The organism is Veillonella sp. LMAG:90 (assembly GCF_008679445.1).
Taxonomy (GTDB): Bacteria; Bacillota; Negativicutes; order Veillonellales; family Veillonellaceae; genus Veillonella_A.
The window spans coordinates 1,048,014-1,163,356 of record NZ_NAND01000001.1; the positions used below are offsets into that span (position 1 = coordinate 1,048,014).

At 44.4% G+C, this 115,343-nt stretch carries 94 protein-coding genes, 1 tRNA gene and 2 pseudogenes (2 of these 97 cut by a window edge); 88 read left to right on the forward strand and 9 right to left on the reverse strand.

Annotated features, from left to right (window positions below):
- Positions 1 to 860 carry the 3' portion of a nickel-dependent lactate racemase gene (gene larA, locus CCC71_RS04630; protein WP_021841257.1) on the forward strand. Its footprint begins 415 nt before the window's first position, so the window shows 860 of its 1,275 coding nt (coding positions 416-1,275); its start codon lies off the left edge, out of view; it ends in the stop codon at positions 858 to 860.
- Positions 861 to 1,010: 150 nt separating this feature from the next.
- Here the strand turns inward: larA and CCC71_RS04635 are convergent, their stop codons facing one another.
- Positions 1,011 to 1,694, reverse strand: a complete 684-nt coding sequence (locus tag CCC71_RS04635; protein ID WP_021841258.1) for an isochorismatase family protein — start codon at positions 1,692 to 1,694, stop codon at positions 1,011 to 1,013.
- A 310-nt stretch (positions 1,695 to 2,004) separates the two neighbouring features.
- Between CCC71_RS04635 and CCC71_RS04640 the strand changes: the two genes are divergently transcribed.
- From CCC71_RS04640 to CCC71_RS04650, 3 genes are all read left to right on the forward strand, one after another.
- Positions 2,005 to 2,637: a TetR/AcrR family transcriptional regulator gene (locus CCC71_RS04640; RefSeq protein WP_296333111.1), complete on the forward strand. Its 633-nt coding sequence runs from the start codon at positions 2,005 to 2,007 to the stop codon at positions 2,635 to 2,637.
- A 571-nt stretch (positions 2,638 to 3,208) separates the two neighbouring features.
- Positions 3,209 to 4,108 (forward strand): ESPR domain-containing protein, encoded by a 900-nt coding sequence (locus CCC71_RS04645; protein WP_021841260.1) that lies wholly within the window; start codon positions 3,209 to 3,211, stop codon positions 4,106 to 4,108.
- Positions 4,051 to 14,196 (forward strand): YadA-like family protein, encoded by a 10,146-nt coding sequence (locus CCC71_RS04650; RefSeq protein WP_296333113.1) that lies wholly within the window; start codon positions 4,051 to 4,053, stop codon positions 14,194 to 14,196. The genes CCC71_RS04645 and CCC71_RS04650 overlap by 58 nt, the downstream gene beginning before the upstream one ends.
- Before the next feature lie 185 nt (positions 14,197 to 14,381).
- Here the strand turns inward: CCC71_RS04650 and CCC71_RS04655 are convergent.
- Positions 14,382 to 14,457 (reverse strand) — tRNA-Lys (locus CCC71_RS04655).
- 325 nt (positions 14,458 to 14,782) lie between these two features.
- Between CCC71_RS04655 and thrC the strand changes: the two genes are divergently transcribed.
- The 8 genes from thrC to CCC71_RS04695 all read left to right on the forward strand — a co-directional run bounded on the left by thrC (position 14,783) and on the right by CCC71_RS04695 (position 23,384).
- The gene (thrC, locus tag CCC71_RS04660) at positions 14,783 to 16,282 is read left to right on the forward strand and encodes a threonine synthase (protein ID WP_021841262.1); all 1,500 of its coding nucleotides are present in this window, start codon (positions 14,783 to 14,785) and stop codon (positions 16,280 to 16,282) included.
- Between the two features lie 104 nt (positions 16,283 to 16,386).
- The gene (locus tag CCC71_RS04665; protein ID WP_021841263.1) at positions 16,387 to 17,241 is read left to right on the forward strand and encodes a DMT family transporter; all 855 of its coding nucleotides are present in this window, start codon (positions 16,387 to 16,389) and stop codon (positions 17,239 to 17,241) included.
- A 24-nt stretch (positions 17,242 to 17,265) separates the two neighbouring features.
- On the forward strand, positions 17,266 to 19,086 hold the full coding sequence (locus CCC71_RS04670) for an ATP-dependent nuclease (RefSeq protein ID WP_021841264.1): 1,821 nt from the start codon (positions 17,266 to 17,268) through the stop codon (positions 19,084 to 19,086).
- Complete coding sequence (gnd, locus tag CCC71_RS04675) at positions 19,076 to 20,506, forward strand: decarboxylating NADP(+)-dependent phosphogluconate dehydrogenase (RefSeq protein ID WP_021841265.1); 1,431 nt, start codon at positions 19,076 to 19,078, stop codon at positions 20,504 to 20,506. Before CCC71_RS04670 ends, gnd begins: the two co-directional genes overlap by 11 nt.
- 116 nt (positions 20,507 to 20,622) lie before the next feature.
- Positions 20,623 to 21,714: a HipA domain-containing protein gene (locus CCC71_RS04680; protein WP_296333115.1), complete on the forward strand. Its 1,092-nt coding sequence runs from the start codon at positions 20,623 to 20,625 to the stop codon at positions 21,712 to 21,714.
- Positions 21,715 to 21,723: 9 nt separating this feature from the next.
- Positions 21,724 to 21,846, forward strand: a complete 123-nt coding sequence (locus CCC71_RS04685) for a hypothetical protein (protein ID WP_296333118.1) — start codon at positions 21,724 to 21,726, stop codon at positions 21,844 to 21,846.
- A 102-nt stretch (positions 21,847 to 21,948) separates the two neighbouring features.
- Positions 21,949 to 22,539 carry a type IV toxin-antitoxin system AbiEi family antitoxin domain-containing protein gene (locus CCC71_RS04690; RefSeq protein ID WP_021841267.1) on the forward strand — a complete coding sequence of 197 codons (591 nt, stop codon included), beginning with the start codon at positions 21,949 to 21,951 and terminating at the stop codon, positions 22,537 to 22,539.
- 8 nt (positions 22,540 to 22,547) lie between these two features.
- Positions 22,548 to 23,384 (forward strand): nucleotidyl transferase AbiEii/AbiGii toxin family protein, encoded by an 837-nt coding sequence (locus CCC71_RS04695; protein ID WP_226974027.1) that lies wholly within the window; start codon positions 22,548 to 22,550, stop codon positions 23,382 to 23,384.
- 273 nt (positions 23,385 to 23,657) lie between these two features.
- On the opposite strand, the gene CCC71_RS04700 is transcribed toward CCC71_RS04695, so the two are convergent.
- Positions 23,658 to 24,587: a fumarylacetoacetate hydrolase family protein gene (locus CCC71_RS04700; RefSeq protein ID WP_021841269.1), complete on the reverse strand. Its 930-nt coding sequence runs from the start codon at positions 24,585 to 24,587 to the stop codon at positions 23,658 to 23,660.
- Between the two features lie 197 nt (positions 24,588 to 24,784).
- Positions 24,785 to 25,189: a PDZ domain-containing protein gene (locus tag CCC71_RS04705; protein ID WP_127058403.1), complete on the reverse strand. Its 405-nt coding sequence runs from the start codon at positions 25,187 to 25,189 to the stop codon at positions 24,785 to 24,787.
- 419 nt (positions 25,190 to 25,608) lie between these two features.
- On the opposite strand from CCC71_RS04705, the gene CCC71_RS04710 reads away from it, so the two are divergent.
- From CCC71_RS04710 to CCC71_RS04780, 15 genes are all read left to right on the forward strand, one after another.
- Entirely contained in the window at positions 25,609 to 26,586 is a 978-nt protein-coding gene (locus CCC71_RS04710; protein WP_296333121.1) for a 2-hydroxyacid dehydrogenase, read from the forward strand.
- 149 nt (positions 26,587 to 26,735) lie between these two features.
- A complete protein-coding gene (locus tag CCC71_RS04715; RefSeq protein WP_021841272.1) occupies positions 26,736 to 28,406 on the forward strand; it encodes a glutamine--tRNA ligase/YqeY domain fusion protein in 1,671 nt (556 codons plus the stop codon).
- 185 nt (positions 28,407 to 28,591) lie between these two features.
- Positions 28,592 to 29,239 (forward strand): hypothetical protein, encoded by a 648-nt coding sequence (locus CCC71_RS04720; protein ID WP_021841273.1) that lies wholly within the window; start codon positions 28,592 to 28,594, stop codon positions 29,237 to 29,239.
- A gap of 31 nt (positions 29,240 to 29,270) precedes the next feature.
- Positions 29,271 to 29,687 carry a DoxX family protein gene (locus CCC71_RS04725; protein WP_247239881.1) on the forward strand — a complete coding sequence of 139 codons (417 nt, stop codon included), beginning with the start codon at positions 29,271 to 29,273 and terminating at the stop codon, positions 29,685 to 29,687.
- Between the two features lie 32 nt (positions 29,688 to 29,719).
- Positions 29,720 to 30,748 (forward strand): uroporphyrinogen decarboxylase, encoded by a 1,029-nt coding sequence (gene hemE / locus CCC71_RS04730; RefSeq protein ID WP_021841275.1) that lies wholly within the window; start codon positions 29,720 to 29,722, stop codon positions 30,746 to 30,748.
- Between the two features lie 8 nt (positions 30,749 to 30,756).
- On the forward strand, positions 30,757 to 31,770 hold the full coding sequence (locus CCC71_RS04735; RefSeq protein WP_021841276.1) for a ferrochelatase: 1,014 nt from the start codon (positions 30,757 to 30,759) through the stop codon (positions 31,768 to 31,770).
- Positions 31,767 to 33,143 (forward strand): protoporphyrinogen oxidase, encoded by a 1,377-nt coding sequence (hemG, locus tag CCC71_RS04740; RefSeq protein WP_021841277.1) that lies wholly within the window; start codon positions 31,767 to 31,769, stop codon positions 33,141 to 33,143. Before CCC71_RS04735 ends, hemG begins: the two co-directional genes overlap by 4 nt.
- Positions 33,144 to 33,238: 95 nt before the next feature.
- Complete coding sequence (hemQ, locus tag CCC71_RS04745) at positions 33,239 to 34,027, forward strand: hydrogen peroxide-dependent heme synthase (RefSeq protein WP_021841278.1); 789 nt, start codon at positions 33,239 to 33,241, stop codon at positions 34,025 to 34,027.
- Positions 34,028 to 34,055: 28 nt separating this feature from the next.
- Positions 34,056 to 35,216: an AI-2E family transporter gene (locus tag CCC71_RS04750; protein WP_021841279.1), complete on the forward strand. Its 1,161-nt coding sequence runs from the start codon at positions 34,056 to 34,058 to the stop codon at positions 35,214 to 35,216.
- Positions 35,217 to 35,371: 155 nt separating this feature from the next.
- Positions 35,372 to 35,998 (forward strand): PepSY domain-containing protein, encoded by a 627-nt coding sequence (locus tag CCC71_RS04755; RefSeq protein ID WP_247239882.1) that lies wholly within the window; start codon positions 35,372 to 35,374, stop codon positions 35,996 to 35,998.
- Positions 35,999 to 36,201: 203 nt separating this feature from the next.
- Positions 36,202 to 40,047, forward strand: a complete 3,846-nt coding sequence (gene cydD / locus CCC71_RS04760; protein WP_296333124.1) for a thiol reductant ABC exporter subunit CydD — start codon at positions 36,202 to 36,204, stop codon at positions 40,045 to 40,047.
- Positions 40,048 to 40,278: 231 nt separating this feature from the next.
- Positions 40,279 to 41,469, forward strand: a complete 1,191-nt coding sequence (locus CCC71_RS04765; RefSeq protein ID WP_021841282.1) for a hypothetical protein — start codon at positions 40,279 to 40,281, stop codon at positions 41,467 to 41,469.
- Positions 41,470 to 41,535: 66 nt separating this feature from the next.
- The gene (locus CCC71_RS04770) at positions 41,536 to 41,685 is read left to right on the forward strand and encodes a hypothetical protein (RefSeq protein ID WP_021841283.1); all 150 of its coding nucleotides are present in this window, start codon (positions 41,536 to 41,538) and stop codon (positions 41,683 to 41,685) included.
- Complete coding sequence (locus CCC71_RS04775) at positions 41,682 to 42,068, forward strand: type II toxin-antitoxin system death-on-curing family toxin (RefSeq protein WP_021841284.1); 387 nt, start codon at positions 41,682 to 41,684, stop codon at positions 42,066 to 42,068. The genes CCC71_RS04770 and CCC71_RS04775 overlap by 4 nt, the downstream gene beginning before the upstream one ends.
- A 93-nt stretch (positions 42,069 to 42,161) precedes the next feature.
- Positions 42,162 to 42,311, forward strand: coding sequence for a YvrJ family protein (locus tag CCC71_RS04780; protein ID WP_021841285.1), 150 nt, complete (start codon positions 42,162 to 42,164; stop codon positions 42,309 to 42,311).
- 44 nt (positions 42,312 to 42,355) lie between these two features.
- Here the strand turns inward: CCC71_RS04780 and CCC71_RS04785 are convergent.
- Positions 42,356 to 43,066, reverse strand: a pseudogene (locus CCC71_RS04785) (transposase); the annotation flags it as partial.
- Positions 43,067 to 43,265: 199 nt separating this feature from the next.
- On the opposite strand from CCC71_RS04785, the pseudogene CCC71_RS04790 reads away from it, so the two are divergent.
- A pseudogene (locus CCC71_RS04790) lies at positions 43,266 to 43,676 on the forward strand (transposase-like zinc-binding domain-containing protein); the annotation flags it as partial.
- Positions 43,677 to 43,712: 36 nt separating this feature from the next.
- On the opposite strand, the gene CCC71_RS04795 reads toward CCC71_RS04790, so the two are convergent.
- The 4 genes from CCC71_RS04795 to CCC71_RS04810 all read right to left on the reverse strand — a co-directional run bounded on the left by CCC71_RS04795 (position 43,713) and on the right by CCC71_RS04810 (position 47,381).
- Positions 43,713 to 44,825 (reverse strand): IS1249 family transposase, encoded by a 1,113-nt coding sequence (locus CCC71_RS04795; protein WP_296333591.1) that lies wholly within the window; start codon positions 44,823 to 44,825, stop codon positions 43,713 to 43,715.
- 258 nt (positions 44,826 to 45,083) lie between these two features.
- Positions 45,084 to 45,641, reverse strand: coding sequence for a DUF805 domain-containing protein (locus CCC71_RS04800; protein WP_156705201.1), 558 nt, complete (start codon positions 45,639 to 45,641; stop codon positions 45,084 to 45,086).
- 338 nt (positions 45,642 to 45,979) lie between these two features.
- The gene (locus CCC71_RS04805; protein WP_021840837.1) at positions 45,980 to 46,489 is read right to left on the reverse strand and encodes an ECF transporter S component; all 510 of its coding nucleotides are present in this window, start codon (positions 46,487 to 46,489) and stop codon (positions 45,980 to 45,982) included.
- A gap of 55 nt (positions 46,490 to 46,544) precedes the next feature.
- Positions 46,545 to 47,381, reverse strand: a complete 837-nt coding sequence (locus CCC71_RS04810; protein ID WP_021840838.1) for a pyridoxamine kinase — start codon at positions 47,379 to 47,381, stop codon at positions 46,545 to 46,547.
- A gap of 244 nt (positions 47,382 to 47,625) precedes the next feature.
- Here CCC71_RS04810 and CCC71_RS04815 point away from each other — a divergent pair, with 244 nt between their 5' ends.
- The 60 genes from CCC71_RS04815 to CCC71_RS05110 all read left to right on the forward strand — a co-directional run.
- Positions 47,626 to 48,558, forward strand: a complete 933-nt coding sequence (locus CCC71_RS04815; RefSeq protein ID WP_156705223.1) for an ABC transporter permease — start codon at positions 47,626 to 47,628, stop codon at positions 48,556 to 48,558.
- Positions 48,555 to 49,472, forward strand: a complete 918-nt coding sequence (locus tag CCC71_RS04820; RefSeq protein ID WP_156705203.1) for an ABC transporter permease — start codon at positions 48,555 to 48,557, stop codon at positions 49,470 to 49,472. The genes CCC71_RS04815 and CCC71_RS04820 overlap by 4 nt, the downstream gene beginning before the upstream one ends.
- A gap of 11 nt (positions 49,473 to 49,483) precedes the next feature.
- Positions 49,484 to 50,599, forward strand: coding sequence for an ABC transporter ATP-binding protein (locus CCC71_RS04825; protein ID WP_296333127.1), 1,116 nt, complete (start codon positions 49,484 to 49,486; stop codon positions 50,597 to 50,599).
- Positions 50,596 to 51,555: an ABC transporter ATP-binding protein gene (locus CCC71_RS04830; RefSeq protein WP_021840842.1), complete on the forward strand. Its 960-nt coding sequence runs from the start codon at positions 50,596 to 50,598 to the stop codon at positions 51,553 to 51,555. Before CCC71_RS04825 ends, CCC71_RS04830 begins: the two co-directional genes overlap by 4 nt.
- A 12-nt stretch (positions 51,556 to 51,567) precedes the next feature.
- Positions 51,568 to 52,386 (forward strand): serine hydrolase, encoded by an 819-nt coding sequence (locus tag CCC71_RS04835; RefSeq protein WP_021840843.1) that lies wholly within the window; start codon positions 51,568 to 51,570, stop codon positions 52,384 to 52,386.
- Positions 52,387 to 52,407: 21 nt separating this feature from the next.
- Positions 52,408 to 54,006 carry a peptide ABC transporter substrate-binding protein gene (locus tag CCC71_RS04840; RefSeq protein ID WP_156705210.1) on the forward strand — a complete coding sequence of 533 codons (1,599 nt, stop codon included), beginning with the start codon at positions 52,408 to 52,410 and terminating at the stop codon, positions 54,004 to 54,006.
- Between the two features lie 82 nt (positions 54,007 to 54,088).
- A complete protein-coding gene (locus CCC71_RS04845; RefSeq protein WP_226974030.1) occupies positions 54,089 to 56,344 on the forward strand; it encodes an LD-carboxypeptidase in 2,256 nt (751 codons plus the stop codon).
- A gap of 79 nt (positions 56,345 to 56,423) precedes the next feature.
- Positions 56,424 to 57,980, forward strand: a complete 1,557-nt coding sequence (locus tag CCC71_RS04850) for an ABC-F family ATP-binding cassette domain-containing protein (RefSeq protein ID WP_021840846.1) — start codon at positions 56,424 to 56,426, stop codon at positions 57,978 to 57,980.
- Between the two features lie 11 nt (positions 57,981 to 57,991).
- Positions 57,992 to 58,573, forward strand: a complete 582-nt coding sequence (gene folE, locus CCC71_RS04855; protein WP_127058425.1) for a GTP cyclohydrolase I — start codon at positions 57,992 to 57,994, stop codon at positions 58,571 to 58,573.
- Positions 58,551 to 59,390, forward strand: coding sequence for a dihydropteroate synthase (gene folP / locus CCC71_RS04860; protein ID WP_296333130.1), 840 nt, complete (start codon positions 58,551 to 58,553; stop codon positions 59,388 to 59,390). The genes folE and folP overlap by 23 nt, the downstream gene beginning before the upstream one ends.
- Positions 59,390 to 59,752, forward strand: a complete 363-nt coding sequence (gene folB, locus CCC71_RS04865) for a dihydroneopterin aldolase (protein ID WP_021840849.1) — start codon at positions 59,390 to 59,392, stop codon at positions 59,750 to 59,752. The genes folP and folB overlap by 1 nt, the downstream gene beginning before the upstream one ends.
- 13 nt (positions 59,753 to 59,765) lie before the next feature.
- Complete coding sequence (gene folK / locus CCC71_RS04870; protein ID WP_021840850.1) at positions 59,766 to 60,242, forward strand: 2-amino-4-hydroxy-6-hydroxymethyldihydropteridine diphosphokinase; 477 nt, start codon at positions 59,766 to 59,768, stop codon at positions 60,240 to 60,242.
- Between the two features lie 166 nt (positions 60,243 to 60,408).
- Positions 60,409 to 60,717: an FtsB family cell division protein gene (locus tag CCC71_RS04875; protein ID WP_021840851.1), complete on the forward strand. Its 309-nt coding sequence runs from the start codon at positions 60,409 to 60,411 to the stop codon at positions 60,715 to 60,717.
- A gap of 189 nt (positions 60,718 to 60,906) precedes the next feature.
- Positions 60,907 to 61,398, forward strand: a complete 492-nt coding sequence (locus CCC71_RS04880; RefSeq protein ID WP_127058429.1) for a S1 domain-containing RNA-binding protein — start codon at positions 60,907 to 60,909, stop codon at positions 61,396 to 61,398.
- 164 nt (positions 61,399 to 61,562) lie between these two features.
- Positions 61,563 to 62,459: a Ppx/GppA phosphatase family protein gene (locus CCC71_RS04885; RefSeq protein ID WP_021840853.1), complete on the forward strand. Its 897-nt coding sequence runs from the start codon at positions 61,563 to 61,565 to the stop codon at positions 62,457 to 62,459.
- A gap of 41 nt (positions 62,460 to 62,500) precedes the next feature.
- A complete protein-coding gene (gene tilS, locus CCC71_RS04890; RefSeq protein ID WP_021840854.1) occupies positions 62,501 to 63,913 on the forward strand; it encodes a tRNA lysidine(34) synthetase TilS in 1,413 nt (470 codons plus the stop codon).
- Positions 63,914 to 64,456, forward strand: coding sequence for a hypoxanthine phosphoribosyltransferase (gene hpt / locus CCC71_RS04895; protein WP_021840855.1), 543 nt, complete (start codon positions 63,914 to 63,916; stop codon positions 64,454 to 64,456). It abuts the gene before it with no gap.
- Between the two features lie 150 nt (positions 64,457 to 64,606).
- Positions 64,607 to 66,532 carry an ATP-dependent zinc metalloprotease FtsH gene (gene ftsH / locus CCC71_RS04900; protein ID WP_021840856.1) on the forward strand — a complete coding sequence of 642 codons (1,926 nt, stop codon included), beginning with the start codon at positions 64,607 to 64,609 and terminating at the stop codon, positions 66,530 to 66,532.
- 73 nt (positions 66,533 to 66,605) lie between these two features.
- Positions 66,606 to 67,592: a biotin--[acetyl-CoA-carboxylase] ligase gene (locus tag CCC71_RS04905; RefSeq protein ID WP_021840857.1), complete on the forward strand. Its 987-nt coding sequence runs from the start codon at positions 66,606 to 66,608 to the stop codon at positions 67,590 to 67,592.
- Positions 67,593 to 67,599: 7 nt separating this feature from the next.
- Positions 67,600 to 68,367 (forward strand): type III pantothenate kinase, encoded by a 768-nt coding sequence (locus CCC71_RS04910; protein ID WP_296333136.1) that lies wholly within the window; start codon positions 67,600 to 67,602, stop codon positions 68,365 to 68,367.
- Positions 68,351 to 69,346, forward strand: a complete 996-nt coding sequence (dusB, locus tag CCC71_RS04915; protein ID WP_021840859.1) for a tRNA dihydrouridine synthase DusB — start codon at positions 68,351 to 68,353, stop codon at positions 69,344 to 69,346. The genes CCC71_RS04910 and dusB overlap by 17 nt, the downstream gene beginning before the upstream one ends.
- Before the next feature lie 157 nt (positions 69,347 to 69,503).
- Positions 69,504 to 69,977 (forward strand): transcription elongation factor GreA, encoded by a 474-nt coding sequence (gene greA, locus CCC71_RS04920; RefSeq protein ID WP_021840860.1) that lies wholly within the window; start codon positions 69,504 to 69,506, stop codon positions 69,975 to 69,977.
- A gap of 117 nt (positions 69,978 to 70,094) precedes the next feature.
- On the forward strand, positions 70,095 to 71,633 hold the full coding sequence (gene lysS / locus CCC71_RS04925) for a lysine--tRNA ligase (RefSeq protein WP_127058435.1): 1,539 nt from the start codon (positions 70,095 to 70,097) through the stop codon (positions 71,631 to 71,633).
- 157 nt (positions 71,634 to 71,790) lie between these two features.
- Positions 71,791 to 73,071 (forward strand): serine--tRNA ligase, encoded by a 1,281-nt coding sequence (serS, locus tag CCC71_RS04930; RefSeq protein WP_021840862.1) that lies wholly within the window; start codon positions 71,791 to 71,793, stop codon positions 73,069 to 73,071.
- A gap of 158 nt (positions 73,072 to 73,229) precedes the next feature.
- Complete coding sequence (fsa, locus tag CCC71_RS04935) at positions 73,230 to 73,874, forward strand: fructose-6-phosphate aldolase (protein WP_021840863.1); 645 nt, start codon at positions 73,230 to 73,232, stop codon at positions 73,872 to 73,874.
- A gap of 55 nt (positions 73,875 to 73,929) precedes the next feature.
- Positions 73,930 to 74,895 carry a class II fructose-bisphosphatase gene (glpX, locus tag CCC71_RS04940; RefSeq protein ID WP_021840864.1) on the forward strand — a complete coding sequence of 322 codons (966 nt, stop codon included), beginning with the start codon at positions 73,930 to 73,932 and terminating at the stop codon, positions 74,893 to 74,895.
- Between the two features lie 242 nt (positions 74,896 to 75,137).
- Positions 75,138 to 76,745: an IS1182 family transposase gene (locus tag CCC71_RS04945; protein ID WP_156704349.1), complete on the forward strand. Its 1,608-nt coding sequence runs from the start codon at positions 75,138 to 75,140 to the stop codon at positions 76,743 to 76,745.
- A 401-nt stretch (positions 76,746 to 77,146) separates the two neighbouring features.
- Complete coding sequence (murA, locus tag CCC71_RS04950; protein WP_127058437.1) at positions 77,147 to 78,409, forward strand: UDP-N-acetylglucosamine 1-carboxyvinyltransferase; 1,263 nt, start codon at positions 77,147 to 77,149, stop codon at positions 78,407 to 78,409.
- Positions 78,381 to 79,559 (forward strand): rod shape-determining protein, encoded by a 1,179-nt coding sequence (mreB, locus tag CCC71_RS04955; protein WP_296333140.1) that lies wholly within the window; start codon positions 78,381 to 78,383, stop codon positions 79,557 to 79,559. The genes murA and mreB overlap by 29 nt, the downstream gene beginning before the upstream one ends.
- 279 nt (positions 79,560 to 79,838) lie before the next feature.
- Positions 79,839 to 80,303, forward strand: coding sequence for an IS200/IS605 family transposase (gene tnpA, locus CCC71_RS04960; protein WP_296333612.1), 465 nt, complete (start codon positions 79,839 to 79,841; stop codon positions 80,301 to 80,303).
- A gap of 249 nt (positions 80,304 to 80,552) precedes the next feature.
- Positions 80,553 to 81,950 (forward strand): AMIN domain-containing protein, encoded by a 1,398-nt coding sequence (locus CCC71_RS04965; protein ID WP_295243025.1) that lies wholly within the window; start codon positions 80,553 to 80,555, stop codon positions 81,948 to 81,950.
- A 111-nt stretch (positions 81,951 to 82,061) separates the two neighbouring features.
- Positions 82,062 to 82,364 (forward strand): hypothetical protein, encoded by a 303-nt coding sequence (locus CCC71_RS04970; RefSeq protein WP_021840868.1) that lies wholly within the window; start codon positions 82,062 to 82,064, stop codon positions 82,362 to 82,364.
- Positions 82,365 to 82,430: 66 nt separating this feature from the next.
- Positions 82,431 to 84,419 (forward strand): SpoIVB peptidase S55 domain-containing protein, encoded by a 1,989-nt coding sequence (locus CCC71_RS04975; protein WP_296333143.1) that lies wholly within the window; start codon positions 82,431 to 82,433, stop codon positions 84,417 to 84,419.
- Between the two features lie 246 nt (positions 84,420 to 84,665).
- A complete protein-coding gene (locus tag CCC71_RS04980) occupies positions 84,666 to 85,427 on the forward strand; it encodes an MlaE family ABC transporter permease (protein ID WP_296333146.1) in 762 nt (253 codons plus the stop codon).
- Positions 85,428 to 85,607: 180 nt separating this feature from the next.
- Entirely contained in the window at positions 85,608 to 86,375 is a 768-nt protein-coding gene (locus CCC71_RS04985) for an ABC transporter ATP-binding protein (protein WP_021840871.1), read from the forward strand.
- Positions 86,365 to 87,669, forward strand: coding sequence for an MlaD family protein (locus CCC71_RS04990; RefSeq protein ID WP_021840872.1), 1,305 nt, complete (start codon positions 86,365 to 86,367; stop codon positions 87,667 to 87,669). Before CCC71_RS04985 ends, CCC71_RS04990 begins: the two co-directional genes overlap by 11 nt.
- Before the next feature lie 17 nt (positions 87,670 to 87,686).
- Positions 87,687 to 89,165 carry a TolC family protein gene (locus CCC71_RS04995; RefSeq protein WP_247239749.1) on the forward strand — a complete coding sequence of 493 codons (1,479 nt, stop codon included), beginning with the start codon at positions 87,687 to 87,689 and terminating at the stop codon, positions 89,163 to 89,165.
- A 70-nt stretch (positions 89,166 to 89,235) separates the two neighbouring features.
- Positions 89,236 to 93,546 (forward strand): translocation/assembly module TamB domain-containing protein, encoded by a 4,311-nt coding sequence (locus tag CCC71_RS05000; RefSeq protein ID WP_296333149.1) that lies wholly within the window; start codon positions 89,236 to 89,238, stop codon positions 93,544 to 93,546.
- Positions 93,547 to 93,565: 19 nt separating this feature from the next.
- Positions 93,566 to 94,198: a sigma-70 family RNA polymerase sigma factor gene (locus CCC71_RS05005; protein WP_021840875.1), complete on the forward strand. Its 633-nt coding sequence runs from the start codon at positions 93,566 to 93,568 to the stop codon at positions 94,196 to 94,198.
- A 397-nt stretch (positions 94,199 to 94,595) separates the two neighbouring features.
- A complete protein-coding gene (locus CCC71_RS05010) occupies positions 94,596 to 95,222 on the forward strand; it encodes a hypothetical protein (RefSeq protein WP_021840876.1) in 627 nt (208 codons plus the stop codon).
- 138 nt (positions 95,223 to 95,360) lie between these two features.
- Positions 95,361 to 97,481 carry a BamA/OMP85 family outer membrane protein gene (locus CCC71_RS05015; RefSeq protein WP_296333155.1) on the forward strand — a complete coding sequence of 707 codons (2,121 nt, stop codon included), beginning with the start codon at positions 95,361 to 95,363 and terminating at the stop codon, positions 97,479 to 97,481.
- 2 nt (positions 97,482 to 97,483) lie between these two features.
- On the forward strand, positions 97,484 to 98,758 hold the full coding sequence (locus CCC71_RS05020; RefSeq protein ID WP_226974213.1) for a hypothetical protein: 1,275 nt from the start codon (positions 97,484 to 97,486) through the stop codon (positions 98,756 to 98,758).
- Positions 98,759 to 98,840: 82 nt separating this feature from the next.
- Positions 98,841 to 99,350 carry an OmpH/Skp family outer membrane protein gene (locus CCC71_RS05025; RefSeq protein ID WP_226974212.1) on the forward strand — a complete coding sequence of 170 codons (510 nt, stop codon included), beginning with the start codon at positions 98,841 to 98,843 and terminating at the stop codon, positions 99,348 to 99,350.
- 43 nt (positions 99,351 to 99,393) lie between these two features.
- A complete protein-coding gene (locus tag CCC71_RS05030; RefSeq protein WP_021840880.1) occupies positions 99,394 to 100,377 on the forward strand; it encodes a hypothetical protein in 984 nt (327 codons plus the stop codon).
- 15 nt (positions 100,378 to 100,392) lie between these two features.
- Positions 100,393 to 100,914 (forward strand): OmpH/Skp family outer membrane protein, encoded by a 522-nt coding sequence (locus CCC71_RS05035; protein WP_021840881.1) that lies wholly within the window; start codon positions 100,393 to 100,395, stop codon positions 100,912 to 100,914.
- Between the two features lie 37 nt (positions 100,915 to 100,951).
- A complete protein-coding gene (lpxD, locus tag CCC71_RS05040) occupies positions 100,952 to 101,983 on the forward strand; it encodes a UDP-3-O-(3-hydroxymyristoyl)glucosamine N-acyltransferase (RefSeq protein WP_021840882.1) in 1,032 nt (343 codons plus the stop codon).
- 8 nt (positions 101,984 to 101,991) lie between these two features.
- Entirely contained in the window at positions 101,992 to 102,897 is a 906-nt protein-coding gene (locus CCC71_RS05045; RefSeq protein ID WP_021840883.1) for a lysophospholipid acyltransferase family protein, read from the forward strand.
- Between the two features lie 141 nt (positions 102,898 to 103,038).
- Positions 103,039 to 103,872: a UDP-3-O-acyl-N-acetylglucosamine deacetylase gene (lpxC, locus tag CCC71_RS05050; protein WP_021840884.1), complete on the forward strand. Its 834-nt coding sequence runs from the start codon at positions 103,039 to 103,041 to the stop codon at positions 103,870 to 103,872.
- A gap of 1 nt (position 103,873) precedes the next feature.
- Positions 103,874 to 104,305: a 3-hydroxyacyl-ACP dehydratase FabZ gene (gene fabZ, locus CCC71_RS05055; protein ID WP_021840885.1), complete on the forward strand. Its 432-nt coding sequence runs from the start codon at positions 103,874 to 103,876 to the stop codon at positions 104,303 to 104,305.
- 190 nt (positions 104,306 to 104,495) lie between these two features.
- Complete coding sequence (lpxA, locus tag CCC71_RS05060; RefSeq protein ID WP_021840886.1) at positions 104,496 to 105,308, forward strand: acyl-ACP--UDP-N-acetylglucosamine O-acyltransferase; 813 nt, start codon at positions 104,496 to 104,498, stop codon at positions 105,306 to 105,308.
- A gap of 138 nt (positions 105,309 to 105,446) precedes the next feature.
- Positions 105,447 to 106,268, forward strand: coding sequence for an LpxI family protein (locus tag CCC71_RS05065; RefSeq protein WP_156704199.1), 822 nt, complete (start codon positions 105,447 to 105,449; stop codon positions 106,266 to 106,268).
- Positions 106,269 to 106,355: 87 nt separating this feature from the next.
- Positions 106,356 to 107,597, forward strand: coding sequence for a lipid-A-disaccharide synthase (gene lpxB, locus CCC71_RS05070; RefSeq protein WP_226974211.1), 1,242 nt, complete (start codon positions 106,356 to 106,358; stop codon positions 107,595 to 107,597).
- Between the two features lie 18 nt (positions 107,598 to 107,615).
- A complete protein-coding gene (gene msbA, locus CCC71_RS05075; protein ID WP_295240806.1) occupies positions 107,616 to 109,346 on the forward strand; it encodes a lipid A export permease/ATP-binding protein MsbA in 1,731 nt (576 codons plus the stop codon).
- A gap of 2 nt (positions 109,347 to 109,348) precedes the next feature.
- Positions 109,349 to 110,653, forward strand: coding sequence for a 3-deoxy-D-manno-octulosonic acid transferase (locus CCC71_RS05080; RefSeq protein WP_296333162.1), 1,305 nt, complete (start codon positions 109,349 to 109,351; stop codon positions 110,651 to 110,653).
- A gap of 43 nt (positions 110,654 to 110,696) precedes the next feature.
- A complete protein-coding gene (lpxK, locus tag CCC71_RS05085; protein WP_295252485.1) occupies positions 110,697 to 111,827 on the forward strand; it encodes a tetraacyldisaccharide 4'-kinase in 1,131 nt (376 codons plus the stop codon).
- The gene (gene kdsB, locus CCC71_RS05090) at positions 111,824 to 112,555 is read left to right on the forward strand and encodes a 3-deoxy-manno-octulosonate cytidylyltransferase (protein WP_021840892.1); all 732 of its coding nucleotides are present in this window, start codon (positions 111,824 to 111,826) and stop codon (positions 112,553 to 112,555) included. Before lpxK ends, kdsB begins: the two co-directional genes overlap by 4 nt.
- A 65-nt stretch (positions 112,556 to 112,620) precedes the next feature.
- A complete protein-coding gene (kdsA, locus tag CCC71_RS05095; RefSeq protein ID WP_021840893.1) occupies positions 112,621 to 113,439 on the forward strand; it encodes a 3-deoxy-8-phosphooctulonate synthase in 819 nt (272 codons plus the stop codon).
- A 33-nt stretch (positions 113,440 to 113,472) separates the two neighbouring features.
- Positions 113,473 to 114,444: a KpsF/GutQ family sugar-phosphate isomerase gene (locus tag CCC71_RS05100; RefSeq protein WP_021840894.1), complete on the forward strand. Its 972-nt coding sequence runs from the start codon at positions 113,473 to 113,475 to the stop codon at positions 114,442 to 114,444.
- Complete coding sequence (locus CCC71_RS05105; RefSeq protein WP_021840895.1) at positions 114,444 to 114,965, forward strand: KdsC family phosphatase; 522 nt, start codon at positions 114,444 to 114,446, stop codon at positions 114,963 to 114,965. The genes CCC71_RS05100 and CCC71_RS05105 overlap by 1 nt, the downstream gene beginning before the upstream one ends.
- Positions 114,966 to 114,985: 20 nt before the next feature.
- Positions 114,986 to 115,343, forward strand: partial view of a lysophospholipid acyltransferase family protein gene (locus tag CCC71_RS05110; RefSeq protein ID WP_021840896.1) — the 5' portion only. 578 nt of this gene lie beyond the right edge of the window; the window shows 358 of its 936 coding nt (coding positions 1-358); it begins with the start codon at positions 114,986 to 114,988; its stop codon lies beyond the right edge, outside the window.

Here is a 115,343-nt window from a genome sequence, read left to right on the forward strand (position 1 = left end):
CGCAAATGGCGAGAATTGGTACTTTGCCGTCAGGCGGTGCGTGTATCATCAATAAATTAGCTGTAGAAACAGAATTACTCATAGCCGAAGGTTTCATTGAACCGCACTTTTTTGCCGGTTTTTCCGGAGGTCGTAAGAGTATTTTACCGGGGATTGCCTCAGCGGTTACAGTCATGGCCAATCACTGTGCTGAATTTATAAATAGCCCAAATGCCAGGACCGGTATATTGGAAAACAACCCTATTCATAAAGATATGAAATACGCTGCTAAAGCTGCTAATTTAGCATTTATCCTAAACGTTGTTATCGATTCTGAAAAGCATATTATCAATGCCTTTGCCGGCGATTCTGAAAAAGCCCATGAAGTAGGCTGTGAATTTGTTTCAAAACTTGCCAGCGTACCAAAGGCACCCGCTGATATTGTTGTTACCACTAATGGCGGCTATCCGTTGGACCAGAATATTTATCAAGCGGTTAAAGGGATGACGGCCGCTGAAGCAACATGCAATAAAGATGGCGTTATTATTATGATTGCGGCCTGCAATGATGGGCACGGCGGTCAATCCCTATATGATAATTTAAAGGCGGTCAAAACCCCTAGAGAACTGCTTGACCGCATTGCTAAGGTGCCACGGAATGAAACAATTCCGGATCAGTGGGAAATGCAAATTCTAGCACGAATTCTTGACCAATTTACAGTCATTGTTGTGACTGATCAGTGTGATCCTCAAATGTTAAAAGACATGCATATTGAACATGCCTTTACATTTGCGGAAGCTTTAAATCGTGCTATGGAGATAAAAGGGAAGAATGCATCAATAACTGTCATTCCTGATGGAGTATCGGTTGTAGTGAAATAAAAGGAAATTAATAAGGAGCAGTAACTGAAATGTGAGTTTAAAAACTCGATTTCGTTACTGCTCCTTACTTTGTTTTAGACTTACCATATATTAATCAACGAGGAGGTGTTTTTATACTTGCTATAGATTAATAAGTGGGGCGGCGCAAAATTAATCTTCGCGTTCGTTGTCCATTGGTTCGCCGGATTTTGTTACTTCTACAGCTTTAGCATAGCTTTCTAAAAGAAGACGATAATTTGTAAAAATACGACCCCAAATTTGAGCCCATTTGTCGGCTTGAGGTGTATGCCATGTGCGCTGTAATTCTGCCAATACAGCACCGGCGTCAGTTACCACAACCCCTGCTTGGGTGAGGCGCATCATAGTGGCCATAGCAGCTTCTTTGGAATACGTACCGGATGCGTCAGGCACTGCAAATACGCGATAGCCTTCATTAACAGCACAAATAGCCGGTAATGCCATGCATACACTTGTTACCGTACCGGCGATGATTAACGTCTTTTTACCGGTTGCTTTTACAGCATCTACGAAATCTTTACAATCCCAAGAGTTTACTTCGCCGCGACGTGCTACATATACTGCATGCGGAGCCACTTCATGGATTTCCGGAATCAACGGACCATTTGGACCTTGGGGTACGGAAGCCGTCGTAATAACAGGCATATTTACTAATGCAGCTGCTTCAGCTAACGCAATCGCTCTGTCGCGAATACGCAAGAAATCAATGTCATTAATACATTGGAAGAGACCGCTTTGGTGGTCAATAAGCAACATAGCTGTGTCATTAACGTCAATCATAGGGGCTTTGCCGTCAAAATTTTTGTAAAGTTCCATTTTGAAATCTCCTTTCAAGGAATACAAACCTTGGTACATCTCTGGTGTACCTTGTGTATCCTATTATAGTGAGCGGGCTATTTAGAAACAATATGCAGAAATTTAAATATGTCTATACTTTGGCTGATTGTTAGAAAGCAATGAACAGAAAATAAAAAGTGTACATAAATTGCGTTTTTTGTAAAAAATATACAGAAATTGAAATGTGTTTATAGTTGACCGGGTTTTTCACAGAAATAATAGTCTCCATGATAAAATAAGAGATAATAATATAGCTATGATTTCAACAGTAAGGAGATGGAGATTTACCTTGATTGAAAGCTCGAATGAAAAAACAGGAACTAAACGACACGTATCAACGGATACTCGCGAACATATAAAAGATACACTGCTGCTTATGCTGAAAACCAGTCATTTTCGGACCATCCGCATTACCGCGCTTTGTCGGGAAGCGCATATTGCGCGAGGAACGTTTTATTTATACTACAACACCATTGATGACTTGTTGGAGGATATTATTAACGATAGCCTGCAACTTATCAATTCCATGACGCCCAAAGAAAAGCAGGGATCGCTTAAGAAGTTGCAAATTATGTTAAATCAGACGGGGGATGAGGAGTTACCGAAGGACAGCTCTTTATTTCCGCCGTGTCATAAATATTTGGAACTTGAAAAATACAGATTCCTCGTAAAAGATGCGGATGTGGCTCCGATTATCGCTCAAAAAATCCACCAGTATGAAAGCCCTAAGATCGTTCCGGTGCTCATGAAAGAGCTAAATATGAAACAGGATGAAGCGGAATTGCTTTTTAAATTTATCGTTAATGGCAGCAGCTCGGTTAACCGCAGTTTGTTAGAGTTAAAAGAGAACGAGTGGTATCGCCTGCAACAGAAGATTTTGCAATTTATTTTGGGCGGTTTGAAATGTGACCAGTGGAGTTAAAAAGCTCGGAGTATTCAATTAAATAGTGTGTGTACAAGCTCAATGTATAGCCAGCGTATTTATAAGCTATACATTGAGTTTTTTTGTTGTGAAAAAATCATAGAGAATTAATATGAATAAAATGAAATTAACATGGATTAGTGAATTTATAGTAAAAACTTTTCATTAATATATATTGTAACTATTTATTAATATATTTTCTGAAAATTATCATTTTAAAAACATGAAGTTTTCATGCGTATTTACTGATTAAAGTAGTAAATGAATAAAAGTTGTGACGTATTATTGCGATTTGATTATAATAAATTGGAACTAAAAAATAAATAGATCCTTTTATATTGCGTGTTGATGGACATAATAAACCTTCTTATATCAAACTTGAAATAAGAACTATATTAATGAGTTTAAAATGAAAAAATAACATTGAAAATATACGAATTGAATTGACAGTTATAAACACAAATTATAGAATTAAGATAAATAAAAGTGATATTTTTTGCTTTTTTTGAGGTATTAATAAGGTTTTTAAAATGAATTTACTGTGAGTTTTTTATCATGGGGAGGTTCTGTAATGAATAAGCAGTACAAAGTCATTTGGAGTAAAGTAAAAAATAGTTACGTAGTAGTATCTGAGTTGGCCAAACGTAATGGCAAAGCCGGATCTACACATAGCCAGTCAGGCCAGAAAATTGGCGTGGCTCTTTCTGTGTTGGCACTGTGTGCTGGGATGACAGCCGGGGTAAGTGCGGCTGATCAGTATTACAGTGTTAATGATATGAATGGTGCATTATCACAATTTGGGAATAAAAGTAACGACGGAGCCCAAGGTGTTGGCTCTGTAGCTGCCGGTGCAGGTGCTAAGGTTGAATCTGCTTCCGGTAGTTTCCAAGGTGCTATGGCTACCGTTGTAGGCTCTTTGAATACTGTAGCAGCTGGAACTCAACAATTTGATGGAGTTGCTAATTCTATTGTTGGTGCAGCTAATGCCACGCAGAATGCCAATGCGACACTTATTTTTGGTGCCGGTAATGCGGTAACTAATTCTTATGGTAATGTAACCTTTAATGTTGGTAATGTTGATCCGACTGATCCAATCGCTACGGCTAAAGCTTTAGCTGCTTCGGTAGGTGACAGTGGTGGTCAAGTTTTGGTTGTTGGTGGTGCTAATACAGTAGACTATGCTCGTTTCTCGGCTGTTACCGGTGTTAGCAATAAGTTGAATGGTGCAGACGGCAATACCAGTGATTATAACTTTATTACCGGTGCAAAAAATACTTTGACCAATACGGATGGCACATATGTAATCGGTTCCAGCAATACTGTGTCAGATGGGACGTCCAATATTGTAATTGGGGATAAACGTAAATTGACGGGGCGACTAATGACGTTGTCATCGGGTCTGCTGATGCAGAAATGGCAACAACTGTATCCAACGCAACTATCCTTGGACATAATGCTAATGCAACCGTAGATAATGGCGTAGCTTTAGGTTCTAACTCATTGGCTAATGTAGATTATGGTGTTGCAGGTTATGATCCGTCCACAAAAGCTGCTTCTACGGATACATCAGCGACTTGGAAATCTACTTTGGGAGCTGTATCTGTTGGTGTACTTGGTAGTGATGGAACAGCAACTGCAACTCGTCAGATTACAGGTGTTGCAGCCGGTGTGAAAGACACTGATGCTGTTAACGTGGCACAGCTTATGGCTGTTGCCGGTAATAGTTCGGGCGGAAGTTCGGTACATTTTTTCCAAGTTAATTCAGGCACTAGTGGTACTAACTATAATAACGATGGAGCTAAAGGGATAGACTCTATTGCTATAGGTAAAGCTAGCACAGCTGCAGATAATAGCATTGCTATCGGTAACGGTGCAAGCGTTTCTGATAGTAATGGTGGTAAGGGTAGTGGCGATATTGTCATCGGTAACGGTGCAAAAATCAATAACTATGTAGACCAAAGTGCTAGTATTGCAATAGGCCAAAATGCGCAGATTGATAACATGGCCGGTATGCAAGAATTTATGTTTGGGCTAGGACAAACTAATTATAATATAGTTGATAGACCTGGTGGCGGTATGGCATTTATTCCGGAAGATCCTTCGAAAGTAGCTACCGGCATTGCGATTGGTGAAAACACCTTCGTTCGTACCGGTGGTTTGATGATTGGTACGCATAATTATCGTGGAACTCTAGGCGATGTTGATGTAGATAGTGCCAATATCCGTGCTACCGGTGTTAATGTTAATAGTACGACTTTAGGTACAAACAGCTATAACAGCGGAGCTTTTGCCACTATTGTAGGCTCATACTCTATTGCAAGCGGTAACTATGCCAGCGGTGGTGATGAGAATAATGCCGGCAAAAATCTGGGAACTACTATTGTAGGTTCTTTGAACAGTGTAGAATCCTCTACTGCTGAAAATACTACATCAGGTGTAGCCAATAGCGTTGTTGGTTTTGCAAATCGTACCTTTAATTCAAATGGATCTTTAATATTTGGCGCGGGTAACGAGATTACTAACTCTGTAAGCAAAATTGAAGGGGTAGATATTTCGCTTGATGGTTCGGCAAAAGATTTACAAACTGGTTTAATAGAAGGTATTAAGAATGCTAATAGTGGCGGATCCACGTTGGCGATTGGTGGTGGCAACAAGGCAGATTACACGCAACAATCGGCCCTCGTCGGTGTTAATAATACTTTAGAAGGTACTGAGGATTCCGTAGCTCAATATAACGCGTTAACCGGTTTTAACAATACGGCAACCGGTGTAACTAATGTAACTGTAACAGGTAGTAATAACACGGTTAGTGGCTCTACATCAATTGTTAACTTAGGTAATGAAAATGCGGTAGCAGACTCTAACAATACTATTCTTCTTGGCGATAATCGTACTGTAACAGGTTCCGATAATAGCGTTATCTTAGGTCGTGCTAATAAAGAAACTACGACTGCGCTTCGTGCCGCAGCTGATACTACTTTAACTACAACAGCAGATAACGTTGTTGTTATGGGTTACAATGCTAATGCGACTGTTGATGATGGCGTAGCGTTAGGATCTAATTCTGTTGCTAGTGTTAATAAAGGTGTAGACGGTTATAATCCTAGTACAAAAGAATTATCCGGTACTGCATGGACTTCTACGATAGGTTCGGTATCTGTAGGTGATGCAGCAAATGATATCACTCGTCAGATTACTGGCGTAGCAGCTGGCACTGCAGATACAGATGCCGTTAACGTAGCTCAGTTGAAAGCTAATAAAGTAACGGTAACTGCAGGTGATAATGTCACACTTACGACTACAACTGGCACTGATGGATCTACAGATTATAAGATTGCTTCTACAGATAAAAATATATATCTTACTAGTGCAGCTTTTGACAATGGGACATTAACTCTCACTCAGACTGAAGGTACACCTATTACCGTAAGTGGTTTAGCAACAGCCGCTCAAGTTGAAGCTAATAAGATTCATTACTTCCAGGTAAATTCTGCGGCTAATGGCACTAACTATAATAATAATGGCGCAACCGGTACAGATGCAATTGCTATCGGTAAATCCAGTACATCCGGTGCTAATAGTATAGCTATCGGTCAATCGACTACAGCTGCTAATAATAGTATTGCTATCGGTAAAGCAAGTATTTCAGATAGTAATGGTAAAAAAGGTAGCGGTGATATTGCTATCGGTAATGGTGCCAATATTAATAACTACGTTGATCAAAGCGGAAGTATTGCTATCGGTCAAAATGCGAAAATTGAAAACATGTCAGGTATGCAAGAGTATCTATTCTCTATGGGACAAACAACGTTCACTGCAGGTAATTGGCTCGGTACTCTTCAAATACCGAATGATCCATCCAAAGAAGCAACTGGTATTGCTATAGGTGAAAATACCTATGCTCGTACAGGTAGTCTTATGGTTGGTTCGCATAATTATCGTGGATTATTAGGTGATGTAACGGTTGATAGTGCTGATACTAAAGCACAAGGTGTAAATATTAATAGTACTACATTAGGTACGAATAGTTATAATGGTGGTGCATTTGCAACGATTACGGGCGCTTATTCGATTGCCAGTAGTAACTATAATGGCGGTGGTTTTTCTTCTAGTGCAGGGAAAAACTTTGGTGCTACCATTATGGGTTCTTTGAATAGCATAGAGTCTGCTACTGCGTCTAATTCATCCGGTATCGCTAATAGTGTTGTAGGTGTGGCTAATAGAACCTTTAACTCCAATGGTTCCTTAATCTTTGGTGCTGGTAATGAAATTACTAACTCCATTACAACAATAGCAGCACCAAGCTCTGCAGGAGATTCTGCTAAAGCTTTACAGACAACATTGATGAATTCTATTAAGTCGTCCAATAGTGGTGGCTCGACTCTTGCAATCGGTGGCGGCAACAAGGCTGATTATACTCAACAATCTGCCCTCCTTGGTGTTAATAACACCTTGACCGGTGCTAGTGACAATATTAGCCAATACAACTACATTACAGGTTTTAAAAATACCGGTACTAATGTAGATAATGTAACGATTATCGGCACAAATCGTACGGTATCTGATGCGGCTAATAGCGTAGTTATCGGCTCGGCTGATTCTGTAATGACATCGAGTGCAAGTGATGCGGTTACTATCGGTCGAAATGCAAATACAACTATTGATGGTGGTGTAGCTTTAGGCTCTAATTCTGTGGCAAGCGTTGATAAAGGCGTAGATGGATATAATCCTAGCACTAAAGCGTTAACCGGTTCTACATGGACCTCTACAGTTGGTTCCGTATCTGTTGGTGATGCAGCCAATGATATTACTCGTCAGATTACAGGTGTAGCAGCCGGTACTCAAGATACAGATGCTGTTAACGTAGCTCAGTTGAAAGCAAATAAAGTAACCTTGAAACAAGGCGAAAATGTAACGATTACTACTGATGTGGCTGATGATGGTGCAACAACGTATACAATTAAATCAACAGATACAAATACAGTTTTAGCTAAAGGCGAAGTAACATATGTTGGTGCCGATGGTACATTAGTTTTGACTGACTCTGATAATAATCCAATTACCGTGACCGGTTTAAAAAATACATACCTTACGGGAGCATCTTTAGAAAATAATACTTTAACACTTACTCAAAATGAAGGGGCTCCTATTACCGTAACCGGTATTGCTACAACAGCTGAATTGGCGGCTAATAAAGTTAAATACTTCTCTGTAAAATCTGAATTAGCAGCTAACCAGAATAATGACGGAGCTAAAGGCACAAACTCAATTGCTATTGGCCCGAATGCTGTAGCTCAACGTGAAAATGGCATAGCTTTGGGGACCAATGTCTATTCCGGCGGCAAGGGCAGTATTGTCATCGGTAGTGATGCTAAAGTTTCGGAAAATATTGCTTTGGATGGTAGCATTGTTATCGGTAAAGGAGCCGTAGCCTTCACCGGTGGCGGTGAACAAGAAGCCTTATTGGGAATGGATCCAACGAATTGGCCTAAGCGTGGTTCCGGTGGATATGATAATCCGACTGATGCTAGCCGAGTAGCTACATCTATCGTTATCGGCACAAATGCTTTTGGCCGTACGGGTTCGATTGATATTGGGGATCGTGTATACCGAGGCACCATGGGTGGTAAACAAATTACTGATAACAACACCAGTTTTCATGTAAATCAGACTACCTTGGGTACGAATACCTATAATAAAGGCTTGTTTTCGACTATGATGGGCTCTTACTCTATTGCTACGGGTGGTTTTGATGGTAGTGGTAGGTTGAATACCGGTGCTTATGGGGCACAAAACTTTGGTGCTACTGTATTGGGCTCTTTAAATAGTGTTAGATCTAATGAAAAGTTACCTGAATTTTTTGGTGTACCAATAGGTTCGTCTTATCAGGGTATTGCAAATACTATTGTTGGCTTAGGCAATATTACGGATAATACTAACGGTTCATTAGTATTTGGTGCCGGGAATAAGATCACAAACTCTATTACCTCTATTTCTATGCCAACGAGTGGCGCTGATTCCGTAGATGCTATGGTGGATAAGCTCCAAACTGTGATTAAAGACTCTAAAAGTGGTGGTGCGACCTTAGCTATCGGCGGTGCTAACACGGCTGATTACACCCGTACATCTTCTATCATTGGTGTGAACAATACCTTGAAGGGGACAAGTAGCAACATTAGTCAGTTTAATGCGTTGACCGGTTATCATAATACAGCAACTAATGTAGATAACGTAACTGTGACCGGTTCTAATAATACTGTAAAAGATACAACGACTGCTGTTGTAATTGGTGATAATCGTACATTAACCGGTGTCAATAATAATGTTGTTATTGGATCCGCAGATTCCGCACTTGAAACAACTGTTAGTGATGCAGTAGCTGTTGGTCGAAATGCTAATGTTACTATTAAGGGTGGCGTAGCTCTTGGTGCTAACTCTGTGGCTCGTACAGATAAGGGTGTTGTAGGTTATGACCCATCCGGTAGAATTACCGATGCGGATAGTATTTTAGGTAGTAATACACAGTATCAGAGCTTACAGACGGAAGTAACTGATGCACAAACAACGGTAAATGATTTAACCGCTAAGGCAGCTGAATATCAAGCTAATATTGATATGATTGTTTCCATGTATCCGGATAATTCGTATGAACAAGATGCGGGATATCAGGGAATAAAAGCATCTCTTGAATCAACACAGGCTCAGTTAGCTACAGCTCAGGCAGATTTGGACAGCAAACAAAGTGCATTGGCTGAAGCAGGTAAAGCTTTGTATACATGGCAGTCCACAGCCGGATCGGTATCGGTGGGCGATGTTTCTAAAGGAATCACCCGTCAAATTACTGATGTGGCAGCTGGTACTGCTGATACTGATGCCGTTAACGTGGCACAGCTAAAACAAGTGGCTGAAGCTGCTGAAGATGCCGGTAAGACAACTTTGAACTTCACAGGTGATGATACCACAGCTACTATTGCTCGTGGCAATGGTCAGACCTTGAATATTACCGGTGGTGCAACAGCAACTGATGCCGATGGCAACAGCTTATTGACTGATAACAATATAGGCGTTGTAAAAGACGGCGATAATGCACTGAAAGTACAGTTGGCTAAAGACCTTACAGGCTTAAATAGTGTTAAAGTTGGTAATGCGGTAACTCTTGGTACAACAGGCTTGATAATCACTAATGGTCCATCTGTTACTACAACAGGCATTGATGCAGGTAGCAAGAAGATTACTAATGTAGTAGCGGGTACAGATGATACAGATGCTGTCAACGTAAGTCAGTTGAATAGTGCTATTAAAGGTGCAAAACATACTGAAGTTACCCTCAATGGCGATGCTCCGACTGCAGGTGCAAATGGTGCTTTAGGTGAGTACATCGGATCTAGCAACCTTACTATGGCTGTGCAAGATGTTGACGGCCAGAAGGTTTACGACTTGAAGATGAGTAAAGACCTAGTAGCTGGTACTAAGCCTGGTGCAGATGGTAAAAACGGCGAAGCCGGTAGTATTACTATTATTGGTGAACCTGGTAAAGATGGTGCTGATGGAAAGAACACAAGTGCCAATATTACCGTTAAAGACGGGAAAAATGGACTTGATGGTACAGATGGAATCACACGTATTGTTTACAAAGATGAAGACGGTACAGATCATGAAATTGCAACCATGGATGATGGTTTAAATTTCACAGGTGACACAGAAAATGTAACCATTGCTAAGAAGCTTAATGAAACCTTGTCAATTACCGGTGGCATCACTAAGGCAGATCAACTTACAACGGAAGATAATATCGGTGTTGTAGCAAGCGACAGTGGCTTAAAAGTAAGATTAGCCAAAGACTTGCAAGACCTCAACAGTGTTCGTATTGGTGGTACAACTGAAAATGGTAAAGGCATCTACATTGCTAACCAGTCTGTAAGCACCTCAAAAGGCAATGCTGAAGAAGGTACGATTGCGTCTGCTGAAGATGCGCTGAGTCTAGGTAGTTATGCCAATGCAAGTAAAGATACAGCTGTTGCTCTAGGTGCGTATGCTAAAACTGATCGTGGTGCCGGTGAATTATTTGGCTATGTACCAGGCTTAACCGGTGATGAATTGACTAAATTCCAGACGGATAACGCAGGTTCTGTTATTTGGAACAGTAATCGTGGTGCGGTCAGTGTTGGTATAAAAGGTAAGGAAACTCGTCAAATTACAAATGTGGCAGCCGGTACCGAAGATACGGATGCTGTTAACATAGCGCAGTTGAAGGCGATAGATAGTAAGGTTGATGCTAATAAAATTTCTTATTTTTCTGTAAATTCTTCAACAGAAAGCAATAAAGATAATGATGGTGCTACCGGTGTAGAGTCTATTGCCATAGGTGGAGGAGCTAAGGCGAAGCACTATCAGAGCATTGCAATTGGTGGATTTACTGAGGCTGCTAATATAGATAGTATTGCAATTGGGTACTTGGCATCGGCAACAGAGATGGCCGATAACGGTGTAAGTATTGGACGAGAAACGAGAAATACAGTTCCTAATGGCATTGCTTTGGGAAGTTATTCTGTTGCTGATCGTAGAGAGAATATTCTTAGTTATGATCCTCTTACAGAAACTAATTTTAACTTTACACCTGAAATGCAGACTGCGTTAGACGCATGGAATGCGGCGGCTGCTGTATATTATCAGAACCCAACTCCGGAAAATGCACAGGCGGCTAAGGATGCCGGTATGAAGTATCGATTGATGGTTGCACCGTGGATGGCCGGCATGGGGTCACTCTCGCTTGGTAATGGTGAAGAAGGTCTTACCCGTCAGATTACTAATGTGGCAGCCGGGACAATTGATACTGACGCAGTTAATATAGCCCAACTTAAAGCTGCCAAAGTTGAAGTGCTTGCAGGCACTAATATCAGCAGCATAGATAAAGATACGAGTGCGGGTTATACTCAGTACAAAGTTAATGCAAAAGATACAATAACTGATAGTGCTACATTGAGTGGCGATACGATTACCTTTACTCGTAATGATGGAACGACTTATAAAGTAAGTGGTTTAGCATCAACTAGTGCACTAGATACTAATAAAACAAGATATTTTTCGGTAAATTCTACTGATGCGGGAAATAGAGGTAATGATGGTGCTACAGGGGCAGGTGCTTTGGCTGCCGGTGTAAATGCTAAAGCTACTAAGTCAGCTGATACAGCTATTGGTAATGGATCGAGTGCGTCAGGCAGCTGGAGTATTGCTGCAGGGGCTGGGAGCAACGCTTCAGGCACAGTTGCAGTAGCAATGGGGTATGGTGCTACTGCGGCTGCTAATCAGTCCGTCGCAATCGGCTATTCGGCTAAAGTAACGAGAAATGACTCGATAGCGATTGGGCGTGAAACGCAGGCAAATGAATTAAATACGGTAGCTATTGGTCTTCAAACAAAAGCTAACGGCAATCAAAGTATGGCTTTAGGTTATGGAGCCCTTACTGAACGTAGTGCTAATAATGGTTTAGCAATTGGTGTAAGTGCTTATGTGGGTCCTATACGTTCTACTGACCCAGTGCAAGGTGTGCCGGGTAATAGTACATCAGTTGTAGATGATGACACTGTGGTTGAAGCAGGCAAAGAACAAATGAACTCAATTGCTCTTGGCAACTCGGCTAAAGCATTTGGCTATCAGACGACTGCTTTAGGTGCCGGAGCTGAAGCACATGATACGAATAGCTTGGCAGTCGGCATAATGGCTATTGGTAAAGGTAACTATGCAACGGCATTAGGCAAACAGGCGTATGCTAATGGTAATGAAGCAACGGCACTTGGGCACTGGGCGCGTGCGTACGGCGATAATGCAATTGCTATTGGATCCTATGCAATTACTAATACCTTGGATGGAACAGGCACGGTAAATAATGGTATTGCTATTGGTCAGAAAGCGCGTGTTGCCTCTAATAATTCAGTCGCTTTGGGGCAAAATTCTTTAGCATATATTCCTGATAGTGTGAAAACGGAAGCCTACTTAACAAACGAAGCTTTTGCAGCGGAAAATGGTGTGGTTTCCGTAGGCAATGCTGAATACACAATCGGTGATGATACTGTAGCAGCTAATCGTCGTCGTATTACGAATGTGGCCGGTGGTGCTGATGATTATGATGCCGTTAACGTGGCACAGCTTAAAGAGTTATCTTCTAAATTAACTCAAGAGGCTACCAACAGTAAATTATCTTCCGGTAAAAATATTACTATTAACACAACAACTGATGATAATGGAGTTAAGACAAATACTATTGATTTGAATGATAAAATTACATTGAATAACGCAGCTGCACCGGGGCAACAAGTAGTAGTTGATGGTACGACATCGAATATTACTGCCGGTACAGGCAATAATCAAGTAGTAGTTAATGGCTCTAATGGGCAAGTAACAATTGGTGCCCAAGGTAGTCAGCTCACTATTGGTAAGCAAGGTGATACGGCGAAAGACAAAGAGGGCAATCTGATTAATCCGGATAAGACAGGTCACTATATTACAGGTCTCGACAATACGACTTGGAAGCCTGAAACGAACGGTATCGTGGAAAACCGTGCCGCAACTGAAGGACAATTGCGTGATGCGGTAAATAATATTGGAACTCAAATCGGTGACATTAATACCGATATTGAGGCCATTCAAAATGCTAAACGTGAGTTTATCAGCGATACCGAAGAAAAAATTGAAGTCGGTAATGCTGAAACCTTAAGTATCACCGGTGGAGCGATGGAACCTCTGACTGAGGGCAATATTGGTGTCGTGAATGACGGAACTAAAGGTTTTAAAGTTAAATTATCATCCAAACTTTCCGGTTTAGAACGTGTTACTGTAGGTTCTGGTGATACAGCAACTGTTATCGGTACTGATAGTGTAACGACTACGGAACTTGTAACGGGTAATACTACGGTTAATACGGATGGTGTAACGATTAAGACTACTGATGCAGCTAAATCAGATATTAAGCTCACTAGTGATACTATCAGCATGGGTAAAAATCAGATTCATGATGTAGTAGCCGGTGAAGCTGAAACTGATGCGGTCAATGTTGGTCAGTTAAATAGTGCGGTAACGAATATCGGTTCCAATATGAACTATTTAGGTAATCAGATTAACAAACTGGATAACCGTGTGAACCGTGTCGGTGCCGGTGCAGCAGCTCTTGCAGCTTTACATCTGTTAGATTACAATCCGACGACAAGATGGGAATTTGCAGCCGGTGTGGGTAACTACAAAGGTGCGAATGCAGTAGCAGTTGGTGCGTTCTATCGTCCACATAGCGACATGATGTTCAGCCTCGGCAGTTCCTTTGGTGGCGGTGAAAACATGGTTAACGCCGGTGTAACTTGGCGTGTTGGTGCCGGTCAGACAACTAACTACGGATCTAGCCAAGCGATGGCTCAGGAAATCGATAGTCTCCGTAGTGTAGTTAACGATCAGCAGTCCATGATTCAGTCGCAAAATCAAAAATTGGATACGCAAAGCGCTCAATTGGAAGAACAGAAACAACGTATAGAAGAGTTGACTCAGCTCGTAAATTCGTTGGTTAACAAATAAGAGTAGAGAACATTTGCAGCTAAATAGTGTGTAGAGGTTAAATGTTGCATTATAACTGCATAGAGCTTACAACTGAATAATTAAAAAGAGCGATAGTACTAACTATAGCCGGATCACCGGGATTAGTATTACTATCGCTCTTTATTTGATTTTAAGTGCAATATATCAAATTTTGGACATAAAAATGGTGGACCACCAGGGGTTCGAACCCTGGACACCCTGATTAAGAGTCAGGTGCTCTGCCAGCTGAGCTAGTGGTCCATAACAACATAGCTATTATATACTTATTGTTTCGAAATGTAAACCCTTATAGCAGTAAAGTTTAAAAATTATGTAAAATTTAAAGAAAACATAAGCTTTTAAAAGTTTCCGATATTCGTTTATTTTTAGGGGCCGGGAGATTTTTATTTTTTACAACATTTTGTAAAAATAATGTAATAACTTATAACGGTGCCGTAATTAAGGGGGAAAGCGTCGCTGTTGGTAGGTAGAAAAAAATGTGTATTTTCGGTATAATTAATTGAAAGAAGTAATAGAGAAATTTTCTATTATTATTTTAGATTAGTAGAAGTATGAGGGTAGAGAGATGAAGTATCGAAGTACACGAAGTGAAGAAACGGTAAGTGAAACGTATGCATTGCTCCATGGCTTGGCAAGTGACGGGGGTCTATATGTGCCGGCCTTATTTCCGGAACGCTGTCTGACTTATGACATGGTGGCGGAGAAATCCTACGAGGACATTGCGTATACCGTATTAAAAAATCTTTTCACAACTTTTGATGAAGCGGAATTACGTTCCATGATTGCGTCGGCTTACAGCAAAGCAAATTTCAGTACGCCTGAAATTGCACCGTTGCATTCTATTTTGGAACGTTTATCGGTGCTCGAATTGTTCCACGGACGTACGCAGGCGTTTAAGGATATGGCATTGTCCTTGTTCCCGTATTTGTTGGTAGCCGCCAAAGAAGCGGAAAAAGAAACGGATGAGGTGCTTATTTTGACGGCCACTTCCGGTGACACCGGTAAAGCGGCGCTGGAAGGTTTTAAAGATGTGCCGGGCACTCACATTCAGGTTTTTTATCCGACCGATGGCGTGAGTCCGATGCAGCAAGAACAGATGCAGAAACAAGAGGGCGATAATGTTAATGTAACGGCTATTCGCGGTAACTTTGACGATGCGCAGCAATTTTTAAAACGCCTCTTTGTGGACGAATCGATGGCTGAAAAAGTGGCGGCTAAGGGAGTTCGTTTCTCCAGTGCCAACTCCATTAATGTCGGTCGTTTGGCACCGCAGGTGGTTTACTATGTGGCAGCCTATGCAGAACTTGTAAACCAGGGTGCTATTCATCGCGATGAAGTGTTTAATGTGGTGGTCCCTACCGGCAACTTCGGCAATATTTTGGCCGCTTATTATGCGAAAAAGATGGGTGTGCCAATCGGTAAGTTGATTTGTGCTTCCAATCGTAATAATGTGTTGACGGACTTTTTCAAAACGGGCACCTATGATATGAAGCGTGAATTCTACACGACCATTTCACCGTCCATGGATATTTTGGAAAGTTCCAACTTTGAACGCTTCTTATATTATGTGAGCGGCGAGGATTACGAAGCCACCAACAGCCGCATGAAGGATTTAAAACAAAACGGTTCCTTGTCGGTAACGGCCGAAGAGTTACAGCGCATTCAGAAGGATTTCAGCGGTCAATTTGTTTCCGACGAAGAAACGAAAGCTGTCATTGCGCAGGTTTATAACTCCTACGGTTATTTGTTGGATCCGCACACGGCGGTGGCCATGGGGGCCTACATGAAGGAATTGCAGGCGCATCCGGAAGATGGTGGCCGTCATACGGTGATTGCGGCGACGGCCCATCCGTTCAAGTTCCCGAATCCGATTTGCGAAGCCTTGGAAATTCAGACCGGCGATACGCCATATGAAAGCCTTGAGCACATCAGTGCGGTGACGGGCGTGGCGTTCCCGAAACAACTGGCTGCTTTGCAGGCGAAGGAATTGCGTTTTACCAAAGTCATTGATAAAGAATCAATGGGGAAAGAAATACTTGCTTTTGTCGATACTTTTAAAAAATAAGCTATATTGAGTCAGACGCATCCTACTTATTAACGATATAAGTTGTTGGTTGATACTATATAGCAATCAAAATAGTAGTAATACATTAAGAAAGTAGTGACAACGTGAGACAAGCTTTTTTCTATGCCATTGCATCCGCTTTGGCGTTTAGTATCATGAATTTATTTGTAAAAATGCTGGGGCAAGCCATGCCGGCGGCGGAGATTACCTTTTTCCGCGGCCTCATCGGCACGGTGGCAGTCCTTATCTATATGCGGGTCAAGGGCATTGCCTTTTCCACGGAAAATCGCGGGATGCTTACGGTTCGCGGGATTTTCGGCGGTTTAGGCAACTTGTGTAACTTTATTGCTTTGGCGTACATGAAGTTGGCCGACGCGGCGATTTTATTTCAGTTGTCCGGCATTTTCGTGTTTATTTTTAGCACACTCTATTTGAAAGAGTCAGTTCCGAAAGGGGCCGGTAAATGGCTTCTTTTGATTTTGGCGGCTGTTTGCCTTATGATTAAGCCTTGGTCGTTTAGTGAGTTCCATTGGTATTCGCTCTACGCCATCGCCGGTGCTGCCTTTGCGGCCGCTGCCTACACTACGATTCGCAAGCTCAGCCAAGTGGGACATCACAGTAATTATGAGATTATGTTTTATTTCTTAGTGACCACCATGATTGTCGGTGGTATCTTGATGGGACCTGATTTTGTATGGCCTGATTTGCGGCAATGGGTAATCCTTGGGATTATCGGCGGGATTTCCGTATTTGCCCAATTCTTCCTAACCGGTGCATTTGTGGCCACCAATGCAGTTGTGGCACAATTTTTACAATATATCGGCGTATTCTTCAACGCCATGTGGGGCTTTGTGATTTTTGACGAAACCTTATCGTGGCTGACGGTCTTGGCCGGTATTATGATGTTTGTCGCATCGGTTATGATTGCTCGTTTAAAAGAGCAACACGTCAAAGTATAAGCCCTAACAAAGGTAGGTGCCGATATGTACTTAGCAACTTTGGAAATTGAGAATTTTCGTAACTTGAATCAAACGAAGTTGAGTTTTCACGAGCATTGTAATTATCTGATTGGTGAAAACTCGATTGGGAAGTCTAATTTGTTGGCCTTGATTCAGATCATGACATCCGGCAGAAGGCTGGTGGAAGGGGATTTTTTTGATATCGTAAAACCCGTCAAGGTTCGCCTTGAAATCGTGGTGACGCCGCACGAAGAGTTGCCTCCCTTATTGATTAAGGCGGTTAAAAACGGTCGTATTCTGCTCGAGTGGGAGCAGGTGAATGTAGCGACGAAGCCGCGTCTTTATGAGGTGTTGACTACGACGGCACGGCGGTCGGTACCGCTTAAAACGCTCACTTACATGGCCTATTTTGCCTTGAAGGATATTGGCATTTATTCTTTCGACACGAAGGAGGAGTCCTTTTACGAAGAGCTCCGCGATTTGTTGGGCGAGGCCCTCGATGTGGCGATTTGTAAAAAAGATTCGCCCGTCACGAAGTCTATGTCGCTCATTGCGCTGCGCATTCGGCAGTTTCAAATGGTCATGCCTCATTTGCCGATTTACATGATTATTGTATTGGCTCAGTTGACGCAATGGCCGCTTATGGAACGAGGATCCATGACGCATACGAAAATTGATAAGAGCGAGCGTTATGCCGGCTTTTATACGCCTGATGCGCTACGCCTCGTGGCCATGGTGGTATTTCGCTTGGTGCAGAAGATTTTTCGTTTGAAAAAACAAAATCGCCTCGAGTCGCGTATTGTCGTGATGAAGGGAAAACGGTATTTACCGCTGGCTATCAGCCTCGATGAAGTAGAAACCCATTTGAACCCGCTCATGCAGCGGGCCATGGTAGATTATTTTAAAGAAATGATGGCCAATGAGAATATCGGATTTTTGCGCATCTTAAAAGATGTGTTCGGCATTGACGGTATTTTAGGCCAGGTCTTTATCGTTACCCATTCGGCGGAAGTTTTGTCCGATGATTATCGGCAGATTATTCGCTTTTATCGCCAGCCGTCGGGGTCGTTGAAGATTGCCTGCGGGGTGACCTTTGAAGTGTCGTCGGAGGCGGAAGAACATTTGATTGCTTATTTTTCAGCGGTCAAAGAGGCCCTCTATACACGTTGTGTTATGATAGTAGAGGGCGAAACAGAGTACAGTAGTTTTCGGCAGTTTGCCAAAACGCTCGGTATTCCGCTCGACTTTTACGGCATCGGGCTTATCAATGCCCGCGGCCAAGGGTCTATCAGCCGATTGGCTGAATTATTTAATCGTTTTGACATTCCCGTCATTGCCCTATATGATAGGGATGTGCGTACCGACGTACGGGCGGGTAAAAAGCAAGTATATTTCACGGATACAATTTGCTATGAATATGATTTGGTCAGTCACTTGATTCGCCGGCGCCAACGGTCCGTTTTGGATAATATTGTGCGCATGGTAGTCAGTCTTGAAGGCGGTTCACAGCTGGTGTCCAAAAAAGCCATCACCCAAGGGGTGGATAAGCTGATTAAGTACGCCAAGTCGCAAAATGAGTCAGCTCAAGGTCTGGTGAACCGGGCGTTTCACGAACGCAAATTAAATTCGATTCCGAATCGGGAAGAACACCTATTGGAAGTGTATTACTTCAGTTGGCTGTTTTTTCAAAAAGGAATTACTATCGGCAAGTGTATTGCGTATAATATAAAAGAGCGGGAGGATATTCCCCCTGCGTTTGTAAGAGTTATAAAAAAAGCACAGCAGCTGGCGCAACAACAGGACGCCTGGCTGGCTGTGGCAGAGGAGACGAAATATGGAAAATAAGACATATGAATTCGGTTTAGTCGGTTTGGCCGTTATGGGTCAAAACTTAGCGCGTAATGTGGCACACAAAGGTTTTAGCATTGCTGTTTATAACCGTACGCCGCAGAAAACGGATGAGTTTTTGCAAAAATTCGGTCACGAAGGCAACATCGGCGGCGCTCACAGCCCTGAAGAACTCGTTAACATGCTCGCTAAACCTCGCAAAATCATGTTCCTCGTAAAAGCTGGCCAACCGGTAGATGACATGATTGAAGCGTTCTTGCCATATTTGGATAAAGGCGACATCTTAATCGATGGCGGTAACTCGTATTTCAAAGATACGCGTCGCCGCAGCCAGGAACTCGAAGCTAAAGGCTTCCGCTTATTAGGCGTTGGCGTATCCGGCGGGGAAGAAGGGGCTCTTAACGGTCCAAGCCTCATGCCGGGCGGTAACGAAACGTCCTATAAAGAAGTGGAAAAAATTTTCACGTCCATCGCCGCTCAGGTGGCTGACGGTCCTTGCTGCAGCTATGTTGGTGATGACGGTGCCGGTCACTATGTAAAAATGGTGCACAACGGTATCGAATACGGCGATATGCAGCTCATCTCCGAAGCGTATTTCATGATGAAAGAGTTGCTCCACATGAGTGCCGAAGAAATGGCCGAAGTGTTCACCGAATGGAATAAAGGCGTACTCGATTCTTATTTAATCGAAATCACGTCTAAAATCTTGCGCGTACGTGACAAAGAAACGGGCGAGCCTTTATTGGAAAAAATCCTCGACAAAGCGGGCCAAAAGGGTACCGGTAAATGGACGAGCCAGGAAGCCCTTGATTTAGGAGTACCAATTCCGACTATCGCGGAAGCTGTATTTGCGCGCGGCATGTCGGCTTACAAAACGGAACGCGTGGAAGCGGCTAAGATGCTCAAAGGTCCTGAAGGGGAATACAAAGGCGACAAAAAAGCCTTTATTGATGCTATTCATTCCGCATTGTATGCATCCAAAATCTGTTCTTACGCACAGGGCTTTGCGTTGATTAAAGCAGCAGCCAAAGAATACAACTGGAATATCAACTTTGGTGATATGGCGCTCTTATGGCGTGGTGGTTGTATCATTCGTGCCGTATTCTTGGAAGATATTAAAAAAGCGTTCGAACGCAATCCGGAACTTACCAACTTGCTTCTCGATCCGTTCTTCATTGAAGCCATCGAACAGCATCAGGCTAAATGGCGTGAAGCGATTATCGAAGCCAAACGTTTCGGCATTCCGACTCCGGCGTTCTCCGCATCCCTTGATTACTACGACAGCTATCGTCGTGCCAATTTGTCCGCTAACATGATTCAGGCGCAGCGCGACTTCTTCGGTGCACATACGTATGAACGTGTTGACCAAGACGGTATTTTCCATACCGAATGGGAAGCTGAATTGGAAGGGAAATAAAATTTTTGGTGGGTTAAGTTTGTCGTTACACGAATGCTCTTATTAGATATTTTAGGCTTCGTTTGAATTGAATAAAACTTGCACGAAAGGGGCACATCATGAAGCATAATAAATTTATGGATAGCACATGTTTATTAATGCATAAGGATGTGCCCTGTATTTTATTTTCTTTTGATAATATGATGCTTTGGGCACAGGTTAATGAAGTGTTAAGTATTGCTCATTTGCCACCATATATGATTGATAACTTCCGTGGCTACGAATATAATTTGAATAAATTTTTGGATCATCGAGTTATTCCTAAAGAACGGCCCAATATCAGTGCCATTAAGGATTACTTTGACAGTGATTCCTCGCTGGAACTATCCTTGCGCTCCTATATGCTTAGCGTGTCCGATCATTATTGGATTAAACCGGCCGACAGTAAAGTAACTTGGGCTGATGTAAACTTCTATGATAATTCATTTGAAGATGATTCGATATTTATCTCATCTTTGACGACGTTGAAAAAACAGATTGGCGATAGAACGCTGATTTCGTTTCATAGTCATACGCCGAATACTTCGAATAACGGTACTTTACCGCAGATGTGGTTGCATACAGATGAATCGCCGGTTCTATATAAAACAGGTAATCAGCCGTTTATGCAGGAGCCTTTTAATGAAGCGGTGGTTTCCGATTTATTAGATGTACTGGGTTTTAACCATGTGTTGTATCGTTTGGGAACATTCGGTGGCTCGGTCGTATCCGCTTGTGATGCGTTCACGACGGCGTCCATCGAGTTTATACCGGCTTGGCAATTGGAAAAATCCAGAACCAATCATTTAAACGGGTTAGATAATTATTTGGAATTTCTACGACAAAATGGTTGTGCCGTAACGGATGAAATTCGTAAGCAGCTGGAAGAAATGATTATTATTGATTATCTGACAATGAACGATGATCGTCATTGGGGGAATTTCGGTATCTTACGGAACAGTGAGACACTTGAGTTTATAGGTCTGGCGCCTATTTTTGATAATGGCCGAACCTTTGCATATAACTCTTTTAGTGGTGATTATGAAGCACAGCCGGCACCATATAATTTGTCTAAAGCGTTTGCTGAAAACGGTACTCATGACCGTGAACTTACTTATGTAACAGGGGTTCATGATATCGATTATGCTGCATTGAAAGCGGCAGTGCCGGATATTTTTGAAAAAAGATAAACTGAAGTGATGGCACGCTTTGAGGCGGTTGATACGAGTAGGGAAGTCGTGGTAGTGCTCGAGCGAAAAGTGCCCGGGTTGATTCAGACTTTATTAGGACGTATTGATGCGATGGCGAAAGAACTCGGTTAAGATGGCTTTATTTAAAATTAAATACGGGCATGGTTTGACTTTCTTGCTCTAAATTTATATAATTAGAGCAAGAAAGTTATTTTGTTTTAAGGGGGGAGCTATATGAGTAAAAGTGCTGTAATAAAAATGGCCTATGAAAATAATGGTATTGTTACTTCCTCTATGGTTTCAGAAGCCAATTTATCGAGAAATTATTTATCGCAACTTGTTAAGGATAATAAATTAGAGAAAGTATCTCGTGGTGTATATACGTTGCCGGAAGCATGGGAAGATGAGTTTTTAAACGCACAAGTTAGCTATAAAAGAGGAATTTTTTCATTAGGGACAGCTTTGTATTTACATGGTTTTACAGATAGAACACCAATGCAATTACAGTTTACATTTCCTGAAGGTTATAATACATCGGCCCCCATTAGAAGTGGGTTTAGATGCAATAAAGTAAAGAAAGATGTATTTGAGTTAGGTGTTGAAGAGGTGACTAGTCCATCAGGTAATTTGGTCAGAGCGTATAATATTGAGAGAACACTTTGTGATATTGTGAAAGTCACTAATAGAGTTGAAATTCAAGTGATAACAGATGCCTTCAAACAATATATGAGTAGTAAGTCTAAAAATATTCCCTTATTGTCATTTTATGCCAAAATATTAAAAGTGGATAAGAGAATTAGACCTTATTTAGAGGTATTGCAATGAGTAATGTTATGAAATTTAAAGCATTAATCAAAAAAGTTGCGAAGGAAAAACAGATAACAGCTCAATCTATTTTACAAAACTTTATGTTAGAACGATTTTTAGAACGAATGTCTTTATCATCTTATAAAGATAAGTTTATTCTTAAGGGCGGATTTTTGATTGCTTCTATTGCCGGTTTATCAGCACGATCAACAATGGATATGGATGCAACAATTAAAGGATATCCAGTTACTCAAAAAAGTATAGAATCTATGATATCAGAGATAATTGATATACAGCTTAATGATGAAGTTGCATTTGTGTTGAGTTCAATTAAGGAAATACGGGAAACGGATGATTATGCTGGTTATAGAGCAGCCTTAAAAGGAGAATATGCTAATTCGAAATTAGCTGTAGATTTAAAAATAGATATTACAACCGGTGATAGTATCAGCCCGAAGGAGATTAAATACTCATATCCATTATTATTTGAGAATAGAAGTATCTCAATTTTGGCGTATAGCTTTGTTACTGTATTGGCAGAAAAAATTGAAACCATATTATCCAGAGGTGATCAGAGCACAAGACCGAGAGATTATTACGATGTCTTTTTACTTTTAAAACTCTTTGAGGAACGGATTGATTTTTCAGTATTATTTGAGGCAATACATAAAACGGCAACGAGAAGAAATTCGGTGTTTATTTTTTCTGATTATCCTAACATTTTGGATTCTGTTAAACATAGTAAAGAAATGCAAAAACGTTGGGAGATATATCAATATGAGTATAGCTATGCACAGCATATAATATTTGATGATATATGTGATTTGATAAAAACTATAATGGATAAAGAAAAGGTACTGTAACGAATTGAATAAAAAATCAATTCGTTACAGTACCTTGTTTAATTTATTTTTTAGTTATCTACCTTAGTGGTCTTAATTCTGCATGAAAAATGACCTAATCGTTAAGTAACGACTAGGCTATTTCTCAATTTCCTATTTTCACCAGAGATGAGCCTAGCGGTACTAATCACTATGACGGCTCGTCTTATGTATATCTTAACGCAATAAGCTATAAGCGTCAAGTTAATGACTTAGGGGGATATTTCGTTGCAGCCCTTTTGTTTAGTTCTTGTCTTAGAAATCTTCGTAATCTTCGATTTCCGTAATCGGTGCGGATCGTTTTACGGTGTTAGATAAGGTACCGATGCCCGGTACGGTGATGGATACGAGATCGTCTTCCTGCAAGAAGCGAGGTGGTTCGAAACCGACGCCTACACCCGATGGCGTACCGGTGGCGATGATGTCGCCCGGTTCCAAGGTGATGCCGCGGCTTAAGGTGCTAACCAAGGTCGGGATGGAAAAGATTAAATCTTCTGTGGAGCCCGATTGGCGAAGTTCGTCGTTAACATAGGTGCGAATTTCAAAGTCGCGCGGTTGTTTGTTGCCGATTAAAATGGCAGGGCCCATTGGGCAGAAGCCGTCCAGGCTTTTACCTAAGAACCACTGATTGTGACGACGCTGTAAATCGCGTGCCGTTACATCGTTTACAATGGTGTAACCGAAGATGTGATCATATACTTCATCTTCCGGAATGTTGCTGGCTCGTTTGCCGATGATGATGGCCAGTTCGCCTTCGTAATCCACTTGTGAAGTTGCATTCGGATGCAACGGAATTACGCGGTTAGGGCCGGTTACGGCTGTCGGTAATTTACTGAAGAAAATAGGGAACTCCGGTTCGTCGGCCGTTTTGTCGAATTCAACGATGTGTTCGCGGTAGTTTTTGCCCACGCAGATAATGTTGCGATGTGGGCTGAACGGTGTATCGATGGTTACATCGCTGAGATTGTAAGGCACGGCTACAGGTGATTCATTGTGTTTTTCCAAAGCTGTAGCTAATAATAACACGCCTTCGTCACCTAAGCTGATGAGCTCTTCAATCGTTTCCGGTAGGAAGGAGAAGTATGCTTCTTCCAAATCGGCACTGCCGAGAATAGTTTGTGATTCGTCGTCGATAACGCCCCATTGGCGGAAGCCGGATGGCGTTGTAAAGGTTGCGATTTTCATAAGTCCTCCCAAGTGTAATGCTGATTCATGACCGACCTAAGCCGGTTTTTATACAATCATGTAAATATTATAAATATATTTTTTTCGATATAAAAGAGCTTATATTAAATAAATACGATGTGCTTAAAACTAATTTAATGGATTTCAAGCCGGGTGAATCCATTAGAATATTTATCAAACAGTTTTATATACATCGCCTATTTTTCAAGTAATTTGATCTTCTTGTTAAGCCATTTTTGACAACTGGCACGGTCGTTAAAAAAGCGTAAATCCCGAATGCCGTCAAAATCTACATACAAGCCGTATACAAACGGAATCGGTGTGTTTTCAGCAATATTAAACGTATCAATGGCCATGTAAGTACCCGGTTCTTTTGGTTCTTCCAACGTTTCAAACGGGATTTCCTTAATGGCAAATGCCTCACCGTTTGAGCGCCGGCGCGTACGTTTCGGTACTAATGAAAATGTACGTGATTCACCGTCTTCTTCGATGGTAATCGTAACCGGTTTCTTTGGATTGTAATTGGTCATGAGTCGATTTAATACAGATTTAAAATCACGTAGTGTAACTTCTTGTTCAGTTAATGCGTCGATATATGCCATAGGAAGTTCCTCTTTTCAAATAAATTCACAATACGTAATTGACGAGCTTGGGAGAATGATTAATTGTTTGTATTTATCGATAAGTTAACTATAACATAGATTGATGAATAGATAAAGTAAATAGTTGTAATATTCCTGAAAAACATGAGCACAAAGGAGATATTTTTTTACCATGAAAAAGCAATTAAAATATTCTAAAGTACCAAAAGATTTATTTATTTAAAAATATCTATGATTTTGTTTTATCTATGGCCTCAAATTGTATATAATAAGAGAGAGATGATATCAATTTACTTGATTGACAATTCGGCTGTTTTTTTCAGATATGTTGCAACAGCTTTTAGAGTTTTTATAACTCTTCGAAGTTTTAGATTTTTTACATACAAATGATTTTATATATGTCCGGGAGGTTGACACAAATGAGTAAACCAGTTGTAGTTGTACCAGGTTTGGTTCGTAAAGATGCGCTTGCCTATTTAGGTGAACATGTGACGATTAAGCAATGGACGGAAAAGACGCCAATGCCCCGTGAAACTTTGAAAGAATGGCTCAAGGAGGCCGATGCTCTCTGGAGTATTAATACTGTCAAAGTAGATGCCGATTTAATCGCCGATGCACCGAATTTAAAAGTTATCGCGCAAGCTTCGGTGGGCTACGATAATGTGACGGTGGATGATTTGACGGCCCGTCAGATTCCTTACGGCAATACACCTGACGTTTTGACCGAATCGGTAGCCGAATTGGCCTTTACGCTTGTGGCAGCGGCGAGCCGTCGCATTGTGGAAAATGCGGATTTTGTCAAAAGCGGTATGTGGGCACAACGTCCGTCCAATATTAAAGGTAAAGATTTAAGTCGTTCGACTTTGGGGATTATCGGACTTGGCGCCATCGGGATTTCCATTTCGCGCCGTGCCCGGGCGTTCGGTATGACCGTTATTTACAACAATCGTCATAAACGTGCGGATGAGCATTTATACATGGTTGAATACCGTGATCGCGATACACTCTTGGCCGAAAGCGATGTGGTCCTCGTTATGGCTCCGTTAATGCCGGAAACGTATCACATGTTTGACAAAGAGGCGTTCAAAAAGATGAAAAATGATGCGCTGTTTGTCAATGTGGGCCGCGGTAAAATCGTGGACACCGATGCGCTCGTGTGGGCTCTTAATGAAGGGGAAATCGACTATGCCGCTTTGGATGTAACGGATCCGGAACCGTTACCGGCTGATCATCCGCTTTTGCAGACCGGTAAAGTGCTGGTGGTACCGCACATTGGCTCCTTCACAGACCGTACCCGTCGTGACATGGCTATGCTTACGGCCGATAACATTATTCTGGGCTTGCAGGGAAAACCGCTTAAAACATGCGTAAATAAGGAAGTAAACTATAAGGGGTAATTAGTGTTTGACCGCTTCGATACTATTGTTTGGCCACTTCGATACGAAGTCCGTTGCGGTCGGACTTTAGCTATCAATAAGTCTCTATTTATGATAAAATAAAGAGATGTAAATAAACGGACATTAAGTCGCAGAGAGGATGATTGTTGTTGGAAACTCCAAATAATGAAACAGTTAATTTTATAGAGGCGATTATAAATAAAGATAACGAATCCGGTAAGTACGGCAAACGTGTGCATACTCGTTTCCCACCGGAACCGAATGGCTATCTTCACATCGGCCATGCTAAGTCGATTTGCTTAAACTTCGGCTTGGGCAATGACTATAACGGTCTTACGAACCTTCGTTTTGACGACACCAATCCGTCCAAAGAAGAAGTGGAATATGTGAAATCCATTGAAGCCGATGTAAAATGGCTCGGTTTTGATTGGGACGACCGCGAATATTTTGCGTCCGACTACTTTGACACCATGTATGAATATGCGAAAGAATTGATTAAAAAAGGCAAAGCCTATGTGGATGATCAGACGCCGGAACAGATTAAAGAAACTCGCGGCGATTTCGGTACGCCGGGCACCAACAGCCCATATCGTGACCGTCCGGTAGAAGAAAACTTGCGTCTTTTTGAAGAAATGAAGGAAGGCAAGTATAAAGACGGTGAAAAAGTGCTTCGTGCCAAAATTGATATGGCTTCGCCAAACATCGTAATGCGTGACCCAGTATTGTATCGTATTATGCATGCGGAACATCATCGCACGGGCGACAAATGGTGCATTTATCCGATGTATGACTTTGCTCACCCTGTAGAAGATGCGATTGAACGTATCACCCATTCCGTATGTACTTTGGAATTTGAAGTGCATCGTCCGCTTTACAATTGGGTTCTTGAAGATTGGCCGGATACGGAAAAACCTCAGCAGATTGAATTTGCTCGCTTAAATGTTACCAACATGGTCATGAGTAAACGTAAATTGCGTCAGCTTGTTGAAAAGAATCTCGTAAGCGGCTGGGACGATCCGCGTATGCCTACCATTTCCGGTTTGCGTCGTCGCGGTTATACACCGGCTTCGATTCGCGATTTCTGTCAGCGCATCGGTGTAGCTAAAGCGGATAGTGTGGTAGATATTGCGCTTCTCGAATTCTGTATTCGTGAAGATTTGAAGATGAAAGCACCGCGTCAGATGGCGGTTATTAACCCGGTAAAAGTGGTTATTACTAACTATCCGGAAGGTCAGACGGAAATGATGACCATTGAAAACAATCCGGAAAATGAAGCTATGGGTACTCGTGAAGTTCCGTTCGGTCGTGAAATCTACATTGAACAGGACGATTTCATGGAAGTTCCGGTGAAAAAATTCTTCCGCATGACCCCGGGCAAAGAAGTTCGTCTCAAAGGTGCTTACATCGTTATGTGCGATGAAGTCATTAAAAACGAAGACGGCTCTATTAAAGAAATTCATTGTACCTATGATCCGGAAAGCCGCAGCGGCAGCGGTTGCCAGCGTAAAGTAAAAGGCACCTTGCACTGGGTGGAAGCCTCCACGGCGGTGGACATGGAAATTCGCTTGTACGATTATCTCTTAAAACCTGAAGAAGAATGGGAAAGCAAAGATTTCTTAGAACAGCTTAATCCAAATTCCTTGGTAGTAATGCAGGGTAAAGGGGAACCGGCTTTCAAAACGACGAAACCGGGCGACCACTTCCAGTTCTTGCGTCAGGGGTATTTCGTAACCGATTTGGACAGCACCCCTGAACATATCGTGATGAACCGTATTGTGGGCCTGCGTGACAGCTGGGCGAAAGCACAGAAAAAAGGTTAATGTTAGCCGGAATAAGTTAACTGTTAGCAGGAATAAGCTAACCGTTAGCAGGAGTAAGCTCATCGTTAGCCGGTAGTTATTGAGATTAATTTACAGTAATATGCTAGTCGGTCCGGCCTTGTTGCCGGACTGTTAGCAGTTAAGCAGAAGAGTCAGAATAGTCAGTCAGCAAAAAGGAGTTGTGCATGAAACTAACTACTTGGTGTGCAGCGGCTGTGTTGGCGCTTACCTTTAGTGTGGGGAGTGCTGTGCAGGCGGCCACACCGGCCACTACAGCTATTAAAGATATTAAGGCACCGACGAATGTTACCTTGTCGGCCGGTTCGGAAAAAGCTTTATTTACGAACAGTGAGGATATTCAGCAGTACTTGTTGAATCGCGGCGTATTGAGTGCCGATGTGTACCAATTGCGTTATAAAAAAGACAATGTGTTCAGCTACGGCATCGTAGCGGATATTCGTCTTGGTGAACAGGGCCTTCGTACTTTGGGCATTGAAAGTGAAATGCCGGTCTTTTCTTTCAGTACGAAAAATAAAGACAAACAAGAAGATTCCGTATTGCCGGAATTGGCCGAATTAATCAATGAAGGCGGCCAAAATGTATTCCAACAGTATCGTGTCATCGAACCGTTAACTTTGCAGAAAAACGGTACCTATACCGGTACTTTGCGTTTTGACAATATGGTAAGCACTGTAATTTACGGTGAAACCCTTCATGTAGTTTTGTACGATAATTTATATTTCGGACCGAGTGTTCGCGTCATCGCTCTTAACAGTGCCGATGATGATACCTTGTGGCCGATTGTTAACGGCTACGCCAAAGTAATCAAATAAAGTCAGCAAATAAGGAGAATAACGAAGCAGAATGAATATGCTATTTCATAATTTATTTCGCTATCATGATTTCGGATTGTTGTTTTATCGCATCGTATTCGGTTTATCCATGATGGCTCACGGATATTTCAAATTTGCCGGTGGTGAGCAAAATTTATATGCCATCGGTCATACGACGGCTCAATTCGGTGTACCGGACGGTTTTTTGTTGCTCGGTATGGCCGCGGCCGGGGCAGAACTTTTAGGCGGATTTCTTCTTATTTTGGGCTTTTTGACACGTCTCGGCGCGCTATTGATTGCATTCACTTTATTCATTGCGACTGCAGCCGCATGGGACGCCGGATTTTTTAGATGTGATTATCCTTCACAGATGATGTTCGGCGCCATTATGCTCTTTATCGCAGGTCCGGGCCGCTACAGTGTAGATAGTGCCTTTACCAAACGATAAAATTGCGTATAACAAAGGAAAGAAGATACCTTATGAATTCGACATACTTACAAATGATACGCGGGGAAGAAACGTCTCATTGCCCCGTATGGTTTATGCGGCAAGCAGGCCGCAGCCAAGCCGAATATCGCCGTATTAAGGAAAAATATTCCTTGTTCGAAATAACACAACAACCGGAGCTTTGCGCTTATATTACGCGCTTGCCCGTTGAAGAATATAATGTAGATGCTGCTATCTTGTATAAAGATATTATGACTCCTTTGGTGCCTATCGGGGTGGAGGTAGAGCTCAAGTCCGGCATTGGTCCGGTTATCGGCAATCCGATTCGCACGGCGGAAGATATTGCCGCTATCGGCGCTCTCGATATGGCGGAGTCCTTGCCTCATGTGTTGGAAACAATTCGTATTCTGACGAAAGAGCAACTTAAGGTGCCGCTCATCGGTTTTGGCGGGGCCCCGTTTACTTTAGCCAGTTACATGCTGGAAGGGGGCCCTTCGAAGACGTATCAGAAAACGCGGCAAATGCTCGTGACGCGTCCTGATTTGTGGGATGCGTTGATGGAAAAATTGACAGCCATGAGCATTGTCTATTTAGGTGCGCAAATCGAAGCAGGTGCCGCCGCCATCCAGATTTTTGATTCTTGGGTAGGTGCCGTGAGTGCGCGCGAATACGAAGCCCGCATTTATCCGTTTATGAAAGAGTTAATTACGGCCTTAAAGACTAAGTTCCCGACTACGCCAATCACCATGTTCGGCGTAGGGACGTATCACTTATTGCCGTTGTGGCGCCAATTGCCGGTTGATGTAATCGGCCTTGATTGGCGTTCGCCGATTGCCGATGCGAAAGCTATGGGGATTACGCAGGCGGTGCAGGGCAATTTGGATCCGGCCTATTTATTTGCGGATTGGCCGGTGATTCAGGGCGAAATCGATCGCATCTTGGCGGAAGGTAAGGAACATGGTCGTCATATTTTTAACCTGGGCCATGGGGTTGTGCCGGAAGCTAATCCGGATGTATTGAAGCGCATCGTGTCCTATGTGCATGAAGTGACGGCGCGATGAGGGACGGAATGAAAGAGCGAATCGGGTTATTGGTGATGGATTACGGCACACCAACCGCTGAAGCCGATTTGATGCCTTATTATACAAGCATTCGCCGCGGTTATGCACCGACGGAGGCGGAAGTAGCGGTTTTGAAAAAACGCTATGAAGCCATCGGCGGTTTGTCGCCCCTGGGGGCTTTAACCGAAGGGCAAGCGGAATTATTAGCTAAGCAGCTTAACGAGCATAGCGATGATGTAAGCTATGAATTATATATCGGCCATAAGCATATGCCGCCATTTATTGAAGATGCGGTGACGGCCATGGGTGAAGCGGGTATCACGAAGGCGGTGGCTATTGTGATGGCGCCGTATTTTTCACTCTTTGCGACGGCTTCCTATTTTGAACGAGCCAAACGACGGGCGGCTCGTTATCAAATGGAAATTCGGGAAGTGGCGGCCTGGAATGAAGAACCGGAGTTCCTGGCCTATTGGCATCAGGCGTTGGAAACGACGCTGGCGGAAACCGTAGGCCTATTGCGTCGGACAGATTCATCAAATTCGTCGGACATAACGAATTCGGTTGAAACAGCCATTCCGGCGGAAACAACAAATCCGGCTGAGGTCGGCGTAATCTTTACGGCCCACAGTTTGCCGTACCACGTAATTCACATGGGTGACACCTATCCGGAAGCTGTTCAAGCTACGGCTAAGCGCATTGCTGCATCCGTAGGTCTTAGGACTTATGAAATGGCTTGGCAAAGTGCCGGTGTACGCGGTGACTGGTTGACGCCGGATGTGGCAACGGTGACTCGCAAAGTCGTGGCGAGAGATAATGTGAAAGCGGTTGTGTATGTACCTATCGGGTTCGTATGTGACCATTTGGAAATATTATATGATAATGATATTGCTTGTAGAGCTCTTTGCGATGAGCTTGGGGTTGCCTACAAGCGCGTACCGATGCCGAATACGGATGCGCTTTTTGTAAAAGCCATGGCGCAGGCGGTACGACATTTACCTTTAGAAGATGAGGTGACAGAATGAGTCGAGTAGCGGTGATTGGCGGTGGTCTGACGGGCCTTTCGACGGCCTACTATTTGGGCCGAGCTAAGCCGGACTGGCAGATTGATGTGTTCGAAGAAGAACAGCGATTCGGCGGTAAAATTAAAACGAAACGTGTGGACGGTTATGTAGTGGAAGTGGGGCCTGATTCCTATTTAGCCCGTAAGCAGGCTATGACGGATTTAATCAATGAATTGGGGCTGGGCGATACGCTGGTTACCAATGCTACCGGTCAGGCTTTCATCTATGACAGAGGCAGTATGTTCCCTATACCGGGGGGCTCCATTGTAGGGATTCCTACAGAGTTTGTGCCTTTTGCCAAATCTACTTTGTTGTCATGGTCCGGTAAAATCCGCGCTATGCAGGATATTTTCAAAAGCCCTTATCCGACGGATGGGGATGTGTCCATAGGCGATTTTTTCAAATATCACTTGGGCAATGAAATGATGGATAAACTTATCGAGCCATTGTTGTCGGGGATTTACGGCGGCGATATTTATGAGTTGAGCCTCGATGCGACATTCCCGGAATTCCACAGTTTGGAGCGCAAACATGGCAATATGGTTAAAGGTATGTTGGCAGCGCGCAAGCAACGAGCCGCAACGAATGTAAAACCGAGCGGTCAATTCCGTCAGCTTACCGGTGGTTTGGAATCGATTATTGATGAATTGGTGGCGCAAATGCCGGCCAATGTAACGCTTCATAAGAGTACGCCTGTAACGTCTATTGAAAAAGTAAAAGACGGTTATGTCTTAGGCGGTACGGTGAAGACCCCTTACGAAGAAGTAGTTATTACCACCCCACCGCAGAGTTACAAAAAGTGGTTTGCGGATGATGCTCATTTTGGCGAATTAATGAATATGGACTTATCTACTTGTGCCATCGCCGTAATGGGTTTTGACCGCGCGACTTTTGATGCGCCGCTGGATGGGACCGGTTTTGTAATTACCCGTAAGACGGATACACCGCTTACGGCTTGCACTTATATCACCGCTAAGTGGCCTCAGACGACACCGCAGGACAAAGTCGTATTGCGCGTGTTCATGGGCAAACCGGGGGATAATACGGTGCAGCAATTCGATGGTGAGGCTTTAAAAGAATTGGCTGTTAAGGAAATTCAGCGTATCATGAAATTTAGCGCCAAACCATTATGGGTTGAACTGACTCGTCTCGATAAGAGCATGCCGCAGTATAAAGTGGGTCATCGCGATTTGGTAGCGCGCCTTAAGGACTACGCCGCTAAAGCGTATCCCGGCCTTCACATGATCGGTACGCCGTTTGATGGCGTGGGCATGCCGGATGGTGTGCGTCAGGCTCATGATTTGGTACAACATTTGGTGAATGAAGATAACTAACATTGTGTAAATGAAGATAAATAACATTTACAGAATGACAATACATACTATTTAGTGAATGAACATAAATATTTTTTTAAAAGGAGGAATTTACAATGAGTGAACAGCATATGGGACATCCCGGCGCTATGAGTCAGAACGACATGAGTGTTGATGAAAAAGCGGTTTTGACCTATGAAGGTTGGTTCAGTATTCACGCTACATACAAAATTAATTTTGAAAAATGGCAGTCCTGGGATACGGAACGTCAGATTAAAGCTTTAGCTGAATTCAAAGCATTTATCGCTGAATTGGAAGCCGGTCATGAAGCGGAAACTTCCAGCTATGCGTTGTACAATGTAGCGGGCGGCAAAGGGGACATCATGATTTGGTTCTTGCAGCCGACTTTGGAAGAAGTTACGGCGAAGGAAATTACCCTTCGTAAATTGGCTATCGGCGCCGTTTTGGAACCGACTGCTTCTTTCGTATCGGTTATTGAAGTAAGCAACTACATGAAAACCGACATTAATCATCCGAAGGTTCAAGCTCGTTTGTACCCACATATTCCTCGTTTAAAATATATGTGCTTCTATCCAATGAGCAAACGCCGCAACTTAGAAGATAACTGGTACATGACGGACCGAGCGGAACGCGGTCGCATGATGCGTTCTCATGGTCAAATCGGTAAAAAATACGAAGAAACGATTAAAGAGTTTACTACCGGCGCCTGTGGTCTCGATGATTGGGAATGGGGTATTACGCTCATGTCCGATGATGCGGTTCAGTTCAAAAAAATCGTTAACGAAATGCGTTTTGATGAAGTAAGTGCCCGTTTCGGTATGTTCGGTCCGTTCACGGTAGGGACTTTACTTGACGAAGACCGTTTGGATACTTTGTTTGCTTAAGAATTGTTTTAATAGGGAGCAATAGTGTATGGGCTTTTTCAAGAAATATAAATCGAGTATCAGCCTGATTATTTTAGGCGGTTTAGTATTTCTGTTCACTATTAAGTTTGATTCGGTACTGACTTCATTTAAAATTGGGCTGGATGCAGTCATGCCGTTGGTTTGGGGTGTGCTCATTGCGTTCGTCCTCAATATTATTGTGAAGCGCTTTGAGAAGATTTATTTTCCATCTGCCGAAAGCGGTTGGAAGCATAGTACCAGACGACCGGTTTGTGTTGTCTTGGCTATTTTTACCATATTGTTGGCTATTTTCCTCGTAGGCTACATGGCGATACCGCAACTCGTTCATTCCTTGGGCATTATTGTGCAGGCCTTGCCGGCTTTGTATCAGCAATCGTCTGAGTGGGTGAGTCGTTTTATTGAAAACACGCCGTATCTTTCGTCGTCCGGTGTCATGGATTCTATTCAATCGGATAAGACGGTGGAACAGTTGCGCCAAATTGGGGCGGATAGCGGTCGCTACATTGTAAAAACAATGAGTGACACCGTTGAAATGGTGTTTAACTTTGTTATCGGCTTAATTTTTGCCATTTATGTATTGCTTGACAAAGAAGTGCTGCGCCGTCAGATGGGCCGCTTGGCCCGTGCTTACGGCAAAGACCATCATATTAAAAACATGGTTCACGTATGGCGCACGGCCAGTCAGGTGTTCAGTAGTTTCTTTATCGGTCAGTTCCTCGATGCTTTAATTCTGGGCGTCATGGTCGGGGCCGGCCTTGCCGTATTATCCGTTCCTTATGCCATGACAATCGGCTGTGTAATCGGGCTTACCGCTTTGGTGCCGCTCTTGGGGGCGTATATCGGCGGCTTTATGGGCCTCGTGATGTTGTTATCGGTGAGTACCATGGATGCGTTAATTTTTATTATCGTCCTCGTGGTTATGCAACAGATTGAAGGCAATGTCATTTATCCGCGCATCGTGGGCAGTTCCGTAGGCTTACCGGGCATTTGGGTATTTGCCGCTATTACCATCGGCGGTACCTTGTACGGTGTGCCGGGCATTTTATTGAGCGTGCCGTTGGCAGCTACCGTTTATAAATTGGTAAAAGAAGATGTGGACCAGCGTTTGGCTCATAAGGCATTTTCTTACAAGGCGACGGTAAAAAAAGTGGAAGACGAGGATAAGTAGATTTTTATTGAGTATGCCTGAGTAAACATGGTATACTTAAAGGACAATTGAAGTAATATGCAGGTTTAATCTTACATTATTAGAACGGAATATGTTGACTTTGACAGTTATTCAGATAGCATTAGGGGAAGCAGCATATTTTAGGAGGTTATTGTATGAAAAAGAAGTCTTTTGCCGGTTTATTGGCCGGTGCTATGGCTGTAAGTGCTGTAGCGGTGGCTATGCCTCAAACGGTAGCAGCAGCGGATGTGAATCCGTCAATCAGAATGGAAGGATCCGTACAGTCCATGGTATTATCCATGCGTCAAGTAGCCGGTGTGTTCTTGGCTAAGTATCCGAATTCGGCTGTTCACTCCATTACGTTAAAACCGGATCGCGGTCGCTTCTATTATGAAGTTACCGGTTATACGCTCAAAAATACGTATACAATCCAAGTTGACGTAATTACGGGCAATGTTATTAAAGAAAAATCGGATAAAAAAGAAAAAGACATTCCGAATAAAGTCTTCAATCCTAACAATGTTATTGATCCTAAGAAAGCTGAATCCATTGCTGTTGCCAACATCGGTGGCAATGCTATCAGTAAAGGTTGGAAATTGGAAGCTGATAACGGCAAAGTTCAATACGAAGTTACTATTTATCACAATGATGAAACAGACGGCTTAGTTCAACAGGGTGTAATCATCGACGCTGTGTCTGGTGATATTATTACCAGAACATTACCTGAGAAAGTAATCATCCCTGATGAAGAGGATGACGGTTTCATCTTGTGGGGTGAATAATAGTTATAAAGCTGAAAGTGCACATTGTATAATGTGCATTTTTCTTTTATATACCGCTTGTGGCTTTTATGATGGTCGTTTATGGCTTTTGCAATCAACGTTATGATTTTTACAATCGACTTTATGGTGTTTGTAATCACCGTTTGCAGCGGCTTTATATTAGCGGCATATTATTGTATTTATTGTTGTTTTAGGAGGCTTCTGTGATAGTCAAAACCGCTCGTGAAGAGTTAATTCGGTTTAAGGGAAAGGCTATAGGATTAGGGGTATTCAGTTTATTAGGCACCTTGGGCATTGTCGGTCAGGCATGGTTCTTTGCGGTGTTGATCGAAAAAACATTTTTTGAAGGTTTGCCGTTGGACGAAGTCTGGTCTACGGTGATTTGGCTTATAGCATCCGTCGTGCTTCGCATGGTGGCAACGTATTGCCAGGAACAAACGGCAGGCAGTTTGGCGGAGCTGGCCAAACAAGATTTGCGCCAAAAAATTTGGCATCATTTATTGCGTTTAGGGTCCTTTACCGGTGAACGGCACGGTGACGTGGTTCATTTAATGACGGATGGTCTGGAAAGCGTGGAAGCCTACATAGCCCGTTATGTGCCACAGATGCTGTATGCCATGATGATTCCGCTCATTATGGCCATTGCCATCATTGATGCGGCACCGTGGGTTGCTATTATCTTACTCATTACATTCCCGCTCATTCCGTTTTTTATGATTTTAATCGGTAAAAAAGCGGAGGCTATGAATAAAGAACAGTGGGAGCGTATGAGTTTTCTGAGCGGTCATTTCTTGGATGTCCTCCAAGGTATTGTGACGCTTAAACTCTTCGGTCGTTCCGAAGAACAGGTAGACGTCATCGCCCGTCTGTCCGCAGAATTTAGAGATTCTACTTTGCGCGTTTTGCGCGTGGCCTTTTTGTCCGCCTTGGTGCTTGAGTTAGTCAGCACTATCAGTACGGCGTTAATCGCTGTGTACATGGGGATGGCCTTGCTTTACGGCCATGAAACTTTCTTGCCGGCATTTTTCGTATTGCTTTTGGCGCCTGAGTTTTACGCTCCCCTTCGTCAGTTGGGGGCCGCCTTCCATACCGGTATGGCGGGTCAGGTAAGTCTTGCCAAAATTGATACATTCTTAGCCTTGCCTATTGAAGAACCTGAGTCCGGCACAGTTACAGCGGCGGCGCTTAATACGGTAGAGTTTAAAGAGCTGTCTTATGCGTACGGCGCGACGTCGCATCAAGAACTTAATGCCAATGAGGGCGAGGTTTCATCTGAAAAAGCGGCTGTCACGTATGCGGTTGAAAATATTAATTTCACTTTGCGCCGCGGCGAGAAAGCCATGCTGGTCGGCGGCAGTGGTGCCGGCAAGAGTACACTCGCTCATTTGCTTTTGCGTCTCATGCAACCGACAAAGGGTGAAATTGTAGTAGACGGCGTGAACTTGCTTGACATGGAGGCGGATTTTTGGCGTGATCAAGTGACGTTTGTGCCGCAACAACCCCATTTATTCCGTGGTACGTTGCGTGAGAATATTACCTTTGGACAGCCTGTATCGGATGATGAAGTATGGGCAGCCGTTCGTGATGCGGAAGCGGAAGCGTTTGTAAATTCCTTGCCTCATGGCCTTGATACAATGCTGGGTGAAGGGGGCCTCGGTTTATCCGGCGGGCAACGCCAGCGTATTGCCATCGCTCGTGCTTTTATTAAACAATCACCGCTTATCGTGCTGGACGAAGTAACGGCCCATCTTGATGTGGCGACGGAACAGAGTTTGGCAAAAGCCCTGGAACGATTGATGGCGAATAAGATTGTGCTTCTCATCGGGCATCGCTTGCAGACTATGCGTTGGGCCGATACTTTATTGGTGTTAAAACAGGGGCATATCGTTGAAAGAGGATCTTTTGATGAGTTGGTAGCGGCTGACGGCTACTTCAGCGAACTCGTCAAAGCGGGCGTGGGAGGCACCGCTGATGTTACTTCCGACGGCGTGGGTCATAACGGAGCTGCAGAGAGTGCTGTAGCCGGAGTTACAGAGGCTGCCCTAGCCGGAGCTACAGAGACTGCCGTAGCCGGAGCTACAGAGACTGCCCTAGCCGGAGCTACAGAGACTGCCGTAGGGACAGCCGATGCTATAGGGAATAGTCACACTAAGCCTAATGTTGATATTGAAAAAGCTGTCCATCCGGTGATTGCCGCCCATGCGGCACCGGGGGCATCGCATATTGAAGTCAGCGAGCCTACGCAGAATATATCGACATGGAATTCGCTAAGTCGGTTATTTGCCGTATTAGGGCCTGCGCGTAATTCCCTATGGCTCAGCTTATTATTCTCCTTCTTGACGGTATTCATGAACGTCGGCCTTTTGACAACGTCGGCTTGGCTTATCACGTCGGCGGCGCTACGCCCTGAATTGGCGGCTTTAAGCCTCTCTATTGTAGGGGTGCGCTTCTTCGGTATCAGTCGCGCCGTATGCCGTTATATTGAGCGCTATGTATCGCATCATATGGCCTTCCAAGGACTCTACGGTTTACGCGTATGGTTTTATAAAAAGCTGGAGCCGTTGATGCCGGCTGCGTTGCATCGACTCGGTTCCGGTGATATTTTAGGCCGCATCATGGCGGACATCGAGACACTCCAATTCTTCTATTTGCGTGTTATTATTCCGCCTGCGGGGGCTGTCTTATTAACTATTATCGGCTTTTACTTCTTGGCCCAGTTCAGCTATCAGCTGGTGTGGCTATTGGCGATTGTCTTTATCTTGGGGGCCGTGGTGATTCCGTTTATTGTGTATCGTCATAATGCGCTGGCTACGGATGCAGCTCTCGTATATCGCAGCGGTATAAAGGATACGGTGGTGGAAAGCTTGGCGGGCATCATGGATATCATAACGTACAAGCAGGAACCGCGTGTGACGGCCTTGGTGGATCGTCAGTTTAACGATTTGACGTCGGCTCAGCATATCGTTCATCGCGGTACCAATATCGGCGATACGCTCTTCTTGGGGCTCACCCAATTAACGATGGTGCTGGGGGCGCTCATCATGATTCCGCTTGCTAACGGCAGTCAGGAGGAAGGGATTTTCATCGCCGTAGTGGCCATTGCCTTGCAATCCTATTTTGAAGCCTTGGCACCGCTGACTATTGCCTGGTATCATGGTCGTGAAAGTTTAGCCGCCATGAAACGATTGGTTCAATTGGCGGAGCAGGCTCCGGCTGTTAAGGAATCGATGGTGACGGCTGAGAGTGCCGATTCGGACGCTCAAAATGAGGTGATTCAGTCGGTGGCTTCGGCTGAGTCTGTTAAAGTGGGCTCGCCATCTTTGGGCATTAATTTTGATAAGGTAAGCTTCCGCTATGACGAGGGCGAGCCATATATATATGAGAATTTATCACTTCATATCAAACCGGGTGAAAAAGTAGCCGTAGTAGGGCCGAGCGGCTCCGGCAAAACGACGCTCCTTACTATGTTGGAACGGTTCTACGATTACGAAGGCCGGATTTCGTTGGGCGCCAAGGAGCTTAAATCGCTGTCTTTGGCTGAGGCTCGTGAATACTATGGTGCCTTGACGCAGGATACCTATTTATTCCATGCATCGGTGGAAGATAATATTCGCCTGGCTAAACCGCGAGCAACGGCTGAGGAAATGGTGAAAGCTATTGAATTCGCCGCCTTAACCGATTGGGTTAATACGTTGCCAAACGGTCTTAAGACAATTATCGGAAGTGGCGGCAGCGGTGTGAGCGGCGGGCAGCGTCAGCGTATTGCACTCGCTCGTTTGTGGCTCAGCAACAGTCCGATTTTGTTGCTCGATGAACCGTTGGAAGGGCTCGATCAATTGGTCCGCCAAGATATACAGAACTCCTTGTACACCTTGATGAAGGATAAAACAGTCATCTATATTACTCACCATCTGGGCGGTTTGGAGAAGATGGATCGAATTCTATTCTTAGAAAACGGTCAGGTTGTAGAAGACGGCTCCTATGATGAATTGATGGCAAAACGCGGTGCCTTTTATGCGTATCGCAAGCTATCCATGGAAACTGTTTAACACTTTGCAAAATAGCAGACAGGGTATCCATGATATCCGGGGGATAAATTTGTGACTGCCGGCTCGAAAGGGCTTGGCAGTCATTTTTTTAGAATGAATAATCAAGTTAAATGCACTCAATGGCGATAGAATCGGCTTTTTTGAAAACTGTCGATATGCTATGTAGTTTTAAAATCGGGTGCGTTATGTTATAATATGGACTGAAAACATGCTAAATCCATAGGAGGCGTTATGAACAGTCTAGTCACGCGATTATTGGAATTGGCAGAATCGATGACAAAAGGAACCCGCAAGAAAATCGCAGAGAAACCGGTCACGCCTGAGCAACAAATTGAGGCCGAACCTTGCGAGGCGAGCGAAACCGATTTATACGATCATCGTATTATCAGTGTTGAGGAAGATGCGATTAACCGCATTTTGAAAGCTCAATTGCGAAATCACTGGTTATTTTATTCTGTTACCTTTGAGTTTGAAAATAACAATAAGGTCTACATGGGGATTATTACAACCCTCGGGACCGTTATTAATATAGAATTTACCATCGAAGATTTTTGGTTTGACGACTATGCTTCGAGTTTTTCCATAAAATTGAATATGTCCGACGTCGATATGGGCGGCTTTATTATGAATACGATTGTTCATTTATTGGGCAATTGGAGCCTCAGCCTGTTGGGCACCTTCTTTAACCCCTTTGAAATTATCGGTGACGGGTCGACGGTGCGTTTTGAAAAAAAAGGCATCATCCGTTTTGATTTGTCCCCGGACAGTCCGATTCGCCGTTTAATTTCTTGGCCGAATCGCTGTACGAATGCTAAAGGACCGGTTATCTTAATTAATGCCCGTTCGGAACAGTCTGTACTTCGTTTGGAATACTATGCCTTCCGCGATGAGGTGGAGACCTATAATATTCCGGAAGTGCCCGTGAAAACCAGCTGGGTTCGTTCCATTGACTTGGCAGCAGCGTTGTTATTGCCGATTGGTGTGTGGATCAGTTTTATCATCCTTCACCACTATTTGCCGGCGGAGACGATTGAATTCTCCTTTTCCACATATTTCCTTATTTCTTTGGGGATTTTGTGTATCAGTTTTATCGTCATGAACATTCCGCGCTATATTTACATGTATTTTGATTCCCGTAAAAAATGGCAAAGTGTCTTTGTCCATAATAATATTAAGATTCAAATGCGTAAATTGCAGCGCCGTATTCAGATTCAACAGGTAGCGCTCAAGGGGAACGGGAAGGAAACCGATGCGGAAAGTCAGGCGAATATTCGCGACTTACTCTTGCAGATTCGTGATAAACGCTTTTTGGCACAGCGTCTTAAAATCGCTGATGAAGACCGCGACCGTAAACAGAAAATTAAGTTTATTATTGCCTATATCGTATGTACCTTGTTGGAATGGATTTTGTTGATTCACTAGGCCGTCGAATTGTGATATATTGAAATAAGAAGATTTACTAAAAAATATAAAGAAAGGGTGCTCTATATGTCGAAAAGAAATATTCAAGAGGAAAATCAAGATAAAATTATTATTACATCAAAAACATCTGAAGATTTGGCTAAAAGAATGAAAGCTTTATCGGCAGAAATTCTTAAACGAAACCAAAATTTGTATAAAAGATTGGAAAATAGATGAATAAGATTATACATTTATTAATCGATGATATTATACAGTTTCATAAGGATTTAGAAGCATCTTCCGTTATGAAATCGGGAATCCATTATTTAAACTTATTGGAATCGGCGGTTAATACCCCGTTTCAAACATTTGGTGGAGAAGACTTATATCCTACAACTTATGATAAAGCAGCACAACTTTGTTATGGTTTAGCTAAAAACCATGCTTTTACTGATGGAAATAAGCGAATAGCATTTCACTCTATGCAAATATATCTAGCGTTAGAAGAAATTAATTTAACTTATACCGATGATGAAGCTGAGGCATTAATTATTGGTGTTGCTGATAATTCTGTATCAGTAGACATGCTAAAAGAGTGGCTCATTCAACATTCAGCTTAATATTTATGTAAATAAAGAAATATTATAAAAATATTTGGAACCTCCTTGTCGATATATTTTAAATTGAATGTATTTCAATAAGGAGGTGTTTTTATGGAAGAAATTCTAACAGCGACGGCTAATTACGGATTCCCCATGGTGGTTGCGGCGTATTTATTGATACGTCTGGAACACAAAATGGATTCACTGAGTGCGTCGATTAATGAATTGGTTTTTACCTTAAAAACCTATGACCATAAATAAAAAAATAGGCTTATAGGACAAAAAGTGTGTGTGGCTTTTTTAAATTAATCCCAATAAATTGGAAATTCCGTGGACATATGGAACTCATTCCAAACAATGGCATCCCCCCATTGCGGCAAGATATTATCCACACGGTTATTCCGCATTATCCTACGGTAAGTAGCAGCGATTGTTTTATCTGTAGGCATACATTTTAATATTTCAGCAACAGGAAGCGGTCTAGGTGAGTGCTCGTAACACCACCAATAGACCGCTTTTAATCGTCTTTCTAAGGATAACCCTCTGTGATCTCGTAACATCCCCCTAAGTTGCGCATTAACGCCTCCTTCCAGTCGATTGTTCGTTGTAGGTACGGTAATATCTACAAACGTCAGGTAGGTAAATAGAGTGTCATCTCTAATTAATCGTAAAAGTCCTGCCTCAGCTTTTAAGAGGCGTTCATGAGTAGCCCTTTTATTCCCATTTTCGTCAACTGTCATTTCACGTAAGAAGTCATCAAACTCTTCTCTCCAAGCTAATAATCCATCAATCCAAGTATAGGCATCATCTATCGATTGAATCTTAAATAAACGCTTTGCCAGTTCATATAAGGCCTTGCCGGCTACTGTTTTTGGTGCAGAAGTTGTATACCTTCTTACTTGTGCAAAAACATGAAATAAGCAGCGTTGATGGTTACTTGTCGGCCACCTCTTTGCTAAGGCCTTAGCAAATCCAGATCCGCCGTCTGAGATAACAACACGCGGAGGAGCAATACGGAGTTATAGGACAAAAAGTGTGTGTAAAAAGTGCTGTAAACCTAGATAGATACTGGGTTTATAGCACTTTTATCTTTTTTTGACAAAGATAAAGGGTGGACAAAAAGTGTGTGTAAAAACATGCGTGAACCCACATAACTACTGACTAAAATGGTATTATATCTTCCTAAATAAAAACATAAATAGGAGGATGATTAAAATTAAACAAGTAGTTTGCCCTGATTGTGGTCGAAAATGTATAAAACACGGTATATTGAAATCCGGTTCTCAGCGATGGTTTTGTAAGCACTGTAAAGTCGCTTTCACTAACAAAATTAACACCGATAGTCATGATCTAAAGTTGTTTTTGAAGTGGTTATTTAGTAAACAGTTGCAGCAGGATATGCCTGGAGGAGGACGTACATTTAGACGTAAAACCGCTAAATTTTGGTCCATATGGTGCCTTCCACCAAAGATTGAGGAAGTATATGATGTGCTTTACTTTGACGGCATATACCTAACGCGTAAGCTCTGTGTACTTATTTGTTGTAGTAAGGACCATGTGTTAGGCTGGTATGTTTGTAGATATGAGAACTCTAGAGCTTGGCAGGCATTAATGGACCGTATTGCGGCTTATAGGACAAAAAGTGTGTGTGGCTTTTTTAAATTAATCCCAATAAATTGGAAATTCCGTGGACATATGGAACTCATTCCAAACAATGGCATCCCCCCATTGCGGCAAGATATTATCCACACGGTTATTCCGCATTATCCTACGGTAAGTAGCAGCGATTGTTTTATCTGTAGGCATACATTTTAATATTTCAGCAACAGGAAGCGGTCTAGGTGAGTGCTCGTAACACCACCAATAGACCGCTTTTAATCGTCTTTCTAAGGATAACCCTCTGTGATCTCGTAACATCCCCCTAAGTTGCGCATTAACGCCTCCTTCCAGTCGATTGTTCGTTGTAGGTACGGTAATATCTACAAACGTCAGGTAGGTAAATAGAGTGTCATCTCTAATTAATCGTAAAAGTCCTGCCTCAGCTTTTAAGAGGCGTTCATGAGTAGCCCTTTTATTCCCATTTTCGTCGACTGTCATTTCCCGTAAGAAGTCATCAAATTCTTCTCTCCAAGCTAATAATCCATCAATCCAAGTATAAGCATCATCTATCGATTGAATCTTAAATAAACGCTTTGCCAGTTCATATAAAGCCTTGCCGGCTATTGTTTTTGGTGCAGAAGTTGTATACCTTCTTACTTGCGCAAAAACGTGAAATAAACAACGTTGATGGTTACTTGTCGGCCACCTCTTTGCCAAGGCCTTAGCAAATCCGGATCCGCCATCTGAGATAACAACACGCGGAGGAGCAATACGGTCCATTAATGCTTGCCAAGCTCTAGAGTTCTCATATCTACATACATACCAGCCTAACACATGGTCCTTACTACAACAAATAAGTACACAGAGCTTACGCGTTAGGTATATGCCGTCAAAGTAAAGCACATCATATACTTCCTCAATCTTTGGTGGAAGGCACCATATGGACCAAAATTTAGCGGTTTTACGTCTAAATGTACGCCCGCCTCCAGGCATATCCTGCTGCATCTGTTTACTAAATAACCATTTCAAAAACAGCTTTAGATTATGACTATCGGTGTTAATTTTGTTAGTGAAAGCGACTTTACAGTGCTTACAAAACCATCGCTGAGAACCGGATTTCAATATACCGTGTTTTATACATTTTCGACCACAATCAGGGCAAACTACTTGTTTAATATTAATCATCCTCCTATTTATGTTTTTATTTAGGAAGATATAATACCATTTTAGTCAGTAGTTATGTGGGTTCACGCATGTTTTTACACACACTTTTTGTCCACCCTTTATCTTTGTCAAAAAAAGATAAAAGTGCTATAAACCCAGTATCTATCTAGGTTTACAGCACTTTTTACACACACTTTTTGTCCTATAACTCAAAAGTACCTGTAAATAGAATACTCTTTAGTGTCTAAAGTAAATTATAGGGTTTGATGTTTATCGTTGCTGCTCGTGATTCAGTGGACTTGCCACTCTCGTTCGTTGCGGGCGGGCTACTCGTTTCTGCGGCCAGATAGCCGGTAAGCCGTATTTGTTCGGTTTTGACGAACCGGGGATGACGAGTAGGATTAAGTTTACAATCCAAATGAGTACTGCGAAGGCGGCACTGGTAGATTTAATCGGCAAGTACGGGTAGGTAAAAGCGATGAATATACACCATAAAATACCTATAACGCCGTGGAATGAAAAGTCTTGGAAGCGCCTTGCATAGAGTACGAAATAGAAGGACAAGAGGACCGAGTGGCCCAAAAAACTTAATATACGGACACCCCAATAGGCAATGAGGATAACTACACTATCCATCATTGTGGCAATCATGGTGTTGAACAGTCCGACTACGATGGTCATGCCGATGAGGCCGATTAAGAATTGTAATCGGTTCAAGCGCCCTTGCAGATATAATATTTTTATTTGCTTGACATAACCCCAACGGGTAATGGTAAAGGCGATAAGCCCCATTACAAACGCCTGGCCTATGTTAAATAGAATATCCATAAAATCTTCCTTTACTAGTAATAGAACTTCATTATTATATCATATTTAAATATTTGACGCCATATAGGGCGTTTTTTTAACAAATTGCATAATAATAAGTTAAAAAATATGTAAAGAATGGGAAAAGTTCTTCACCGTAAATAGTAAGGGGAAACGATTAAAATTAAGTTAAAAGGGGATACATAAAAAGACGCAACAGGGAGAAACTGCTGCGCCTTTTAGAGAGAAAGGATTAATGAGATGTATATCCAAGAGGTAATGGTGTGTAGGACATTACCTCTGAGGACATCGTGTTAATAATTTAACATTAATTTTTTATAAGAATGATGTATGCCATACTAGCGAATTATGTTACGAAGGCCTTTTACAAGGAAGAGGGCCACTACGATACCGATACCGCTGGTTAAGAAGGAAGCCGGTAAATTACCTACGGCTACCATAAAGCTGTCCAATACGTATGCCCAAGCTACCAAATAGCCAAGGGCTGTCCAAACGGCACCGACCAGCATGGCGCTCAAAAGACGGGCAAAGGTTGCTTCCCGAGCTTTTAACGGATTAGGACGAAAACCGACAATCATGTAGCCTACAACGAGGCCGGAAATACCCTTGATTACGATGGAGAACAGGGTATACGCTGAATGACCCATGACTAAGTCGAATAGACCTGAGCCGATGGCACCGGCAAGTCCGCCGTAGAGTCCGCCAAAGAGGGCTGAAATAGTAAACAGCGCAGCGGAACCGAGGTGAACCATGCCGCCACCGGGTAATGGAATAAGAAACGTGGTAGCTAAGGCACAGATGGCGGATAGCATACCGATATAAATAATATCTCGAACTGTTAAATTCACAACAAAGACCTCCCAAGACAGTCCCTTTAGTGACTGTCTATTTTTTATTTCAAATTTATTTAATTAACGCGGTCAAACGTCCCAAGAGGCGTTCAAACAACAAGCCGTCACGCATGGAGCCGATGGTTTCGTGCGTATATTTTACGGCATCGGTGGTAAAGTTGGCGGCGATTTCGGCACTCTTTAAGGTGTCGTAGCCCTGCATCAAAGCGCCGGTTAAGACAGCGGTGAAAATGTCGCCCGTGCCGTGAGCTTTTACCGGTACAAGGCTGGTGCTTACCAATTGTAATTCATCGGTTTCGCCGTCGTAAACAGCTACGATGGCTTCTGTCTGATGAGGTACACCGGACATGATGACATGACGGGGACCTAATTCGTGAAGTTCTTTACAAAGCTGACGAATTTTAGCTTCATCCACTGTTTCCGGTTCATATTTATGACCCAAGAGGAAGCTTGCTTCCGTGTAATTTGGTTTAATAATATCCGCATGAGCAATGAGTTTGCGCATTTCCTGTACCATCGTGTCGTTATAAACGGAGTATAATTTGCCGTCATCCGCCATGGCCGGATCGACGATGATTGGTTTATCTTGGCCAAAGCGTTCAATCGCTTCGATTACGATGTGGATTTGTTCCGGGGAAGCGAGGAAACCGCTCTGAATGGCATCAAAGGTGATGCCGTTTTTTTCCCAGCAATCCATGAACGGACGAAGATGTTCGGAGAAGTCGACCATTTCATAGTTTGGGTATTCCAAGTGGTTGCACAGTAAAGCCGTTGGGAACGGTACCGCTTGGGAGCCGAAGGCGCTGAGGAGCGGCATGGCTACCGTAAGGGAACAACGACCAATGGAGCTCATATCTTGAATGGAAAGGACTACCGGAACTGGATTCATAAACATACCTCTTTTCTAAAAATAGGCTTACCAAAGGGCAAGCACGTTTGATTTCGTTTGTATGAATAACATTTTAAAAAAATATGTGTCATATGTAAATATACAGAATTTATATTTTTGATAGGACAGATGGAAAGATGTATACAGAACACATGTACTAAATTGAGAATTACTGCATCGCAAATGACCACGACTCGTGTATAATATATATATAAAAATTATCAACTAAGGAGTGTGATGATTGGTGGGTACCTATTTATTTAAACGTCTCATCGGAGCCGTGGTTGTTATGTGGGCCATAATTACGATTACCTTTATGCTCATGCATGCCATCCCGGGCGGACCGTTTACGGAAGAAAAGAAATTGCCGCCTCAGATTAAGGCGACCATTGAAGCAACCTATCATTTGAATGATCCGGTTTGGGTTCAGTACACAGATTATATGAAGCATGTGGTGCAGTTTGATTTGGGACCGTCCTATAAGTACTTGGGCCGTTCCGTCAATGATATTATTGGCGAGTCGTTCCCCGTGTCGGCACAGCTGGGCCTTGGCGCCTTGGTGTTTGCCGTAATTGGCGGCGTGGCGGCCGGTATCGGCAGTGCGTTGAAGCCGAACACATGGCTGGACTATATCATAACCTTCGGATCTACCTTGGGAATTTCCGTGCCTACCTTTATCATCGGGGCACTTCTGGTATATTGGTTGGGCTTTGTGTGGCCGATTTTTCCGGTGGCGCTGTGGAAGGGACCGGCCTATATGGTGTTGCCGATTTTGACCTTGGGGGCACAGCCGATGGCGTTTATTGCCCGACTTACCCGCTCCACCATGCTCGACGTCATGCAGCAGGAGTACATTAAAACGGCACGGGCCAAAGGCTTAGCCAATTGGGATGTTATTATGAAACATGCCATAGGAAATGCTATCTTACCTGTTTTGACTTATTTGGGGCCGCTGGCGGCGGCGCTGCTTACGGGTAGTTTTATCGTAGAAACAATTTTCGCCATTCCGGGGCTTGGGAAGTATTTCGTAACATCCATCTATAATCGCGACTATACGGTTATTTTAGGGGTTACCATTTTCTACAGTGCTCTCGTAGTAGGTTTTAACCTGTTGGTGGATTTATTGTATCCATTCGTAGATCCGCGCGTTACTATGGAAGAGGAGGATGAGTCATGAAGCTGACCGACGATTTCTTGCCGTTGCGTGCTCATGGCACGACGGCCGATGTGACCGCCGAAGTGGTGTATCGTCCGCGTCCCAATGCGTGGCATCGCTTAAAAGAAAATAAATTGGCTCTCTTTGGGCTGTTCATTATTATATGCATGTTGTTACTGGCTATCGTAGGGCCGTGGTTATCGCCGTATACCTATGCGGATCAGAATCTGGCGGAAGCCAATCAGGCACCGTCAGCGGCGCATTGGTTCGGTACCGATACGCTGGGCCGTGATTTATATGTGCGCGTTGTGTATGGCGCTCGTATTTCCTTGGCTGTCGGTTTTGTGGCAGCCGCTATTAACCTCGCTATCGGCGTTATTTACGGCGGCGTAGCGGGCTTCTTCGGCGGCAAAGTAGACAGACTCATGATGAGTTTTGTAGATATTTTGTACGGTATTCCGCTGTTATTATATGTAATTTTGCTCATGGTGGTCTTATCGCCGGGTTTAACCTCCATATTTATCGCCCTTGGTATCGCGTATTGGCTCACTATGGCGCGTATTGTGCGCAGCCGCATTGTGACGCTAAAGAATGAAGAATATGTGCTCGCAGCGCGTTCTATGGGCGTGCCGGCGTCGCGTATTTTATTCCGTCATATGTTGCCGAACTGTGTGGGACCGATCATCATTACTATGACCTTGGCCATTCCGGAAGCCATTTTTACGGAAGCCTTTTTAAGCTTTATCGGTCTCGGTGTCAGTGCCCCTATGGCGAGCTGGGGGGTGCTTGCGGCGGAAGGGATTAACTCCATTCGTTCCTATCCGTTCCAATTGGTGGCGCCGGCCTTGGCCATTGCCATTACCATGCTTGGCTTTACATTCTTTGGGGACGGCCTTCGTAATGCCTTGGATCCGAAAGGAGAGGTGAAACGATGAGTTTAGTTACTATGGAAAATTTACGCGTAACCTTTCATACCTTTGCCGGTGATGTAGAGGTTGTACGCGATGTATCGCTTAAGTTAGAGGCCGGGGAAGTGCTGGGCATCGTAGGTGAATCGGGGTGCGGTAAGTCTGTTACGGTACAGGCTTTAATGGGCTTATTGCCGCGAGATATTACTACGGTGAAGGCCGAGGCGCTTCAAGTGGCCGATACGGATTGTAAAGATTTCGGTGAAGCGTCATGGCGCCATTTGCGTGGCTCTTCTGTAGCTATGGTGTTTCAAGATCCTATGACGGCGCTGAATCCTATTTTATCTGTCGGCACGCAGCTGATTGAATCTATTAAGTTACGGGCCAAACGAAGCGGGGAAACTTTGGGCGATGTGAAGGCGGAAGCGGCAGCATTACTCCAAAAAGTAGGCATTTCCGATCCGGACCGCCGTTTAGCACAGTATCCCCATGAACTTAGTGGCGGCATGCGGCAACGTGTTGTCATTGCCATGGCCTTAGCGGGCAAGCCGCGCCTATTACTGGCCGATGAGCCGACGACGGCCCTCGATGTGACGACGGAGGCACAAATTTTATTGCTTCTAAATGAGTTAATAAAAACGGAACACATGGGGCTTATTATTATTTCCCATAATTTGCGGGTCATTGCTCAAATGTGTGACCGTATGGCCGTTATGTATGCCGGTCAGATTGTGGAAGAAGGTACGGTGGAAGCTTTATTGGGAAATCCGCGTCATCCGTATTTACAAGGCCTTTTACAATCACTGCCGACTATGGCCACGACTAAATTGCAGGCTATCGGCGGTCAGCCGCCGGATTTATACAGTTTGCCGATGGGGTGTTCTTTCCATCCCCGTTGTCCTAAAGCAATGCGAATTTGCGCCCGGGAAATGCCACGATTGGAAAATAATTTACGCTGTTGGCTGGCTAAGGCTAAAATTACGCCGTGTCCTACGGTGTCGGGCGAATTACTGGAGAAATGTGATGCTTATTGTAATCGCTTAGCCGCTGCGAATGATGCCGAAGGGCAATCAGTTGAGGGCGAGCCGGCGACTGCAACGGCGCCTCTTGGGGCGACAAATAATACCAACGCAGAAGGGACGGTGAAGTCATGAATATTTGGGAAACCCATGATTTAACGAAGCATTTTACCGTTCGACGCGGTTTTTTAAAACAAAATAGTCAATTGGTGCGCGCGTTGGAAGGTGTGTCGCTGTCACAGGCTGAAGGCGAAACATTAGGCCTGGTAGGGGAATCGGGCTGCGGTAAATCCACTTTCGGGCGTACGCTCATGGGCCTCTATCCGAAAACATCGGGCCGCATTGTTGTGGCGGGCCGTGAAATTGAGAGTCCCGCCGATCAAGAACATGTATTGCAGCATATTCAAATGGTGTTCCAGGATCCCTATGCGTCCTTGAATCCGCGTATGACGGTGCGGCAAAGCCTCTTGGAACCGTTAACGGTGCGGACTACCGGTCATGTGTCGCTCAGTGAAGCCGACAAATTAGCGAAAGTGGATGCCGTCTTGGAACAGGTGGGACTCACAAAGGCGCAGGGCGAACGATATCCGCACGAATTCAGTGGCGGCCAGCGTCAGCGTATCGGCATCGGTCGAGCCCTTATCAGTGAGCCGCAGTGTATAATCTGCGATGAACCGATTTCCGCCTTGGACGTGTCTATTCAGGTACAAATTGTGTCGCTTCTGGAGCACTTGCAGGCGGAGCGCCGTATCAGTTACGTATTCATTTCCCATGATTTGAACATGGTTCGTTATATCAGTCAGCGGATTGCGGTTATGTATTTGGGCGCTGTGGTGGAAGAAGGGCCGACGAAGGCCGTTTATGAAAACCCGCTCCACCCGTATACACAGGCCTTGATTCAGTTAAATGCGCCGTTGGCGCCGCATATGAGTATCGGACCGGTGCTGGCCGGTGAAGTACCGAGCCCGCTGGCTAATATTACAGGCTGTCCTTTTGCATCGCGTTGCCCGGAAGTGACAAGTCAATGCAAGGAAGCCAAACCGCCGCTCGTTATGCGTGAAGGGCGCAAGGTAGCCTGTTGGCGGCGTTAGGAGGTTTTTAGTATGGAAAAAATTCTTGCCGGCAAAGGGCTTGGCATAGAGTTGGATGAATTAATTCAGGACATGGCACCGGACGGGGAAATTTCCTATTTGGTGGCCCGTCTTGATGATGAAAAAGATATGGCTGAAATTGCCGGTCGCGGTATTACGATGGTTCATGCCAGCGCCAGTATGATTAAAGTGCTTATTATGGCCGCTTTGTTTAAAAAAGTGGCAGACGGCGATTTAGCTTTGGATATGACCATGAGTCTTAAAGAGTCGCCACGCGTTTTGGGTGGCGGGGCCCTGCAGGAACTCGATTTAAACCATCGTTTTTCCTATTTGGAACTGTGCCGACTCATGATGGTACTTAGCGATAATTGGGCGACCAATTTGTTGATTAAAAAACTCGGCATGGCGACGGTTAACGAATTCGCTGAGTCTATAGGCCTACAGGCTACGCGTCTTAAGCGCTATATGATGGACAGCAAGGCACGAGCGGAGGGCCGTGAAAATGTTATGACCGTCTTGGACCTCATGACTTTATATGAGTACATTTACGTTCAGCGTGAATCGGGGCCTTTAGGTCACGAAATGTGGCAACTACTGGGCCGTCAGCAGTTTCGCGATAAGCTGCCGTTTTACTGGGGAGAAGACGTGGTGTTTCACCATAAAACGGGCGTTCTCGACGATGTGGAACATGATGGCGGTTTGTTGCCCCTCGTTAAAGGTACCTTCGGTATCATTGTGTTTATTTCGAAGGTGCCCAACACGGAAGGCATACTGTTGGGGGCACGAATGGGCCGCTGTATTAAAGAGTTTTTAGAAAATAAATTGCCTTAATCGGCACATAAGGAGTCGCGTATGAAACGATATGTGATGTACAGTGTATTGCTTATACTAATAATGGGGCTGGTACTCATGACGGGGTGCAGTCGCAGCGGCGAGGCGATTCCGCCGGACACCTTGCGCTATGCCTTGGAGCAGGAACCGTCCACTTTGGACCCGGCTAAATCGTCAACCTTGCCGGAGTCTTCCGTGGAGCTGGCCGTGTTTGAAGGCCTTACCCGATTAAATGCTAAAGATGTACCGGAACCGGCGGTGGCCAAGTCGTGGACAATTTCACCGGATGGGTTGACCTATATTTTCTATCTTCGTCCCGAAGCTACCTGGTCCGATGGCAAGCCCGTAACGGCTCATGATTTTGAGTATGCGTGGAAACGGGCGTTAAATCCCGAAGTAGCGGCTAACAATGCGTTTATGCTCTATGTTTTGAAAAACGGCGAAGCTTATAATACGGAAAAAGCGAAGGCCGAAGATGTAGGCGTTAAGGCTGTTGACGATCATACCTTGTTGGTGACCTTGGAATCGCCGACACCGTATTTCTTGGGGTTGACGGCTTTTCACGCGTACTATCCGGTACGTGAAGACATCGTATCGCAGGCACCTGATACTTGGGCTACGTCGGCGGCTACGCTTATCGGCAACGGACCGTTTAAACTGGTGAAATGGCAACACAGTGCAGAATTGCAGTTTGTTAAAAACGATAAATATTGGGATGCTGCTTCCGTTAAGTTAAAAGGCATGGAATGGCCTATCAGTGAATCTCAAAGCACCCGTCTTACCCTTGCTGAAGGGGGCGCCGTAGATATCATGGTAGAGCCGCCCGTGGCCGATCAGGAGCGTTTGACGAAGCTTGGTCTTTTCAAAGTGGCGCCGTCCTTGGGGACCTATTATTATGTGTTTAACGTAACGGCTCCGCCGTTTGATAATCCATTGGTGCGCAAGGCGTTTTCCGTGGTCATCGACCGCAAAGTAATTGTAGATACCATTGTGCATGGCGGTAAAACGCCGGCTTACGCTTTTGTGCCGCCGGGACTGACTGATGAAGCGACGAATCAGGATTTTAGAGCCGAAGGGGGCAATTTGGTAGCCTATAATGTGGCGGAAGCGAAGAAACTTTTGGCCGAAGCCGGTTACGGACCGAATAAACCGTTGCCACCGGTGACGATTTTGTATAATACTAATGAAATGCATAAGGCCATTGCCGAAGCGGTACAGGCTATTTGGAAAAATGAGCTGGGGGCTACGGTGGAACTTCAGAATCAGGAAACGAAGGTGTTCATGGCGAACCGTGAAGAAGGGCATTATCAGGTGGCACGGGCGTCGTGGATTGGTGACTATGCGGATCCGCAGACGTTCCTCGATGTGTTCTATGATTCCGCCAATGATGCGCAATATCACAGTGAAGCGTATAATGCTTTGATAGAGCGAATTCACAATACGACGGATGTGAAACTGCGTAACGAACTTATGCATGAAGCAGAAGCTATGATTTTTGATGACACTGTGGTTATGCCGATTTATTTCACTACCACGCCGTATGTGGCACGTGATACAGTGGGCGGGTACTATTGGTCAAGCTTGGGGACCATAGAGTTTAAACACGCGTTTCGTAAATAAGTGAAAGTGTATAGATAACGAGTATAGCCAATGATTAAATGCATTGGCTATATTCAATGAGTAGTGGATAGGAGAAGTACTGATGGATTGGATTTTGCCAAAACGGTTACAACCGGGCATGACATTGGCCTTTACGGCGCCGGCCTCGGCAACGGAAGAAAATCTGGACGCGTTGAAGGCTTTGGTTGAAGCCAGGGGGTATAAGGCTGTATTCGGGGCGTCCTGTTATCGTCACGGTCTCTATGGCGGTACGCCGGAGGAACAGGCCGCGGAATTTAATACCTTTATGACGGACTCCGATTGTGATGCGGTAATTGCCTTGCGTGGCGGTTACGGCACAGTGCGTTATTTGGATTTATTGGATTATGAAGGCATTCGCAAGGGGCAAAAGCCTTTTGTGGGGTATAGCGATTGTACGGCGTTACATACGGCCATCGGTCGCTACAGCCGTTTGGTCACCTATCACGGACCGATGGGCGTAGATTGGTTAAAACCGGGGCGTGAAAACGATGTAGCTCACTTATTTGATTTGCTTGAGGGTAAAACTTCCGTAATCGAGCCCTTATTGGCGCCGCCACGGGGCTTTATCGGTGCCAATATGGAAGAAGGCAGGCTCATGGGTGGTAATTTAGCCATTCTTTGCAGCTTAGGCGGTACTCCTTATGCACCGGCCCTTGAAGATTGGGACGATGCCATTTTACTGTTGGAGGATATTGGTGAACCGCCTTATAAAATAGATAGAATGCTCCAGCAATTGCGCCGTCAAGGCGTTCTGAGTCGCGTTAAAGGGGTGGCTCTCGGTACGTTTACAAACTGTGAAGACGAAGACGAGCCGGATTATGAAATCGGCGCTCATGTATTGGATTACATGATGGCTGAACGATCGCAAGATGCACCGGAACCTTTTGTCTGCTATGTACCAACCGGTCACGGCACGCCTCATCAGGCTTTGCCGCTGGGAAGCTATGTAAGTTTCAGAGCTATTTCCAATACATTGGTGCTGTTTCCTTATTGTGAGGGGCATTCGTTTGTAAAGGATCCGATGACGGAGCCAACCGACTCTGTTGATGCATTGTCGGAGGGGAATCCTATTGCCAATTTAACGGAGGGGAACCATATTGCTGATTCAAAGGTTGCTAACGCTGTGGCGGAGCTGCCTAATGATGGTTCTTTGGCAGCTCGTGAAGCTTGCCTTCACGAAGCCATTCAGAACATAGAGCAGGCGCTTATCGATTTGTCCGCTTATTTACATGCCAATCCCGAAGTAGGTCTTACGGAACATAAAGCGGTGGCTGCTATTACGAAGTTTTTGGCTGACCGGAATTTCAGAGTAAAGACGGACGTCAGTGACGGCCGCATTCCGGAGCTTGCCACATCCCTTAAAGCGGATAAAGGGAATTCGGACAGTGCCTATAAAATGGCTTTTCTCGGTGAATATGATGCCTTGCCGGGGCTTGGTCACGGCTGCGGTCATAATTTGATTGCGGCCATGAGCATCGGGGCGGCCATCGGTTTTGCGGCGGCTGTACCGGAAGCATTGACCACCTTCTTCGGTTGTCCCGCCGAAGAGACCGTAGGGGGCAAAGTCTTTATGGCCGATGCAGGCGTATTTAACGGCTATGCCGGTGCTTTGTTGACACATCCGGCGGATGTAAATGAGCTGGGCGGTTCTTCTTTGGCCAGTCACCCGTTGGAAGTGAAATTTATCGGTCGTTCCGCTCATGTGGCGGATTTAGAAGACAGGGGTATTAATGCCTTGGATTGTGCGGTTGCTTTATATGCTGCGGTGAATGAGCTAAAAGCGCAGTGGGGCGATGAAGTGGTTATCGGTCAAATCTTCACCGAAGCGGGTGAAGCGCCGAACATGATTCCCGCTGAAGCTGTATTACACATGACCGTCAGAGCCCATACGGTGGAGTTTTTAGAAGAGATTGTTTTGCCAACCGTAAAAGCTAAGGCCCTTGAAATTGCCAAAGCGAAAGGTGCCGAAGTTAAGCTTCGCCACTATGAACCGCTGTTTAAAGACTTGCGCGAAGACCGAACTTGGCGTGATTTAGCGCAACAGGTCATGACGGAGTGGGGCGCCACACCGACGATGCTTCCCAATGATGTGGCGGAAGGAAGCACCGACATGGGCAATGTGTCCCATGTGGCACCGACGGTACAATTGACTTTGGCCATCGGTGAAAACATGGGTCTTCATACACCGGAATTTGCGGCCCGCGCCGGTTCACCGGAGGGGCTCGCTATGATTCAAAAAGGGGCGCATATTATGGCGCTTACCGCACTACGCCATTGGTGGCAGTATGGTCGCGATTTTGACAGAGCTGTAAAATAAGGGTAAAATATATATGGTTAAATTAAGCCGTCTTTTTAGAGCCGGCTTTTACATTAGATGAGCGGTTGGGAGATGACTGATGAGTGTACTAACGGTGTCACATGTGACGCATGGCTTCGGCGCCCGTCAAATTTTGGATGATGCGTCGTTTCGACTATTAAAAGGTGAACATGTTGGCTTAATCGGCGCTAATGGCGAAGGTAAGTCTACGTTTTTAAATATTATAACCGGTAAAATTTTGCCTGATGAAGGCACGGTGCAATGGTCCAATAAGGGTACCGTAGGTTATTTGGATCAGCATAGCGTATTGGCCGAAGGGCAGACTATACGCGACGTGCTACGCGATGCGTTCAGCGATTTATTTGAATTGGATAAAGAGTTACAGGCCGCTTACATGGAGATGACGGACTGTGACGAAGCGCGCATGAATGAGCTCTTGGAGAAAACCGGTGAGTGGCAGGAAGAGTTGGAGCACCGCGGTTTTTACGAAATCGATGCCACCATCGAGCGCACGGCGCAGGGCCTCGGGCTTGTAGACATCGGTCTCGACCGTCTCGTTAACGAATTGAGCGGCGGTCAGCGTACGAAGGTATTATTGACGAAGCTCTTATTGCAAAAACCGACCATATTGCTCTTGGATGAACCGACCAACTATTTGGACGTGGAGCATATTGAGTGGCTTAAGAATTATTTGCAAAATTATGAAAACGCCTTTATCCTCATCTCTCATGATATGGAGTTCTTAAATTCCGTAGTCAATGTGATTTATCACATCGAACAGGCGCAGTTGACGCGTTATACGGGGAACTACGAACAGTTCCTTGCAGCTTATGAAGTGCAGCGTGCGCAAGCGGTGAAAGCCTATGAGCGGCAGCAACAGGAAATTGCCCGCATGGAAGACTTCATTCAGCGTAATAAGGCTCGCGTGGCGACGCGCGGCATGGCCAATTCCAGGGCTAAGCGCTTAGAGAAAATGGAGATTTTGGACAAACCGAAGGTTCATTTGGAAGTGTCCTTTGGTTTTAAAGAAGGCCGTACGCCTAGCCGCTTCGTAGTAAGCGCCAAAGATTTGGTGCTTGGTTATGATTCGGCCTTGACTAAACCGGTGGATGTGGTGCTTGAACGAAACCAGAAAATTGCCGTACGCGGTGTGAATGGTCTCGGCAAAACAACGCTTCTCAAAACATTGTTGGGGTTAATCAAACCCTTTGCCGGTGAGGTGGAACGAGGCGACTTTTTACAAGTGGGCTATTTTGAACAGGAAGACAGTGCTCATAATGATATGACAGCACTTGATTATATTTGGAATGCATATCCGGCCATGACGAATGCGGAAGTACGGGCAGCATTGGCTCGTTGCGGGCTAACCAACGAGCACATTACAAGTCAGATGCGCGTCTTGTCGGGCGGTGAAAATGCAAAAGTACGACTCTGCAAATTGATGCAGGAGCCGTACAATGTGTTGGTTTTGGACGAACCGACGAATCATTTGGACGTAGCCGCCAAGGAAGAATTGGCCGATGCGTTACGTCGTTTTAAAGGAACGATTTTGGTAGTCAGCCATGAGCCGGAGTTTTATCGCTCTTGGATTACCGATGAGTGGAACGTGGAATCGTGGACGACTAAAATCGTATAGGAGGTCTTGTCATGAAAGAACAGGCCAGCGAGGGTGTTGCACAGTTTTTAACAGCCTTGGGCATTGATTTAAAAGCGGCTGATATGGAGAAAACGCCGCAACGGGTGGCCGGTTTATATGAAGAGTTGTTTGCCGGCATGAATAAGTCCAGCGCTGAGATTTGGGGCGATATTTTCCCTACCGAGTACAAAGGCTTGGTAGCGGTAACGAATATTCCTTTCTATTCTGTATGTGAACATCATTTGATGCCTTTTTTCGGCACTGCCGATATTATTTACCAACCGAAGGATGGTCGTGTAGCAGGGCTCAGTAAGCTCAGTGATTTGGTGAACTTGTTTGCCCATCGGCCGCAGCTCCAGGAGCGCATGACTCGTGAGATTGCGACGGCTTTGGAGACGGATTTGGAAGCGGAAGGCGTGATGGTACGCATTAAAGCAACACATTTGTGTATGCTTATTAAAGGCGAGTTGCAACAAGGAACGGCCGTTGTAACCATGGAATGTCGCGGCGTGTTAAGCCGGACGGGACAGCTTCGGGAAGAAGCTTTGACTATTTTAGGAGGTTCAACGGATGTTCAAACGACGCAGTTATAAATGGGACGACGGTAGAACGTTGGTGCTCAATAACAGTACCTTGATTATGGGAATTTTAAACGGAACCCCCGATTCATTCTCCGACGGTGGCAAATATAATACACCGACAGCGGCTATCGCGCATGCTCGTGAAATGGAAATGCAGGGCGCCGATTTAATCGACCTTGGCGTAGAATCGACCCGTCCCGGTCATACGCATATTTCGGTGGCAGAAGAAATCAGCCGTATGGAGGCGCTCTTGGGTCCTGTATTGGAAGCCACCAAGGTGCCGATTTCCATTGATACCTATCGGGCGGAAACGGCGGATTATGCACTGTCCCATGGGGCTCATATCCTCAACGATATTTGGGGTCTTCGTTACGACCCCGATATTGCGGCCGTAGCGGCTAAACACAAGGTGCCGGTTATCATCATGCACAACCAGAACGATACGAATTACGGCGATATCATCGAAGACATGAAAGCCTTTTTCTTTGCGTCTGTGGACATTGCCTTAAAAGAAGGAATTTTACCGCAGAACATTTGGCTTGATCCGGGCATCGGTTGTTTTGGCAAAACGGGCGAGCAGAATATTGAGGTTATGCAGCGTCTCGGCGAATTGACGGCCTATGAATACCCTGTTTTGTTGGCGCCGAGTCGTAAGGGTTTTATCGGGGCCATGCTCAATGATTGCCCGCCGGATCAACGTGACGAGGGCACTGTGGCCGCTTGTATTACGGGCTTAATTCAGGGGATAGATATGGTGCGCGTGCACAATGTAGATATGCACAAAAAAGCATTGACCGTAGCGGATGCCTTGCTGAGAGGAGAGTTCTAATGGATAAGATTGTTTTAAAAAATATGGGCTTTTTCGGGTATCATGGGAACTTGGAATCGGAAAACAGTCAGGGCCAGCGTTTTTTTGTGGATGTAACGATTTTAATCGATTTGACTAAAGCCGGTCAGTCCGACGATTTGGCGGATTCCATTAATTATGTAGAGGTATATAATACGGTGGAACGTGTCGTGACGGGGGAACCGCAGAAATTATTGGAAAAAGTGGGTACTTTGATTGCCGATGAATTATGGAATAATTATCGCGGCATTATCGGTCTCGCTGTGGCCATTCGTAAACCGGCCGTGCCGATTCCGGGCATGCTGGATTATGCGGAAATTACCATTACGCGAGGTCAAATGTAGGTGAGACTTTTTGATGAAATATATCTATTATCTCAGTTTGGGATCTAATTTAGGTGACCGTGAGCAATATTTGGCCAATGCCATTGAGGGTTTGCGGCGTCATGAAAATATTGAGTCGGTGACGCCATCCAAATGGCTGGAAACGGCGCCTTGGGGTAACACGAATCAGGGGCCGTTTTTAAACGGAGCCTGTAAAGTTGTGACTACTTTGGTGCCGGAAGCCATGCTGCAGGTGATGCAGGCGCTTGAAAAAGCGGCCGGCCGGGAACGATTGGTTCATTGGGGGCCCCGTACACTTGATCTCGATATCGTGTGGGCTGAAAAAGAAGACGGACGCCTCATAGAGGTGCAAAGTGAAACACTGACGATTCCTCATCCTTATTTGTGGGACAGGGCGTTTGTTTTAGTGCCGCTCAGTGAATTGTATCCCAACTTTATTTTTCAGGGGCAGGCTATTGGGGACAGAATAAAAGAATTGGACGAAGCATAATTGTAAGGAATATGGGCATACTCAAGCGGTGAAATCACTAGACCACGGCAGCGAATAAATGGGTAAATTTATTTGGCTGACATGAAGGTAATGATTCATTGATGAGTTTCGATATTGATGTTATAATAGGCTCATTCAAGCAGTACGTGACGATGAGGACTAGAATATGGCAGAGGAGATAAAAAAAGGCCCTCGTGCGGGCCATAGGGAACGACCGAAACGTAATAAAATTATAATGTGGGCACAAATCATTATACTTGCGTTGGGTCTTATCTTTATTTTGCGCACGATGTATGATATTTATGTTATCAAACAACAGCAGCATCAGTTACAACTTCAAATCGAAGAATTGAAGAAGAGCAATGAAGCACTGGAACAGGATAAACAGCGTCTTCAGGATCCAAAAGAGATTGAAGGAGTAGCACGGGATGAATTGGGTTTGGTAAAACCGGGCGAAGTACCGTATGTGAAATAGGAAACTGAAAAATCGGTACGCGAGCAGTGTATTTACGGCATTTTTACGGGGCTATAATTTATTCTTATGTAAGTTGTACATTCGTTAAATATCAGTTGACAAGGTTTTTCAAAGCCCTATATAATTAAACTAGTGTGCATGTATTACGGCACAACGTTTTTAGTAATTTTAGGAGGACATTGGGTTAGCATGGCCATTGAAGTAGGTAGTGTTCTTGAAGGCACTGTTACGGGGATCACGAAATTTGGTGCGTTTGTGGACTTAGGTAACAAACAAACGGGTTTGGTGCACATTTCAGAAGTTGCGAATGAATATGTGGAAAATATTTCGGATTTTATTAAAGAAGCAGACACAGTTAAGGTTAAAGTTTTGAGTGTGGATGAAAAAGGTAAGATTAGCTTATCGATTAAGCAAACATTACCTAAACCGGAAGCTGCGCCAAGAGCGCCAAAGACTGAGAATCGTGAACCTAGAGAACGCGAGTTCCGCCCACGCCAGCATGACGGGCATGCTCGCAGTGCTCACGATGGTAATCGCCGTAATTCTTTTGAACGCAAAAGCGGCGGTATGTCCTTTGAAGATAAAATGAGTCGTTTCTTAAAAGACAGCGAAGAACGATTGACGGATTTAAAACGAAATACCGAATCCAAACGTGGCGGTCGTGGAGGTCGCAGAGATTAAACAGTGAGATGATGCGAAGCTTCGCATCATCTTTTTATTTATAGCCGGTTGGCATTATATTTTAATTGTGATTGTGATTTTAATTGTGATTGTGATTGTGATTGTGATTGATGATTGATGATTGATGATTAACTTATAGTTCCGGTATATTTTGGAGGAAAACTATGGCAGATACAACAGTAAAAGCGGCAATCGTTGATTTAGGCTCCAATTCGTTACGTTTGTTGCTCGGCACCTATGACGGTAAAGAGTGGCACAATGAGCCGAAACGCCTTTGGACTACGCGCCTCGGTAAAAGAGCGGCAGATGGTCAATTGACCGAAGAGGCTATGACGCGTAGTTTGGATGCGCTAAAAGAAATCCAAGGGCTAATCGGAAGTTATGGCGCTACTCGTGTAGTAGGGGTGGCCACCAGTGCCGTGCGTGAAGCTTCTAACGGTGAGGCATTCATGGCAGAGGCGGTTAAAGTTTGTCCGATGGAGCCGAATGTGATTACCGGTGAAGAAGAGGCGGCTCTCGGATTTGCCGGCGCTATAAGCTCATTCCCCGGTGATGAACGCCATTTCGGTTTAATCGATATCGGCGGGGGCAGTACGGAAATCGCGCTCGGTACAGCCGAAGGGGCCTACTGGAATCGTTCTTACCCGATTGGAGCGGTACGTCTCAAAGAACGTTCCGATGAAGGTCCTCAGGAAGTGTGGCAGGAGACGCGGCCTTGGTTTGATCCGTTGCCAATCGAAGGACCTTTTGGCGAGTTCATTGCTGTAGGCGGCACGGCTACGACCTTGGCGGCTATGCATCTTAAAATGACGGAATATAATCCGGGCCTCATTCAGGGGCATCAGTTGACGCGTGCCGTTATTGAAGGCATGATTTTGGAACTTCGTTATATGACGCCGGAAGAGCGGTTACAGGTACCGGGCTTACCGGCTACCAGAGCGGATATTATTGTGGCCGGCGCCGAAATTTTAACATCCTTCATGGATTGGCACGAAATTCCTCATGTTATCGTGAGTGAACGAGACGGCATGGAAGGAATGCAACAACATTTGGTGAAATAAATATATAGTGCTGAAAAGATAGTGAGAAGGGAGGTGGACACATGGTTAACATTGAAAAGAAGGAGCTTATTATTGCATCCTTTGAAAATAAAGTAGCAGCCTTTGCCCAAAAGCATGGTACGGTGCCACCAGACAGTAAAGTACTGGTAGCTTGTTCCGGCGGGCCCGATTCGATGGCGCTTTTGCATTGGCTTATGGCTACTAAAGGTGAGGGCACTGAGGCGGCTCTCGCAATCGGTGTGGCCTGTGTAGACCATTCCTTGCGAGTTGAAAGTAAAGCCGAGCTGGCTATGGTAGCGCATTATGCGAAGGCCCATGACTTACCGTTCTATCCCCTCACTATTGATGCAGTCGCGGCGGCCGAGCAATCCGGTGAATCTGTCGAAACGACCGGTCGCCGTTTGCGCTATGAGTTTTTCAGAAGCATTTGCCAAGCTGAAGGTTACGATTATATTGCCACGGCTCATCATGAAAACGACCAGGCGGAAACTATTTTGGCTCATCTCATTCGCGGCAGCGGTACGGCCGGGCTCACCGGCATGCAAGTAATCGCGGACGATCTTTGGCGCCCCTTCTTAGGCGTTACGAAAGAAGAGATTTTAGCGTATGTGAAGGCATTGGTGTTGCCCTTTGCTCACGACAAGACAAATGACGAGCCTATTTATATGCGCAACCGTTTGAGACTGGAAGTGCTGCCTTTATTAAAAGAGTTTAATCCTAATATTGTGGCAACATTGGCTCGGTTAGGTGAGCATATGGGGCAGGATGAGGCTTTTTTGACCGCTGAAGCAAAGCGAAAATTTAACGAATTGTGCATTGTGTGTACCAAAAAAGAATCGGGCACGCCGTATATAGAGTTAAAGCGAAATGAAGTGGCCGCTTTGCCGGATGCTTTATTTTATCGTTTGTGGCGATATGTGTTTGGTCTTTTTGACATAAAAAATACTTTCTCCGGTGCTCATGTAGCCGAACTCAGACAAGTGGTAAAGGGCAAAAAAAGAAAACAATTTATGTGTTCACAGGTGAAGGTTGCGGCGCAATATGATATAATACAAATTGGACGTTTAGTAGCATTTGATTTGAAAATGACTCAATATCGCATAAGGGAATTACGAGCACTTACATGGGCAGGGCCGGCGGTGGAGCCGATGCCTTTAAAAAACGGAGAGAATCTGTTAATTCCGCGCCGATTGGCAGCTAAGGGCCCTGAAATTCGACAGCGTAAGGCCGGTGACCGTATAGTGTTGACGCGTCGCGACGGTCGTATATGGGGCCATAAAAAGCTGAAAGACTGGCTCATAGATCGTAAAGTGCCGACTGAGGAGCGGGATGCTTTATGGTTTGTATGCGGTGATAAGGTAGTTTTTTCAAAAGTGCAGCCGAAGACGACCACAATTGTGTGGGATGAGCAAACGAGTGAATATTGGGCTTGTTCTATCGAGGAGGAAAAGTAAATGTTAGATTCCATTAAGGAAGTATTAATCACTGAAGAAGCCTTGCGGGAACGGGTTGCCGAACTGGGCAAACAGATTTCTGCTGATTATAAAGGCGAGGACGTAGTTCTCGTGTGCGTATTAAAAGGGGCCGTAGTATTCTTTGCCGATTTGGCACGTGCCATTGAAGGCAATGTAGCATTAGATTTTATCTCTTGCTCCAGCTATGGCAACAGCACCGTAAGCAGCGGTGTAGTGCGCATTATGAAAGACTTGGACAAACCGGTAGAAGGCAAGCATGTCATTGTTGTTGAAGATATTGTAGATACAGGCAATACACTTCACTATTTATTGGAAAACTTAAAATCCCGTAACGCTAAAAGCGTTCGTTTGGTAGCGTTACTGAACAAACCGGATCGCCGCACGGTAGACGTGCACGTAGATTATCAGGGCTTTGTGATTCCTGATTATTTCGTAGTCGGTTACGGCTTGGATTACGCTGAAAGATTCCGTAATTTGCCATATATCGGCGTACTTAAAGAAGAAGTATACACATCAAAATAAATATAGACAATAATCAATATAAATTACAAATGCATTGTATGTTAACCTAAAATATGGTAATATGTTTGTCAGAATATATTTTTTCGATATAGTGATGATAAATAAATCATATTGAGACATTTTGAAAGGGGTAATAGATTGGGTCGTTTTATGAAAAATGCACTGTTGTACATTTTGATTATTGTGGCAGCGGCTACAGTTATCAATTCGTTTTCCAGTACAAATACGGCAAAGTCAGAGATTAGTTACACCAGCTTTTTACAGTATGTAACGCAGAAGAAAGTAGACAGTATTACCATTACGGATAACCATGCCATTGTTGGTAAGCTTAAGAACGGTACGGAGTTCAGTACCTATGCTCCGACTGATCCTACTTTAATGAATCAGCTGACTACAAATGAAGTACAAATCACTGCAAAACCACCGGAACAACCTTCCTGGTGGATGGGCTTATTGAGCTCTGTATTGCCAATCTTCTTGTTGATTGGTGTTTGGTTCTTTATCATGCAGCAGACGCAGGGCAGTGGCGGTCGCGTTATGAACTTTGGCAAAAGTCGTGCTAAAATGCAGGGCGAAGGCAAGGTTAACGTAACCTTCAAAGATGTAGCCGGTGCGGATGAAGCTAAACAGGAATTGGAAGAAGTTGTAGAATTCTTGCGCAATCCGGGCAAATTTAATGCTATCGGCGCGAAAATCCCTAAAGGTGTTCTTTTATTCGGACCTCCGGGCACAGGTAAAACTTTATTGGCTCGTGCCGTAGCCGGGGAAGCGGGCGTACCGTTCTTCAGCATCAGTGGTTCCGACTTCGTAGAAATGTTCGTTGGTGTCGGTGCCTCTCGTGTACGTGACCTTTTCGGACAAGCTAAGAAGAATGCGCCTTGTATCATTTTCATCGACGAAATTGATGCGGTAGGTCGTCAACGTGGTGCCGGTCTCGGCGGCGGTCATGATGAACGTGAACAGACGTTGAACCAGTTACTCGTTGAAATGGACGGTTTCGGTGCTAACGAAGGTATTATTACCATTGCCGCTACCAACCGACCTGATATCTTGGATCCGGCTTTACTTCGTCCGGGTCGTTTCGACCGTCAGGTAACCGTAGATAAACCTGATTTACGCGGTCGTGAAGCTATCTTAAAAGTACATGCTCGCAACAAACCGTTGGCAGAGGATGTGGATTTACGCACAATTGCCAAAAAGACTCCGGGCTTTACCGGTGCCGATTTGAGCAACTTGTTGAATGAAGCTGCTTTGTTGGCTGCTCGTCAGAATCGTAAACAAGTTACTATGGCCGATTTGGAAGAAGCCAGTGAAAAAGTAAGTTACGGTCCGGAACGTCGCAGTCATGTAGTAAGCGACAAAGAACGTCGTTTGACGGCATATCATGAATCCGGTCATGCCATCGTGGCTCATTTGTTGCCTGATGCCGATCCGGTTCACAAAGTAACAATTATTCCGCGCGGTCGTGCCGGCGGTTACACCATGATGTTACCTGTGGAAGAACAGAATTATATGACAAAATCCCAGATGCTCGCACGTATCCGTGTAGCCTTGGGCGGTCGTTGTGCGGAAGCACTCGTATTGAAAGAAATCAGTAGCGGTGCGTCCGGCGATTTACAGCAAGTTACCAACATCGTTCGTCATATGATTACGCGCCTCGGTATGAGTGATGAATTGGGACCACTCGTATTCGGCGAACATCAGGAACAGGTGTTCTTAGGCCGCAGCCTTGGCCATGAACGCAACTATGGTGAAGCGGTAGCCGAAAAAATTGATGCGGAAATGCATAAAATTGTTTCGGAAGCCTATAATGACGTAATGCAGTTGTTATCCGATAATATCGAGTTCTTGCACAATATGGCGAATGTGCTCTTGGAAGAAGAAACAATTGACCATACTCAAATCGAGAACTTGTATAAATACGGAACTATTACGGACCCAAATACAGTGGAAGTAAATGGCGCTAAGAGTGCCTTGGAAGCAGCGGGAATTATCGTTCCTGATGCTATTGCCACCGAATCTGAAGGGGCAAATTCCGGTACAACTAACGGCGACACATCTGACACAAACAAATAATAATCGGTATACACCGATTGGCATAGGGCCGCCGGTAAGGCGGCCCTTTTTCATAAAGGAGGCATCAATTAGGATGAGAGATGCAATATTAGAGCTGCTTCGTGAGAATAAAGGTGAATTTGTATCAGGCCAACGCATGTCGGAACGGTGCAAAGTTTCGCGTACGGCTATTTGGAAACATATTGAAGCTTTGCGTAAAAAAGGGTATACTATTGAATCATTCACTAAAAAAGGTTATCGCTTGGTGGATGAGCCCGATTTAATGAGTCCCCTTGAAATGGAATCGGTTTTGACGACAAAAACATTCGGACGCAATTATCACTATGTACCAAGTCTTGAATCCAGTAACGCAGCAGCCCGTCAATTGGCCACGGAAGGTGCGCCGGAGGGCACTGTAGTAGTAGCGGAAGAACAGGTAGCCGGTCGCGGTCGTCTAAATCGCGGATGGTTTTCACCATATGGCAAAGGCCTTTGGTTCAGTATCGTATTGCGCCCTTCTTTCTTGCCGATTGAAGCTCCAAAATGTACGCTCATGGCGGCGGTGGCGCTCATTAAAGCATTCCGCCGTTTAGGCCTCAATACAGCAGGGATTAAATGGCCGAATGATATTTTGGTAAACGGCCGTAAATTAGTGGGTATTTTAACTGAAATGAACGGTACCATGGAAGCCATCTCGTATATTGTCATGGGTATCGGCATTAATACGGGCAGTACACAGGATGAATTGCCTGAATTTATTAAAGATGTAGCGACATCGTTTGCCATGGAAGGCGTTGAAGTTGATCGCCGACAGGCATTAAATATTATTTTACAAGAGATGGAAATGCAGTATAATAAAGTGTTGGCTGAAGGGTTTGACAGCACTTTGGCAGAATGGAAGGAATTCAGTATTACTTTGGGGCAGGACGTAGAAGTACGTGCTCCGGGCAATACGTATGAAGGTAAAGCCATCGACCTTGATCGCGATGGCAATCTTATGATAGAACGTGCTGATGGCTCCGTAGAACGAGTGGTGGCCGGTGACGTGTCCATACGACCAGCACATAAAGTAGGAGGCTGACATAAACATGTTATTAGTGGTTGATGTAGGTAACACCAATATTGTACTCGGCGTATATAAAAAGAAAAAATTGGTCGGTCATTGGCGAATTTCCACGGACCGCGTCCGTACGACCGACGAATATGGCGTATTGTTGATGAACTTGTTTTTTCACGATCGCCAAGTCAATATCAACGACATTGAGGCAATTATTATTTCATCGGTAGTTCCACCGTTGATGCCTACATTGGAGCGCGTTTGCCTGCGCTATTTTAATGTTAAACCGATTATTGTAGGGCCCGGCACCAAAACCGGCATGGCCATTAAATACGATAATCCCCGCGAAGTGGGGGCAGACCGCATTGTTAATGCTGTGTCGGCTTATGAAAAGTACGGCGGTCCGTTAATCGTTATCGATTTTGGTACGGCCACAACTTATTGCGCCATTTTGGCAAACGGCGATTATATCGGCGGTGCTATCTCACCGGGCGTGCAGATTTCGGCGGAAGCCCTCTTCCAGCGTGCCGCTAAATTGCCTCGTATTGAAGTGAAAAATCCGGGTCAGGTTATTTGTAAAAGCACGGTAACCTCCATGCAATCCGGTGTTCTCTTCGGTTATGTGGGTCAGGTGGAAGGCATCGTGGCGCGCATGAAAAAAGAAATGCCGGAAGGTGTAAAGGTCATTGCCACCGGCGGTTTGGCTCATTTAATCGATGCGGAAACGGACGTTATCGATTATATCGAGCCTATGTTGACCCTAGAAGGATTACGATTGTTGTATGAACGAAATAAATAATTCGACCTGGTATATCGGCAATGTGCCGATTACCGGTCGGGCTGTGCTGGCTCCCATGGCGGGGGTCAGCGATATTGCGTATCGGCTCCTTGCAAAAGAGCACGGCGCCGCTTTGGTGTGCACCGAAATGGTGAGCGCCATGGGCATTAAATACGAAAATGAGCATACGAAAGATTTACTCTTTATGGAGGATGTGGAACATCCCGTATCGATGCAAATTTTCGGCTCCGACCCGGAAGCGATTGCTTTGGCGTCGCAAGTGGTGGAGCGCGCTGGTGCCGATATTGTGGATATCAATATGGGCTGTCCGGTTAAAAAAGTAGTATCATCCGGCGACGGTTCAGCTCTTATGAAAACACCGGATTTGGCAGCCCGTGTGGCGGAAGCCGCCGTTAAGGCTGTTTCGGTGCCTGTGACTGTTAAGATGCGTCTCGGTTGGGATGATACATCCAAGAATGTACTCGATTTTGCAAAGCGTATTGAATCGGTTGGCGTTGCCGCCGTAGCTGTTCACGGCCGTACGCGGGAGCAGATGTACATGGGGCATGCCGATTGGTCCTATATTAAAGAAGTAAAAGAGGCGTTGCAGATTCCCGTAATGGGGAACGGTGACGTGGTGGATGCTTTATCCGCTAAAGCGCTACTTGATGAAACAGGTTGCGACGCGGTACTCATCGGTCGCGGTGCCCAGGGGAACCCATGGATTTTTAACGAAGTGAATCAGTATTTGGCTAACGGTACTTTGTTGCCGAAACCAACAGCTCATGAACGTTTGAACATGTTATTGCGTCATTTTGAACTCTTGTGTAAATACAAGGGCACGGCTCTTGGTGTCCGTGAAATTCGTACCCATGCAGGCTGGTATATTAAAGGCCTGCCGGAGTCGGCTAAATGGCGTAATCGAATCAATACATTATATACGGAAGCAGCCTTTAAAGAGGCCATTGCCACGTATGCTGCCGAATTGACAAGGCAGTAAAATTGCACTGTAGTAAAATTGACAATGCAGTAAAATTATTGTTATAATATTACGTAAATTACGTAAAAAGCGTAAAAATATGTGATGTAAAGCAAAGGTGTCAGTGTATGACACTTTTTCTTTATAGCTAAACAACTATTGGAAGAGGAGTCCTATTATGGCAGAAGTTAAAGAAACACTGTTAACCGCAGAAGGTCTTAAGAAACTTGAAGAAGAATTAGCTCATTACAAATCTGTTCGTCGTATTGAAGTAGCACAGCGTATTAAAACAGCTATCGAATATGGCGACATCAGTGAAAACTCTGAATATGATGATGCAAAAAATGAACAGGCTTTTATCGAAGGTCATATCATTGAATTAGAAAATAAAATCAACACGGCTAAAATTATTGACGAAAAAACTCGCAAAAACGTAGTATCCGTGGGCAGTAAAGTTAAATTATTAGACGAAGAATTTAACGAAGAATTGGATTATGTAATTGTAGGTTCCTCCGAAGCGGATCCTTTCAACAATCGTATTTCCAATGAATCGCCGGTAGGCAGCGCTATTCTCGGTAAGAAAAAAGGTGCTACCGTTGAAGTAAATACACCGGATGGTGTAGCGACTTTCAAAATTTTAGCAATCAGCTAATACGGCAGTAGCCAGCTAATAAGGTGGCAGCCAATAAAATATACCAAAAATGGGCTCAAAACTGTTATACTATAAGTAATACCGTATTTGAGCAGATGAAGTTAGGAGGCCATGTAAGTGAGCGAAGAAAAAGCGACTACAGTACAAGAACAACAGCAGGAATTAAATGATCAAATGTTAATTCGTCGCGATAAGCTTGCGCAATACGAGGCAGACGGAGTGTATCCTTTTGGCCAGCGTTTTGTAGTACAGCAGCATGCGGCAACAATAAAAGACAACTTCCGTGATTTTGAAGATCAGCCGGTAACCGTAGCCGGTCGTCTTATGACGATTCGATCCCACGGTAAAACGGCGTTTGCCAATATTCGTGATTTAACCGGTGATATTCAGATCTACTTGCGTAAAGATATTTTAGGTGAAGATGTTTATAAACATGTGAAAATGCTCGACATGGGCGATATCGTAGGTATCGAAGGCCATGTATTCCGCACACACATGGGCGAAATCACCATTAAAGTTAACAAACTTACATTGCTTTCCAAATCTTTGCGTCCGTTACCTGAAAAATGGCATGGCTTAAAAGATACGGAACTTCGCTATCGTCAACGCTATGTGGATTTGATTGTAAATCCGGAAGTGCGCGATACTTTTATTAAACGCACCCAAATCGTGGCTAAAATGCGCCAGTACATGAACGCTCATCAGTTCATGGAAGTGGAAACACCAATGCTCCACGCTATTCCGGGTGGTGCGGCGGCGCGTCCGTTCATTACCCATCACAATGCGCTTGATATCGACATTTACATGCGTATTTCCCCTGAATTGCACTTAAAACGCCTTATCGTAGGCGGTTTGGAACGCGTATTCGAAATTAACCGTTCCTTCCGTAACGAAGGTATCGACAATCGCCATAACCCTGAATTCACCATGATGGAATCTTACCAGGCTTACGGCAACTTCGAAGATGCCATTATGTTGACTGAAAACATCGTGGCTTACTGTGCACAGGAAGTTCTCGGTACAACTAAAATCAACTACCAGGGCACTGAAATTGATTTGACGCCGCCTTGGAACCGTATTACGATGCAGGAAGGCATCAAGAAGTACACCGGTGAAGACTTTGACGCCGTTGAAACCTTGGAAGAAGCGCGCGCTATTGCGGACCGCTTGAATGTAGAATACACGGACCGCGACGGTATCGGCAAGATCATCAATCTTTGCTTCGAAGACTATGTAGAAGAAAACTTGATTGAGCCAACCATCGTTTACGGTCATCCTTTGGAAATTTCTCCATTGGCTAAACAGAACCGTGAAAAACCATTGACTACCGAACGTTTCGAAGCCTTCGTATACGGTCGTGAATTGGCAAACGGTTATTCCGAGTTGAACGACCCAATCGATCAGCGTCAACGTTTTGAAAAACAGTTACAGGAACGTGCCGCCGGTGACGATGAAGCTCACCGTATGGATGAAGACTTCGTAACTGCTTTGGAATACGGTTTACCGCCAACAGCCGGCCTCGGTATCGGTATCGACCGTCTCGTTATGTTCTTAACTGATTCCGCTTCTATCCGTGACGTATTGTTATTCCCACTTATGAAACCGGAAACGGAAGCTAAAGCTGTTGAAGCTGAAGAAGCTGACAAAGCTGAATAAGTAAGATATAATTTTATACTGAAACACTGTATGGTGGTCACGTAATATGCGTGGCCACTTTTTTTCATGGCAAAAACTATTCAGATGTGGTATGATTAAGTGTAATTAATAATACATTGTGCCATTGGGCACGCATTTTAAGTAAGAGGTTATGGATATGTTAGATTTACGTTTCGTAAGAGAAAATCTGGAAGCAGTACAGCAAAACTTGGACAATCGCCATACTACCGGCGATTTGGAAAACTTTGCCAAATTGTATGATTTGCGCAAGGATTTAATTCAAGAAGTAGAACAATTAAAAGCACAGCGCAACTCAGTAACCGCAGAAATCAGCGCGTTAAAACGCAATAAAGAAAATGCGGACGATAAAATTGCGGAAATGCAGAAAGTGGGCGACAAAATTGCTGAGCTTGACGGCAAAATTCGTGAAACTGAATCTTCACTCCAAAACATTGCCCTCATGTTGCCAAATATGTGCGATGCCTCCGTACCGGTAGGGGAAGATGAAAATGACAACCCTGAAATGCGTCGTTGGGGCAAACCTCGTGAATTCGATTTCCCTATCCAGGCTCACTGGGATTTAGGCGAAAGCCTCGATATTTTAGACTGGGAACGTGCCGCTAAAGAAAGTGGTGCCCGTTTCACATTCTACAAAGGCCTCGGTGCTCGTTTGGAACGTGCTTTAATCAACTTCATGCTCGACCTTCATACGGAACAGCAGGGTTACACTGAAATGATGACACCGTACATGGTAACACGTCAGACTTTGACTAACACCGGGCAATTACCTAAGTTCGCTGAAGATATGTATAAAGTAGAAAATACGGAATACTTCCTCATTCCGACCGCTGAAGTTACCCTTACTAACTTCCATGCGGGCGAAATTTTGAGCATCGATGAATTGCCTAAATACTACACGGCCTTCACTGCTTGTTTCCGTGCGGAAGCCGGTTCGGCCGGTCGCGATACACGCGGTCTCATTCGTCAGCATCAGTTCAACAAAGTTGAAATGGTAAAATTCGCTACCCCTGAAACATCTTATCAGGAACTCGAATCCTTGACGGATAATGCGGAAGAAGTATTGCGTTTATTGGAATTACCGCATCGCGTAATCACCCTTTGCACCGGTGATATCGGCTTCGGTTCCGCTAAAACCTATGACGTAGAAGTTTGGATGCCGGCTCAGGATTGCTACCGTGAAATTTCGTCCTGCTCCAACATGACCGATTTCCAAGCACGCCGCGGTAACATCAAATTCCGTCGTGATGCGAAGAGCAAACCTGAATTCGTTCATACTTTAAACGGTTCCGGTTTGGCTGTAGGTCGTACCGTAGCTGCTATTTTGGAAAACTTCCAAGAAGCTGACGGCTCCGTTCGCATTCCTAAAGTTTTACAGCCATATATGGGTGGCGCAGAAGTAATTAAACCTGTAAAATAGAAGTATAAGGCATAAGGTCTGACGTACGTCAGACCTTCACCTATGCAATTTCGGAAACCGCCGATGTAGTTGCAACGACTTGTTTCGGCTAAACTGAGGCAAATCTTCCGGAGTGTATATAATTCAACGGTCTACAGTGTTTTTAAAAAGGAGTTCCTATGAAAATTTTTATTGATACTGCCAATTTTGATGAAATTAAAGCCGCTTATGAAATGGGCTTCGTTGCCGGTGTAACGACTAACCCTTCTTTGATTGTTAAAGAAAAACGCGATCTTAAAGAAGTAATCAAACAGATTGCCGAACTCGTTGACGGCCCTGTAAGTGCTGAAGTTATTGCTACCGAAGCACCTGAAATGGTTAAAGAAGCTCATGAGCTCGTAAAATTGGGCAAAAACGTTGTCATCAAAGTTCCTATGACGGAAGAAGGTCTCAAAGCCGTTTCCATTCTTTCTAAAGAAGGCATCAAAACCAACGTTACTTTGATCTTCTCCGCTAACCAGGCTCTCTTGGCCGCTCGTGCCGGTGCTACCTTCGTTAGTCCTTTCGTAGGCCGTATCGATGATATGAGCATGGATGGCATTACTTTGATTGAAGATATTGCCGAAATCTTTATTATGCATGACATTAAGGCTGAAATTATTGCCGCCTCCGTTCGTACACCAATGCATATGACGCAGTGTGCGAAAGCGGGCGCTCATATTGCCACGGTGCCATACAAGGTGTTAACTGCCTCGATGAAACATCCTTTAACGGATGCAGGTCTTGCCAGATTCTTAGCAGATTGGGAAGCAGCCAACAAATAATTAAGGAATCGTGTTGCCCTGCTACGTAAGAGGGCATTTTAAGGAGGTAAAAACTGTGGATAGAACATTAGCTTTGGAATTTGTACGTGTAACGGAAGCGGCAGCGCTTCGCAGTGGTCGTTTGCTTGGTCGCGGTGAGAAAGACGGCGCCGATCAACTCGCTGTAGATGCTATGCGTCAAACCTTTGATACAGTACCTATTTCGGGTACCGTTGTTATCGGGGAAGGGGAAATCGATGAAGCCCCTATGCTTTACATCGGTGAAGAAGTGGGTGCCGGCGGTGAAGCTGTGGACATCGCGGTGGATCCGATTGAAGGTACGAATCTGATTGCTAAAGGTCAAAATGGTGCTATCGCAGTATTGGCCATCGCTCCTAAAGGCGGTTTGTTGCATGCTCCTGATATGTACATGCAGAAACTTTGCGTAGGTCCTCGTGCCAAAGGCGTTATCGATTTGAATGCCAGTGTTACTGAAAACTTGCGCCGTGTGGCTGAAAAAATGGAACGCGGTATCGATGATATGACCATCGTTATGCTTGATCGTCCGCGTCATGAAGCGATTATGCGCGAAGCTCGTGAAGCGGGTGCCCGTATTCGTTTAATCACCGACGGTGACGTAAATCCGGCTATGGAATGTGGTCTTGAAGGTTCCGGTATTCACATGGTTATCGGTACCGGCGGGGCTCCGGAAGGCGTTTTGGCAGCGGCTGCTTTAAAATGTACAGGCGGCGATATGCAAGCGCGCTTGTTGCCTGAAAATGACGAAGAAGTTCGTCGTTGTCATGCTATGGGCATTACCGATTTAAATAAAGTATTGACTATTGATGACCTCGTACATGGGGAAGATGTAATTTTCTCCGCAACGGCTATTACGGAAGGCAATATCTTATCCGGTATTAAATACTTTGCCGGCGGTGCTCGTACGGAATCCGTTGTAATGCGTTATAAGACAGGAACGGTTCGCTTTGTTGATACTATTCATCGTTTGGACCGCAAGTTAAAATCTATGAAAGCAAAATAAGCGGTAATCTGCATGTAACGGTTAATTGCTATAAAGTGCTCAGTTACCATAAAGCGGGCAGTTTCAATAAAACGCTTAATGGCATAATTAGAAAAAGTATAATAAAAGGGGCTGTAACGAAATACACCCCTAAAAACAAGAATGCGGTTTGAAGATACGAAAGTGTCTTCAAGCCGCATTCTTGCTATATTTGTATAAGAAAAAAGGCCCCGAAGGGCCTTCTTTGTTGGTATAATTAATTTATGAACAGAAACCATATCCAACAAGGCAATTATACTAAACTTTCTGGCTTTCGCCAAGTAGTTTTATCATTGGATTATGGCTTTCAGATCGGACCAAAAGAACCGGTGAGATTACTGGATGCTGTATTGGAGGAACTGGACTATACAAGGTTGCAGCATTTATATTCTTCAAAAGGAAGAAAATCTTTAGTACCTCCCCATCTTTTGTTTAAAGTCTATGTGTTAGCTATGACCGAAGGCATTGTATCTGTTCGCAAAATTGCTGAGCAATGCACTAAAAATATCCATTACATGTGGCTCTTACAGGGCTATCCGACTCCGTCTCATATGGTATTTCATCGATTCTTTCAACGCTTAACTGTTGATGTACTTAGAGATTTGTTATCTCAATTTATTCAAGCATTAAGTGAATTTGACAGCTTAGATTTTTCTGAAGTATTCATCGACGGAACTAAATGGGAAGCCTATGCAAATAAATACACCTTTGTGTGGAAAAAGGCAATTCTTAAGCACTATGCTAAGTTACCGGATAAATTGTTAGTTCTTCAATATGAAATACAAAATCTTTTGGACATAGACGTCTCAGATATGACTGAAGATGAACTATTGGTTTTGCTGGAGCAATCCATACGCGAAAAGCAAATTGAGTTTGTACACGGTACCGGTAAACGAAAACATCCATTGCAAAGAGCTTTTGAATCCTGTTTAGCCTTGCGTGACAAGCGAAATGAATATGATGAAAAGTTAGCTATTCTAGGCTCTCGCAACAGTTACTCTAAAACTGATCATGATGCTACGTTTATGCGACTAAAAGAAGATCATATGTTAAACGGCCAATTAAAACCGGCCTACAATGTTCAACTAGCTGTTCATAGTGAATATATTATGGGCGTTGGCGTATTTCCAAATCCTACAGATACGAACACCTTAATTCCATTTATGCAACAATTAGAAGGACAATACAAACAACACTTTCAATATGTGGTAGCTGATGCCGGTTATGACAGCAACGAAAATCTGGCATGGTTATGGGCTCATGATTACAAAACTTGTATTAAACCAAGTACATATGAATTGAGTAAAACGAAAAAGTATAAGAAAGATATTGGTCGAGCGGATAACATGGTATATGATGAGGCGACCGATACATTTACTTGTGCCAAAGGCCGTACATTACGATTCCAATACATACGCAGAAACAAAAGTAAGACCGGTTTCATTAAGCAAAACCGAGTATACCGGTGTGAAAACTGCAATTATTGTGGCTTACGTAAGGAATGCCAAAAACTTAAGTTCGGAAAACTTCCTAAGGGGAATAAGACGATATATATTGCTACTGATTACCGCGAATTATTAGCCAAAAACAAGGCTGTATTTGATAGTGACTATGGCTTACAACTTCGAGTAAACCGTTCTATTCAGGTGGAAGGTGCTTTTGGCATAACAAAAGAAGATTTTGAATACACCAGGTTCAGGCACCGAGGCAAAGTTAACGTAGAAAAAGATTTATTACTATTAGCTTTTGGATACAATTTACTGAAGCTGCATAACCGAATACAGAAGAAGCGATTAGGTCAACGGTTGTTCGAAACTAATTCTGCTGCGTAATTAAAAGCCAAAAGCTAAAGGCTTATTTAAGTGCGCTAAAAAACAAAAAAACAAGGATATTTTCAGAATTGTTGATTTTGGAAATATCCTTGTTTTAATTGAAAAGGGAGCTGTAACTGAAATGTGAGTTAAAAAACTCAATTTCGTTACAGCCCCTCTTTTTCTGTTTTACTATAGATTTGACCGAATTTTCTTCATTTTGCTAGACGTGAATCAAACGGTGCATTTTGGCTTGAAATAATTGCCTTAAATAGGCAATCCGTGCCGGTCGGGTACTTGATGAACCGCCTGTTTTAAAGTATACTATAAGGTAGAATTTAAAGAAGAACTATAAGACTATAGAATAATAGAGTGCATTAAAGACTATAGATTAATAGATTGCATTATGGGAGGAAGTATTGTTGGAAAAGCTCGTCATTAACGGTGGTAAACCGTTGAATGGTCGCGTTCGTGTAAGTAGCGCAAAAAATGCGGTGTTGCCGATTATTGCGGCCACCATGTTGGCATCGACGCCAAGTCGATTAGTAGAAGTACCTCATTTAGAGGATGTACATACGATTTGTGAGGTAATTTCAGCATTAGGCGTTAAAGTTACCAAGGATGAAGCTAATCAGGAAATCCGGTTTGATGCTTCGGAAATTACGGCTACAGAAGCTCCCTATGAATTAGTTCGTCGCATGCGTGCGTCGTTTTTAGTTATGGGACCTTTATTGGCACGCCGTCGTGAAGCCCGTATTTCTTTACCCGGTGGTTGTGCCATCGGCTCGCGTCCTATTGATTTACACTTAAAAGCGTTTGAAGCGTTAGGTGCTACTATCGAGATGGGTGACGGTTATGTATTGGCGTCGGCTCCGGAAGGTCTTAAAGGGAACCAGATTTATCTCGACTTCCCAAGCGTTGGCGCTACGGAAAACGTAATTATGGCTGCTTCTATGGCAGAAGGTAAAACGATTATCGAAAACGCTGCGGAAGAACCAGAAATTGTAGATTTAGTTACTTATTTAAACAGTATGGGAGCCGATATTCGCGGCGCCGGCACGAATGTAATTCGTATCCAAGGCGTTAAAGAATTAAAAGGGGCTACTCATACGGTAATTCCTGACCGCATTGAAGCCGGTACGTATCTCATCGCAGCGGCCATGGCCGGCGGTGACGTGTATGTTGAAAATGCTTTATCCGAGCATTTAAAACCGGTTGTGGCGAAATTGAAAGAAGCGGGCGTAACCGTGCAGGAAGATGTGGACGGTATTCGCGTTATTTCTGACGGCAATGTAAAAGCCGTAGATATTAAGACATTGCCATACCCGGGCTTCCCGACGGATATGCAGGCTCAATTCATGGCCTTTACGACCATTGCCAAGGGAACCAGTACGGTTATGGAAACGGTTTTTGAAAACCGCTTTATGCATGTCGATGAATTGAAGAAAATGGGTGCTCAGATTCGCATTGAAGAGCGTCGTGCTATTGTTGACGGTGTACCTAAATTGAAGGGCACCGAAGTACGGGCTACCGATTTGCGTGCCGGAGCTGCTTTAGTATGTGCCGGATTAGCGGCGGAAGGTGTTACGAAAGTAACCCAGCTGTCGCATATTGACCGAGGTTATGACAACTTGGTAGGCAAATTAAAAGGGTTAGGTGCTGACATTGTTCGGGTGGACGAGTAAGAAAAAGGTAAGCCGTGCCGAAGTTTTGCAAAAGCGTGAAGAGCGACGCAAACGAAGCACGCAACCCATTGTGACGACCACGCCTAAAACAGTAGCCAAGAAAGCTGATAAATGGGTATCCCCTTTTGAAAAATTGGCACTGTGGTGGGCCTATGACGTAGGTATTGACTTGGGCACGACGAATGTATTGATTTACATTAAAGGCAAAGGTGTTGTGCTTGATGAACCGGCCTATGTAGCTTGGAATATTCACACTCATGAAGTGGTGGCTGTCGGTGAAGACGCGCGCATTATGCTGGGGCGCACGCCGGCGGATATTGAAGTCATTCGCCCCCTTCAGGACGGTGTTATTAATAACTATGACATGACGGAGTTCATGCTTCGTTACTATATTAAGAGTGTGTTACCGGCCTCGACTTTATTCAAACCGCGCATCGTTATATGCGTGCCGTCCGGCATTACGCCGGTTGAAAAGAGGGCTGTTATCGAAGCGGTGCTTCAAACGGGGGCCCGTAAGACGGTACTCATTGAAGAGCCGTTGGCGGCCGCTTTGGGGACGGGCCTTGATAAAGCAGCGTCTGCCGGAGCCATTGTGGTTGACGTAGGCGGCGGTACTACGGATATTGCCGTACTTTGCACCACCGGTGTCGTAGTGAGTAAGTCTTTGCGCATGGGCGGTGATAAGTTTGATGAAGCCATTATCAGCTATATCAAACGACGTCGTAAGCTATTAATCGGTCGGCGTACGGCAGAAGAAGTAAAAATCGCTGTCGGTACGGTGGATCGTAAAGCGCCGGTAGAAGAAATAACCGTGCGCGGTCGCGATATTGTGAGCGGCTTGCCGCAGGCTATTAAAGTAAGTTCCAAGGAAGTGCAGATGGCATTGGAAAAACCGGTGAATGTTATCTTGGAAGGTATCAAAGATATTTTGGAAAAAACGCCACCTGAGTTGGTAGCGGAAATCTGTGATCATGGTATCATCCTAACCGGAGGCGGAGCGTTAATCAGCGGTTTTGACCGCCTTATTACGCGGGCTATCGGGGTAGCGGCCTATTTGGTGGACAATCCTCGTTATTCGGTTATCGTCGGAACCGGTCGTGCTTTGCGTGAAATGGATCGCTTGCAGGATAGTTTGGAAGAATTGCAGTAGGCTCAATAGTCCGGCTTGTTTCAATAAAACGGACCGGATATGGTGAAGCGTAGCTGCATTGGCTTAAGCAATTTGGTCATTGAATAATAAATACAAAGAAGATTGTGAGCGGCAAGGTCGCTTGCAATCTTTTTTATTGTACGCCGAATAGGCATGACTAAACCCCCAGTTAAACTGGGGGTCGGTAAAAAACTCTTATAGAAAAGGAAAGAACCTCCTAATGGTACAATGAAGTTGGTCTGGCAACCACAACATTTCAACTTAGGAGGTTCAATGTCAATGAATGACGTAAAAAGCTTATCACATAGTAAATGGAGATGTAAATACCATATTGTCTTTGCGCCTAAGTATAGACGACAAGTTATATATGACCGAATAAAAGTTGATATAGGGAAAATATTAAGAGATTTATGTACAAGAAAGAATGTGGAGATTATAGAGGCGGAGTGCTGCCCCGATCATATACATATGCTTGTTACTATACCGACACATTTAAGTGTATCAAGTTTTATGGGGTATTTAAAGAGTAAAAGTAGCCTCATGATATTCGATAAACATGCTAATTTAAAATATAAGTATGGAAATCGACATTTTTGGTTTAGAGGATATTATGTGGATACTGTAGGCAGATACGAAGGAGCGATAAAGGAGTATATTCGCAATCAATTACAAGAAGATATAGCTCAAGATACGTTAAATTTTAAAGAGTATATGGACCCGTTCACGGGTGAGCAGGTAAAGTAGGCTAAAATAAAAGCCCCCGAGTAGGGGGCAGCCAGTGGTAATAGAGTGGTTGTCAGATTACTCAAAGCCCTCTTTAGAGGGCAACCACTAGAGAAAGACCCTTATAGGGTCAGAGCAAACCACCCGTTCTACGGGTGGTTATGATTTTCACATAATATTTCAAGTAGTTAGCGGGTATATATGTTATAATAGATAAAATGGTACTAAAATAACGACAATAGTTTATAGATTTTTTCAAAGGAGGGAACTATGAAAGCCTGTAAGAAGAAGCTTAGTGCAGTCTTAATGGCAGGGATAATGAGTTGGCTCGTAGGCGGCGCTGCGGATGCGGCGGATTTGACAGCCGTACGTGCTACCAATGAAGTGGGGCACACCCGCATTGTCCTTGACATGAAGGGATTACCGGATGGCTGGAGTTCTATTTATAATGAAAAAGCACAGCAGGTACGAATCCATTTTGCCGGTACTGCGAATCGCACGAGTGGTCCGGTTCAGTATAACAATCGCAATACCGGTGTTTTGCAAGGTGTAGGCCTGGCGAGCACAGATACAGGGCTCGACTTATCGCTCAGTGTAAATCAGCCGATTCGCTACCACATGTTTACTTTGCAAAATCCGGATCGCATAGTATTGGATTTGTTTAATAATTATGATCAGCGAACTACAAAGCCCTTGAAGGACGGTGTGGTATATACTAAATGGGATACCAGTACCGATACGGGGCGCGTAAAAGTTGATGCCCTTACGGTAGCGCCCACAGAGCCGGCCGTGATTAAAGCGGACGGTGATAAGGCGGAGACTTTGGCTGAGGTGACGCCGGCCGGTGCCATTTCGGTGGGGCTTGTCAATGCGGCTGATGTCGCGGCCGGGCTCAACGGTGAAGGGTTAGCGGAAGGGACGGTACAACTTGCTTCCGGTGAAAAAATCCCCGTTGTACCGGGCTATCAAATAACGCCGGTAGGGGTACTTCGTTATATTCCTAATCAGGGGTATACGATTAGTGTGGAAACGCCTAAATTGCAATTAAAAGAAGGGGACAAAACTTATATCGTAAGCGGTGTTAATCGCACGCGCGGTACGGATGAGCTCATCGCCTATAATGCTGCTTACGGATCATCGACGCACACCAATGTGTACGGCAAAGAGGTTACGTTACGGCGCAATGTGGTTATAGCTAAAGGTACGAACGACTCTAAATTGGCTGATGCCGATATCGTGTTGTCGGCTCACGGTGCCATGGTGCCGGTGATTGATGCATTACGCATCGGCGATATTGTGAACTTACAAGTGGTTCCTACGATTGTTAAAATCAGTGCGGCCGGTACGACTTTGGCTCAAAGTAAGCGAATCGTGTTGGCTAATGGTATGGTGACGGATTTTGACGGCGACAATTATCGTGGTCATACCTTATTAGGGGTGCGACCTGATGGTACATTGATTGTCCTTTTGGCATCCGGCAATTATCGAGCATCTTCCGGCATAACCTTGGAACAAGGAGGCCGTATGCTGTCAGAGTTTGGGGCGGTTACGGGCATTGATGCGGGTTATCAGCGGGATAATGATCTATATGCCAACGGTACCTACCTCCATCGCGATGAGACCAGTTTTGGCACAGCGCGCTATGGGGAAATCATAATTTTCCCTTAATGGGTCCGTTGCCGATACTGTGAATTTTTAATGATAGAAGGCGGATTTAGTAATAAATTTGCTTATCCGTGATATAATATATGTAGACGTTAGTCAAAGGAGGATTTACGTATGAAAAAATATATGAAATTTTTAGTAATGGCTGCTGTTGGCGTAAGCCTGGCGACCGGCTTTGTTTTCACGGCCTCCGCAGCCAATGTCAACCAGGAATCCGTATTAACCGGTCAGGTTGTATCGGTTGTACCGGTAGGTACAGTTGTTAAAGAAGGGGACGTATTGGTTACAGTACAATCCTTAACGGGCCCAATGCCGGCTGCTCGTTCCACTGTTAACGGTGTAGTAACGAATGTAACGGTTAAAAACGGCGACCAAGTAAACCGCGCACAAGTTGTAGCCGTGGTTGACGGTAAATAATCAAAGCAATTCCGCTGAAGTATTCAGTTAAAACAGTTGACATATAGTTTTAGAGAGGAGCTATGAATGAAGCCATTTCGTTCATCACGCCGGTATATGAAAGGTGTACTGGCGCTTTTCTTTTGTTGCACTGTAGCCGCTTCGGCACAGGCAGTTGATTTTCTGCCCGTAACCGATGTGCATACAGGCATGGAAGGACACGTTGATACAGTAGTAACGGGAGATGATATCTCCAGTTTTAATATGAAAGTTTTAGGCGTCATGAAAGACCGTGGTCCGTCGGGCGATTTAATTTTAGCTAAATTTTCCGGCCCCGTTATTGATGAAACGGGCGGCATCGTACACGGTATGAGCGGCAGCCCCGCGTATATTGACGGCAAGTTGGTAGGCGCCGTTGCCTACGGTTGGGGCTTTGCGGATGGCACTATCGGTATGATTACGCCAATCGAAGATATGGTTAAGCTTTGGAATATTCCCTATGAAAAGAACTTAGCCAATCCTTGGCGCGACAGTCAGTTGATTCCCCTTGGCACGCCGCTTATGGCTTATGGCTTCGACCCATCGGCTCTTAAGTTTATGAAGGAAAAGTTGCCGGAATATGAGTACAGCACATATGATACGGCAGCGGCCGACGGTGATGATGTGGCTAAACCGCTTAAAGCGGGCGGTTCCGTAGCGGCTTTGCTCGTTGACGGTGATTTGAAACTGGGGGCAATCGGTACGGTAACCTATGTGGATCAGGATAAAGTCGTAGCATTCGGTCATCCGTTTTTAAAACGCGGCTCCGTAGGCTACTTCATGCATAATGCGTCTATTTTTACCGTTGTAAAAAGCTTGGATTCCGGTTTTAAGCTCGGCTCGATGGGCGCTGAAGTAGGGACTGTAACGGAAGACCGCGGTGCCGGTATTGCCGGTACATCGGGCAAGATTACGAGCGGTATTCCTATGGCGATTACCGTGCGTGATCTCGATATGAACCGAACTCGTCAAGCGGGTGTTAAAGTGGTGGAAGCCGATGAGTTGACACCCACATTAAGTACTACGGCGGTTTATAATTTTATCAGTAAAACATTAGATCGCAATGGTGAAGGTACATCCACCTTAACACTTAAAATCCAACCGCGTGATATTAATATTCCACCGTTGGAACGGACAAATATGTTCTATTCCAATGATTCCATCGGCATCAAGAGTGTTGATGAATTCTACAATATTATCGACGTGCTTATGAATAACCGTTTTATCAATTATGAAATTGCGGGGATTCAAGTGGATGCATCCTTAACGAAGGAAAAGAAAACCGCTGTAATTGGTGATGCCACGTTATCACCGGCTGTTGCATCGCCGGGGGATACAGTGGTAATTAATGTGAAATTACAACCGTTCCGTGAAGAACCGATAACGAAGGAAATCTTCTTTACCGTGCCGAAGGATCAACCGTATGGGGAAGTAACTTTGGAAGTTCGCGGTGGCGGCGTGGTACCATTGCCATACCTTTTGGAAAAACAAAAGTACAATTTAACCGATGAAATTATTCGTCGTTTGAAAACGTATAAAGATTTTGACGAGTTCTACAAAGAACTGCGCAATACGGATACGAATAATCAGATTGTGGTTGAAATCTTGGAAGATGGCGTCAGCATGGTAGAAGACGGTGAAAAAGCCGATACGAAAGGCGCTAAAATTGATGTAGCCGATGAGACTAAAATTCCGGGCGCTGTACCGAAAGGCAAAGCGAAGGAAAACATTCCGGGCATTGACGATAAAGATGACAAAGAACCGTATAAGGCTAAAATCGATACGGAATATGTTATCCGCGGTGACGGTCAATTCGTATTGAAAGTTATGTCGCCGGCTGATCGTGATAAAGAAAAGGCTCGACTTGCTCGTGAAAACGCGAAAAAGTTGAAGGAAGCGGCTAAAAAGGCTGATGAGTCTTCGACTAAAACGGCTCAAAACGAAGCGGATGTTAATACGGTAAAAAAAGCACCGGATGCTTCAACGAATACACCTGATGGTGAATCGAATGAATCTACTGAAACTGTAAGTCAATAAGATTAAACTGAATAGTACGCAATGAAGGCGATGGACAGTGGTGTTCATCGCCTTTTTACATTGCCGGACCATAGTTTAAGGGAAAATACAACTTTTTTCAAAAAGATTGTAAAATTTAGATATATTCATCGTTGGTACTGATGACAATGGCTAAAGTTTTGTGATAAAATGAGGGGTAGTAATCATACTCAATTATAAGCAGATATGATGAGCTTCAATAGATGTGATGTAAGAGGAGGAGAACTTTTGCAGTGGTTAGAAGCGCTTGGCCGTGAAGTGATACGTTGGTTGGCACGTTGCGGTGAAGCTGTAATATTAATCGGGCAAACCATTAAACAATTATCAAAGGCCAATTGGCGCCATGTTATATTTCAAATGGCTCATTTGGGCGTAGATTCGTTGCCGATTATCAGTTTAACTTTATTGTTTGCCGGGGCTGTAATGACCTTGCAAATTGCCGATATTTTGATTCGTTACGGTGCACAAGGTACGGTTGGCGGCATCATGGCCATTGCCATGGGGCGTGAATTGGGACCGGTACTGGTAGGCGTCGTGTTATCGGGGCGCGTCGGTGCAGCGATTACGGCTGAGATTGGTACCATGAAGGTAACCGAGCAAATCGATGCCCTCATAGTAATGGCCGTTAATCCTATCGGCTACCTCGTGGTGCCTCGTGTGATTGCGTGCATGATTATGGTGCCGATTCTGGCGTTTTACGGTGTTATTATCGGTATCGGCGGCGGCTACGTGGTAGCGACGCTGTTTAAAGGTATGGCGGGCATGACCTATACCGATTCCATTCAACTTTTTGCCGTTACCAGTGATTTAACTTACGGTTTAATCAAAGCCAGTGTGTTTGGCGCCGTAATTGCTCTTGTTGGTTCATACAAGGGCATGTATACTAAAATGGGGGCCGAAGCGGTAGGTAATGCAACTACCAGCTCCGTGGTAACCAGTATTATTTTAGTATTCGTATTAAATTATTTCTTATCCATGGCGTTATTCTAGTTATTATTTTGATACGCCGGTTGATTTTAGTATTATTTTCATGAAAAATATTGCTACGCTACCTAAAAGGCGGGCGTTTTATCATTGAATTTTGAAACAGATATTTTATAATTATAGTAGTAACTGTAGGTTCGCTTAAAATTGGGCTTATAGTTTGAGATTAATTGAGGCCGGAGATTCATGATTGAATTACAGGATGTGGTCGTTGCCTATGGCGATAGAGTTATCCTCGACCATGTAGATTTGACAATAGAAGATGGGGAAACCTTGGTTGTTCTGGGCGGCAGTGGCGCCGGTAAAAGTACGATTCTGCGTCTCATAATCGGCTTGCAACGACCGAACAGCGGACGTATTCTGGTGGACGGCGTCGATGTAGTCGGCTTAAGCGAAGACGAATTTAACAAAGTTCGTGAAAAAATGGGTATGGTGTTCCAATACTCGGCGCTTTTCGACTCCATGACAGTGGCTGAAAATGTAGCTTTCGGGCTAAGACAGCATACGGAATTAACCAATACTCAAATTAAGGAAATTGTGCAGGAAAAATTGGATTTGGTGGAGCTGCCTAATACGGGCGACTACATGCCGAATGAATTGTCCGGGGGCATGAAGAAACGTATCAGTTTGGCCCGGGCCATTGCTTTAAATCCTCGCATTATTTTATATGATGAACCGACGTCGGGACTTGATCCTATAACATCGGGGACAATCAGTAAACTTATTCGGAGCATGCAAAAGCATCTTCACTGCACTTCGATTGTAGTAACTCATGATATGCAATCGGCTTTTTATGTGGCCAATCGCATTGCCTTATTGGATAAGGGCAAGTTTATAGAAGTTTCGAGTCCGACTGAATTTAGGAAATCTAAAAACAAGTTGGTTCAGCAGTTTATACATGGCGGCGATATTATGGAAGACGCCGGTGAGGGGGAGAAAACAGATGAAGTTTAATACAGAGGCTAAGGTGGGCTTGTTTACCATTATCGGCCTTTGCTTATTTGCGGCGGCGATCATTTTTGTCGGTCGTTTGGAATTATTTGAACCGCCGCGGATGCATATTACCGGCGATTTTCAGTCGGTTACGGGCCTTAAGACCGGTAACCAGGTTAAATATTCCGGCGTTACGGTGGGCCGGGTGAGTTCTATGGAAGTTACCGCCAAAGGGGTAACGCTTACCATGGATATTGATAAAGATACGGAAATCCCGATTGACTCCGAGTTTGCCTTGGCCAATGATGGTATTTTGGGCGATAAATTCATTCAAATTACGCCGGGACGATCCCAAGTCTTTTTAAAAGACGGTGACATGATTCGCGGTGACGGTCATAGCGATATTGATAAAACTATGCAGCAAGCTACCATATTGATGGAAGAAGCCAATAAAACCTTGGGCTCCATTAACAATATTATCGGCGATGCGCAGACCCAGACATCACTTCGCAATGCCCTTCGCTCTACGGAAATCATCGCCAATAATACGGCGGAACTTACGGCTCGTTTTAATCAAATGGCTCTGGATAATCAGGGTAACATTAATGAAATTACAGCCAACATGACTGATATTACACGTAATATGACGGCGATTACGGGTCAGCTTGATACATCCTTACAAAATTTGGATGGCGACGGCCAGGCCTCTCGCGATATGCGTACTATTTTAGATAATTTGAAAACAACAACTGACAGCTTGAATTCCATGGCCGCTTCTATGCAGGGCATCGTAACGGACCCGCAGAGCAGTCAGGATATTAAGGAAACTTTGCATAATACGGCGCAGTTGACTACTAAGTTAAATCGTCTCACCGGTGGCGACGTAGATAGTCGTGAATCCGGAAAAAAGTACCCTTTTAAGGCAAGCGCCAATATGGAGCTCTTATATAATACAACGAAGAATAAATATAATCCGAATGCGGATTTTCGTTTGCAATTCGGTCAGAATTTATTCACCTTGGGAGCGAATAATATTGGTGATGGCAGCCGCTTGGAACTTACGTATGGTAAATATGTGGCGGATCAATTCTCGGTTCGCGGTGGTATATTTGACGGCGACGTAGGTGTCGGTGTCGATTACGGCATGGGCGGTCCGTTTACAATATCCGCGGCCGTTATGGATTTAAATGATGTGCGCTATCGGATTCGCAGTGAAGTGAGATTGTTTGATGATGTATATGCCATCGCTCAATTCATTCGTCCGTTTAGTGAAGAAAATGGTGGTAATTTCTACGGCATTCGATATGTCTTTTAATTTTGGGAGGTAATACCATGTTAAATAAAAAAGCTCTTTCTTTAGCCATTGCAATGTCTTTGACAGCAACCGGCGTATTGGCCGCCGGTTCTAATGATGATGCTAAAATTGCCAAATATCAGCAGGCAGCATTAGTGATTACACAGCAAACTTTGGCAGATAGAATCGTTAAAGACGAAGTGGTAGGCGACAAAGTGTCCTTAACATTACCTCATACGGTGGAATTGGCTTTGGCTAATAACCGTGATGTAAGACAATCCGAATGGCAGTATGAAGCAGCTCGTGCTCAGGTAAGCGTAGCGGCAGCGGCTAAAAACCCAACCGTAAGTTATGCCTATAGTGGCGGTCGCGGTAGCAGCACGACTCAGACAGGTGGTACCGCTATTGCTGATTCTGCCAGCAATACATTCCGTTTAGCCGTACCTATTTATACAGGCGGTAAAGCGGAAGCGGCTATTGAATCGGCTCGTTATTCCCGTGAAGGTTATAATGCAGCCTTGGAAGCCGCTCGTCAAACAGCCAAATTGAACGCAGCCAGCAATTATTATTCTTTGATTCAGGCCCGCAATAAGGTGGATATTGCCCAACAATCGGTTCGCGATTATGAAGGTCATTTAACAAATGTAAATCAGCAATATAATGTAGGTATCGTGGCCAAATCCGATGTATTGGCATCCAAAACATCATTGGCCAATGCTCAGACTTCCTTGGTAGAAGCACAAAATGCGGCTAATTTGGCGGAAGCAACCCTTAATAACTCTATCGGCTTACCGGTTAATACGAGCGTAGAAACGGCGGATAATTCACTCGGTTATACACCGTATCCCGTAACTTTGGCCGATGCCCAGGCGTATGCACTCTTGCATCGTGCGGAACTCGTTCAGAGCACCATGGCGGTAAAAGCGGCAGAAGAAGCGATTAAATCAGCTAAATCCGGTTATTTACCGACTTTGAGTGCTACTGCTTCGCAGGCTTGGAGCGGTGATGACTGGGGCGGTACGTCCAATGATAATTGGTCTATCGGTGCTGCTGTATCTTGGAGCCTCTGGGATGGCGGTGCTACCAGCGAAAGTATTAAAGTGCAGGAAGCTAATTTAGAACGCTATAAAGAAGCTAATTACCAGGTTATGGACAGCATTAATTTGGCTGTTCGTAAGGCTTATTTAAATATGAAATCCGCTGAACAGACAATCGACAGCACGCGTGTGGCCGTAGAACAAGGTCAGGAAAACTTCCGTATTGCCTCCTTGCGTTATCGTGCCGGCGTTGGTACCAACCTTGATGTACTTGATGCGGAAACAGAATTGGAAACAGCTCGTAACAATTATGTAGATGCTTTATTTAACTACAATATTGCTGTTGCTACTTTGGAAAACGCTATGGGCGTGCCTTTGGAAACTCCAATCGGTGGTGCGGCAGCACTCGTTAATGAAGCCAATCCGACTCAGGCTTTGAATACTTTAGTTGCGGACCAAGCGGCTAAAACGAATAAATAATAAATCCTTGTAAGTGTGTGATGTGAATTAAATTTGTTTGTAAGCTACTGTTTTGTGCGAGGAGTTTTAAATGAAAAAGGGGCAGCGTAAATGGCTTGCCGGTGCGGTTGTGTTGGCCGTAGCCTTTGGCGGAGCACAACTATTGCGCCCTGTTGGGGAGCAGATAGTGGGACCTATCGTACAAGAACAATTGAATACAGCAATTAATGGGCAGGCGGATTATTCATCCTTTAACATCGGGTGGGATGGTACCGTTCATATTGGCGACTTGTCAATTAAGGACACTGAAGGCAAAGTAGTGGCCGATGTGCCGAGTACGGAAGTGTCGCTGGATATGTTGGAAGCGGTAAAATTGCCGTTTGGTCAGTCGGCTCCGCTTCGACTGATAAAATCGGTTACTCTTAATAACCCAACCGTGCATGCCGTAGAGAAGGCAGACCGTTCGTGGAACATTACGTCCCTCATCAAAAAGAGTGACAGTGAAGAACCGCTGCAGTTTAGAGGCAATGTCATAATCAATGACGGCATAGCTAGTCTTGATTGGCTAAACGGTCGCCACACAGCGGTTGAAGCTATTAACGGGGCCGTTAAGTTTGCAGACTATCCTAAGTTGGACGGCGCTTTGTCGGCTAATGTGGATAAGCAGGCTGTAACGCTTAAGGGATCCTATACTAATGATGATTCTGCTGACTTTACCCTTTTTGTTAAAGCAGACAGCTTGCGTTTAGATTATGTGAATGACTTGATTCTGAGCGATATTAATGCCAAAGTGATTGGCGGTACTGCTAAGAATATAGCGTTAACCGTCAGTCGCAATGACAATCAATTTGATTTTGAAGGGGCCGTGGATATTAATAATTTGGCGGCCGATTATCAGAATGATTCTATAAGTCCTAAGCCGTATGAAATTCGCCAAGGAGCTGCTCATGTTACCTTTAACGGCACAGATATTATGGTTGCGGATGGTCGTGTGGCCATTAACGATCAGCAATTCTTTGCTCACGGCAATGTTGACATTACCGACTTGGCGGAACCAAACTTTAACCTTACTTTGCGTGGTCAGGATATTCAAATTGAGTCTTTGATTGATAAGGGCATTACCGGTTCAATAGGCACGGTTGCTCATGTGTATGGCACAGCGACGGCACCGATTGTAAATGCTACGGTTGAAGCATCTAATGTCAATTACGAAGGCTATATTTTAGAAAAAGGCTTGGCAACCTTAGCGTATCAGAATGACATTGTCGATATATCCGATATTCGACTTAGTTTAAATGGCGGTGAGGCCGGTGGTCGCGGTACTTTTAATACGAAAACGCAAGAGTACGAGGCATCACTGGAAGGTACCGATATTCCGTTGGCCTTAGTCGGTCAGGCTGTGGATCAGCCGTTATTCGGTACTGTTAACGGTAAAGCTTATGTTAAGGGTATCGGTACGGATTCCTTACCGGCTATTACGGCTACTTTTGAAGGTAACGGTATTGGCTATGATTCGATTGCGACCGATTCTTTATCCGGTCAAATTGCCGGCGCCAATGGCAATTATTTTATTAACTATCTCAACGGGACAATCGGTTCCGGATCTTTTAGCGCCTATGGCAATGTAAGTCAGGATGCCCTCGACATAGCTTTCGATGCCAAAGATGTTCCGCTTAATTTGTTTAGTGATTATGCTAAACAGGAACTTGACGGTAAAGCTACCGTTACCGGTCGTGTGACGGGACCAATGGATAATCCGAATGTTATGGCTATTGTCGCATCCGACGGTGGTCATGTAGGTCGGATTCGTTTCGATAACGCCTATGCGGAAGCAACTGTAAGTAATAAATTGGTAACGGTTAACAATGGTTTTATCCAAGACGGTCACGGTTATTACAGCTTAAACGGTACTATTGATATGGGACCGTCGAAGGCTTTACAGCTACAGGCGAATGCCAATACGGTTCGTATTGAAAATATAGCCGGCATGGTTGACCCTGACTTACAGGTTACCGGTTGGCTTGATGTGCGTACAGACATAGGCGGTACTTTAGATAATCCTCAAATTCGGGGTTTTGTCCATGCCTGGGACGGTTCGGTACAGGGCAAATTATACAGTGATGTTCGTTTCGGGTTCCGTTACGCTAATGACTTCCTCGGCGTTCGTGATTTGGTAGCGCAGGCCTATGGGGCTACTTTTTATGCTGCCGGTCGTTATCAAAACGGCGGCTTAGACTTTAAGTTCTTTGGCGATACGATTTATTTACGACCATGGCTTAAAGACTATGCCGATGTGGAAGGCTATATGACGCTTGAAGGGACGCTCACCGGTACGATTGATAAGCCGATTGTACAAGGACGATTAGGTTCCAATGATGTAGTCGTTAATGACATGGCTTTGAAAAATATCTCCGGTAATGTATATGCAGACCCGACGGTAGTTCATTTGCAAAATGTGTCCTTTGAAGAAGGGGAACATGGTAAATTCAACATCGATGGCGGCATGACATTAAACGGCGAGCAACGATTATTCGGCTATGCCACCATCAGTAATGGTGAGTTGGTTAATTTCATGAAACTGGCCAAACTTGATGTGCCTGAATCGGATGGACATATTAACGGTCGTCTCGATTTAGGTGGTACACTTAAGAATCCGGATCTCCGCTTAATCGGCACTATCGATGATATCGTTATGGGCGGTAAGCCATGGGGCACTGCCAATGTGGACGTGGCTTTGCAAAACCGCAAACTAACGATTCATAAAGGAGAGTTACCAATCGGCGACGGTATGTTGGCCGCTTTGGGTACGGCTGATTTGGATGGTCAAAGTGACATTCAGATTGCGGCCAATAATGTAGCTATCGACTCCTTAATGCCGCTGTTTAAAACGTCTGTTCCGGCCTCCGGCAATATTCATTTAATTGCCAATGTGACCGGCGAAACGTTAAATCCGCATGTTGAATTATCCACAGAGTTGACAAATGCCAGTCTTAACGGCGTACAAATCGATCGCCTCTACGCCATGGCGACGATGGAGGACAAAGTTATTCATCTGCAGCAATTGGTAGGTCAACGAGGTGAGTATAAAGCGAAACTTCGCGGTGATGTACCGTTAGCCGCTTTTTATAAATCCGGTTATTTGCCACCGGGCGATAAATCGGCTATGGATTTGACCTTTGATGTAAATGAAGCGGATCTTGGCGTATTACCGCTTTTATTCCCGGCTGTTACGGAGGGGACGGGGCCGTTAAAAGGTGCCCTTCATATTACCGGTACCTATGATCAACCAATGGTTAACGGCACTCTTAGTGTGGACCATGGTTTGGTACATTTTAAAGATGTTAAAAAAGATTTATCTGATATATCGGCGCAACTTATTTTTAAAGGGCAAAAAGCCGAGTTAATCGGCGGTGCGTCCATGGGTAAAGGCAATGCGGGCCTTTCCGGTGAATTCAGCTGGAATGGTACAACCTTGACGAATTACGCCGGTGTTATCCAAATGAACGACCTTGAAGTGGAACATGAATTCTTCAAAGGACCGTTGAACGGTGAAGTTGGCGTTATGCTCAAAGACGGTTTACCGACGGTGGTAGGTCATCTCGATCTGGAAAATGATACCATGACGATTCCGTTATCCCTCACCAGTGAGGAAGGCGGTTCTCCGATAGGTCTTGATTTCACTGTGAATGTGGGCAAAAAAGTGCGCCTCTACAGCGGTGGTCTTTATGACTTCACCCTCGGCGGTGGGGCTCATATCGGCGGTACTACGACGGATCCGTTTATTGACGGCGAATTTCATGTCGTAGAAGGTAATTTGAAGTATCTTAACAATACGTTTAAGATTACGGAAGGTAAAACCGATTTTATACGCGGGTCCTTCTTGCCGATTTTAAGTGTCAAAGCGGAATCGCGGGTTCGTTCCTACCGTGTATATCTTGAAGTAAACGGTCCGGTGGAACAGATGGATTTAAAATTGACATCCGATCCGCATCTGGAACAACGTCAAATTGTATCGCTCTTAACATTCGGTTACAGCTCCGGCAATGACAGCAGTGTATCGTCCGATGATGTAAACGCCTTGTTTGCAGCCGGTGTACGGTCTGCTTTAATGGGTTATATTGAAGGAGCCTTCAAGGATACCTTAGGCCTGGATTTGATCAATATTACTACGGGCTCGTTGGATCCGAATGAACCGGTAAATGAAGATACAAACAGTTACTATAATATTGAAATCGGCAAATATTTATTGCCGGACTTAATGGTAACCTTTAGTACGGGTATTAATAATGATACCCAAGCTTATGGGATTATGTATGATATTAACAGCCACTATAGCGTTAACGGGTGGATGAACAGTAATGGCCATTCATACTTTGGCGGTCAGTGGATCACTCAGTTTTAATTAAGAAAGGAGGGTCGGCGTGCTTGACTCATATTTAGCGGAATTAGAGAAAATTAAATTATTGTCGCCTGAAGAAGAGCGTGCTTTATGGCAGGCATACAAAGAGCATGATGATGAGTCGGCACGTACGGCCCTTATTGAACATTATCAGCCCCTTGTTTTCCGTGAAGCCATGGCGTATTATCGCGTTGTACCGGATGTGATGGACTGTGTCCAGGAAGGTACGGTAGGCCTCATTGAAGCAGTGGAACGTTTTGATTATGCGAAGGGGGTAGCCTTTTCGTTATATGCGGTCCATCGCGTACGCGGGCGTATCTTGGATTACCTTCGTAAAGAAGGTAAGGGCGGCACCGTGTTAGCCGGTTCTGCCGATGATGATGAATATTGGTGGGAACAGCTTCCTGATGAAGGGCCGTCCATTGAATCGGCGGTAGAAACGAAAGCCTTTCAGCAGGTAGTGGTGGAAGCATTGGAACGTTTGCCGGGCAAAGAACGGCATGTCATGGAGCAAGTGTATTTGGCGGATCGTTCCATTGCGTCTGTAGCCGGTGAATTGGATACGAGCAACAGCTATATCCATCGTTTGCATCGCCAGGGCATTAAGCGCTTGCGGGGGATGCTCAGTCGTACGCGAAAATTCTGGAATGATTAATAAGTTCAATTAAAATTGCATTCAGAGATGAAGGTTGTAATCTGTTGCAGCAAGGTCACACAATGGCCAAGCTGAACGGGTTGCAACCTTTTTTGTTTTGAAAAGCTTTTGTTCCCAGCCTCTTATTTTGTTCTGGACGCTACTCATATTTTTCACCATCTAATCGATTTATTTTTGAATTGTAAGCTATCATTTCGGACGTTATAGATTTTTGTTCATTGGTTTTCTATACGAATCGTTTAAAATATAAGGACTGATTCCGGTAAAAAGGGCGAAGATTGCAATAAATTGTTAATAAATAAGCGTAAATATGATATAATAATTTCGATTAATGTGATATAAATGGTTCACAAAATCATCCTTTCTTACGAATATAAATGTATGAAAGGAGGCCGTTATGAATAAGACTGGCGACAATATGGAGAAACGAATCCGCTCCGTTAAGACTTGGCTGGATAAAGCTGAGCAGGCTTATGCGGATGATTCTGCCACTAAAGGTCAATTACAATTGATGCTGGCTCAGGCGGAGATGCAACATCTTAACGAAAAACGAGCACCCGCTTTATGGCAACGCTTAGGTTATTGGTCCATTGCCGTAGGTTTGGCTTTGCTGGTGGGCGGCGGTTATTATGCGTGGCAACATCAAGGTGATGTCAAAAATACAGCACCGGTGATGGAAGAGCAGAGCCAACCGATGTCTGAAACGCCTCATAGCAATATGCCGGCCGTTTCACAAACCCCGACAAATTCTGTTGATGCACCTAATAGCACAACGAATACAACGGGCGGCACAGTCAATGCTTCAGCTGAAACAGCTACTGCTGATACGAATCAAAATGTGGAAGCGGTAACGACACAAGCGGACAATGCTGTGGCAACACCACAAGCTACGGAAGAAGCTGTTCAGACGGCAACACCTGAATCACAAACTAGCGAATCAGTAGCGGCACCGGTAATCAGTACAACTCAGATTCAAGAAGCCGTACGTGAAGGGGGACGAAGTCTGCGCGGACAAGAACAATAGAGAATCAGGATGTATAAGCTGACCATAGTTCAGTGAAAATAATGGAATGAGAACATTAAAAACATTAAAGGTATTAATAAAGCATTAAAAGCAATGTGTTTATAAATATGAAGGCATTATTTTAGGAGGATGTAGTAAATGATGAATAAGAGAGCCTATAAAAACATGTTGGCTGTAGCAGTGGTAGCCGCGTTGAGCGGTACTACCGTATGGGCTGCGAATGAAACGAGTACAGCAACTACGCAGAATTCAACTGCCGCAGTTACAGCGGTAAGTGCTCAAGACCAAGCGGCCCAAGACGCTATTACAGCGGCTCGTGGCGGGATTGAAGAAGCACAGAAATCTGACGAACAAGAAGCCAAACGTATCGAGTTGGACAATTCATCGTTAGCTACTACCGATTCAGCGGTTTTGACCGTTGCCAAAGGTGAAGGCGCCCGTTTAGAAGAACAACAGGCGGCCGGCGTACAGACGGCTATTACCACCCCGGATGCACGCTATTTCTCCAGTGTTACGGATGAACAATTACAGCCATATGAAGGCAAAGTAATGACCGGTTTTTCCATTGAAGGCTTACCGGCTGAAGTACAGGATGAATACATGGCCTTGTTAAAGAGCCATATCGGTGATACTTTAACGCCGGCGGCTATTAAAGCGGATATTTCCGCGTTAGGTTCCAGCGGCTATTTATCTGAAATCAATCCGGTAATCACCGTTGTGCCGGAAGGTGTTAAAGTTGCTTACAAAGTAACGGTTAACCCGGTTGTAAAATCCGTACAGTTCGAAGGCAATACTGTTTACAGCAATGAAATGCTTGTTAACTATTTGAACGTACAACCGAATACCGTTCTTAATACGGTTCAAGTAGGCGAACGTATCCAAGGTATCAACGCCGCTTATAACCGTGACGGTTATATTTTGGCTCGTGTTAACGATATGGCCGTTGACCAAGACGGTGTCCTTCATATTTCCATTACAGAAGGTATCGTAGAAGATATCGTGCCACATGGTAATAAAAAGACTAAAGATTATGTAATTCTTCGTGAATTCAACCAGAAAAAAGGCCAACCATTCAATAAATTCCTCGTTCGTCGTTCTGTTGAAAAAGTATACAACTTAGGTTACTTCGATGACGTTAACGTACGTTTGTTGGAAGGTTCCACACCTGACAAAGTAGTCATCGAAATCGACGTATTGGAACATAAAACAGGTACCATTACCTTAGGTGCCGGTTACTCTGATTCCGACGGTTTCGTTGGTATCGTAGAAGTTGGGGAAGATAACTTGCGCGGTACCGGTGACAAGATTAAAGTTCACTGGGAGTTCGGCGGTACGGCCGGTTATAAAAACTACTCCGTATCCTACTTGCGTCCTTGGATTGACAGCAAGGGTACATCCCTCGGCTTAACTATTTTCGACCGTGAAGATACGTATACCGACTATAACTCGGACGGGGATGAAATTTCTCAATATGTAAAAACGCAGAAAGGGATTAACGTGTCCTTAGGTCGTCAGACCGGCGAATATACCCGTGACTATGTAACCTTGGAAACCCGTAAAGACGGCTGGAAGTTTGACGAAGATGAAAACAGCGGTTACAACTATGCTGAAGGTGCCGGTGAAGGTTCTGATCCGGCAAAATACGGTAGTTATACATGGAATAATGAAAAATATGACTTCAAAGGTGATAACTACATCGAAAACAACTTCGGTCGTACCAACAGCGTATCTTGGCAGAAAGTTTACGACTCCCGTGATAACATTTACGATCCTAAACGCGGTAAACGTGTATCCGCTACCGTTCAATGGGCAGGCCACGGCTTAGGCGGTGACTTCGATTACTATAAATTCACCGGTGAATATCGTAACTACAAAGCTATCGGTAACAATCAGGTAATCGCTTTCCGTGCTCGCTTAGGTTGGGCACAGGGTGATGTACCGTACAGCGCTCTCTACACCTTAGGTGGTGCCGATACGTTGCGTGGTTTTGAAGACGATCAGTTCCGCGGTAAGAAAATGTACAATGCTACCTTGGAATACCGTGTACCCATCTTCAATAAAGTAACGGGTGTACTCTTCACCGATATGGGTGATGCATGGGATGCACCGCACGTAACTTGGTACGATGATGATAAATCCTTCAATATCTCCGTCGGTGCCGGTGTTCGTATTTCCACACCAATCGGACCTATCCGTCTTGACTATGGTGTAAGCAAAGATGACAACAAATTCCACTTCAGCTTTGGTGGACAGTTCTAATTATGAAACAATGGGGCTTACGCGTCACCGCCGCTCTCTGTATGATGGCGTCGGTGACGACAGTTGCTCAGGCTGAGCCCATTGAGTCGGTAACGGTGAGTCTTTCCGGTAGTCGGCAACCGTTGCCGGCCGTTTTGGCTAAACGTATGACCGCCGCCGTGCAAACAGCGGCCGATAAGTTGTATGTAGGGACCGATACGGAAGCATTGGCAGCCGGGCAAGCGACATATCAGAAAGTAACAACCGATATTATCGATCGAATTTTATACGGTTATACGGTGGAGTCCTTGACGATTACACCGGGGGTGAACAGTCAACTTGACGTGCGCCTCAGACCGTATGGGCAGACCATTCAAGCCGTAGCTGTTACGGTGGATTACGGTAATTTAACCCCGCTTGCTCAAGAGTGGGTAGCTCGCGATATTTCCTTTGTGGAGCCGCGGATTGAACAAATCCTTTTGGGGGCGCCGCTCGACTCATTAGATTGGGCCACGGCGGTCACCAGTCAGCTGGTTCGCAATGAATTGGAAGGGGCGTTACCGGAATTTATTCCGCAAGTTGAAATCATACCGGGCGCCAAGACGAAGGTTAAAGTTTATTTAATTCCCCAAGGGGCGGTGGTCCGTCACAGCAGTACGGAAATTGCTTCAAACACATTGCCAAGTACGGTTTTCTATGCGACTAAACGCTATTATGATGAGTATTTAGTCGGCTTAGAAGGCGTGCCGGTATCATTCATTGCTCGTCATGAAAGCGATTTGCTGGGAGTTATCCAACAAGGCCTCGACAATAGCAAGGCCAGTCAGCGTTTCGGTATTTCCATGAAGCCGTCGTTGCAGTTGGGGACTGATTTACTCCTCAAGATTCAAGTCGATTCATCGCGCTATATTGTACGTGCTGAAGGATACTTGGATATGGGGACGGAAACGGATCACAATGTAGGTATTAAGTTATTTACCGGCATTAAGCAAGGCAAGGGAGATTGGTATTTGGAAACAAATTTCTTCCCCGATGATTATAAATGGGCGTTTTATCCGTCCTATGCGTATCACTTTACGCAAGATACTACCTTGGCTTACCAATATAACTTGTCCGATAAATATAGTCGTGTGTGGCTCCGCCAGGATATCGGCAGTCGTTGGCATGTGAGAGCTCAGCGAGATTTTGAAATCAAGCGTAATGAGTTCGGTTTAGCCTATGATTTGAATAATTATTTGACCTTGGAATACGTGGTCAATGATGACGATAATTGGTTACGCCTGATCGGCTATATTTAATGTTAAAATAAGAATCTTGACATATAAAGTTTAAGTCGATTATGCATAGATTTTTTCAAAAAAGAAAGAAGGTATATTACCTATGATGCGGTTAATTAATAACCAAAAGAACAAGAAGTTTGTATCCTTATTTGTTGCCGTTATATTCCTCTTAGGTATCGGCGCCATCGCGTACACACAAATGGCTACGCCAACCATTGCATCCGATGCGGACAGCAACATTGGCGTTATCGATACGACTAAAGTATTGAATGCCGCTTCACCGGCAGTCATTGAAGCCAATAAAGAATTGGATGATTATAAGAAACAGTTAAGCGATGAATTTAATACTAAATCCGCTAATATGGACGATAACCAAAAAGCAGCACTTGCTTCTGAATACCAAGGCAAAGTTCAGGATAAAATGATGGAAATCCAGAAGAAAATTCAGAGTCAGGTAAGTGATGCGTCCAAAGCTGTTGCCGATGCTAAAGGTTTATCCATTGTTATGGATAAACGTACTGTTTTATACGGCGGTGTAGATATTACCGACCAGGTACAGCGTAAATTGAGCGGTAACTCTGATGCTACCGATTCAAGCAGCCAGAAATAATCGGACAGATGATTCGTTTGTTGAATAGAGAGGAGGCGGTACAATGAAGCCGCAGTATCGTTGGATTTCTGTTGTTGTCGTTGTAATTGCCGCCTTACTCGCGGGCTTGTTTATTCATAATCGTTTGGATGATAAAAAAACGACTTCAACTCCTAATATGCCGAAAATCGGCATTGTTAAAATGGAAAAGGTCATCAAATTTAACCCATCCTATGATGAATATACGCAAGCTAAAAAAGAATTAGATGATTTGCAGGCTCAATATAAAAATGAGCAGCAAAGCTTAACGCAAAAATCGCAGCAACAGTCTTTAGCACTTCAGGCCTTAGGCTCCGACAAGGAAATCACCGATTTACTGAATACGGAATTAATTACTAAGGTAAAAGCTAAAGAACAGGAACTGAATGTAGCTTATCAAAAACAGCGTATCGCTTTAATCAATAAGTATCGCGGTGAAGTTAAAACGGAAATGACCGAAGCGGATTTACGAATTGTTAATTTGCAATTGGAATTAAGTGCCAATACGGCACCTATAGCAGTAACGGAAGAACAAAAAACGGCTATTGAAGCTGAACGGGCTGCCAAAGAGAAAGAGTTACAAGAACTCTTGGCATCGCGCAGTCAATCCGTACAGGGGAATTTGCAAGATTTAGAGCAGAAGGTCGATGCCGAGTTGGCACCGATTCGTGCGTCCGGTCAAAAAGAACTGGATGACTATGCGGCTAATCTTCAAAAAGAATTACTCGCCCGTCGTGATATAATGGTAAAAGCTAAAGCGGAATCTATTATGGCAACCAATAATCTGCCAAATCCGGTAGAGTGGAATACGGCCTGGGATTCACGCATGAAAGCAAAACAAAGTGAAGTAGAAGCCCTTCATGACGCCATTTTGGAAGATGTACGCATGCGCGCCATGGTGGTGGCAAAGGAAAAGAACCTCGATTTAATAGTTATTGATGAAGTTTCAAATGTTAATGCAACTGATGTGACCGATGCTATTATTGCATCCTATTCGGTTGCTCAATAAAAGGAGTTTTTTACAATGAATAAGAATGTAAAACGTATTTTGGCCGGTTTAACTATGATGGTATCCGTAGGCTTAGTTGCCGGTTGCGGTACTACTGAACAGGTTGGTTATGTAGATATGCAAAAAATCATGACTGACAGCCAAAAAGGTCAGGATACGAATAATAAATTACAGGCTAAATTTACTGAAATTAATGCTCGTTTAGCTCAGGATCAAAGTGCCGGTCAAGATGCCAACACTATGATGCAGAATCAACAGAAAGCTCAGCAGGAATTCCAGGCTTATCAGCAGGCTATGATTAATGATTTCCGCAACGCTGTAGATACGAATGTACAGGCTATTGCGAAAGAAAAAAATATTACTGCCGTAGTTGAAAAGAATGCTTTAATCAGCGGTGGCGTTGATTTGACTGAAGAAGTATTGAACAAAATGGGTAAAGCGGCTAATGCAAGCGATGCCAATGCCAATCAGGCAGCGAGTGGTGACGCTAACGCACAGAGCACAGCAACATCCGGCAGCACTGAAAGTAACAAATAATAACGATTAATTCGATCAGCGAGAGGAGACTTTCACGGTGAAGTATACAGTTGAGGAACTGGCAAAGAGTGTAGAAGGTAAAGTAGTAGGTGACGGCAGCGTTGAGATTACGGAAACCCGTGGTCTCGATCAAGCGGCACCGCAGGCAATTTCATTTGCCATAGGCGAATATTGTGAACATGTAGGGCAAAGCAAAGCAGGCGCTGTCATTGTAGAAGCACCGTTGGCCGATGTGAGCATTCCTCAAATTGTAGTTCATAATGCTAAGGCCGCTTTTGCACAGATTTTACAGATTTTCCATCCGCCGGTAGTATTTCCTACCGGTATTCATGAAACAGCGATTATCGGCAACAATGTAACATTAGGCAAGAATGTTACGGTAGGACCATACTGCATTATTTATGATAATGCGGTTATCGGTGACAATGTAGTATTACATCCTTATGTTTACGTAGGTCATAATGTACGCATTGGCGACGACTCTACTTTATACAGCGGTGCCATTGTTCATGAAAATTGTATTTTAGGTAAACGCGTAATTCTTAGAGCTAAAGCCGTTATTGGCGGTGAAGGCTTCGGTTTTGCTACCGAAGCGGGGAAACATACGCATATCCCGCAAGTTGGCAATGTAATCCTTGAAGATGATGTGGAAGTAGGCTCTTGTTCCTGTATTGATAATGCAACTATGGGTTCCACCTTGGTAAGAAGAGGCACTAAGATTGACAATTTGGTGCATTTAGGGCACAATGTTGAAATCGGTGAAGATTGCTTCCTCATTGCGCAGGTTGGGATTGCAGGCAGTACTAAATGCGGCAATCATGTAATTTTTGCCGGTCAGACCGGTTGTACCGGTCACATCACCATCGGTGACAATGTTACCTTTGCAGGGAAGACAGGCATTGTCGGTAATGTTTCGGCCAATGGGACCTATGCCGGCTATCCGCATCGACCTCATAAGGAATGGCTTAAATTGGCTGCTTATGAAAATCGTTTGCCGGATATGGCCAAAACAATTAAGCGTTTAGAAAAAGAACTGGCTGCCTTAAAAGAAGAATTGGCGGCGAAATAGGAGAGTATATGTATAGGTTTATGAAGCTCTTTAGTGCTTTTATCTGTATGATGCCTCATAGTATACAATATGGTATCGGCTATTTGCTGGGCGAGATTTTTTGGCTGTTTTTACCGCCGAAACGCCGCAAATTGGCTATAGGGCAGATTTTATTCTGCAATATTACAGACGATCCTAAAGAAGCAAGACGAATAGCTAAAAAGAGTACAACCCGCTTCGGACGTATGATTATCGATGTATTGCGTTATCCGGAAATTAAGGATGGCAAATATAAAGAAATGTTCGAATGGGTTGACCGTGAATATTTGGATGATGCCCAAGAAGGCGGTAAGGGAGCTGTGCTCATGGCGATTCACAGCAGCAACTGGGAACTTCTGGGCGGTATTTTAGCATCCGAAGGCTATCCGTTAATATCGGTTGCCATGAGACAAAATGGGGACGCCGATAAATTTATCAATGAATATAGAGCGCTCATGCATCAGCATGTGACGTATAAAACCGGTGTACGCGAAATGATCAGAGAGCTTCAAAAAGGCTCTATGATTGGTCTTATTATGGACCAGGATCCGGCTGCCCAAGGGCAATTGGTGCCGTTCTTCGGCTATGAAACCTTGACCCCGGTAGGACCGGCCGTAATGGGTCGTATGCAAGATGTTCCGATTATACCGGTAACCATTCGCTACGATGAATTTGAAGAAAAATACATCGTTACCGCCCATCCGCCGTTCTATGCGGAGCATACGGATGACAAAAAACGAGACACCGCAGTTACGTTGACTCGTTTAAATGAATGGATTGAAGACTATATCAGACGCTATCCGGAAGACTGGTTCTGGCTTCACAATCGTTGGAAGTGGACACGCCGTTATTATGCAGGTAAAATGGAAGTACCACCGGATCCAATGAAGGACTGAGACCATACTTGCCATGTCTTTTGAGAATAGTATATAATAAAAGACAGTGTATTGAAGAGTGACCTTTCGCAATGTATGTGCAATCGAATAGTAGGGTCACTCTTATCGTTCCCAGGTTATGACAAGGAAAGGAGGAGTCTGATGGTACTTAAGCAAAAGACCCTCGTTAAAGAAATTGCCTATGAAGGCACAGGACTCCATAGCGGTCTGCCGGTGACCATGACATTACGTCCGGCAACAGCTGATACAGGGATTGTGTTTGTGCGCACTGATTTACCGGGGAATCCTTCAGTTAAAGCAACTCCGGCCAATGTTACCAATACAAACCGGGCTACCACCTTGGAATCGGGTGAAGCCAAAGTATTTACGGTAGAACATTTATTGGCGGCTTTTTATGGATTGGGCATAGATAATTGCTATGTAGAATTGAATTCGCCGGAACCACCGATTGGTGACGGCAGTGCAGCTGTGTTTGTAGATTTGATGCAAACCGCAGGGGTTAAAGAATTGGCTGCGGAGCGTAAGGTATATGCAGTAAAACAGGCTCATACTGTATATGACGGCGATCGTTATATTTTAATCGTACCTTATGATGGTTTACGTGTAACTTTTACTTCGGTCAACAATCATCCGCTACTGGGGACACAACAGGTGGATATTGACATAAATTCTGACGTGTTTGTCAGTGAAATCTCACCGGCGCGAACTATCGGTTTTATGAGTGAATTAAAACAGTTGCAAGCAATGGGACTCGCTAAGGGCGGCAATGTGGATAATGTTTTGGTTTATGATGATACCAAATGTTTATCGGTGCCGCGTTTTGATGATGAATTGGTTCGACACAAAATATTGGACATTCTTGGGGATTTATTCCTCCTCGGACCGATTAAGGGACATATTATTGCGTTGAAGTCCAGTCATGAATTGAATTCCCGTTTGGCCCGTGAAATTTTGCAAGAAATGAAGGAGGATTAAGATGATTCTTACAGTTGAAGACATTATGGAAATTTTACCGCATCGATACCCACTATTATTGGTTGATCGTATTATTGAATTGGAACCTATGAAGCGTGCCGTAGGCATTAAAAATGCTACAATGAATGAATTGTTCTTCCAAGGTCATTTCCCGGGAAACCCGGTAATGCCCGGCGTATTGTTAACGGAAGCGATCGCTCAAGTTGGCGGCATTGCCCTTCTGTATCCGGAAGAAAACCGTGGTCTTACACCTATGTTTACAGGCATTGATAAAGTACGTTTCCGTCATCCTGTAAAACCGGGCGACCAAGTTCGCATGGAAGCGGATGTTGTAAAAATTAAAGGCATGATGGGTAAGGTAGAAGGCAGAGCCTACGTTGGCGATAAATTGGTAGCCAGTGGCGAGTACATGTTTGCACTTGTAAAGAAGTAAAACTTTAAAAACTCGAGATAAAATGTGATAAAAGCATATTTTCTCATAATTATTATAAAATTTCTCTGTTCCTGATTGTAAAACTTTCTAAAATGAAAGTTCACTAATTTAAGTTTATTACGATTATGTTATTAATAAAGCAACATTTAGCGTAATAGTCGCAATCTCAACAGAGCAAGGAGTGACATAGATGATAGTAGTAGGCATGGAGAATGCTACCTCTAATATACATAGCACCGCGGTGGTACATCCGGACGCTAAGATTGGCCAAGGGGTAATTATCGGCCCCGGTGCCGTAATCGGTGAAAATGTATCCATCGGAGACGGAACCAAAATCGGTGCCAATGTAGTCGTAGGCGGTTGGACTACCATTGGACAACGTTGTGAACTTTACCCGGGGTCGGCTGTAGGGTTAGAACCTCAAGATCTAAAGTTTAAAGGTGAAAAGAGCTTTTGCAATATTGGTGATGAAACAGTCATTCGTGAATGCGTTACCATCAGTCGTGCTACCGGTGAAGGTGAAGAAACTCGCATAGGCAATAACTGCCTATTCCAGGCATGCACTCATGTTGCCCATAACTGCATCGTAGGCAACAATGTAATTATGAGTAACTGTGCCGGTCTCGCCGGTCATGTTATCGTCGAAGATCGAGTAGTTATCGGCGGTATTGCGGGCATTCATCAGTTTGTAAAAATCGGTCGTAACGCCATGGTCGGCGGTATGGCTAAAGTAGTGCAGGATATTCCGCCTTACGTAATTGCCGACGGCCAGCCGGCTCGTGTAATCGGCCTTAATTCCGTAGGTTTATCCCGTGCCGGAATTTCTGAAGAAGTACGCCATGATTTGAAACAGGCATTCCGCATCATTTATCGCTCCGGTTTTAGCTTATCCAGAGCGATTGAAGAAATGGAAATGCAATTAAACTCTTCCGTAGAAATTGAGAACTTATTGCGTTTCTTGCGCAATGCAGACCGTGGCATTATGCGTCTTCGCCGCGATTAAAAAGTAAGAGTCTTGCCTTGACGGGTCAAAAGAGTGGTTTGACCCTGAAAGGGAAGGCTCTTTTTGTTCAAAAATGAGGTAAAATTTGATATAATATTATATATTATGTCTTTAAATACAAAGAACTGGGAGGAAACGATGGCAAAAGTCGGATTACTGGCCGGCGTAGGTAAATTGCCGGTGGAATTTTTACGAGCAGCGCAATCGGAAGGCTATGAAGTAGTCGTTATTGCTGTTATTCCCGACACGGAACCTGAGCTAAAAGCGGAAGCTGATGCATTCTATGAAATCAATGTGGCAAAGATAGATAAAATTTTTAAAACACTTCATAAAGAAGGCATCACGGAAGTGACCATGCTCGGCAAAGTAACCAAAGAGATTTTATTTAAAGGGTTGGTTATGCCTGATTTGCGGACCATTAAGTTACTCACTAAACTTCGCAATCGCAAGGATGACACGATTATGCTGACTATCGTGGAGGAACTGGCTAAAGAAGGTATTCAGGTGGTGGACCAAACCGTTTATATGAAACCTCTTATGCCTAAGGCGGGTGTCTTGACGAAGGCTAAACCGTCCAAAGAACAAATGGCCGATATCCTCTTCGGTTTTGATGTGGCCAAACAAATGGGCGGACTCGACATCGGTCAAACCGTTGTGGTCAAAGATATGGCTGTTATGGCCATTGAAGCGATTGAAGGGACCGATGCATGCATTAAGCGCGGCGGTGCTTTAGGGCGTGGCAATGCGGTTGTGGTTAAAACAGCCAAACCACGACAGGATGTGCGTTTTGACGTGCCCGCTGTGGGCCTTACAACGATTCAATCTATGCTGGATAGTGATTGCAAAATTCTTGCTATGGAAGCGGAGCGTACTATCTTTGTAGAGCAGGCCGAAGTTATTAAATTGGCTAACGAAAAAGGCCTTATTATCTGTGCCGTTGACGGTCCGGAAGAAGAATAATTCTGATAAAGAATGGGTTGCATTTCATAGGGCAAAAGCCTTTGAAGTGCATTTTGATAAAGCGTAATTACTATCTTGGAGGTTCTGATGAAAGTCATGTTTTCCGCCGGAGAAGCATCGGGCGATACGCATGCGGCCAGTGTTGCCGGCGCGTTAAAAACCTTATATCCCGAGGTAACCATGCTTGGCATGGGCGGTTCGCGCATGGCTGCTGCGGGCGTTAATATTGTGTACGATATTAAACAGCTCGGCTACATCGGCATCGTGGAAATTGTTAAGGCATTGCCTTCTTTTTTCAAACTGAGAGCCTATTTAAAAGATATTATGATGCGGGAAAAGCCGGATGTTTTGGTTTGTGTCGATTATCCCGGCTTTAATATGAAACTGGCTAAAGTCGCTCATGACCTGGGGATTCCCGTTGTCTATTATATTGCCCCTACTATATGGGCCTGGCATCGCAGTCGCGGCAAGGATATTGCCAAGACGGTGACCAAAGTGGCGTCCATATTTCCTTTTGAAGCGGCGGCGTATCGTGAATTCGGCGTAGATGTGGAATTTGTGGGCAATCCGTTGGTGGATATTGTGAAACCGACTATGACGAAGGCTGAAGCGATGACCTGTTTCCATATGGATCCTGACACTAAGCGGGTGTTGCTCATGCCCGGAAGCCGTAAGCAGGAAGTGTTGGGACTCCTCGACCGTATGCTTAAAGGGGCGGAAATTGTCATGCAAAAACATAGCAATTTGGCTTTTTACTTGCCGCGAGCGCATACGATTGATAAAGAAGAATTAGAAGCTATTGTTACTAACTATAAGGTGCCCGTTACAATTACAGAAGACCATACCTATGATTTAATGCAAAGCTGTGATGTGTGTCTCGCTGCATCAGGAACGGCCACGCTGGAGACTGCGTTGATGGGTTTACCCACAATTTTATTGTACCGTCTGTCGCCGGTTACCTTTATGTTAGGCAAACTATTGGTGAATTTAACCCATGTGGGCTTGCCGAATATTGTGGCGGGGCGCGAAGTGATTCCCGAATTATTGCAAGGGCAGGTAACTCCTGTGAATATTGCTAAGGAATTGACCTCTTTATTGGAGGATTCAGTTAGACGAAATACCATGATTGATGATTTGCATGCCGTTAAAGAAGCCTTAGGCGGTGAAGGTGCGGTTAAGCGTGTAGCTCAAGTGGTAGCTAATGTGGCCGGCGCTGCTAACAGCTCAAATTACGGCGACACTGACAGTGCCAATATTAGCGCACCCGACGGCGATATTGACCATGCGAAGGTCAGTGTCGATGAGAGTACCCCTGGTGATGCAAATTAATGGTTCCGGAGGATATGAATGGGAAGTTATAAACGATTATTAGTATATATTAAACCGTATATCGGACGTTTGATTTTCGGTTTAATTTGTATGATTATAGCGGCAGCCGCTTATTTAGTGGTGCCTTGGCTCATCAAAAATGTAGTGGATGATGTGCTGCAGGCGAAAGATATGCAGATGTTAAATCTCATCGTGGTTGCCATTTTGTTGGTCTTTCTGGTGCGCGGTTTTGCCACTTACGGTCAGACCTATACCATGAGTTATGTAGGACAACGAGTTATCATCGATATTCGTGAAGCCTTGTTTAAAAAGTTACAGCGCCTCGATCAGGCTTATTTTGATCGCCGTAAAACGGGCGTAGTCATGAGTAATTTAACCAATGACGTTGGTGCTTTGCAGACGGCCATCGTCGATAATTTGATTTCTTTCATCACGGAAGGGGTTACCTTAATCGGGTCCTTGGTTTCTATGATTCTTATAGATTGGAAGTTAACCTTGGTAACCTTCATTATCGTACCGGTCGTGCTTGGCCTTATCAATGTTTTCGGTAAGCGCCTTCGCTTGGCCGGTCATGATGTGCAGGGCCGTATTGCGGATATTACATCCCTTTTGCAGGAAGTCATTTCCGGTATTCGCGTAGTTCGCTCCTTTGCTCGTGAAGATTATGAAGTCGTGCGTTTTGAGAAGGAAAATAAGCGTAACTTTTTGGCCGCTATGAAAGCCACTAAGTTATCCGCCTTATTGAGCCCGCTCGTTGAATTTTCCGCTGCCATTGCGGTAACGGTCATTCTCTGGTATGGCGGTTATAATGTAGTAACAGGCGCTATTTCCGCCGGTTCGTTAATCGCTTTCTTAATCTACGCGATTAACTTGTCGAATCCGGTAAAACGTCTCAGCCAAGTATACGGCAATATTCAAAAAGCCATGGCTGCAGGCGACCGTGTTTTCGAAATTTTGGACACCGAGCCACAGGTTAAGGAAAAGCCGAATGCGATTGCCTTACCGGAACTCGCCGGTCAAGTTGAATTTGACCACGTGTCATTCTCTTATGACGGTGAAAAACCGGCTTTAACGGATGTATCCATCACCGTACCGGCCGGTCGTGTTGTTGCCATTGTAGGCCCATCCGGCGCCGGCAAGACGACCATTGCCAATTTGTTGCCGCGTTTTTATGATGTAACCGCGGGGGCACTTCGCATTGACGGTGTGGATGTGCGCGACGTAACCTTTAACTCCTTGCGTGAACAGGTAGGCTTGGTGCCGCAGGAAACGATGTTATTTAACGCCACAATTCGCGATAATATCTTATACGGTCGTTTAGACGGTACGGAAGAGGAAGTGTATGCCGCAGCGAAAGCGGCTAACGCCCTCGAATTTATCGAAAAATTACCGCACGGTTTTGACACTTTGGTAGGGGAGCGGGGCAGCTCCTTATCCGGCGGTCAGCGTCAACGAATTGCCATTGCCCGAGCTATTTTGAAAAATCCGAAAATCTTGATTTTGGACGAAGCTACATCTGCTCTTGATACGGAAAGTGAAAAAATCGTGCAGGAAGCGTTGGAACGATTGATGAAAGGCCGTACGGCGTTCGTTATTGCTCATCGTCTCAGCACCATCAAGAATGCGGATCAGATTATTGTATTGCGTCAGGGACATATTGAAGAAGTGGGAACCCATGAAGAGCTCCTCGCTCAAAATGGTCTCTATCAACATTTATATTCCGTGCAATTTGCAAGTAAAGGACAGTAAGGATGTATTGGGTATACAACGTATTACTAATTATATATTGGATTGGTTTGATACCGGTCATCCTCTATCGACTGGCGTTTGAAGAAGGTTTCTATGAGCGTATTCGGCAGAGTGCCGGTTTTATGCCCGATTCATTGATGCGCAAAATCGAAGGCCGTCGTGCTATTTGGGTGCATGCCGCATCGGTAGGTGAAATTGTGGCAACCAGTCCCATTGTAAAAGATATTAAAATGAAATTTCCGGAAGCAGTCGTAGTCGTATCGGTGGTTACCGCCACCGGCCATGCTATGGCACATCGCATCATTCCGGAAGCGGAAGGGATTATTTTCTTTCCGCTGGATTTGCCGTTTTTGACGCGTCGTATTTTGGATATCATTAAACCGATTACGATTTTACTCGTAGAAACGGAAATCTGGCCGAACTTCTTGCGCATTGCGGAAGATGAAAAAATTCCGGTTATGATGGTAAACGGTCGCATCAGCGATCGCAGTATGAAGCGGTACTGGATGATTCGTTCCTTTACGAAAGAAATGCTGGCGTCCATTCAATACTTCTGCATGCAGTCTAAATTGGATGCGGAATATATCGAATATCTCGGCGCCGCCAAAGATCGCATTACCGTAACCGGTAATACGAAGTACGACCAGACATATGCTCAGGTGACAGACGAAGAGAAAAAGAACCTCCAAGATGAATTCGGCTTTGGCCGTAACCATCCGATTATCGTAGCCGGCAGTACGCATCGCGGTGAGGAAGATGCTGTTTTGACGGCCTTTAATGAGATTTTAAAGGTATATCCGGAAGCTCGCTTACTCATTGCGCCTCGTGAAATTATGCGCGGCAATGATGTTAAAAGTTTGGCTGAAAAGTATGGTCTCAAGGCGATTTGTCGCAGCGTTATGACCGGACCGGTTCATGAGAAAACACCGGTGGTGGTACTCGACACAATCGGTGAATTGGGTAGGCTTTACAGCTTAGGTGATATTATATTTGTAGGTGGTTCCTTAGTACGGACCGGGGGCCATAACATTTTAGAACCGGCAGCTCACGGCAAACCGATTTTGGTAGGGCCGCATATGTTTAACTTTAAAGAAATTTACTCACTCTTAAGCTCAAGAGATGCATGTCTTATGGTTAAAGATGGCAAAGAATTGACCGATACGATGCTCGAACTTTGCCGCCATAAGGAACGTCGCGAAGCGATGGGGCGGAACTGTTTGGAGATTGTTTATGAAAACCGCGGTGCCACCCAGCGCAATACGGAAGAGTTACGTAAATTATTTGAAAACTATCACATCATTCCGTAACTTGGACTAAATTGTAAAGTTACGGCAAAGGAGGTAAGAGCTCATGAAAGGGGAACAACTGTTTAAAAAGTTGGTGAGCGGTCGGGCAAAATGGCCGTTGGCAGACGTTGCCAGAGGCGGCCTCGGTTTGTTAAGTATGGTATATGCGCAAGGGGCGACCTATCGCAATCAGAAATTTGATAAGCTCCAAGGCGTTACCAGGGCTAGCGTGCCGGTAATCAGCGTTGGCAATATTACGGCCGGCGGTACCGGTAAGACACCGATGGTGCGCTATATTTGCCAATATTTAGAATCGCTTAATATGGCACCGGCTGTACTGAGTCGAGGCTATCGGGCCGAGGATAATCAGGATACAATCATTGTATCGCGCTGCGGTCGCTTGGAAGTTACCCCTGCCGTGAGTGGTGATGAAGCTTGGCTCTTAGGTAAAGGGCTGGGACATACCAGTGTGGTTATCGGTCGTGAGCGTGCAGCGTCTGCCCAAGTAGCGACAGCAACGCTCGGTAGTGATATACTTGTATTAGATGATGGTTTTCAGCATCGCAAGTTGGCTCGTGATTTAGATATCGTGCTCATTGATGCGGCTAATCCGTTCGGCTATGACCACGTATTACCGCGCGGTCTTTTACGGGAACCGTTGGACGGTTTGCGTCGTGCCGATGTATTCGTTTTGACTAAGACGGATCAGGTACCGGCAGATATTCTATTCGGTATTAAACATCGCCTCGGGCAGTTGGCACCGAACATTCCGATTGTTGAAACCATTCATAAGCCGTTGGGCATGCAAACTTTGGATTCTTGGGAGCGCAATGAAGAAGCGCAAGCTTCACTCGTAGTGTCTCACAAGTTTTTAACGGTGAGCGGTATCGGTCGGCCCGAATCATTTCAGCACACTGTAAACAGTCTTGGCTATGAAGTCATTGACAGTTTGGACTTTGGCGATCATCATGAATATACTACCGATGATGTGGTTAAAATGTGGTGTACCGCTTTTGCCAAAGGTGCTACAGCCATTGTGACGACCGAAAAAGATGCGGTTAAATTAAGTCAAATGCAAGCCGTACATGATTTGAAGATACCTGTATATGTAATCCCTATCGGTATTGAATTTATCAAAGGGGAAGAAGAGTTTAAGGCCTGTATTAAAGGCGTAGGAAAGAAGGATACTTTATGAAAATAGCTTGTGTCATTCCCGCACGATATGCGTCGACCCGTTTACCCGGTAAGCCATTGGCGGATATTGCGGGCAAACCGATGATTCAGCGCGTCTATGAGCAAGTATCGAAGGCTGCAGTGCCTGATGAAGTCATTGTGGCTACGGACGATCAGCGTGTATTTGATGCTGTTGCGGGCTTTGGCGGCACGGCTATTATGACGAAGGCCAATCATTTGACCGGTACCGATCGCTTGGCGGAAGTGGCTGAAGCGAGACCCGATATTGATGTAATTATCAATGTTCAGGGCGATGAACCTTTGATTGCGCCGGATTTAATCGATAGTTTGGGAGATTTATTCCGTCATGACGGTGAGCTTAAAATGGCGACCGTAGGCGCTCCTTTAGGGGAAGCAGAATATAATGAGCCGTCAGCCGTAAAGGTTATTTGTAATTTAAAAGGCCAGGCTATGTATTTTTCCCGCTCGTTGATTCCTTACCCGCGCAATGCGTTTGTGAATGCACCGTTAAAGCATATCGGCATTTATGCGTATACCCGAGATTTTCTCCTGGAATTCGCGAAGATGGAGCCAACGCCTGCAGAACTTACAGAGTCATTGGAGCAACTGCGTGCTTTAGAAAATGGTATTGCTATTCAAGTTATAAAAACCGAGGCTCGTTTTATCGGTGTCGATACGCCGGAAGATTTGGCTGCTGTTAATGAAATTTTTAAAAAACAGGGCTTGTAAGAGCAAATATATCGGTTTTTCCATAAAAATTTTAAATTTGAAGTGTATTATATAAGGAGATATTCATGAAAGAAGTTAAAGTAGGCAACTTAACCCTTGGTGGTGGTAAAGGTCTTTTCCTAATGGCCGGTCCTTGTGTAATTGAAGATCCGGAACGCACGCTCAATATTGGTCGTCGTGCCAAAGAAATCTGTGAACGCGTAGGCATTCCTTATATCTTTAAGGCTTCCTTCGATAAAGCCAATCGTTCCAGCTTTAATTCTTTCCGCGGACCCGGTCTTGTAGAAGGTCTTAAAATTTTAGCTCATATTAAAAAAGAATTACAGGTTCCGGTTATCAGCGATATCCATTCCATTGAACAGATTGAACCGGCCGCTGAAGTACTCGACGTATTGCAGATTCCGGCGTTCTTATGCCGTCAGACCGATCTCGTATACGGCGCGGCTAAAACCGGTAAAGCTATCAGCATCAAAAAAGGTCAGTTCTTGGCGCCTAAGGATATGAGCAATGTTGTTAAAAAAGTAGAAGAAGCAGGTAATCCTAACTTGTTCTTAACGGAACGCGGTGCCAGCTTTGGTTACAATAACTTGGTAGTGGATATGCGCTCCTTCCCAATCATGCGCAGCTTCGGTTATCCGGTAGTTTTCGATGCTACGCACAGCGTGCAGTTACCGGGCGGTGCGGGCACCAGTTCCTCCGGTCAGCGTGAGTTCGTGCCTAACTTGGCGAGAGCCGCTGCCGGCGCCGGCGTTGACGGTTTCTTCATGGAAGTTCATGATAATCCGGAAGAGGCTTTGTCCGATGGCCCTAACATGGTTCGTTTGGACGATTTGGAAGCAATGTTACGTGATTTAGTAGCCATTGACAAAATTGTTAAAGGCTAATTGAAGAATACGAATAGAGGGGATGGAACATCCATGAACGTTTTGGAGCAAGCGGCTCAAGTGCTTCATGAAGAAGCTCAAGCCATTGAAAAATTAATCACAACTTTAGACGGTAATTTCATCGATGCGGTGAATATGATTTTAAATTCCCATGGTCGCGTGGTTTGTACGGGTATGGGTAAATCCGGTCACATTGCCCGTAAAGTAGCGGCTACTTTGGCCTCTACGGGCACGCCGGCGTTATTCTTACATCCCGGTGAAGGTGTGCACGGAGACCTTGGTATGGTTACGTCGGAAGACATCGTGCTGGCCTTTTCCAATAGCGGTGAAACCGGTGAAGTGATTAGTTTATTGCCTTCATTACGTCGTATCGGGGCGAAGTTAATCAGTGTAGTAGGGAAACATAATTCGACCTTAGCCAAGAATTCGGATATCGTATTGTTGGTTGAAGTAGAAAAAGAAGCTTGCCCTTTGGGGTTGGCACCGACTACCAGTACGACGGTAGCCCTCGCTTTAGGCGACGCCTTGGCGGTATGTTTGTTGGATCGTCATAAATTTACACCGGAAAACTTTGCCATTTTCCATCCGGGCGGATCTTTGGGACGCAAATTACTCTTAACGGTTGAAAATATTATGCACAGCGGTGAAGATAATCCGGTGGTTCATAAAGGGGCCAGTGTGCGCGATGCTTTATTCGTAATGACGGAAAAAGGTCTTGGCGCTACCAATGTGGTCGATGAAGAAGGTCACTTAATTGGTCTCGTTACGGACGGCGACATTCGACGTGGTCTCGATGCGGGCAGTAATTTCTTGGAATGGCCCGTAGAAGACATGATGACGGCCATGCCGCGCACGATTACGAAAGATAAACTGGCTGCCGAAGCACTCCATTTGATGGAAAAAAATCAACCGCGCCCAATCACGGTGTTGCCGGTAGTTAATGATAAGAAAGAATGTTTGGGAATTGTACATATTACAGACTTATTGCGTCGAGGTATTGTATAATGAAAGTGCGCTGTTTGATCTTAGATGTGGACGGCGTCATGACCGAAGGCGGTATCATTTATACCGCCACCGGTGATGAAATAAAAGTGTTCAATGCACAGGACGGACTGGGCCTTGCCTTAGCCCGTCGCGGCGGCTTGAAGTTGGCCGTTATTACGGGGCGCTACTCCAAGATGGTAGAGCGCCGCACTGAAGAATTAAAGTTCGATTTTGTTCGTATGGCCTGCCATAATAAGACGGCGGCCATTAAAGAACTGGCCGAAGGGTTAGGTATCTCTACGGCTGAAATGGCCTATATGGGCGATGATTTAAATGATTTGGGAGCTCTTACCACGGTAGGGTATCCCATGGCACCGGCTAACGGTGTAGCGGAAGTAAAAGCGATTGCTAAGTTTACGGCTTCTAAAGCGGGCGGTCATGGGGCCATTCGTGAAGCCATTGAGCATATTTTTAAAGAATCAGGTCGTTGGGACGAATTGGTTGAAGATTATAAGAATGAAATATATAGTCAAGGTCAATAGCGAAAGGAGGTACGTACGATATGTCAAATGAATGGCAATATAAACTGTTAAAAGGCTTAAGCGCATTGACTTGTAAGTTGTCGTATCGCACGATACTTCGTATAGGGGCAGGCTTAGGCCCTTTATACTCGCTGTTTGCTAAAAAACAAATTAAACGTGGCATTTATAATGTCATGAAGGGCATGAATGTTTCAGAAAAAGAAGCGGAACAAATTCTCTGTGAATTATTTAAGAATTTGGGCCGTTCCGCACTGGAAATTTTATATATGCCAAATTTAACGAAGGAATTTATTGCCGAGCATGTAGAAATGCACGGTATGGAATATTTAGATAAAGCATTGGCCGAGAAACGAGGCGTTGTTATTTTGACGGCCCATG

Coding starts and splice junctions, on each gene's coding strand:
- CCC71_RS04840 (WP_156705210.1), top strand. CDS start 52,408: ATGAAACGATATGTGATGTACAGTGTATTGCTTATACTAATAATGGGG.
- CCC71_RS04670 (WP_021841264.1), top strand. CDS start 17,266: ATGTACTTAGCAACTTTGGAAATTGAGAATTTTCGTAACTTGAATCAA.
- CCC71_RS04695 (WP_226974027.1), top strand. CDS start 22,548: ATGAAATTTAAAGCATTAATCAAAAAAGTTGCGAAGGAAAAACAGATA.
- fabZ (WP_021840885.1), top strand. CDS start 103,874: ATGATTCTTACAGTTGAAGACATTATGGAAATTTTACCGCATCGATAC.
- CCC71_RS04885 (WP_021840853.1), top strand. CDS start 61,563: ATGGCAGATACAACAGTAAAAGCGGCAATCGTTGATTTAGGCTCCAAT.
- folP (WP_296333130.1), top strand. CDS start 58,551: ATGTTCAAACGACGCAGTTATAAATGGGACGACGGTAGAACGTTGGTG.
- CCC71_RS04690 (WP_021841267.1), top strand. CDS start 21,949: ATGAGTAAAAGTGCTGTAATAAAAATGGCCTATGAAAATAATGGTATT.
- fsa (WP_021840863.1), top strand. CDS start 73,230: ATGAAAATTTTTATTGATACTGCCAATTTTGATGAAATTAAAGCCGCT.
- CCC71_RS05010 (WP_021840876.1), top strand. CDS start 94,596: ATGAATAAGACTGGCGACAATATGGAGAAACGAATCCGCTCCGTTAAG.
- dusB (WP_021840859.1), top strand. CDS start 68,351: ATGAACGAAATAAATAATTCGACCTGGTATATCGGCAATGTGCCGATT.
- serS (WP_021840862.1), top strand. CDS start 71,791: ATGTTAGATTTACGTTTCGTAAGAGAAAATCTGGAAGCAGTACAGCAA.
- CCC71_RS04710 (WP_296333121.1), top strand. CDS start 25,609: ATGAGTAAACCAGTTGTAGTTGTACCAGGTTTGGTTCGTAAAGATGCG.
- tilS (WP_021840854.1), top strand. CDS start 62,501: ATGGTTAACATTGAAAAGAAGGAGCTTATTATTGCATCCTTTGAAAAT.
- CCC71_RS04830 (WP_021840842.1), top strand. CDS start 50,596: ATGAATATTTGGGAAACCCATGATTTAACGAAGCATTTTACCGTTCGA.
- ftsH (WP_021840856.1), top strand. CDS start 64,607: ATGAAAAATGCACTGTTGTACATTTTGATTATTGTGGCAGCGGCTACA.
- CCC71_RS04780 (WP_021841285.1), top strand. CDS start 42,162: ATGGAAGAAATTCTAACAGCGACGGCTAATTACGGATTCCCCATGGTG.
- msbA (WP_295240806.1), top strand. CDS start 107,616: ATGGGAAGTTATAAACGATTATTAGTATATATTAAACCGTATATCGGA.
- CCC71_RS04720 (WP_021841273.1), top strand. CDS start 28,592: ATGAAACTAACTACTTGGTGTGCAGCGGCTGTGTTGGCGCTTACCTTT.
- CCC71_RS04985 (WP_021840871.1), top strand. CDS start 85,608: ATGATTGAATTACAGGATGTGGTCGTTGCCTATGGCGATAGAGTTATC.
- CCC71_RS04910 (WP_296333136.1), top strand. CDS start 67,600: ATGTTATTAGTGGTTGATGTAGGTAACACCAATATTGTACTCGGCGTA.
- lpxB (WP_226974211.1), top strand. CDS start 106,356: ATGAAAGTCATGTTTTCCGCCGGAGAAGCATCGGGCGATACGCATGCG.
- folE (WP_127058425.1), top strand. CDS start 57,992: ATGAAAGAACAGGCCAGCGAGGGTGTTGCACAGTTTTTAACAGCCTTG.
- CCC71_RS04845 (WP_226974030.1), top strand. CDS start 54,089: ATGGATTGGATTTTGCCAAAACGGTTACAACCGGGCATGACATTGGCC.
- CCC71_RS04700 (WP_021841269.1), bottom strand. CDS start 24,587: ATGAAAATCGCAACCTTTACAACGCCATCCGGCTTCCGCCAATGGGGC.
- CCC71_RS04820 (WP_156705203.1), top strand. CDS start 48,555: ATGAAGCTGACCGACGATTTCTTGCCGTTGCGTGCTCATGGCACGACG.
- hemQ (WP_021841278.1), top strand. CDS start 33,239: ATGAGTGAACAGCATATGGGACATCCCGGCGCTATGAGTCAGAACGAC.
- folK (WP_021840850.1), top strand. CDS start 59,766: ATGAAATATATCTATTATCTCAGTTTGGGATCTAATTTAGGTGACCGT.
- CCC71_RS04765 (WP_021841282.1), top strand. CDS start 40,279: ATGAACAGTCTAGTCACGCGATTATTGGAATTGGCAGAATCGATGACA.
- lpxK (WP_295252485.1), top strand. CDS start 110,697: ATGAAAGGGGAACAACTGTTTAAAAAGTTGGTGAGCGGTCGGGCAAAA.
- CCC71_RS05105 (WP_021840895.1), top strand. CDS start 114,444: ATGAAAGTGCGCTGTTTGATCTTAGATGTGGACGGCGTCATGACCGAA.
- CCC71_RS05000 (WP_296333149.1), top strand. CDS start 89,236: ATGAAAAAGGGGCAGCGTAAATGGCTTGCCGGTGCGGTTGTGTTGGCC.
- CCC71_RS04990 (WP_021840872.1), top strand. CDS start 86,365: ATGAAGTTTAATACAGAGGCTAAGGTGGGCTTGTTTACCATTATCGGC.
- CCC71_RS04645 (WP_021841260.1), top strand. CDS start 3,209: ATGAATAAGCAGTACAAAGTCATTTGGAGTAAAGTAAAAAATAGTTAC.
- CCC71_RS05015 (WP_296333155.1), top strand. CDS start 95,361: ATGATGAATAAGAGAGCCTATAAAAACATGTTGGCTGTAGCAGTGGTA.
- CCC71_RS04750 (WP_021841279.1), top strand. CDS start 34,056: ATGGGCTTTTTCAAGAAATATAAATCGAGTATCAGCCTGATTATTTTA.
- CCC71_RS05100 (WP_021840894.1), top strand. CDS start 113,473: ATGAACGTTTTGGAGCAAGCGGCTCAAGTGCTTCATGAAGAAGCTCAA.
- CCC71_RS04680 (WP_296333115.1), top strand. CDS start 20,623: ATGGATAGCACATGTTTATTAATGCATAAGGATGTGCCCTGTATTTTA.
- CCC71_RS05065 (WP_156704199.1), top strand. CDS start 105,447: ATGGCAAAAGTCGGATTACTGGCCGGCGTAGGTAAATTGCCGGTGGAA.
- CCC71_RS04755 (WP_247239882.1), top strand. CDS start 35,372: ATGAAAAAGAAGTCTTTTGCCGGTTTATTGGCCGGTGCTATGGCTGTA.
- CCC71_RS04800 (WP_156705201.1), bottom strand. CDS start 45,641: ATGGATATTCTATTTAACATAGGCCAGGCGTTTGTAATGGGGCTTATC.
- thrC (WP_021841262.1), top strand. CDS start 14,783: ATGAAGTATCGAAGTACACGAAGTGAAGAAACGGTAAGTGAAACGTAT.
- CCC71_RS04770 (WP_021841283.1), top strand. CDS start 41,536: ATGTCGAAAAGAAATATTCAAGAGGAAAATCAAGATAAAATTATTATT.
- hpt (WP_021840855.1), top strand. CDS start 63,914: ATGTTAGATTCCATTAAGGAAGTATTAATCACTGAAGAAGCCTTGCGG.
- CCC71_RS05080 (WP_296333162.1), top strand. CDS start 109,349: ATGTATTGGGTATACAACGTATTACTAATTATATATTGGATTGGTTTG.
- CCC71_RS04650 (WP_296333113.1), top strand. CDS start 4,051: ATGGCAACAACTGTATCCAACGCAACTATCCTTGGACATAATGCTAAT.
- CCC71_RS04835 (WP_021840843.1), top strand. CDS start 51,568: ATGGAAAAAATTCTTGCCGGCAAAGGGCTTGGCATAGAGTTGGATGAA.
- CCC71_RS04965 (WP_295243025.1), top strand. CDS start 80,553: ATGAAAGCCTGTAAGAAGAAGCTTAGTGCAGTCTTAATGGCAGGGATA.
- CCC71_RS04705 (WP_127058403.1), bottom strand. CDS start 25,189: ATGGCATATATCGACGCATTAACTGAACAAGAAGTTACACTACGTGAT.
- lpxC (WP_021840884.1), top strand. CDS start 103,039: ATGGTACTTAAGCAAAAGACCCTCGTTAAAGAAATTGCCTATGAAGGC.
- CCC71_RS04975 (WP_296333143.1), top strand. CDS start 82,431: ATGAAGCCATTTCGTTCATCACGCCGGTATATGAAAGGTGTACTGGCG.
- folB (WP_021840849.1), top strand. CDS start 59,390: ATGGATAAGATTGTTTTAAAAAATATGGGCTTTTTCGGGTATCATGGG.
- CCC71_RS04775 (WP_021841284.1), top strand. CDS start 41,682: ATGAATAAGATTATACATTTATTAATCGATGATATTATACAGTTTCAT.
- CCC71_RS04850 (WP_021840846.1), top strand. CDS start 56,424: ATGAGTGTACTAACGGTGTCACATGTGACGCATGGCTTCGGCGCCCGT.
- CCC71_RS05030 (WP_021840880.1), top strand. CDS start 99,394: ATGAAGCCGCAGTATCGTTGGATTTCTGTTGTTGTCGTTGTAATTGCC.
- tnpA (WP_296333612.1), top strand. CDS start 79,839: ATGAATGACGTAAAAAGCTTATCACATAGTAAATGGAGATGTAAATAC.
- CCC71_RS04905 (WP_021840857.1), top strand. CDS start 66,606: ATGAGAGATGCAATATTAGAGCTGCTTCGTGAGAATAAAGGTGAATTT.
- CCC71_RS05045 (WP_021840883.1), top strand. CDS start 101,992: ATGTATAGGTTTATGAAGCTCTTTAGTGCTTTTATCTGTATGATGCCT.
- hemG (WP_021841277.1), top strand. CDS start 31,767: ATGAGTCGAGTAGCGGTGATTGGCGGTGGTCTGACGGGCCTTTCGACG.
- CCC71_RS04635 (WP_021841258.1), bottom strand. CDS start 1,694: ATGGAACTTTACAAAAATTTTGACGGCAAAGCCCCTATGATTGACGTT.
- hemE (WP_021841275.1), top strand. CDS start 29,720: ATGAATTCGACATACTTACAAATGATACGCGGGGAAGAAACGTCTCAT.
- CCC71_RS04995 (WP_247239749.1), top strand. CDS start 87,687: ATGTTAAATAAAAAAGCTCTTTCTTTAGCCATTGCAATGTCTTTGACA.
- CCC71_RS04810 (WP_021840838.1), bottom strand. CDS start 47,381: ATGAATCCAGTTCCGGTAGTCCTTTCCATTCAAGATATGAGCTCCATT.
- CCC71_RS05035 (WP_021840881.1), top strand. CDS start 100,393: ATGAATAAGAATGTAAAACGTATTTTGGCCGGTTTAACTATGATGGTA.
- CCC71_RS04825 (WP_296333127.1), top strand. CDS start 49,484: ATGGAAAATTTACGCGTAACCTTTCATACCTTTGCCGGTGATGTAGAG.
- CCC71_RS04880 (WP_127058429.1), top strand. CDS start 60,907: ATGGCCATTGAAGTAGGTAGTGTTCTTGAAGGCACTGTTACGGGGATC.
- CCC71_RS04875 (WP_021840851.1), top strand. CDS start 60,409: ATGGCAGAGGAGATAAAAAAAGGCCCTCGTGCGGGCCATAGGGAACGA.
- kdsB (WP_021840892.1), top strand. CDS start 111,824: ATGAAAATAGCTTGTGTCATTCCCGCACGATATGCGTCGACCCGTTTA.
- CCC71_RS05020 (WP_226974213.1), top strand. CDS start 97,484: ATGAAACAATGGGGCTTACGCGTCACCGCCGCTCTCTGTATGATGGCG.
- kdsA (WP_021840893.1), top strand. CDS start 112,621: ATGAAAGAAGTTAAAGTAGGCAACTTAACCCTTGGTGGTGGTAAAGGT.
- lpxA (WP_021840886.1), top strand. CDS start 104,496: ATGATAGTAGTAGGCATGGAGAATGCTACCTCTAATATACATAGCACC.
- CCC71_RS04970 (WP_021840868.1), top strand. CDS start 82,062: ATGAAAAAATATATGAAATTTTTAGTAATGGCTGCTGTTGGCGTAAGC.
- CCC71_RS04735 (WP_021841276.1), top strand. CDS start 30,757: ATGAAAGAGCGAATCGGGTTATTGGTGATGGATTACGGCACACCAACC.
- greA (WP_021840860.1), top strand. CDS start 69,504: ATGGCAGAAGTTAAAGAAACACTGTTAACCGCAGAAGGTCTTAAGAAA.
- CCC71_RS04685 (WP_296333118.1), top strand. CDS start 21,724: ATGGCACGCTTTGAGGCGGTTGATACGAGTAGGGAAGTCGTGGTAGTG.
- CCC71_RS04945 (WP_156704349.1), top strand. CDS start 75,138: ATGAACAGAAACCATATCCAACAAGGCAATTATACTAAACTTTCTGGC.
- CCC71_RS05025 (WP_226974212.1), top strand. CDS start 98,841: ATGATGCGGTTAATTAATAACCAAAAGAACAAGAAGTTTGTATCCTTA.
- CCC71_RS04725 (WP_247239881.1), top strand. CDS start 29,271: ATGAATATGCTATTTCATAATTTATTTCGCTATCATGATTTCGGATTG.
- gnd (WP_021841265.1), top strand. CDS start 19,076: ATGGAAAATAAGACATATGAATTCGGTTTAGTCGGTTTGGCCGTTATG.